The sequence below is a fragment of the Streptomyces sp. NPDC090798 genome, from assembly GCF_044768965.1.
Taxonomy (GTDB): domain Bacteria; phylum Actinomycetota; class Actinomycetes; order Streptomycetales; family Streptomycetaceae; genus Streptomyces.
Genome location: NZ_JBIVXA010000016.1, coordinates 112,254 through 223,495, shown reverse-complemented (window position 1 = coordinate 223,495; position 111,242 = coordinate 112,254). Strand labels below are relative to the sequence as shown.

Annotated in this window: 107 protein-coding genes, 1 tRNA gene and 3 pseudogenes (2 of these 111 cut by a window edge); 52 read left to right on the top strand and 59 right to left on the bottom strand. The window is 71.1% G+C overall.

Annotated features, from left to right (window positions below; translation table 11 throughout):
• On the bottom strand, positions 1-535 hold the 5' portion of the coding sequence (locus ACIQTP_RS31375) for a L,D-transpeptidase (RefSeq protein ID WP_403406100.1). 404 nt of this gene lie to the left of the window's left edge; 535 of the gene's 939 nt are visible here — the first part of the coding sequence; the start codon lies at positions 533-535; its stop codon lies off the left edge, out of view.
• A gap of 134 nt (positions 536-669) precedes the next feature.
• On the opposite strand from ACIQTP_RS31375, the gene ACIQTP_RS31370 reads away from it, so the two are divergent.
• Entirely contained in the window at positions 670-1,299 is a 630-nt protein-coding gene (locus ACIQTP_RS31370; protein ID WP_403406097.1) for a SigE family RNA polymerase sigma factor, read from the top strand.
• Entirely contained in the window at positions 1,289-2,056 is a 768-nt protein-coding gene (locus ACIQTP_RS31365; protein WP_403406094.1) for a L,D-transpeptidase, read from the top strand. The genes ACIQTP_RS31370 and ACIQTP_RS31365 overlap by 11 nt, the downstream gene beginning before the upstream one ends.
• 378 nt (positions 2,057-2,434) lie before the next feature.
• Here ACIQTP_RS31365 and ACIQTP_RS31360 read toward each other — a convergent pair whose 3' ends face one another.
• On the bottom strand, positions 2,435-3,442 hold the full coding sequence (locus ACIQTP_RS31360) for a hypothetical protein (RefSeq protein ID WP_403406091.1): 1,008 nt from the start codon (positions 3,440-3,442) through the stop codon (positions 2,435-2,437).
• A gap of 432 nt (positions 3,443-3,874) precedes the next feature.
• Here ACIQTP_RS31360 and ACIQTP_RS31355 point away from each other — a divergent pair, with 432 nt between their 5' ends.
• A complete protein-coding gene (locus tag ACIQTP_RS31355; protein WP_010986199.1) occupies positions 3,875-4,078 on the top strand; it encodes a cold-shock protein in 204 nt (67 codons plus the stop codon).
• Positions 4,079-4,323: 245 nt separating this feature from the next.
• Entirely contained in the window at positions 4,324-4,602 is a 279-nt protein-coding gene (locus ACIQTP_RS31350) for an SCO5918 family protein (protein ID WP_168493771.1), read from the top strand.
• A 94-nt stretch (positions 4,603-4,696) separates the two neighbouring features.
• On the opposite strand, the gene ACIQTP_RS31345 is transcribed toward ACIQTP_RS31350, so the two are convergent.
• The 3 genes from ACIQTP_RS31345 to ACIQTP_RS31335 form a co-directional block, all read right to left on the bottom strand.
• Entirely contained in the window at positions 4,697-5,497 is an 801-nt protein-coding gene (locus tag ACIQTP_RS31345) for a hypothetical protein (protein ID WP_403406087.1), read from the bottom strand.
• A 190-nt stretch (positions 5,498-5,687) separates the two neighbouring features.
• Entirely contained in the window at positions 5,688-6,110 is a 423-nt protein-coding gene (locus tag ACIQTP_RS31340) for an ATP-binding protein (RefSeq protein WP_403406084.1), read from the bottom strand.
• Between the two features lie 200 nt (positions 6,111-6,310).
• Positions 6,311-6,772, bottom strand: a complete 462-nt coding sequence (locus ACIQTP_RS31335) for a cupin domain-containing protein (protein ID WP_403406081.1) — start codon at positions 6,770-6,772, stop codon at positions 6,311-6,313.
• A 69-nt stretch (positions 6,773-6,841) separates the two neighbouring features.
• On the opposite strand from ACIQTP_RS31335, the gene ACIQTP_RS31330 reads away from it, so the two are divergent.
• Positions 6,842-7,852 carry an FkbM family methyltransferase gene (locus ACIQTP_RS31330; RefSeq protein ID WP_402039059.1) on the top strand — a complete coding sequence of 337 codons (1,011 nt, stop codon included), beginning with the start codon at positions 6,842-6,844 and terminating at the stop codon, positions 7,850-7,852.
• A gap of 36 nt (positions 7,853-7,888) precedes the next feature.
• Here the strand turns inward: ACIQTP_RS31330 and ACIQTP_RS31325 are convergent, their stop codons facing one another.
• From ACIQTP_RS31325 to modA, 3 genes are read right to left on the bottom strand one after another with little or no spacing between them, the layout of a single operon-like run.
• Positions 7,889-8,974 carry an ABC transporter ATP-binding protein gene (locus tag ACIQTP_RS31325; RefSeq protein WP_403406078.1) on the bottom strand — a complete coding sequence of 362 codons (1,086 nt, stop codon included), beginning with the start codon at positions 8,972-8,974 and terminating at the stop codon, positions 7,889-7,891.
• On the bottom strand, positions 8,971-9,837 hold the full coding sequence (modB, locus tag ACIQTP_RS31320; RefSeq protein WP_403406075.1) for a molybdate ABC transporter permease subunit: 867 nt from the start codon (positions 9,835-9,837) through the stop codon (positions 8,971-8,973). Before modB ends, ACIQTP_RS31325 begins: the two co-directional genes overlap by 4 nt.
• Entirely contained in the window at positions 9,834-10,670 is an 837-nt protein-coding gene (gene modA / locus ACIQTP_RS31315) for a molybdate ABC transporter substrate-binding protein (protein ID WP_403406072.1), read from the bottom strand. The genes modB and modA overlap by 4 nt, the downstream gene beginning before the upstream one ends.
• Positions 10,671-10,844: 174 nt before the next feature.
• On the opposite strand from modA, the gene ACIQTP_RS31310 reads away from it, so the two are divergent.
• The 3 genes from ACIQTP_RS31310 (at position 10,845) to ACIQTP_RS31300 (ending at position 13,611) form a co-directional block, all read left to right on the top strand.
• Positions 10,845-11,321: a molybdopterin-dependent oxidoreductase gene (locus tag ACIQTP_RS31310; RefSeq protein WP_402039063.1), complete on the top strand. Its 477-nt coding sequence runs from the start codon at positions 10,845-10,847 to the stop codon at positions 11,319-11,321.
• Positions 11,322-11,384: 63 nt separating this feature from the next.
• The gene (locus ACIQTP_RS31305) at positions 11,385-12,317 is read left to right on the top strand and encodes a LysR substrate-binding domain-containing protein (RefSeq protein WP_403406069.1); all 933 of its coding nucleotides are present in this window, start codon (positions 11,385-11,387) and stop codon (positions 12,315-12,317) included.
• A 133-nt stretch (positions 12,318-12,450) separates the two neighbouring features.
• Positions 12,451-13,611, top strand: a complete 1,161-nt coding sequence (locus tag ACIQTP_RS31300; RefSeq protein ID WP_403406066.1) for an NAD-dependent formate dehydrogenase — start codon at positions 12,451-12,453, stop codon at positions 13,609-13,611.
• Between the two features lie 127 nt (positions 13,612-13,738).
• Here the strand turns inward: ACIQTP_RS31300 and ACIQTP_RS31295 are convergent, their stop codons facing one another.
• The 5 genes from ACIQTP_RS31295 to ACIQTP_RS31275 form a co-directional block, all read right to left on the bottom strand.
• The gene (locus ACIQTP_RS31295) at positions 13,739-14,134 is read right to left on the bottom strand and encodes a helix-turn-helix transcriptional regulator (RefSeq protein ID WP_101399329.1); all 396 of its coding nucleotides are present in this window, start codon (positions 14,132-14,134) and stop codon (positions 13,739-13,741) included.
• A 55-nt stretch (positions 14,135-14,189) separates the two neighbouring features.
• Complete coding sequence (locus tag ACIQTP_RS31290) at positions 14,190-14,609, bottom strand: XRE family transcriptional regulator (protein WP_403406063.1); 420 nt, start codon at positions 14,607-14,609, stop codon at positions 14,190-14,192.
• A 301-nt stretch (positions 14,610-14,910) separates the two neighbouring features.
• Positions 14,911-15,618 carry an RES domain-containing protein gene (locus tag ACIQTP_RS31285; protein ID WP_402039067.1) on the bottom strand — a complete coding sequence of 236 codons (708 nt, stop codon included), beginning with the start codon at positions 15,616-15,618 and terminating at the stop codon, positions 14,911-14,913.
• Positions 15,619-15,974: 356 nt separating this feature from the next.
• Complete coding sequence (locus ACIQTP_RS31280; protein ID WP_403406059.1) at positions 15,975-18,356, bottom strand: WD40 repeat domain-containing protein; 2,382 nt, start codon at positions 18,354-18,356, stop codon at positions 15,975-15,977.
• Positions 18,353-20,515 carry an AAA family ATPase gene (locus ACIQTP_RS31275; RefSeq protein WP_403406056.1) on the bottom strand — a complete coding sequence of 721 codons (2,163 nt, stop codon included), beginning with the start codon at positions 20,513-20,515 and terminating at the stop codon, positions 18,353-18,355. Before ACIQTP_RS31275 ends, ACIQTP_RS31280 begins: the two co-directional genes overlap by 4 nt.
• 136 nt (positions 20,516-20,651) lie before the next feature.
• Between ACIQTP_RS31275 and ACIQTP_RS31270 the strand changes: the two genes are divergently transcribed.
• A complete protein-coding gene (locus ACIQTP_RS31270) occupies positions 20,652-22,031 on the top strand; it encodes a hypothetical protein (RefSeq protein WP_403406142.1) in 1,380 nt (459 codons plus the stop codon).
• A gap of 119 nt (positions 22,032-22,150) precedes the next feature.
• Entirely contained in the window at positions 22,151-23,674 is a 1,524-nt protein-coding gene (locus ACIQTP_RS31265; protein ID WP_403406053.1) for a protein kinase, read from the top strand.
• Positions 23,675-23,718: 44 nt separating this feature from the next.
• Here ACIQTP_RS31265 and ACIQTP_RS31260 read toward each other — a convergent pair whose 3' ends face one another.
• The 3 genes from ACIQTP_RS31260 to ACIQTP_RS31250 form a co-directional block, all read right to left on the bottom strand.
• Entirely contained in the window at positions 23,719-24,255 is a 537-nt protein-coding gene (locus tag ACIQTP_RS31260) for a universal stress protein (RefSeq protein ID WP_403406050.1), read from the bottom strand.
• A 161-nt stretch (positions 24,256-24,416) separates the two neighbouring features.
• A complete protein-coding gene (locus tag ACIQTP_RS31255; protein WP_403406047.1) occupies positions 24,417-24,923 on the bottom strand; it encodes a hypothetical protein in 507 nt (168 codons plus the stop codon).
• A complete protein-coding gene (locus tag ACIQTP_RS31250) occupies positions 24,920-25,492 on the bottom strand; it encodes a SigE family RNA polymerase sigma factor (protein ID WP_403406044.1) in 573 nt (190 codons plus the stop codon). The genes ACIQTP_RS31255 and ACIQTP_RS31250 overlap by 4 nt, the downstream gene beginning before the upstream one ends.
• A gap of 288 nt (positions 25,493-25,780) precedes the next feature.
• Here ACIQTP_RS31250 and ACIQTP_RS31245 point away from each other — a divergent pair, with 288 nt between their 5' ends.
• From ACIQTP_RS31245 to ACIQTP_RS31230, 4 genes are read left to right on the top strand one after another with little or no spacing between them, the layout of a single operon-like run.
• Positions 25,781-26,356 carry an SAV_915 family protein gene (locus ACIQTP_RS31245; RefSeq protein WP_403406041.1) on the top strand — a complete coding sequence of 192 codons (576 nt, stop codon included), beginning with the start codon at positions 25,781-25,783 and terminating at the stop codon, positions 26,354-26,356.
• On the top strand, positions 26,356-26,658 hold the full coding sequence (locus ACIQTP_RS31240; protein WP_403406038.1) for a DUF6317 family protein: 303 nt from the start codon (positions 26,356-26,358) through the stop codon (positions 26,656-26,658). Before ACIQTP_RS31245 ends, ACIQTP_RS31240 begins: the two co-directional genes overlap by 1 nt.
• Positions 26,658-27,932, top strand: a complete 1,275-nt coding sequence (locus ACIQTP_RS31235) for a WXG100 family type VII secretion target (protein ID WP_403406036.1) — start codon at positions 26,658-26,660, stop codon at positions 27,930-27,932. The genes ACIQTP_RS31240 and ACIQTP_RS31235 overlap by 1 nt, the downstream gene beginning before the upstream one ends.
• On the top strand, positions 27,910-28,446 hold the full coding sequence (locus ACIQTP_RS31230; RefSeq protein ID WP_403406033.1) for a hypothetical protein: 537 nt from the start codon (positions 27,910-27,912) through the stop codon (positions 28,444-28,446). Before ACIQTP_RS31235 ends, ACIQTP_RS31230 begins: the two co-directional genes overlap by 23 nt.
• A gap of 64 nt (positions 28,447-28,510) precedes the next feature.
• Here ACIQTP_RS31230 and ACIQTP_RS31225 read toward each other — a convergent pair whose 3' ends face one another.
• Positions 28,511-29,404 carry a Cof-type HAD-IIB family hydrolase gene (locus ACIQTP_RS31225; protein ID WP_403406031.1) on the bottom strand — a complete coding sequence of 298 codons (894 nt, stop codon included), beginning with the start codon at positions 29,402-29,404 and terminating at the stop codon, positions 28,511-28,513.
• A gap of 404 nt (positions 29,405-29,808) precedes the next feature.
• Between ACIQTP_RS31225 and ACIQTP_RS31220 the strand changes: the two genes are divergently transcribed.
• Positions 29,809-30,573 (top strand): L,D-transpeptidase family protein, encoded by a 765-nt coding sequence (locus tag ACIQTP_RS31220; RefSeq protein WP_403406028.1) that lies wholly within the window; start codon positions 29,809-29,811, stop codon positions 30,571-30,573.
• 25 nt (positions 30,574-30,598) lie between these two features.
• On the opposite strand, the gene ACIQTP_RS31215 is transcribed toward ACIQTP_RS31220, so the two are convergent.
• Together ACIQTP_RS31215 and ACIQTP_RS31210 are read right to left on the bottom strand one after the other, a co-directional pair.
• The gene (locus ACIQTP_RS31215; RefSeq protein ID WP_403406025.1) at positions 30,599-31,147 is read right to left on the bottom strand and encodes a hypothetical protein; all 549 of its coding nucleotides are present in this window, start codon (positions 31,145-31,147) and stop codon (positions 30,599-30,601) included.
• A 205-nt stretch (positions 31,148-31,352) separates the two neighbouring features.
• Positions 31,353-32,789, bottom strand: a complete 1,437-nt coding sequence (locus tag ACIQTP_RS31210; RefSeq protein ID WP_403406022.1) for a hypothetical protein — start codon at positions 32,787-32,789, stop codon at positions 31,353-31,355.
• A 113-nt stretch (positions 32,790-32,902) separates the two neighbouring features.
• On the opposite strand from ACIQTP_RS31210, the gene ACIQTP_RS31205 reads away from it, so the two are divergent.
• Positions 32,903-34,147, top strand: coding sequence for a molybdopterin-dependent oxidoreductase (locus ACIQTP_RS31205; protein ID WP_403406019.1), 1,245 nt, complete (start codon positions 32,903-32,905; stop codon positions 34,145-34,147).
• Between the two features lie 352 nt (positions 34,148-34,499).
• Here ACIQTP_RS31205 and ACIQTP_RS31200 read toward each other — a convergent pair whose 3' ends face one another.
• Genes ACIQTP_RS31200 through ACIQTP_RS31190 form a run of 3 tightly spaced genes read right to left on the bottom strand, consistent with a single transcriptional unit; the run spans position 34,500 to position 36,747 of the window.
• Positions 34,500-35,387 (bottom strand): class I SAM-dependent methyltransferase, encoded by an 888-nt coding sequence (locus ACIQTP_RS31200; protein WP_403406016.1) that lies wholly within the window; start codon positions 35,385-35,387, stop codon positions 34,500-34,502.
• Positions 35,384-36,004 (bottom strand): DUF2064 domain-containing protein, encoded by a 621-nt coding sequence (locus tag ACIQTP_RS31195; RefSeq protein WP_403406014.1) that lies wholly within the window; start codon positions 36,002-36,004, stop codon positions 35,384-35,386. The genes ACIQTP_RS31200 and ACIQTP_RS31195 overlap by 4 nt, the downstream gene beginning before the upstream one ends.
• A complete protein-coding gene (locus ACIQTP_RS31190) occupies positions 36,001-36,747 on the bottom strand; it encodes a glycosyltransferase family 2 protein (RefSeq protein WP_403406139.1) in 747 nt (248 codons plus the stop codon). Before ACIQTP_RS31190 ends, ACIQTP_RS31195 begins: the two co-directional genes overlap by 4 nt.
• A 214-nt stretch (positions 36,748-36,961) precedes the next feature.
• Between ACIQTP_RS31190 and ACIQTP_RS31185 the strand changes: the two genes are divergently transcribed.
• Both ACIQTP_RS31185 and ACIQTP_RS31180 read left to right on the top strand, forming a co-directional pair.
• Positions 36,962-37,732 (top strand): response regulator transcription factor, encoded by a 771-nt coding sequence (locus tag ACIQTP_RS31185; protein WP_403406011.1) that lies wholly within the window; start codon positions 36,962-36,964, stop codon positions 37,730-37,732.
• 56 nt (positions 37,733-37,788) lie between these two features.
• Complete coding sequence (locus ACIQTP_RS31180) at positions 37,789-38,919, top strand: sensor histidine kinase (protein WP_403406137.1); 1,131 nt, start codon at positions 37,789-37,791, stop codon at positions 38,917-38,919.
• Between the two features lie 89 nt (positions 38,920-39,008).
• Here the strand turns inward: ACIQTP_RS31180 and ACIQTP_RS31175 are convergent, their stop codons facing one another.
• Positions 39,009-40,004, bottom strand: coding sequence for an NAD-dependent epimerase/dehydratase family protein (locus ACIQTP_RS31175; RefSeq protein WP_403406008.1), 996 nt, complete (start codon positions 40,002-40,004; stop codon positions 39,009-39,011).
• Positions 40,005-40,660: 656 nt separating this feature from the next.
• Between ACIQTP_RS31175 and ACIQTP_RS31170 the strand changes: the two are divergent.
• Positions 40,661-40,888: pseudogene (locus ACIQTP_RS31170) on the top strand (response regulator transcription factor); the annotation flags it as partial.
• 34 nt (positions 40,889-40,922) lie between these two features.
• Here ACIQTP_RS31170 and ACIQTP_RS31165 read toward each other — a convergent pair.
• Together ACIQTP_RS31165 and ACIQTP_RS31160 are read right to left on the bottom strand one after the other, a co-directional pair.
• Positions 40,923-41,681 (bottom strand): TIGR03943 family putative permease subunit, encoded by a 759-nt coding sequence (locus tag ACIQTP_RS31165; RefSeq protein ID WP_403406005.1) that lies wholly within the window; start codon positions 41,679-41,681, stop codon positions 40,923-40,925.
• Positions 41,678-42,553, bottom strand: a complete 876-nt coding sequence (locus ACIQTP_RS31160; protein ID WP_403406134.1) for a permease — start codon at positions 42,551-42,553, stop codon at positions 41,678-41,680. The genes ACIQTP_RS31165 and ACIQTP_RS31160 overlap by 4 nt, the downstream gene beginning before the upstream one ends.
• A 474-nt stretch (positions 42,554-43,027) precedes the next feature.
• On the opposite strand from ACIQTP_RS31160, the gene ACIQTP_RS31155 reads away from it, so the two are divergent.
• The 6 genes from ACIQTP_RS31155 to ACIQTP_RS31130 all read left to right on the top strand — a co-directional run bounded on the left by ACIQTP_RS31155 (position 43,028) and on the right by ACIQTP_RS31130 (position 49,534).
• Entirely contained in the window at positions 43,028-44,755 is a 1,728-nt protein-coding gene (locus ACIQTP_RS31155; RefSeq protein WP_403406002.1) for an LCP family protein, read from the top strand.
• Between the two features lie 72 nt (positions 44,756-44,827).
• Positions 44,828-45,487, top strand: a complete 660-nt coding sequence (locus ACIQTP_RS31150; protein ID WP_403405999.1) for a hypothetical protein — start codon at positions 44,828-44,830, stop codon at positions 45,485-45,487.
• Between the two features lie 32 nt (positions 45,488-45,519).
• On the top strand, positions 45,520-46,065 hold the full coding sequence (locus ACIQTP_RS31145; RefSeq protein WP_403405997.1) for a hypothetical protein: 546 nt from the start codon (positions 45,520-45,522) through the stop codon (positions 46,063-46,065).
• A 66-nt stretch (positions 46,066-46,131) separates the two neighbouring features.
• Complete coding sequence (locus ACIQTP_RS31140) at positions 46,132-46,494, top strand: ArsR/SmtB family transcription factor (protein WP_402039091.1); 363 nt, start codon at positions 46,132-46,134, stop codon at positions 46,492-46,494.
• Entirely contained in the window at positions 46,487-49,270 is a 2,784-nt protein-coding gene (mgtA, locus tag ACIQTP_RS31135) for a magnesium-translocating P-type ATPase (RefSeq protein ID WP_403405994.1), read from the top strand. The genes ACIQTP_RS31140 and mgtA overlap by 8 nt, the downstream gene beginning before the upstream one ends.
• 72 nt (positions 49,271-49,342) lie before the next feature.
• Positions 49,343-49,534: a hypothetical protein gene (locus tag ACIQTP_RS31130; protein ID WP_403405991.1), complete on the top strand. Its 192-nt coding sequence runs from the start codon at positions 49,343-49,345 to the stop codon at positions 49,532-49,534.
• Here the strand turns inward: ACIQTP_RS31130 and ACIQTP_RS31125 are convergent.
• On the bottom strand, positions 49,525-51,039 hold the full coding sequence (locus tag ACIQTP_RS31125; RefSeq protein ID WP_403405988.1) for an LCP family protein: 1,515 nt from the start codon (positions 51,037-51,039) through the stop codon (positions 49,525-49,527). The two genes, ACIQTP_RS31130 and ACIQTP_RS31125, sit on opposite strands and share 10 nt — an antisense overlap.
• Positions 51,040-51,158: 119 nt before the next feature.
• Between ACIQTP_RS31125 and tatA the strand changes: the two genes are divergently transcribed.
• Positions 51,159-51,476 carry a Sec-independent protein translocase subunit TatA gene (gene tatA / locus ACIQTP_RS31120; protein WP_403405985.1) on the top strand — a complete coding sequence of 106 codons (318 nt, stop codon included), beginning with the start codon at positions 51,159-51,161 and terminating at the stop codon, positions 51,474-51,476.
• Between the two features lie 57 nt (positions 51,477-51,533).
• Here the strand turns inward: tatA and ACIQTP_RS31115 are convergent, their stop codons facing one another.
• The 4 genes from ACIQTP_RS31115 to ACIQTP_RS31100 all read right to left on the bottom strand — a co-directional run bounded on the left by ACIQTP_RS31115 (position 51,534) and on the right by ACIQTP_RS31100 (position 54,782).
• Entirely contained in the window at positions 51,534-52,001 is a 468-nt protein-coding gene (locus ACIQTP_RS31115) for a DUF5990 family protein (RefSeq protein WP_403405982.1), read from the bottom strand.
• Positions 52,002-52,449: 448 nt separating this feature from the next.
• Complete coding sequence (locus ACIQTP_RS31110) at positions 52,450-53,538, bottom strand: chitinase (protein WP_403405979.1); 1,089 nt, start codon at positions 53,536-53,538, stop codon at positions 52,450-52,452.
• Between the two features lie 320 nt (positions 53,539-53,858).
• Complete coding sequence (locus ACIQTP_RS31105) at positions 53,859-54,404, bottom strand: hypothetical protein (RefSeq protein WP_403405976.1); 546 nt, start codon at positions 54,402-54,404, stop codon at positions 53,859-53,861.
• Positions 54,405-54,596: 192 nt separating this feature from the next.
• Positions 54,597-54,782 (bottom strand): hypothetical protein, encoded by a 186-nt coding sequence (locus ACIQTP_RS31100; protein WP_403405973.1) that lies wholly within the window; start codon positions 54,780-54,782, stop codon positions 54,597-54,599.
• Between the two features lie 117 nt (positions 54,783-54,899).
• Here ACIQTP_RS31100 and ACIQTP_RS31095 point away from each other — a divergent pair, with 117 nt between their 5' ends.
• Entirely contained in the window at positions 54,900-55,463 is a 564-nt protein-coding gene (locus ACIQTP_RS31095; protein ID WP_403405971.1) for a CGNR zinc finger domain-containing protein, read from the top strand.
• A 24-nt stretch (positions 55,464-55,487) separates the two neighbouring features.
• On the opposite strand, the gene ACIQTP_RS31090 is transcribed toward ACIQTP_RS31095, so the two are convergent.
• On the bottom strand, positions 55,488-56,081 hold the full coding sequence (locus ACIQTP_RS31090) for an ATP-binding protein (RefSeq protein ID WP_403405968.1): 594 nt from the start codon (positions 56,079-56,081) through the stop codon (positions 55,488-55,490).
• Between the two features lie 157 nt (positions 56,082-56,238).
• Here ACIQTP_RS31090 and ACIQTP_RS31085 point away from each other — a divergent pair, with 157 nt between their 5' ends.
• The 3 genes from ACIQTP_RS31085 (at position 56,239) to ACIQTP_RS31075 (ending at position 58,267) form a co-directional block, all read left to right on the top strand.
• Complete coding sequence (locus ACIQTP_RS31085; RefSeq protein WP_403405965.1) at positions 56,239-56,835, top strand: TetR/AcrR family transcriptional regulator; 597 nt, start codon at positions 56,239-56,241, stop codon at positions 56,833-56,835.
• 111 nt (positions 56,836-56,946) lie between these two features.
• Positions 56,947-57,456: a hypothetical protein gene (locus tag ACIQTP_RS31080; protein ID WP_403405962.1), complete on the top strand. Its 510-nt coding sequence runs from the start codon at positions 56,947-56,949 to the stop codon at positions 57,454-57,456.
• Between the two features lie 61 nt (positions 57,457-57,517).
• A complete protein-coding gene (locus ACIQTP_RS31075; protein WP_403405959.1) occupies positions 57,518-58,267 on the top strand; it encodes an SDR family oxidoreductase in 750 nt (249 codons plus the stop codon).
• A gap of 44 nt (positions 58,268-58,311) precedes the next feature.
• Here the strand turns inward: ACIQTP_RS31075 and ACIQTP_RS31070 are convergent, their stop codons facing one another.
• Positions 58,312-60,270 carry a fibronectin type III domain-containing protein gene (locus ACIQTP_RS31070; RefSeq protein ID WP_403405956.1) on the bottom strand — a complete coding sequence of 653 codons (1,959 nt, stop codon included), beginning with the start codon at positions 60,268-60,270 and terminating at the stop codon, positions 58,312-58,314.
• Between the two features lie 534 nt (positions 60,271-60,804).
• Here ACIQTP_RS31070 and ACIQTP_RS31065 point away from each other — a divergent pair.
• The gene (locus tag ACIQTP_RS31065) at positions 60,805-61,647 is read left to right on the top strand and encodes a PP2C family protein-serine/threonine phosphatase (RefSeq protein WP_403405953.1); all 843 of its coding nucleotides are present in this window, start codon (positions 60,805-60,807) and stop codon (positions 61,645-61,647) included.
• A gap of 70 nt (positions 61,648-61,717) precedes the next feature.
• Positions 61,718-62,734 carry an MASE1 domain-containing protein gene (locus ACIQTP_RS31060; protein WP_403405950.1) on the top strand — a complete coding sequence of 339 codons (1,017 nt, stop codon included), beginning with the start codon at positions 61,718-61,720 and terminating at the stop codon, positions 62,732-62,734.
• A gap of 257 nt (positions 62,735-62,991) precedes the next feature.
• On the opposite strand, the gene ACIQTP_RS31055 is transcribed toward ACIQTP_RS31060, so the two are convergent.
• From ACIQTP_RS31055 to ACIQTP_RS31045, 3 genes are all read right to left on the bottom strand, one after another.
• Entirely contained in the window at positions 62,992-63,825 is an 834-nt protein-coding gene (locus ACIQTP_RS31055; protein ID WP_403405947.1) for an alpha/beta fold hydrolase, read from the bottom strand.
• Positions 63,826-64,080: 255 nt separating this feature from the next.
• Positions 64,081-64,434: a hypothetical protein gene (locus tag ACIQTP_RS31050; RefSeq protein WP_403405944.1), complete on the bottom strand. Its 354-nt coding sequence runs from the start codon at positions 64,432-64,434 to the stop codon at positions 64,081-64,083.
• Between the two features lie 72 nt (positions 64,435-64,506).
• Entirely contained in the window at positions 64,507-65,193 is a 687-nt protein-coding gene (locus ACIQTP_RS31045) for a TNT domain-containing protein (RefSeq protein ID WP_403405941.1), read from the bottom strand.
• A gap of 339 nt (positions 65,194-65,532) precedes the next feature.
• On the opposite strand from ACIQTP_RS31045, the gene ACIQTP_RS31040 reads away from it, so the two are divergent.
• From ACIQTP_RS31040 to ACIQTP_RS31030, 3 genes are all read left to right on the top strand, one after another.
• Positions 65,533-66,030, top strand: coding sequence for a SigE family RNA polymerase sigma factor (locus ACIQTP_RS31040; RefSeq protein WP_403405938.1), 498 nt, complete (start codon positions 65,533-65,535; stop codon positions 66,028-66,030).
• A gap of 68 nt (positions 66,031-66,098) precedes the next feature.
• Positions 66,099-67,388 carry a hypothetical protein gene (locus ACIQTP_RS31035; RefSeq protein WP_403405935.1) on the top strand — a complete coding sequence of 430 codons (1,290 nt, stop codon included), beginning with the start codon at positions 66,099-66,101 and terminating at the stop codon, positions 67,386-67,388.
• A 134-nt stretch (positions 67,389-67,522) separates the two neighbouring features.
• Positions 67,523-67,597: a 50S ribosomal protein bL37 gene (locus ACIQTP_RS31030; RefSeq protein ID WP_099504217.1), complete on the top strand. Its 75-nt coding sequence runs from the start codon at positions 67,523-67,525 to the stop codon at positions 67,595-67,597.
• 133 nt (positions 67,598-67,730) lie between these two features.
• Here the strand turns inward: ACIQTP_RS31030 and ACIQTP_RS31025 are convergent, their stop codons facing one another.
• Positions 67,731-68,201 carry a GNAT family N-acetyltransferase gene (locus ACIQTP_RS31025; RefSeq protein ID WP_403405932.1) on the bottom strand — a complete coding sequence of 157 codons (471 nt, stop codon included), beginning with the start codon at positions 68,199-68,201 and terminating at the stop codon, positions 67,731-67,733.
• Positions 68,202-68,610: 409 nt separating this feature from the next.
• On the opposite strand from ACIQTP_RS31025, the gene ACIQTP_RS31020 reads away from it, so the two are divergent.
• On the top strand, positions 68,611-71,133 hold the full coding sequence (locus ACIQTP_RS31020; RefSeq protein ID WP_403405929.1) for a hypothetical protein: 2,523 nt from the start codon (positions 68,611-68,613) through the stop codon (positions 71,131-71,133).
• 470 nt (positions 71,134-71,603) lie between these two features.
• Here the strand turns inward: ACIQTP_RS31020 and ACIQTP_RS31015 are convergent, their stop codons facing one another.
• Positions 71,604-73,736, bottom strand: a complete 2,133-nt coding sequence (locus ACIQTP_RS31015; RefSeq protein WP_403405926.1) for a PQQ-binding-like beta-propeller repeat protein — start codon at positions 73,734-73,736, stop codon at positions 71,604-71,606.
• A gap of 732 nt (positions 73,737-74,468) precedes the next feature.
• Here ACIQTP_RS31015 and ACIQTP_RS31010 point away from each other — a divergent pair.
• Positions 74,469-75,056, top strand: a complete 588-nt coding sequence (locus ACIQTP_RS31010) for a hypothetical protein (protein ID WP_403405923.1) — start codon at positions 74,469-74,471, stop codon at positions 75,054-75,056.
• Here ACIQTP_RS31010 and ACIQTP_RS31005 read toward each other — a convergent pair.
• The 3 genes from ACIQTP_RS31005 to ACIQTP_RS30995 all read right to left on the bottom strand — a co-directional run bounded on the left by ACIQTP_RS31005 (position 75,044) and on the right by ACIQTP_RS30995 (position 78,307).
• Positions 75,044-75,958, bottom strand: coding sequence for a TolB family protein (locus tag ACIQTP_RS31005; RefSeq protein ID WP_403405920.1), 915 nt, complete (start codon positions 75,956-75,958; stop codon positions 75,044-75,046). The genes ACIQTP_RS31010 and ACIQTP_RS31005 overlap by 13 nt on opposite strands.
• Before the next feature lie 857 nt (positions 75,959-76,815).
• Positions 76,816-77,412, bottom strand: a complete 597-nt coding sequence (locus ACIQTP_RS31000) for an NADPH-dependent F420 reductase (protein WP_403405918.1) — start codon at positions 77,410-77,412, stop codon at positions 76,816-76,818.
• Between the two features lie 55 nt (positions 77,413-77,467).
• A complete protein-coding gene (locus ACIQTP_RS30995; protein WP_403405915.1) occupies positions 77,468-78,307 on the bottom strand; it encodes an inositol monophosphatase family protein in 840 nt (279 codons plus the stop codon).
• Between the two features lie 139 nt (positions 78,308-78,446).
• On the opposite strand from ACIQTP_RS30995, the gene ACIQTP_RS30990 reads away from it, so the two are divergent.
• From ACIQTP_RS30990 to ACIQTP_RS30975, 4 genes and pseudogenes are all read left to right on the top strand, one after another.
• A complete protein-coding gene (locus tag ACIQTP_RS30990; protein ID WP_403405912.1) occupies positions 78,447-79,352 on the top strand; it encodes a LysR family transcriptional regulator in 906 nt (301 codons plus the stop codon).
• Positions 79,353-79,398: 46 nt separating this feature from the next.
• Positions 79,399-79,539 carry a hypothetical protein gene (locus ACIQTP_RS30985; protein WP_403405909.1) on the top strand — a complete coding sequence of 47 codons (141 nt, stop codon included), beginning with the start codon at positions 79,399-79,401 and terminating at the stop codon, positions 79,537-79,539.
• 10 nt (positions 79,540-79,549) lie between these two features.
• Positions 79,550-79,840 (top strand): annotated as a pseudogene (locus tag ACIQTP_RS30980) (alpha/beta hydrolase); the annotation flags it as partial.
• A pseudogene (locus ACIQTP_RS30975) lies at positions 79,838-80,274 on the top strand (TetR-like C-terminal domain-containing protein); the annotation flags it as partial. The pseudogenes ACIQTP_RS30980 and ACIQTP_RS30975, both read left to right, overlap by 3 nt.
• A 453-nt stretch (positions 80,275-80,727) precedes the next feature.
• Here the strand turns inward: ACIQTP_RS30975 and ACIQTP_RS30970 are convergent.
• Together ACIQTP_RS30970 and ACIQTP_RS30965 are read right to left on the bottom strand one after the other, a co-directional pair.
• Entirely contained in the window at positions 80,728-81,156 is a 429-nt protein-coding gene (locus ACIQTP_RS30970) for a hypothetical protein (RefSeq protein ID WP_403405906.1), read from the bottom strand.
• 256 nt (positions 81,157-81,412) lie between these two features.
• Complete coding sequence (locus tag ACIQTP_RS30965) at positions 81,413-82,945, bottom strand: hypothetical protein (RefSeq protein ID WP_403405903.1); 1,533 nt, start codon at positions 82,943-82,945, stop codon at positions 81,413-81,415.
• A 178-nt stretch (positions 82,946-83,123) separates the two neighbouring features.
• Here ACIQTP_RS30965 and ACIQTP_RS30960 point away from each other — a divergent pair, with 178 nt between their 5' ends.
• Positions 83,124-83,399 (top strand): PIN domain-containing protein, encoded by a 276-nt coding sequence (locus ACIQTP_RS30960; RefSeq protein ID WP_403406130.1) that lies wholly within the window; start codon positions 83,124-83,126, stop codon positions 83,397-83,399.
• 262 nt (positions 83,400-83,661) lie between these two features.
• Here ACIQTP_RS30960 and ACIQTP_RS30955 read toward each other — a convergent pair.
• A tRNA-Gly gene (locus ACIQTP_RS30955) sits at positions 83,662-83,732 on the bottom strand.
• 499 nt (positions 83,733-84,231) lie between these two features.
• Between ACIQTP_RS30955 and dcd the strand changes: the two genes are divergently transcribed.
• Positions 84,232-84,807: a dCTP deaminase gene (dcd, locus tag ACIQTP_RS30950; RefSeq protein ID WP_054231394.1), complete on the top strand. Its 576-nt coding sequence runs from the start codon at positions 84,232-84,234 to the stop codon at positions 84,805-84,807.
• Positions 84,808-84,836: 29 nt separating this feature from the next.
• Entirely contained in the window at positions 84,837-85,346 is a 510-nt protein-coding gene (locus ACIQTP_RS30945; protein WP_403406127.1) for a phosphoribosyltransferase, read from the top strand.
• Between the two features lie 126 nt (positions 85,347-85,472).
• Here the strand turns inward: ACIQTP_RS30945 and ACIQTP_RS30940 are convergent, their stop codons facing one another.
• The 4 genes from ACIQTP_RS30940 to ACIQTP_RS30925 all read right to left on the bottom strand — a co-directional run bounded on the left by ACIQTP_RS30940 (position 85,473) and on the right by ACIQTP_RS30925 (position 91,262).
• Positions 85,473-86,756: a calcium-binding protein gene (locus tag ACIQTP_RS30940; RefSeq protein ID WP_403405899.1), complete on the bottom strand. Its 1,284-nt coding sequence runs from the start codon at positions 86,754-86,756 to the stop codon at positions 85,473-85,475.
• A gap of 335 nt (positions 86,757-87,091) precedes the next feature.
• Complete coding sequence (locus ACIQTP_RS30935) at positions 87,092-88,132, bottom strand: Yip1 family protein (protein ID WP_403405896.1); 1,041 nt, start codon at positions 88,130-88,132, stop codon at positions 87,092-87,094.
• Positions 88,133-88,241: 109 nt separating this feature from the next.
• Complete coding sequence (locus ACIQTP_RS30930) at positions 88,242-89,747, bottom strand: FG-GAP and VCBS repeat-containing protein (protein ID WP_403405894.1); 1,506 nt, start codon at positions 89,745-89,747, stop codon at positions 88,242-88,244.
• Between the two features lie 210 nt (positions 89,748-89,957).
• Positions 89,958-91,262 (bottom strand): FG-GAP repeat domain-containing protein, encoded by a 1,305-nt coding sequence (locus ACIQTP_RS30925; RefSeq protein WP_403405891.1) that lies wholly within the window; start codon positions 91,260-91,262, stop codon positions 89,958-89,960.
• 323 nt (positions 91,263-91,585) lie between these two features.
• Here ACIQTP_RS30925 and ACIQTP_RS30920 point away from each other — a divergent pair, with 323 nt between their 5' ends.
• Positions 91,586-93,217, top strand: a complete 1,632-nt coding sequence (locus ACIQTP_RS30920; RefSeq protein ID WP_403406124.1) for a subtype B tannase — start codon at positions 91,586-91,588, stop codon at positions 93,215-93,217.
• 566 nt (positions 93,218-93,783) lie between these two features.
• Here the strand turns inward: ACIQTP_RS30920 and ACIQTP_RS30915 are convergent.
• Positions 93,784-96,051, bottom strand: a complete 2,268-nt coding sequence (locus ACIQTP_RS30915) for a (Fe-S)-binding protein (RefSeq protein ID WP_402039177.1) — start codon at positions 96,049-96,051, stop codon at positions 93,784-93,786.
• 279 nt (positions 96,052-96,330) lie between these two features.
• Between ACIQTP_RS30915 and ACIQTP_RS30910 the strand changes: the two genes are divergently transcribed.
• From ACIQTP_RS30910 to ACIQTP_RS30890, 5 genes are all read left to right on the top strand, one after another.
• A complete protein-coding gene (locus ACIQTP_RS30910) occupies positions 96,331-97,398 on the top strand; it encodes an MraY family glycosyltransferase (RefSeq protein ID WP_403405888.1) in 1,068 nt (355 codons plus the stop codon).
• Positions 97,399-97,493: 95 nt separating this feature from the next.
• Complete coding sequence (dnaK, locus tag ACIQTP_RS30905) at positions 97,494-99,344, top strand: molecular chaperone DnaK (protein WP_067374231.1); 1,851 nt, start codon at positions 97,494-97,496, stop codon at positions 99,342-99,344.
• The gene (gene grpE, locus ACIQTP_RS30900; protein WP_403405884.1) at positions 99,341-100,009 is read left to right on the top strand and encodes a nucleotide exchange factor GrpE; all 669 of its coding nucleotides are present in this window, start codon (positions 99,341-99,343) and stop codon (positions 100,007-100,009) included. The genes dnaK and grpE overlap by 4 nt, the downstream gene beginning before the upstream one ends.
• A gap of 33 nt (positions 100,010-100,042) precedes the next feature.
• Complete coding sequence (dnaJ, locus tag ACIQTP_RS30895; protein WP_403405881.1) at positions 100,043-101,227, top strand: molecular chaperone DnaJ; 1,185 nt, start codon at positions 100,043-100,045, stop codon at positions 101,225-101,227.
• A 4-nt stretch (positions 101,228-101,231) separates the two neighbouring features.
• Positions 101,232-101,684 (top strand): heat shock protein transcriptional repressor HspR, encoded by a 453-nt coding sequence (locus ACIQTP_RS30890; RefSeq protein WP_030617286.1) that lies wholly within the window; start codon positions 101,232-101,234, stop codon positions 101,682-101,684.
• Positions 101,685-101,859: 175 nt separating this feature from the next.
• Here ACIQTP_RS30890 and ACIQTP_RS30885 read toward each other — a convergent pair whose 3' ends face one another.
• Positions 101,860-102,093, bottom strand: coding sequence for a hypothetical protein (locus ACIQTP_RS30885; protein ID WP_403405877.1), 234 nt, complete (start codon positions 102,091-102,093; stop codon positions 101,860-101,862).
• A gap of 332 nt (positions 102,094-102,425) precedes the next feature.
• Between ACIQTP_RS30885 and ACIQTP_RS30880 the strand changes: the two genes are divergently transcribed.
• On the top strand, positions 102,426-103,496 hold the full coding sequence (locus tag ACIQTP_RS30880) for a sugar ABC transporter substrate-binding protein (RefSeq protein ID WP_403406121.1): 1,071 nt from the start codon (positions 102,426-102,428) through the stop codon (positions 103,494-103,496).
• A gap of 84 nt (positions 103,497-103,580) precedes the next feature.
• Here ACIQTP_RS30880 and ACIQTP_RS30875 read toward each other — a convergent pair whose 3' ends face one another.
• Genes ACIQTP_RS30875 through ACIQTP_RS30835 form a run of 9 tightly spaced genes read right to left on the bottom strand, consistent with a single transcriptional unit; the run spans position 103,581 to position 110,672 of the window.
• Positions 103,581-103,835 carry a hypothetical protein gene (locus ACIQTP_RS30875; RefSeq protein WP_402039184.1) on the bottom strand — a complete coding sequence of 85 codons (255 nt, stop codon included), beginning with the start codon at positions 103,833-103,835 and terminating at the stop codon, positions 103,581-103,583.
• Positions 103,822-104,058 (bottom strand): hypothetical protein, encoded by a 237-nt coding sequence (locus ACIQTP_RS30870; protein WP_402039185.1) that lies wholly within the window; start codon positions 104,056-104,058, stop codon positions 103,822-103,824. The genes ACIQTP_RS30875 and ACIQTP_RS30870 overlap by 14 nt, the downstream gene beginning before the upstream one ends.
• Before the next feature lie 51 nt (positions 104,059-104,109).
• The gene (locus tag ACIQTP_RS30865; protein ID WP_403405873.1) at positions 104,110-104,949 is read right to left on the bottom strand and encodes a peptidoglycan-binding protein; all 840 of its coding nucleotides are present in this window, start codon (positions 104,947-104,949) and stop codon (positions 104,110-104,112) included.
• Between the two features lie 7 nt (positions 104,950-104,956).
• On the bottom strand, positions 104,957-105,598 hold the full coding sequence (locus ACIQTP_RS30860) for a hypothetical protein (protein WP_403405870.1): 642 nt from the start codon (positions 105,596-105,598) through the stop codon (positions 104,957-104,959).
• A gap of 47 nt (positions 105,599-105,645) precedes the next feature.
• Positions 105,646-105,810: a hypothetical protein gene (locus tag ACIQTP_RS30855; protein ID WP_403405867.1), complete on the bottom strand. Its 165-nt coding sequence runs from the start codon at positions 105,808-105,810 to the stop codon at positions 105,646-105,648.
• Positions 105,807-108,188, bottom strand: coding sequence for a hypothetical protein (locus tag ACIQTP_RS30850; protein WP_403405864.1), 2,382 nt, complete (start codon positions 108,186-108,188; stop codon positions 105,807-105,809). The genes ACIQTP_RS30855 and ACIQTP_RS30850 overlap by 4 nt, the downstream gene beginning before the upstream one ends.
• Positions 108,175-109,014, bottom strand: coding sequence for a hypothetical protein (locus tag ACIQTP_RS30845; RefSeq protein ID WP_403405861.1), 840 nt, complete (start codon positions 109,012-109,014; stop codon positions 108,175-108,177). The genes ACIQTP_RS30850 and ACIQTP_RS30845 overlap by 14 nt, the downstream gene beginning before the upstream one ends.
• A 9-nt stretch (positions 109,015-109,023) precedes the next feature.
• Entirely contained in the window at positions 109,024-110,019 is a 996-nt protein-coding gene (locus ACIQTP_RS30840; RefSeq protein ID WP_403405858.1) for a hypothetical protein, read from the bottom strand.
• 38 nt (positions 110,020-110,057) lie between these two features.
• Entirely contained in the window at positions 110,058-110,672 is a 615-nt protein-coding gene (locus ACIQTP_RS30835; RefSeq protein WP_403405855.1) for a hypothetical protein, read from the bottom strand.
• A 61-nt stretch (positions 110,673-110,733) separates the two neighbouring features.
• Between ACIQTP_RS30835 and ACIQTP_RS30830 the strand changes: the two genes are divergently transcribed.
• Positions 110,734-111,141 carry a DUF3592 domain-containing protein gene (locus ACIQTP_RS30830; protein WP_402039192.1) on the top strand — a complete coding sequence of 136 codons (408 nt, stop codon included), beginning with the start codon at positions 110,734-110,736 and terminating at the stop codon, positions 111,139-111,141.
• A gap of 6 nt (positions 111,142-111,147) precedes the next feature.
• Here ACIQTP_RS30830 and ACIQTP_RS30825 read toward each other — a convergent pair whose 3' ends face one another.
• Positions 111,148-111,242: the 3' portion of a hypothetical protein gene (locus ACIQTP_RS30825; protein ID WP_403405852.1), read on the bottom strand. It continues 73 nt past the right edge of the window; 95 of the gene's 168 nt are visible here — the last part of the coding sequence; its start codon lies beyond the right edge, outside the window; it ends in the stop codon at positions 111,148-111,150.

Genomic DNA, 111,242 nt, shown 5'->3' with positions numbered 1-111,242 from the left:
CGTCCTCGACGACCGTCATCATGTGCGTGCGCACGTCGACCGTGGCGACGAGCGAACGGCCCACGGTGAAGTGCCGGGTGATGCCCGAGCCCGCCCGGACGGTGACCTTGGTCCCCGGGCTCCAGTACGCGCGGGGCCGGAAGTCCACCCGCTGCCCTTCCACCAGATTGCGGTCCTTCACCCAGCTCCAGGAGCCCTCGACATCGGCGTCGACCTTCAACTGCCGTTCCGCCTCGGCCCGTTCACCGGCCGGTATCGCGTGGTCGAAGGTGACGGATATCGGCATGCCGACGCCCACGGTCTGACCGTCGGCGATGTTGATGTGCGCGCCGGTCAGCTTCGCGAGGGGTTCGGCCTTGACGGGCTGGGTGGTCGGCTTCTGACCGGCCGCCGTGTTCGGCTGCGCCGCCGTGTCCACCTCGGTGCCCGCGCTCCCCGTCGCCGCCCCCTTCGAGCAGCCCGCGAGCGCGAGCACGCACAAGGCGGCCACCGTCCAACCGGCCGCTGTACGACGGCTCCTGGCTCTCCTGGTCATCCTGCTCCCCCTGCGGTGTGTTTCGATGTGCGGCGTACGGGACCTGTACGCATGGCACGGACCGCCGGGTTGCACGGGGCGGCGGAAATTCCGAAGTCTCCGGCGGGGGCACGACCGGGGAAGAGACGGGGGGCATGACCGAGGAAGAGTTCGACGCGTTCTACGCCGCCGCGTTCCCCCGGCTGACCGGTCAGCTGTACGCGTTCACCGGGGACCACGGCGAGGCGCAGGACGTCGTCCAGGAGGCGTTCGTCCGCGCCTGGGACCGGCGGCGGGATTTCCTCGCCGAAGGGGCGCCGGAGGCGTGGATACGGACCGTGGCGATGCGGCTCGCGGTGAGCCGCTGGCGCCGCGCGCGCCGCTGGCTGGAGCTTGTCCGCCGCACCCCGCCGCCCGAGCACACGCCGGGCCCCGACCCCGAGCGCACCGCGCTGGTCGCCGCGTTGCGCACGCTGCCCGAGGCGCAGCGGATGGCGCTGGTCCTGCACCATCTGTGCGACCTCAGTGTCGAGCAGGTAGCCTCCGAAACCGGTGCCCCGGTGGGCACGGTCAAGGCCCGGCTGTCCCGCGGCCGGGCGGCGCTGGCGCGGACGCTGGCGTCGGCGGACGAGTGGGAGACCGCCGACAGGGGCAGGAAGAGCGCGGACAGGGGGAAGCCGTCCGCGGGCTCAGTGGGTTCTGCGGGCTCCCCGGACTCGCAGGGCTTCGCGCGCTCGCTGAATCCGACGGACGAGGGGAAGAGGGAGGACGACCGTGTCCGATGAACTCGCCTCCGGCCTGCGTGAGTTGGCCCAGGACGCCGAGATTCCTCCGTCGGTGTCCGGTGCCGAGATCCGGCTGCGGGCCGTACGCCGCAGGCGCCGCCGCCGGACGGCCGTGACCGTCGCCGGTGCCTGCGCCGCCGCGAGTCTGGCCCTGGTCGTGGCCCTGAACCTGACCGGCGGCGACCGCGAGGACCGCCCCTCCCCGGCCGCGAGCCCCACCGCCCCGCCCAGCACCCCCTCCCCGGCCGCGCCCGACGCCACCGTCGACCTCACGCGGCGCGTGCTGACGGTCGCGGGCCGCGAGCTGCCGATCTCCTCCGGTTCCGCCCGGTACCCCACGGCCACGGGACGGATGACGGTCGTCACGAAGGACAACGTCAAGACACTGACCATGTACACGGGGAAGTACATGGAGAAAGTGGCCTGGGTGATCGGTCTGCGTGCCGCCGACGGGACGACGAATTTCGTCGGAACCCTCGTGGGCGACGAGAAGGCCCCCGGGAACTACGACGTCACGACCGGCTGGATCGGCCTGCGCCGCGACGACGCGGAGTGGCTGTACAAGGAGTTGGCGCCGGGCGCGGTGATCGAGATCGGGGGCGCGACCACCCCGACCCCGGCGGTGGACCTGTTGCCGTCGGCGACCGAGGGCAAGGCCCTGCCGGGCGGCACCGGCGGCGTGGCGACCTATCCCGGTCGGACCGCCACCACGCCCGTGCCCACCGCGCCGTCCGTGGTGGCGGTACCCGCCGGGTAGGCGCCGTCGTTACGCGCTCCCTCAACCACCTGGGCCAGGCGGAGGCCGACCCGGAGCTGACCACCACCGCGAGACTTCCAGGGCCGCGGGTCTTAGGGGCGCGGGGAACTGCGCGATCAGGCCCCACGGGCCCGCGGGCAGGGCACTTCGGTTGGCGGGGGGTTGGGGGCGGAGCCCCCGCTTGGGGGGCGCGGGGACTGCGCGATCAGGCCCCACGGGCCCGCGGGCAGGGCATTTCGGGTGGTGGGGGGTTGGGGGCGGAGCCCCCGCTTGGGGGGCGCGGGGACTGCGCGATCAGGCCCCACGGGCCCGCGGGCAAGGCACTTCGGTTGGGCGGGCGATCGGGGCGGAGCCCTGTCCTGGTGTCGGACCCCGGGCTCAGCCCTCCTGGGCGGTGTCGGTGGCGTCGGCGGTGTCGATGGTGTCGGCGGCGGTGTTGCCGTCGCTGGTGTCGTCGGCTTCGTCGGTGTCGGCGGGACTTTCGGCGCGGGGTTCGGCGGGTGTGTCGGCGCGGGGGACGGCGGGCGTGTCGGCGCGGGGAACGGCGGGCGTGTCAGCGCGGGGGACGGTCGGCGCGCTGGTGAGGGGGGTGGCCGGCGCGGTGGTGGTGGGCCGGCCCGCCAGGACGTCCTGAAGCCGCTGCGTACCGACTTGGACCGCCTGCTGGGTGGAGTCCTGCGCCGCCCCGCCGAGCCCGCCGTTGGTGAGGGAGACCGCCCGGTCCCCGACCCGCACGGCGGCGAAGTCCAGCGTCAGCATCGGCGCCGCGCCGGAACCGTCACCACTGTCGCCGGACGACGCACCGCTCATCGTCAGCCGCAGCCCCTCCCGCGCGTCGCCCACCCCGGGCAACACCGCCGGCACGACCGTCACGTTGAGCCGCCCACCCCGCACGTCCGTGGATGTGAACTGCGCGCACTTCGCGGGCAGCGTCCGCAACCAGGCCAGCTTGGCGTCCACCTCCGAGGAAGCGGCGTACGCGGCGACCTGGTAGCGCAGTTGCGCCGCGTTGCCGCTCTCGTCGAGGCCCACGACGGCCCGGGCTCCCGTCGGCTCGCCCAGCAGATCCTCGGCGTACAGACCGTCGAGCAGCCGCTGACAGTCCGGCGCGTCCGTCCGGGTCTTGAGGAGCCCGTCCCGCCAGGTCGCCCCGCCCTGCGTCGCGGACCAGCGACCGCCCAGCTCGCCCTGGGTGATCAGCGCGGCCGAGGCCTGGGCGTCGGTGAGGGAGGGGGTGGCGGAGCCGGCGGGCGGCACGATGGCCGGCGCGTCCGCGGGCCTCACGACGCCGTGCAACGAGCACGCGGACGCCGACACCAGGACGCCCGCGGCCAAGGCGCGGGCGAGGAGACGGTACGGACCGGTAGGACCGTTCGGAACCTGCATGGCGGAGGCCTCCTGGGAGCGGACGCGCGAGTGTCCCTCCCACGCCACCACCGGGCCCGGCGACCCACCAGCCGTACCGGGCCGTCCGGGTGAGCGGCCCGGCCGGTCACCCCGCCACTGCCCACAGGACCGCCCCGGCGAGGGTCTGCGGGCACATATCTGTCATCGCCGTGGTAGAAAATGGGCCGCCGTCCGGGGGGTTTTTTTATTCCCCAGCGTGGGGTGAGATAGTGCGCCGCCCTTCGGGAGCTGCACGTGCTAGTGTCGATATCAGTTGCAGTTGTGGTTCCCAAAGTCTTGGAGCGCACTTTCCGGTCCGTACCGGTCGGTCGCTTCTGAATTATCCGGAGTTTTTCCGGATGGGGCAATCATTGCGGCGACGCGGACCCGCACAGTGTGGGTCCTCGAGCTTTGCCCCGAAGGAGATTTGACATGGCTACTGGCACCGTGAAGTGGTTCAACGCGGAAAAGGGCTTCGGCTTCATCGAGCAGGACGGCGGCGGCGCCGACGTCTTCGCCCACTACTCGAACATCGCCACCCAGGGCTTCCGTGAGCTCCAGGAAGGCCAGAAGGTGACCTTCGACGTCACGCAGGGCCAGAAGGGCCCGCAGGCGGAGAACATCGTCCCCGCCTAGTCCGGGACCTGCTGACGCCTGACTTCTGAGTCGGCCGACGCTTACAGGTGGCCGGGACCTGCACCATGAGGTGCGGGCCCCGGCCACCTGCTTTTTTTCTTCCGTCCGGGTCGGCACCGGTTCAGCCCGGCCGTTCCCGGTCGTTCCGGATTGAATTTCCGGCGAATTTTCTGGCCGTTGTGCCCACTTTCCGGTCTGCCGTGCCCACCTTCCGGCGCCGTGAAACTTCATCCCGCGGAGACACCATGCGTTGTGTGATCGCCCGTTTCCCCTTCGACCTCATCAAGAGTGAGGTCGAGCACTCGATGGCGGGCCGCGAGCCCGAACCCGTCACGAGCGCGTCCGTGGTCATCGGCCCGCACACCTACCCCGTCAAGCAGGTCGGGGAGGTCATCACCAAGCAGGACCGCCGCGACTTCACCGAGGTCGAGGTCGCCCGCGCCCTCACCCGTCTGGGCTTCGTCTGCCGCCCGACCGTCACCCCGGCCCGCTCCGCCGTCCCCAGCTGGGCCGAGACCGCGTAACACCCGTTCGGCCCAGCATCCCCCGCCCATTTTCCGGACCGGCCGGACCGGCGCAGTCGGAGAAGGTCTCCTCAGCCCTTCGGCGAAGGTCTCCTCACCCCTTCGTCCACGGAGCGCCGGGGACGTCCGTCCGCACCCTCGTCGCCACGAAGTCCACCGTCGCGTAGTGGCCCGGCGACATCCGGTCCGTGACGCGGCGGAGGTTGCCGTCGGTGTCGATCCAGTAGGTGAGAGCGGAGTCGTCGGCCGGGCTCGCGGAAGCGCTCGGGCCGGGGCGCGGGCTGGAGAAGACACCGTAACGGTGGCCGTCCAGGCGTTCGTCGCGCAGCCACAACGGGCCCGAACGGGCGAGGAGTTCCGCGTTGTCGGGCCGGTCCGCGGCCACGGACAGCACCAGGCGCAGGGCTCGGTCCAGGGGCGCCGAGGAGTAGGGGCGGCGGGTCCACTCCTCGCGCTTGAGAGTGCCGGCCCTGCGGACGGCCCCCGCGGCGGTCGTCACGATGTCCGGGGCGGGGGGCCTGGCTGTCGTTCGGCCGGGCTCGGCGCCGGGCGCGGCAGTCGGCGGCCGGGCCACGGCGAGGCCCTCCAGATCCCAGGCGAGCAGGCCCTGCACGGTCCGGGTGTCGTCGACGATCTCGTACGCGCCCACGGCCCGGTGCACATGGTGGTCGACCACCGCACGCACCGTGATCGTCCCGCCCCCCGTCTCCGCCGCGGGCAGCCGGACCGTCACCTCCGCAGGACTCTCCTCGTACGCGCGGAACCGGGCCAGTGCGATGCGCAGGGCCTCGTCCCCCGAGACCGGGTGCGGGGACGTGTCTTCGTTGCCGGGGAGCAGGAGCAGGAGGGCGGTCAGGGCGCCCGCCAGCGCCGTCGTGGCCGTGATCGCCGTCACCCAGATCTTCTTGCGCGGCCCGTGCGGCCCGTGCGGCCCGTGCGGCTGGCACGGCGGTTGCGGCACGTGGAGCTCGTGAGGCTCGTCAGAAGAGAAGCGCATGCTTGTCTCTACCTGCGAGCGGGCTCTCCACCGGTCGACTCCGCTGGATGGTCCGCCCCGGGTCACTCTCCCGGGTGAGGCGGGCGGGCTACACCGCCAGGATCGCCCGGACCGTCTTGCCGCCGATGCCCGTGTTGACGACTTCCAGGCGGTGGGCGAGCTGCTGGACCATCGCGAGGCCGCGGCCGCTTTCGGCGTCGGTGTCCACCAGGCCGACCCGGGGGCGGCCCGGGCTGTCGTCGTGGACCTCGACGGTCACCTCGCCGCCGTGTCCCAGCTGGAGCCGCAGCCGGCAGCCGGTACGGCCGTGCCGGACGGCGTTGGCGACGAGCTCTGAAGCGATGAGCGTGGCGTCGTCGACCTGGTCGGCGGTCGGCGCCGCCGTCCGCGGACGCGGGCGGGTCAGGAACGCCGAGGTCAACTTGCGGGCCCTGCCTGCCGAAACGGCCGCGCGCGGCAGTGTGTACTCCACGCGGGCGGCCAGTCGGACGGCGCGCTGCTGCGCACGCATGACAACCTCACTTCCCCTCCCAGGACAACCGGTACCCGGCGACCGGACCCCCGCCGGCCGGGACCCGCGCGAAATGGTGCGCGGCCGGTCCTGCCCTCGGGTGATGCCCGCCCCCGGAGATCGGCAACCAGGGGCGGAGGTCACAAAGCCGCCAAGGATGTACAGAGTTGCTGGTGGTTCACGGCAGGGTTGCCGGTGGTTCACGGCCCGTTGCCGAGGAGGCGGAAGTCCGCGTAGTCGAAGCCGGGGGCGACCACGCAGCTGACCAGGACCTCTTGGTCGCCGGCCGGGCGGGCGGACTGCCAGACGTGGCCGGGGACGAGGGCCTGCGGGCGCTCGCCGCTTTCCAGGGCGGGGCCCAGACGCAGGACCGCAGGCTGCGCGTCAGGAGCTTCGCCGTCGCCGCCGAGGAGGAGGTCGAGGGGGCCGCCGCGGTGCCACAGCCACAGTTCGTCGGAGCGGACCGTGTGCCAGGCGCTGGTCTCCCCGGGGGACAGCAGGAAGTAGATGGCGGTGGCGGCGGCCCGGGGACCCGGATAACCGTCGGGGTGGAAGTCCCGCGCCGCCCTCCATGTCTCCACGAACCAGCCGCCCTCGGGATGCCTTTGCATGCCCAGTGCGGCGGCCGTCGCCGGCTTCTGCGGATCGGTGCTCGTGTTCACTCGCCGTCCTTCCGTTCGAAAGTTCTCCGACCACTCCCGTGTCTCACAGGAGTCTGAAAGGGTGTGGGGATGCCGACCCTTTACAGAAGAATGCTCGGTCTGCTGCCCCGGATCGGGGTGCGGGTTCTTGATCTCGGTTCGGGTGCGGCGGTGGTCTACCGGCGCGGCAAACGCACTCGCGTCCCCTTGGGGCGCGCCGCCGATCTGATCGCCCGCGGCAGCGGACAGTACGTGGTCACACCGGTGGGCGCGGAGGCGAAGGCGGACATGTGGGTGGTCGCCCGCGAGCCTTCGTCGCCGGGTGACGTGTGGGGCAGTGTCTCCTTCGGTGAGTCCGGTGGGCGGCTGCTGGTCGACGAGACGGCCTCGGCGGCCGACGAACGCCGTTTCCAGCTTGCCGCCGCCGAATATCTGTGTACCCAGCACGTTACTGCCCTGCTGGAGAAGTACCAGGTCAACTGCGTGTTCGACGTGGGTGCCAACTCCGGCCAGTACGGGCGGCGGCTGCGCAAGCTCGGTTACACCGGCCGGATCGTCTCCTTCGAACCCACCAAGGACGCCTTCGAGAGGCTGGAGCGCGCCGCCAAGAAGGACGACGACTGGTGGGTGTACAACGTCGGGCTCGGCCGCGAGGACTCCGCACAGTCCATCCACGTGGGCTGGAACACCATGAACTCCCTTCTCCCGCCCAGCGACTACGGCAAGGACCGCTACCTCAGGTTCGCGAAGACCAACACCGAGGAGATCGAGATCCGGCGCCTCGACGGGATGCTGGAGAAGGCGCTCGACGGCATCGCCGACCCCCGGCCGTATCTGAAGATGGACACCCAGGGCTACGACCTGGAGGTGTTCTCGGGGGCAGGGGAGAGGATCGCGGACTTCGTGGGCATGCAGTCGGAGGTCGCGGCCCTGCGGCTCTACGAGGGCAGCCCCCGGATGAGCGAGTCGATCGCCACGTACGAGGGCAGCGGATTCGAGATCTCGGGGATGTACCCGGTGACGCGTGAGGAGAGCACCGGCCGGGTCGTCGAGTTCGACTGCGTGATGGTCCGCGCCGACGCCGTCCCCAAGGAGGAGTGACCGCGAGGAGTGGCCCGTCCCCCTCTTCAGGCCTCGTCAGGCCGGATACGCGTGCGTCTGGGCGGCCTTCACCGTCGCCCAGACCGGGGCCCCGGTGTGCAGGTCGAGCTCGGCCGCGGCGACCGTCGTCAGGTCCGCGGCGAGCGCGAGCTCTCCGGTGAGGTCCGCGCGGATCTGGTCGCCGTGCGTCTCCAGGCCCGCGACCTCGCACCGCCACAGGTTGCGCGCGCTGGAGCCGGTCGGACGGTCGCGGTACAGCGTGACGGCGCTGGGCGGGAACGCCACGAAGACGGGACCGGCCAGGTCCTCGGTCGTGGTGATCGCCGGACCCGTGTCCAGGCGTACGGTGTGGCCCTCGGCCGCGCCCCGGTAGAGGTTGAGGCCGACGAGCTGGGCGATGTAGTCCGTGCGCGGGTGGCGGGCGATGTCCGACGGCGTCCCCTCCTGGACCACCCGGCCGTGTTCGACGACGACCAGCCGGTCGGCGAGCACCATCGCGTCCAGTGGGTCGTGCGTCACGAGTACGGCGACGGCCTCGAAGTCGCTGAGGTGGCGCCTGAGTTGGGAGCGCACGTCGAGGCGGGTGCGGGCGTCGAGCGCGGCGAGCGGCTCGTCGAGCAGGAGCAGCCGGGGGTGGGTGGCCAGTGCGCGGGCGAGCGCGACGCGCTGTGCCTGTCCGCCGGACAGCCGGCGCGGTTTGGCGGCCGCGTGCTCGGCCAGCCCCATCCGCTCCAGCCACCGCGCGGCCAGCTCCCGCGCCGCCGCCTTCGGTACGCCCTGGCAGCGCGGCCCGAACGCCACGTTGTCCAGGGCGGACAGGTGGGGGAAGAGCAGATAGTCCTGGAAGACGACACCGACCGGGCGGGCCTCGGGCGGCGTGCGCCCCAGGTCCGCGCCGTCCAGCCGGATCCGGCCGCCGTCGGACAGCGGTGTGAGCCCCGCCAGTGCCCGCAGCGCGGTGCTCTTGCCCGCCCCGTTCGGCCCGAGCAGCGCGACGACGTCACCGGGCGCGGCGGCCAGGGCGATGTCGAGACGGAAGGCGTCGCGGTGGACGACCAGGTGGGCGTCGAGGCCCTTGTCGGAGGCCGGGGGCTTGCCCGGGGGAAGCGTCGGGTCCGTCATGACGGCGCCGCCGTCCAGCGGTCCCTGAGGCCCGCCAGGACCGCGATCGACACCGCCAGCAGGACCAGGCTCAGGGCGATCGCGGCGGCCGGGTCGTTCTGGAGGGCCAGGTAGACGGCGAGCGGCATGGTCTGGGTGCGGCCGGGGAAGTTGCCGGCGAAGGTGATCGTCGCCCCGAACTCGCCCAGGGCGCGCGCCCACGCCAGTACGGCACCGGCGGCGATCCCGGGCGCGATCAACGGCAGGGTGACCCGGCGGAACGCGGTGAACCGGGAGGCGCCGAGCGTCGCGGCGGCCTCCTCGTAGCGCGGGTCGGCCGCCCGGAGCGTGCCCTCCACGCTGATGACCAGGAACGGCATCGCCACGAACGCCTCCGCGACCACGACGCCCGCCGTGGTGAACGGCAGCGTGATCCCGAACCACGAGTCCAGCCACTGCCCGACGACGCCGTTGCGCCCGAGCGCCAGCAGCAGCGCCACACCGCCCACCACCGGGGGCAGGACGAGGGGCAGTGTCACCAGGGCCCGCACGAAGCCCCGGCCGGGGAAGTCCGTACGGGCGAGGAGCCAGGCCAGCGGCACGCCCAGCACCAGGCTCACCCCGGTCGCCGCCGTGGCGCAGACCAGGGACAGCTGGAGCGCCTGCCAGACGGCCGTACTGGTCAGCTGGTTCGGGAGGTCCCGCCAGGGGGCCCGTACGAGCAGGGCGATCAGGGGAAGCAGGAGGAAGGCCAGGCCGACCAGGGCGGGGAGGAGGAGGGGGAGCGGGACCCCGGCCGGCCGGGGTCCCGTCCGGACGCGCCGGCGCCGCGGCCCACCGGTGAGGGTGCCGGCCGCGGCGTCGGAGGCGTCCGGCTCGGTCACGGCTGCAGGAACCCCGCGGCGGTGAGCACCTTGTGGCCCTCGGCGGACTGCACGAGCGCGATGAACGCCTTCGCCGCCGCCGCGTTGGGCGCGTCCTTCAGCAGGGCGATCGGGTAGTCGTTGATGGCCTTGGCCGACTCGGGGAACTCCACGCCCTCCACCTTGTCACCCGCCGCCTTCACATCGGTCTTGTAGACGACGGCGGCGTCGGCCTCCTTCAGCTCCACCTTCGTCAGGGCGCTCTTGACGTCCTGCTCGTAGGAGGCCGGGGTGAGCTTCAGCTTGCTCGCGTCCAGCGCCTTCTGCGCGGCGGCACCGCACGGCACCGTCTTGTCGCAGAGCACGACCTTGAGGCCGGACTTGGTGAGGTCCTTCAGGGAGGCGACCTTGTCGGGGTTGCCGGGCAGGGTCGCGATCTCCAACTGGTTGCGCACGAAGGTCGCGGGCGTGGTCGCGGCGTCCTTCTTGTCCGTCACGATCGCCATCGTCTTGGGGCTGGCCGCGGCGAACACATCGGCCGGGGCGCCCCCCGTGATGCTGGCGGCGAGCGTGTCGCTGCCGCCGAAGTTGAAGGTGACCTTCGTACCCGGGTTGGCCTTCTCGAACTCCTTGCCCAGGGTCGTGAAGCTCTCCTTGAGCGAGGCGGCGGCGAACACGGTCACCGTGCCGGAGAGCTTCGGCGAGGAGGCAGCCGAGGTGTCCGACTTCGGAGAGGAACTGGAGGAGGAGTCGGAGTCGGAGGACGAGCAGGCGCTCAGGGCCAGCAGCGCGGCGGCACCGACGCCGGCCACGCGCAGAGTGCGGGTGCGGGTCCGGCGCGTGGATCGGGTCATCACGGGTCTACTCCCTCGGAAGCCTCAGGCATGCTTACGCCGATCATACTTCCGCAGATGCGAGCCGGAAGTCTCCTGTCGCATCGCATGAGCCGCACGATCGCGCCTGGGTCCGCGCATGTGCGTTTGTACGGGACCGCCTCCTGGGTACGGACCTTCGGGAGGTGGTGCCCAGTGGGCCAGTCCCTGACGCAGTCGCCCGCTCACTCGCTCGCGTCGGTCGCCCTGACCGGAGACCTCGCCCGCCCGGTCCGGCTGACCGTGCCCGACCTGCTCGCCTGGCCCCAGCACCGGGCCCGGGTCAGCTTCGAGTGCGCCACCAGCGGCGTACAGCACCACCGCTTCGAGGGGCCCCTGCTGCACGACGTCCTGCACGACGCCGGACCGGGCTTCGACCCGGCCCGCCGCAAGGACCGGCTGCGCTTCCTCATCGCGGTGGCCGGGGCGGACGGCCATCACGCGCTCCTCACCTGGGCCGAGATCGACCCGGACTTCGCGCACGCCCCGGTCCTCCTCGCGGTCGGCATCGACGACACCCCGCTGGACCGGGCGGGCCCCCAGCTCGTGCTGCCCCAGGACCGCTGCGGTGCCCGGCACATCAGCGGCATCAACGCCATCCGGGTGGACGGGCGTTACGCGTCATGGACGTAGCCGCCGAGAGCATGGACGTGACGCGGGGGCGTCTGCGAGCCTGACCCGCCGGGGAGGTCGCGGATGCTGCTGCGTCAGCTGGAGTACCTGGTCGCGCTGGCCAGGGAGCGGCACTTCGCCCGGGCGGCTGCCGCCTGCTTCGTCTCGCAGCCCTCGCTGTCCGCCGCGATCCGCCGTCTCGAACACGAGCTGGACGTGCCGATCGTGCGCCGGGGCAGACGGTACGAGGGGCTGACCCCGGAGGGGGAGGTGGTACTCGCCTGGGCGCACCGCATCCTCGCCGAACGCGACGCCCTGCATCAGGAGTTGTCGGCGCTGCGCGGCGGCCTCACCGGCACCCTGCGCCTGGGTATCGTCCCCACCGCGCTGCCCGCCGCCTCCCTCCTCACCACCCCGTTCTGTGAACGCCACCCGGGGGCCCGCGTCGGCCTGGAGTCCCTGTCGTCGGCCGAGATCACCCAGGGGCTCGCCGAGTTCGAGCTCGACGCGGCGATGACGTATCTCGACGACGAGGAGCTGCGTCAGGTACGCCGCTTCCCGCTGTACGAGGAGCGGTATGTGCTCCTCACCCCGGTGACCGGCCCGCTCGGCGCGGCGACGACCGCCCGCTGGGCGCACGCGGCGGCCCTGCCCCTGTGTCTGCTGAGTCCCCGGATGCGCAACCGGCGGATCATCGACGAGTGCTTCGCGGCGGACGGCGCGGAGGCGACCCCGGCGATCGAGTCGGACAGTGTCGCCGGGCTGTACGCGCATCTGCCCAGCGGCCACTGGTCCAGTGTGATCTCCCATGCCTGGCTGCACATGTTCGGGGTGCCGGAGGGGATGCGGGTGGTGCCGTTGGAGGGGCCCGCGCACGGGCCGAGGGTGGGGCTGGTCGTGGCGCGGGACGATCCCCCGTCCGTCCTCGCGGAGGCGCTGTTGACGGTGGCGCGGGAGGCGCGGGTGCGGGACGCGCTGGACGCCCTGCTCCACACCTATCTGGGCGGGCGCGGCTGAGGGCGCGTTGATAGCCGCCGTCTATCCGGACATAGCGACGTTCGCTTTGACCAGCGCGATCGGCTCCGAGGATCGTGACAGCACCGTCCGTTCAACGGCGCCCACGATCAACGGAGTTGAGGAGAGCCGCGTCATGGCCAAGGTGCTCTGCGTGCTGTACGACGACCCGACCGACGGATACCCCACGACGTACGCCCGGGACGACCTCCCCGTCATCGACTACTATCCCGGCGGCCAGACCACGCCCACCCCGAAGGCGACCGACTTCACCCCCGGCCACCTCCTCGGCAGCGTGAGCGGCGAACTCGGGCTGCGCCGCTTCCTGGAGGAGCGCGGGCACACCCTGGTGGTCACCTCCGACAAGGACGGTGACCGTTCCGTCTTCGACCGGGAGCTGCCGGACGCGGACGTCGTCATCTCGCAGCCGTTCTGGCCCGCCTATCTGACCCCCGAGCGGATCGCCGCCGCGAAGAACCTGAAGCTGGCGATCACGGCGGGCATCGGCTCCGACCACGTCGACCTCGACGCGGCCATCGCGCACGGTGTCACGGTCGCCGAGGTGACGTACTGCAACAGCATCAGCGTCGCCGAACACGTGGTGATGATGACGCTCTCCCTCGTCCGCAACTACCTCCCCTCCCACCAGGTCGTCCTGGACGGCGGCTGGAACATCGCGGACTGCGTGGCCCGCTCGTACGACCTGGAGGGCATGCACGTCGGTACGGTCGCCGCCGGGCGCATCGGGCTCGCGGTGCTGCGCCGCCTCGCGCCCTTCGACGTGAAGCTGCACTACACGGACCGGCACCGGCTGCCGACGGAGGTGGAGCGGGAGCTCGGACTGACCTTCCACGCCACGGCCGCCGAGATGGCGCCGCACTGCGACGTCGTCACCATCAACGCGCCGCTGCACCCGGAGACGGAGGGCCTGTTCGGCGACGAGCTGCTCGCCACGATGAAGCGCGGCGCCTATCTCATCAACACGGCGCGGGCCCGGATCGTGGACCGGGACGCGGTCGACCGGGCGCTGCGCGGCGGGCAGTTGGCGGGGTACGCGGGTGATGTCTGGTATCCGCAGCCCGCGCCGGCCGACCACCCCTGGCGCACCATGCCGCACCACGGAATGACGCCGCACATCTCGGGTTCGTCGCTGTCCGCGCAGGCCCGTTACGCGGCGGGCACCCGGGAGATCCTGGAGTCGTGGCTCGACGGGACCGCGATCCGGGACGAGTACCTGATCGTCGACGGGGGTGCGCTGGCGGGGACGGGGGCGCACTCGTACTCCGTCACCCGATGAGCGGGTAGACCGACGGCCGTCGAGGCCGCCGCCCGACGGGCCTGATGCGAAGGCAGGACCTAGTGCCGCAACAGGCCACGTTCGCCCTGTCGCGACGCCCGGCGGACAAACGTTGCCTGCCGCGGTACTAGACGCGGTCGATGTGCACGTTCGTCGACTTCACGCGGGCGGTGGCCTCCATGCCGACCTCGAGGCCGAGTTCCTCGACGGCCTCCCGGGTCAGCAGGGAGACCAGCCGGTGCGGTCCGGCCTGGATCTCCACCTGGGCCGCCACGTCGCCGAGCTTGACGGCGGTGACGATGCCCGGGAACGCGTTGCGCACAGAGGTGTAGGAGGCGTCCTCCTCACCGCTGCCGCCCTTGGCGAGCTCGACGGAGAACGCGGCCAGGTCCCGCCCGTCGATCAGCCGCCGCCCACCCTCGTCCCGGTGCGTCGCCACCCGCCCGGCGTCCGCCCACCGCCGTGCGGTGTCCGGGCTCACGCCGAGCAGCCGGGCCGCCTGACCGATGGTGTAGGACTGCATGCGCGCCAAGATAGGCGCGAGATCCTTGCATATGCAAGCAAGCCCGTGGGGCGCGTCAGAGATCGCCCTTGACGTACGAGCGGGCCGCCGCCATGACGTCCTTGTGCCGGTCCTCGGCGATGGCCTGCAGCGGTGAGTCGTCCTCCAGCTGCGGATTCATGCCGATCATCCAGGCGCGTGCCGTGTGGCAGTTCTCCTGGAGCTCGATGATCTGGAACACCTGATAGGCCGCCCGCAGGCGCAGCTCGGAGTCGATTCTCGGGCTGTTCTGGGCGCTGGACCACTTGCCGACCTGCTTCGGGTCCTCGATACCGGCGATGAACGCGGTGAGTTTCTGCCCGAAGTTGTCCTGGAGGAAGCGCGCTATGTCCGCGATCGACTTCTGGACCGTGTTGGCGTGCGCGGTGGTCTCGGTGACCGCGTCGGTGACGCTCGCGGTGACCGTCTTGGTCGCGGGCTCTCGCAGTGGCTGCATGATTCCTCGCTTCCTGGCGGTCATGAAACGGGTAAGACGCGGGATGGCGCGAGGGGTGACAGACAGGGTGTCAACATGGCGTCTCCTCAGTTGTGTTGAGGGAAGTCTACCCGTCCGAGGGTCTCTCACTCCACCGTTTTCCCCCCTTCAATCCCCTGCGAAATCCCACCTCGAAAGTGACCTGAGGGGTGTGACCAGGGGTTTTCTCCGGTGCCGCCGATGGGTGCGGGACGGAGCACCGCTCGATCGGGCGACGCGGGTGCGGCCGAACGCCCCGTTTCGGAAGAACCGCAGCCCCGTTTCAGAAGACGCGCAGGCCGTACTCCGCCGCGACCGCGCGCAGTTCGGGGGACTCCGGCTGGATGGGGCGCCGCTCGGCCTCGACGAGATCGACGTCGTGGAAGATGGCCCAGCAGGTGCGCCCGCCGTATCCGGAGCGGTAGGCGATGCCCTGGGCCAGCCGGTGGCCGGCGTCGTTGCGCTGGGCGACCGTCCAGGCCGCGATCTGCCGGGCGAGCCTGCGGTCGCGCCCGTGGATGTGCGGGTCGGTGAGCGGGGGCTCGATGTCCCACGCCGCCAGCTCGCCCCGGAGTTCACGCGCGAGGACGGCCCGGGTGGCCTCGGCGTCGACGTCGAGGAACTGGGCGTCCTTGGCGGGTTCGAGCCGGACCAGGATGTGGTCCTCGCGCCAGCCCGAGGCCAGGTGGCCGAGCCTCATGTGGCTGGGCCGCTCGTCCCATTCGTCGCCGATGAGCCCGCGCAGCCTGGGATGGACGCGGAAGGGCGCGAGCGCCTCGGCGTAACAGCCGGCCGGATCGCTGGCGCAGTACAGCATTCCGTAGGTGGCGAGGCTGAAGCGGCCCGCGCTGGAGCCCTGGCTGGTCTCGGGTTCGAGCCGGTTGTACTCCTTGGGGTGGTCCCGCTTGCCCAGCCGCCACACTCCGCGTTCCGGAGCGGGGACGAGGGACGGTAAGTGGGCTGTGGTCACCGCCGAAGGGCTGTTGTTCATCCTGGTCCTCGCTGCTGAGCCGATGGTCTGCGGCCGCTGCCGCACTGCCGGGGCGCCGCCCGGCGGCCCGAGGGGCCCGGGCTCGAGTGGCCCGCGCGGCCCGCGTGCCGTGCGGAGGTGCCGCGCGGTCCGCACGAGGCGCGTGATCCCTGTGTCCCGCAGGTTCCCGTGCCCGTACGTTCCCGTGCTCGTACGTTCCCCTCGCCCGCATGTTCCGCCGGAACATGCGGGCGATCATTCTCCCGTAGCGCGCGCCCGAGGATGCCCGCTTCCACGCCGTGGCGGGCGCGCGAGAGGGGGGCGCTGGGGCATACGGGAGGCGCACGCGCACATTCGGCGGCCCGATGAGCGCCGGATCAGCGACCCTCCACTCGGATGTCGAACACGCATACGCCCGCGACTCCGGCCGCGAGGAGGACGGGGTGCTCGGGGTGCGGGCCGCCCGGCTGCCGGGCGTCGAGGGTGCCGAGCGGACTGCCCGTCACGATCCGCAGCAGGTGCGAGCCGGTGTCGATGTCCCACAGATGGATGGTTCCGCCGGGGCCCGTCGCCGCGAGGCAGGGGCGGCCGGTCGCGGTCCGGAAGAACGCCAGCGCGGCCACCGGCCCGTCGCCGATGTCCAGCCGCCGCCCGACCGGCAGCCCGGTGCCGGGATCCCAGAGCCGGATCGTGCCGTCCTCCCCGCCGGACGCGACGAGGACGGCACGGTCCGGCTCGTCGACGGGCACGGCGGCGACGGCGTTGACGACGCGCTGCTCGCAGTGGAGCGGCGGCCCCGAGGGCAGCAGCGTGGCCGGATCCCACAGCCGTACGGTCCCGTCGGTGCCCGCCGAGACGATCCGCGGACCCCGTGCCGTGTCGAGCACGGCGACGTCCCGGACGCTGAGCAGATGGTCCTCCCGGCAGGCCAGCACACACGCCCGGTCGAGGTCCCAGAGGCGTACGGTGCCGTCGGCGCCCCCGGTGACCAGCAGGGTCCGTCCGTCATGCGGGAAGGCGGCCATCGACCGTACCGGCAGGCTGTGGCCGAGGAGTCCGGCCAGCCGTGCGGGAGCGGCGTGGGCGCCCCGGTCCAGGGACCACAGCTGGATTCCGGCGTCGCTGTGCGCGGTCACCAGCAGGGGCTCGCCCCGGACGAGCGCCGAGGCGAAGGCGGTCACCGTGGCGTGGCCCGCCGGGAGGGCGACCGAGCGGCCGGTGCCGGTGTCCCACAGCGCCGTACCGGACTCGTCGGCCACGGCGATGAGCGGCGCCCCGGCGGTGGACCCCGGACCGGACAGCGTCGCCGCGGTGACGGGCCGCCGGACCGCGCGCCCGGCGCCGACGCGCGGGCCGCCCGGCTTCCAGCGCCGCAGGGTGTGGTCCGCGCCGGCCGAGACGAGGAGCTGCGGGGCGCCCGGCAGCGTGGTCAGAGCCACCGGAGGAGCGGTGTGCCCCTCCAGGGCGCCGCCGATCGCCGCGCCCGTCTCCGCGTCCCAGACCCGCAGGGTGTGGTCGCTGCCCCCGGACGCCACCGCCGCCCGTCCCCCCACGGTCAGGGCGGTCAGGGCGATGGCGGGACCCGCGGGCGCAGCCGGGGCGACGGCTGTCTCGCGGCCCGTCGAGGCGTCCCGGAAACCGATGTACCCAGAGTCGTCGCACAGCGCGTACCGTCCCGGCGCCGCGAGGTCCACCAGGGCCCGCACCGCCCCCTCGTGCTCGTGCTCGTGCGTGTACCCGTCGGGCCGCCGCGGATCCCAGACGCGCACCCGCCGGCCCTGGGCCACGGCCAGCGCCATCCCCTCCGCCCCGCCCAGGCCGACCCCGCCCAGCAGGGCCGGAGCGGGATCGAGGAAGGGCAGCGGGGTGTCGACGGGCCGGAAGGTGACGGGATCCAGCGCGCCGAGACGGCCGTCGCTGTGGGCGACGAGAACGACCTCCTCGGCGTCCTTCGCCGCGAAGAGCGTGAGGGCGCTGACCCAGGTGCCGGGGCGGTGGACGGGTTCGGCGAGCAGCTGGCCCCGGGTGAGGTGCCAGACGCGCACCGAACCGTCGGTGCCCGCGGAGAGCAGCAGGCCGCCCGGGAGCGGCAGCAGATGCAGGACCGCGCCGCCGTACGTGTGCAGCGGCGCCATCGCCGGTACGCCGTGCGGCTCCCAGGTGCGGATCGTGCCGTGGCTGTCGCCGGTGACCAGCAGGGAGCGGCCGTCGGCGGTCGTGGTGCGGGTCAGCGATTCGAGGCGGGTCTCGGAGACGGCCAGTACGTTGTCCTGCGCCGTCCAGTCGCTCCACAGCGGGGTGACGCGCGAACCGGACAGCCGAGCGGCGGACGTGTCGATCGGGGTGCGGGGGCGGGTCGCCGCGTGATGGGCCAGGTGCAGGCTCGTCAGCCGGGAGTCCGGACCGGCGCCGCCGATGAAGGGCTCGATGCGGGCCCACGCCTCCAGCCACTCCTGCCGCCGCGCGGCGCTCACCGCGCCGCTCTGCCGCAGCAGTGTGCGCACGTTCGCGCTGGACTCCCAGGGCAGTACGGCGAGCGGCACATGGGCGTCGTCGAGGACGTTGCCCCGCGCCGCGTGGTGGGCCAGGTGGCGGCTGAGGTACGGGTGGGGCGGGATCGTCGGGTCCGCGGCGACGAGCCGGGACAGCGCCTCGGCGATGAGCCGGTGCGCGTCCTTCGTGTCGGCCCACGTCTTCGCGTCGCCCGTGTCGGAGCGGCCGGGACGGGGCACGCGGGAGGGGCTGTCCGCGTCGCTCATACGGCGTCGCCCCCGACGCCGGCCAGCAGGTTCTGGCGGGGATCCCGCAGGAGCTCGGCCAGGGCTTCGTGGGCCGGCCGGTACACCAGCCGGTCGTCCTCGTCGTCGTGGGCCAGATATCCGGCGAGCCTGCTCTTCAGCAGGTTCTCGATCATCCGGTCCGGCTCCTCGACCGGCCGGCCGAGCAGTGCCCCGGCGACGGCGGGCCACACGTTCGACCAGGGGATGCCCGCGCCCAGCGCGAACGCGGCGGCCCGCAGCAGCGCGAGGGCGACCTCCGCGGGCAGCCCCTCGTCCTCGACGAGGGCCAGATCGCGCCGGAGCAGACCGATGGTGCCCGCCTGCAGCAGCTCGAGCCAGTCGGGGTTGTCCGCCAGCGCGCCCGGGTCGGACGCGTGGTGCAGCTGCTCGCCGGCCAGCCGGGCGTCCAGGAACGAGGGCCAGACCCGCTTGGCGACGGTCTCGGCCGCCTGCCGGGTGCTGTCGCCGCCGGACGTCTCCTCGCCGACCAGCGCCTGGACGTAGTCGGCGATGTCGCTCTCGCTGTCCGTCTCGTCGGTGCGCAGCACGGACGCCGTGGGGAACACCTCCCGGAGCGCGCCGAGCAGCCCCGCCTCCCGCCCCGCGGGCCCGGGAGGGGCGGTGCGGTCGGTACGCGGACGGCTGCTGCGTACGCCGATCAGCAGCCGCAGGGACCGCTGCCGCTCCGGACGGCGCTGGCCGGGCAGGGCGGGGGCGGCGCCGCAGTGGGCGGTGAGCGGGGCGAGTACGTCCCTGACCACGCGGAGGGGTTCGACGGACTCGTCCAGGCCGTCGAGGACGAGCGTGACCGGGTCGCCCGGCTCGTCCAGGTGGGCCATCAGCTGGGCGCGGCGCAGTTCCACCGGGTCGTCGGTCGGCCCGGCCGGGCGCGGTCGCAGTTCCAGGGCGCGCAGCAGGTCGCCGAGCACGTCGGAGGCGGTGCGGTGGCGGGCCAGTACGGCGGCGGTGACGGAGCCCTCGGGCGGGACCGTCTCGGGCGCGGCCGAGCGCAGCGCGCGGCCGTAACGCGGGTCGTCGCGGAACAGCGGGTCGCTGAGCGTCACGGCCCGCGCCAGCACGGCCGACTTGCCGCTCCCGGCGGTTCCGGTCAGCAGCAGGACACCGCGGGAACGGCCGAGGAACGCGGTGATGGCACGGCCCAGTCCCTCGCGACCGCTGAAGTACCAGCCGGGGTCGGTCTCCTGGGGGCGGCCGCTGGCGCGGTCGAGCCAGTGGTCGACCTCGTCGGCGGGGGTGGCGACCTGGCGGCGCGCGGGCCCCACCAGTTCCCGTACGGGCCGGTAGCCGGGGTTCGGCAGACAGGGCGTCAGGGCGGTCTGGCCGCCGCCGTCCAGGACTCGCTTGAGCCGGTGCTTGCGCCGCTCGGTGCCGGTGCCGAGTTCGGTCTCGAACTCCGTCATCAAGTGGGCGACGCTCAGCCAGGGTGTGGTGATCTGGGCGGTGGTGCGCAGCCGCTCCAGCACGCGGCGCATCACCGAGGGGAACTGCCGTACCTGGACCAGCTGGTCGTGGGCGCAGGTGGCGACGACGTCCAGGCTGCCGCCGGTGCGCCGGCTCGGCAGGATCTCCTGGTGCAGCTTCTCCAGCTCCTCGGCGATCCCGGCCGCGTAGCAGGTGTTGATGACGACCAGGACGTGTTCGGCGCGGGAGTCGAGGGCGGCGGCGACGATCTCGCTGGTGCGGATGGCCGTGGCCAGCTGGCGCCGGGGTTCGGACCTCGGCAGCTGGAGGAAGTGGGTGCGGGAGGCGCCCAGTTGGCCGTGGCCCGTGATGAAGACGACCAGGGCGCGGCCGCGCATCTCGCGCACCTTGCTCTCGTGCAGGAAGCGCTCCACGTCGTAGCGCTCGCGCAGCTCCGGCGCGGGGACGTGCGTGAAGGGCTCCGGTGCTCCCGGCGCGCACCACCAGTCGGCCACGACGGACAGCTGTTCGTCGATGCCGGCGGTGAACTCCGCGTCCCCGTCGCCGTAGTCACGGACGGCGAGGGTCAACAGGGTGCGCCGGTCGGAGTCCTCGTCCAAGGCGTTCACCGACGCACGGCCCGCCGTCGGCCGCCCCGTCCCGTCGGCGTCCCCCGGCTCCCCGATCCTGACAAGCCCGCCCGCCCGCCCTCGCATGCTCTCTATTCTTCCCGCCATGACCGAGCCGTCGCAGCCCAATACCGCAGGCCGCCGTACCGACGAGCGGCCCTACCGCCTCCCCGGCCTCTCCCCGAACACGACGCAGGACGCCGTCGTCGTCGTTCCCGGCATCATGGGGAGCGAGTTGTACGACACCGAGTCCGGCCACGTCGTCTGGGGTCTCGCGAACGCCGGATGGCTGCTGAAGGCGTGGACGGCGCCCCGCGGCTTACGCGCCCTGCACCTCACGCCCGACGAACGCGAGGGCCGCCTCGGCCGCGTCCGGGCCCGGCGCCTGCTGCGCACCCCGGCCTGGAGCCCCTTCCTGCGCGGCATCGAGCCCTACAACGACCTGGTCACGACGGTCACCCGGAGCGTGGCCGACCCGGAGGCCGTGCTGCCCTTCGCCTACGACTGGCGGCTGTCGGTCGCCACGAACGCCCGGTTCCTCGCCGAGGCGGCGCGCGCCCACCTGGAGCGGTGGCGGCTCCATCCCGCACACGCGCTCGCCCGCAAGCACCGGGTCGACGAACGGGAGGGGCGGCTCGTCTTCGTCGCGCACTCCATGGGCGGACTGCTCACCCTCGCCGCTCTCACCGACGGCCCCGACGCCGACCTCGCGGCGGACACCCGGGGGGTGCTCACCCTCGGTACGCCCTTCCAGGGGGCAGTGGCCGCCGCCGCGATCCTCAACACCGGGCAGGGCACGCCGGTCCCGCTGCCGCACGCCAGGCTCAGAGGACTCGCGTACACCATGCCGGGCCTGCACGACCTGCTCCCGACGTTCCCCTGTCTCGACGAGGGCCTGAACATCCGCCGGCTGAGCCCCACGGACATCGCCGACCTGGGCGGCGACAAGGATCTGGCCGCCGACTCCCAGGCCCTGCACGACACCCTGCGCGGGCGGGCGCTGCCCGGGCACCGGGCGCTGGTGGGCATCAGCCAGCCCACCCTGCAGTCCCTGACCCTCCGTCAGGGCGTGGTGACCGCCTCCGAGCACTGCTACCGCGAGCACAGCGACGGCGAGCTGATGCGCGACGAGACCGGTGCGCCGCGCCGCTTCGACGTGGGCGGCGACGGCACCGTGCACAAGGAGTCCGCCGCCTCCCCGTCGAACCGCGTCACCGTGCCCCTCGCGCTGCAGCACGGCGCGCTGGCCCGGGGGGAGGCCGCGTTGGAGGCGGTGACCTCGTTCCTGGAGGAGGACGAGCACCTCGGTCCTCCGCAGGCCGGGGCACGGGTCGGCATCGAGGTCCCGGACCTCGTCGCCCCGGGCACGCCCTGGACGGTCCGGGTGCGGGGCGTCGACAGTCCCGCGGGGCTGGACTGCGCGGTCGAGGAGGTGGACGGCGCCTTCGCCGGACCCGCCCGGCTGTACGGCGACGACGACCACCTCGCGGCCCGCGTCACCGTGCCCGCGCCCGGCCTCTACCGGGTCACCCTGGACACGGGCGACCCCACTCCGCTGACCCAACTCGTCCTCGCGGCCCCGCACGAGCGCGACGACGGCTGAGATTCCCCCGCGACCCGCGCCGACTATGGTGTCGACACGAATCGAACGCGAAATGGTTCGAACCGGTCCGGACAGAGCGGTCCGGAGAGCGGTCCGGAAAGAACGGCAAGGGGCACGCGGTGGCGGACGAGGGGCGGCTGGTCGCCGGGCGCTACCGGCTGATCGAACAGATCGGCCGTGGCGGCATGGGCACGGTGTGGCGTGCCGAGGACGAGGTCCTCAGCCGTGAGGTCGCGCTCAAGCGGCTGCATGTCCAGCGGCACCTGACCGACGACGAGCTCGCCACCCTCCACGAACGCACCCGCCGCGAGGCACGCAGCGCCGCCCGTATCGCCCATCCCCACGTGGTCGTCGTGCACGACGTGGTGGACGACGAGGGGCTGCCCTGCATCGTCATGGAGTACGTGCGCTCCACCACCCTCGCCGCACTGCTCGCGGACGGCGGCGCGGTGGCGCCCACCGAGGCCGCCCGGATCGGCCTCGGCATGGTCGCCGCGCTGCGGGCCGCGCACGCCGCCGGGGTGCTGCACCGTGACGTCAAGCCGGGCAACGTCCTGCTCGGCGCCGACGGCCGTGTCGTCCTCACCGACTTCGGCATCGCCATGGCGACCGGCACCTCGACGCTGACCAAGACCGGCGAGATCATCGGCTCGATCGACTACATCGCGCCCGAACGGATGCGGGGCAAGAAGCCCGGACCCGCCGCGGACCTGTGGGCGCTCGGGGCGACCCTCTACCAGTCCGTCGAGGGGCGGCCCCCGTTCCGCAAGGCCACGGCCGTGGAGACGGCGTACGCCATCGCCGTCGACCCGGTCGACCCCATGAAACGGGCCGGGCCGCTGGAACCCCTCATCGACGCGCTGCTCGCGAAGGAACCGCAGGAGCGGCCGTCGGCGGAGGAGGTCGAGCGGGTCCTGAGGGAAGTCGTGTCGGGGGTACCGACACAGCTGACGCCCACGCGCCCGGTACGGATACCGGCACCGATACCAGCGCCGGCGCAGTCTCCGGCGACCGCGACGACGGTGGCACCGGCGCGGCAAGACGCACCGCCCCGGGCCCGTGGGCGCCGGACGGCCGTCTGGAGCGCGCTGGCCGTGGTGCTGGCGGCCGCGACGGTGGCGGGCGGGTGGTCCCTGACCCGGGACGGAAAGAGCGGCGGCACCCACCACAAAGCCGCCGCCTCCACCTCCGCGCCCCCGGCCGTCCCCGCGGGCTACCACCTGGTCACGGAGAAGAAGCTGGGTGTGTCCTTCCCGGTCCCGGACGGCTGGAAGCGCGGCAAGGCGTCCGCCGAACAGGTCACCTACGCCGACGAGACCGGTCTCGCGGGCCTCACGATCGGCATGGTCGAGCCGGCGGGCGCGAACCCCGAGTCGCACTTCACGAACATCGAGGCGAACACCAAGCTCAACTACCCCTCGTACCGGAAACTGCGCATGCAGCGCACCACGTTCCAGCAGAAGCCCGCGGCCGTGTGGGAGTTCACCTTCAAGGGCCGGGTCCGGGAGTTCCGCGCCATCGACCTGGGCTTCGGGCAGGAGGGCGGCCGGGAGTACGACATCTACCTCTCGGCCCCGGACCTCAAGTGGGACACCTTCCGTCCGGTCTTCGACACGGTCTCGGCGGGCTTCCGGGTCGGCTGAGCCCGGACGGCGGGGCCGGGGCAGCGGCGGGTCGGGGCACCGGTTCAGGACCTGCCGTCCGTCAGTTCGCTGGCGTCGAGCGGCAGGCGCAGGCTGACCCGGCGGCGTACGGAGGCGAGTTCGCGGTGCAGCGGTGAGCGCGGTACGGCCAGCACCGGGCAGGCGGCGTGCGCGAGGCAGTAGCGCGCGACGGACGGGAACAGCGCCCGGTGTATCCGGCCGCGCCGCCCGCCGCCGATCACCAGGAGGTCGCCGATCCGGTCGGCGGTCCGCACCAGGGCGCGCCCCGGCCGGTCCCACACGACCAGCCCCCGGCACGGCACCCCGGGCCCGTCGGCGCCGAAGGCCGTGCCGAGCGCGGTGAGCAGCCGGTCGTCCGCCATCTGCCGGAACTCGGTCATCGGCGGCGCGAGCATCGAACTCGGGTGGGCGAGCGCGCCGCGCGGCGGTTCCCAGGCACCCACGGCCAGCAGCACGGCGCCGGTGCGGCGCGCCTCGAACGCGCCCCGGTGCAGCGCCGCCAGACTCCCCGGCGAACCGCTCACCCCCACGACGACCCGCCGCCGCTCTCCCTCGCCCATCGCTCGCTCACCCCTCGGCGTACGTCGACACGGGTATCCGCGTTCCATCGAACGCGGGGGGAGGGCGGCGGGCCAGGGTGTTGGCGTTCACCTGACGAGGTCACGACCGTTCATGACACTTCGGCACACACCTCTGTCCTTGCCGGCCGGGGTGTCCTGGATCAGCCGGCGCAGAGGGTCAGGTTGATGGTGGCGCCGATGGACACGGTCTTCGGGCTGTGCGGGTCGACCGAGTGGACCGAGCCCGGCTTGCCGTTCTTGCCGCAGTCCACCTTGCTGACCGTGCCGAGCTTGAGCCGGGACTTCATCAGCAACTGCTTGGCGAAGTCCAGGTCGAGGCCCGCGAACTCGCGCTTTATTTTGCTGCCGTCGACCAGAACGGTGGTGGCGTCGTCGCCGGTCGCGGTGGTCGCGGCGGCGGGCTTCGCGGTGGTGGAATTGCTGGTGACGGCGGTGGCCAGGGCGGTGCCGCCGCCGGCCACGATCAGGGCTGCGGCGAGACCCGCGATGGCCGTGGCGCGCTTGCGGCGGGTCTTGCGCACGATGCCGACGGTGTCGACGGACGGCGCGTCGGCGGAGTTCGCGAATGCGTTCATGGCGTTCACCAGTTCCTCTTCGAAGGGTGTGTAACCGGTGCGGCCGGAAGGCCGAGCATCGTGCGAAGTCATCGGATTCCTTCCGTGGGCCGCTGCGGTGAAGGGCCGGAGAGCGCGGGGAACTGGCTTCTCAGCTTCTCGATCCCACGAGCGAGCTGGGACCGTACGGTACTCGCCGAGATCTTCAGATCGGCCGCGATCTCCGCATCCGACAGATCGTGGAAGTACCGCAGAACCACGACCGTGCGCATACGCATCGGCAGCCGCTGAAGAGCGCGAACGAGCTGGTCCCTGCTGTCTATCTGCCCGTACTCGTCCCCCGGAGCGGCCCGGTCGCCGCCGCTGTCGGGGTGCGGGGTCGTGCGGCGGAATCTTCGCCAACGGTCGTTCGCCAGGTTCACCATGATCCGCCGCACATAGGCGTCGGGGGCGTCCTTGGCGGCGATCGTGCGCCACTTGCGGCAGGTCCGTTCCAGGGTTTCCTGGAGCAGGTCCTCCGCGGCTTCGCGGCTTCCCGTCAAGACGAGGGCGCCACGGAACAGGGCGGCCGACCGGGCGGCGACGAAAGCGGGAAAGTCCATGTCCAGCGACTCGCTACCGCCACGCTCGGCGCCCAGCTTCCACTCGGTTGCCAGATCCACGCGCTCCTCCCTTCCTGTCACCCCTCCACGACGGGGAAGCCCCCTCATCTGCTGCACGACGGAGCTGAGAGCCGGGTCACACGGGGCCGGTCGACGGTGGGATCCGCTTTTCGTCAAAGGGCGACCAGGATCCGGCCAAGCGGCCGTATCGGTTGAGCATGCGGTCGGTATGCAGTCGGCATGCACTCGGCATGTACACGGCCCGACAGCCTGACATAGCGGGATTTGCCCTCGGGTCCGCTCGTTAGTGTGAGCACGCCAAAACGTCCAGGTCGAACAACGTCCACGGTGAAGAGTGAAGAGGTGACGGCGGTGGGGGCGCCGATACGGTCGCACATCTCCGACTACGCCGAGACCGGGCCGGCCGAGCCGTCGGCCACGGCCAAGTCGTCGGACCTGGAACCTCGTCCGTCGGACCCGGAACCTCGTCCGTCGAACCCGGAGCCGCGTCGTTCGCGCCTGCTCGACTACGCCGATGCGCAGCCGCCCGTACGGCCGGACGCGGAGGGGCGGCAGGGCCCGAAGCCCGGCGTCCCCGCGTACCACACCCCCGTGCTGGTCCCCGCCCATCCGCGCTACGTCGACGCGCTGGACCCGTCAGGCCGCCCCACCCGCGTGCCCTTCATCGCCTACGAGCTGTTCGAGCACCCCACGGACGGGACCGTGGCCTTCGCCTTCACCACGCCGGCCCGGCTGGTGGCCGCGCTCGGCGAGGCCCAGCCGTGGGTCGCCACGTCGATCGGGCCGCTGGCCGAGGGGGTGCGCGAGCACGGCGTCACCGTCCGCGTCGACCCGCGCGTCGTGCCCGGACACCACAACTGGCAGCCGGCCGACCTGGCCGCCTACGCACGGGAGGTGCGCTGATGCCGGCCGACTTCAAGGCGGTCCTGAGCGACCTCACCTCGATGTCCAAGACCTTCCACGACGAGGCCACCCACTACCGGAACCTGCACGACCAGGTCGCCCCGCCCGTCGTCAGCGGCGGTGACAGCGGCCTCGACCACGCCATCAAGGAGGTCGCCGACCTCATCGTCGCCCTGCACACCGGCTTCGCCGACCGGCTGGACGACCACGGCGACAAGGTGGCGTACGCCCGCGACTCGTTCCAGCGGCACGACATCGACGTACACGGTCTGTTCGAGGACCTGATGGCGGGGGACGGCTGATGAGCGACAGCTGGGTCGGCGGCGACATCGGTGGACTGCGCACGATGGCCGAGACGTACAAGAACGCCAAGAAGAAGCTCGAGGACGTCGTCCATCCGCTCAGCAGCGCGGTCGAGGAGCTGGTCGGCGACGCGAGTTGGAAGGGCGACGCGGCCGAGACCTTCCGCGCCGCCTGGAGCGAGGACGCCCTCACGGCGGGCGCCTTCGCGGGCCTCGTCCACGACGCGGGCGACATTCTCGACACCCTCGTCGGCGCGCTGTCCGCCTGCGAGACGGCGCTGCAGAACGCCGAGCACATCGCAGTGAAGAAGGGCGTACCCATGGGCGCCCAGGGCGCCCCGCTCCAGTTCGTCACGTCCGACCCGCCGAGCGCCGACGAACAGAAGACGATCTCGGCGTCCGGCGAGTACGACAAGGCGCGCACGGAGATTCTGCGTACGGCGCAGCATGCGAGGTTGGTCGCGGCGGACAAGTTGCGGGGGTTGTACGCACAGGTCACCGCGTCGGTGTCCCCGGGCGACAAGATCACCCTTGCCGACATGCTGCGGGGTCTTTACGCGTACGACGCCGAGGACGCCCGAGCCGGCGGCAAGGAGGCCCGCAGACTGATCGACGGTGCCAAGGAGGAGGAGCGGGCGGCCAAGAAGGAACTCCGCGCCGAGCGCAAGGCCTTCCAGAAGGCCGGCCGCGCACTGCCCAAGGACCTCCCCGCCAAGAGCGCCTACCGCGATGCGATGACGAAGGTCGACTCGCTGGAAGAGGACATCGCCCGCTCCGACCACGGCAGCACCAAACTGCCCTACGACCGGGCTCTCAACATCAAACTGGCCGACGCAGCCGAGGCGTTGCGCGTCGGGCGAAGCCTCGAAGCGCTGCCGGAGTTCCTCAAGGAGGTCCCGGTGCTGGACGTCGCCGCGGCTGCGGCGTGCGGTTTGGTGGAGGCGAAGGACGACCATGACAAGGGCTGGTCCTGGCAGCACTCCGTCGTTGTCGACGGCGGTGCCGCACTCGGCGGCGTCGCCGTCGGCGCGGGTGTTGTGGCCGCGCTGCCCGTCGAAGGCGCGGTCGCGCTGGCCGGCGTCGGGGTCGTGGCCGCGGTGGCCGCGACCAGTCTCCTCGATCACTCCTTCCATGAGCACTGGAGCGAGGACATCCACGACCACGGCGTAGTCGGTGGTGTGCTGACCGGCACGGGCCACGTCTTCACGGAAACCGGGGACGACGGCGTACGAATGGCGAAGGACATCTGGCATGGCGTCAAGAGCATCTTCTGAGGTTCCCGCCCTCGGGACCCCCGCCCATATTCCGGCCCTGCCCAAGCTCGGGACCACGTGGTACAAGCGCGGTGCGCTCTATTGGCTGTGCCGTGCCCGTACGACGGTCTTCCTGCTGATCGTGATGGCCATGGTCTGCTTCTTCTCGATCAGCCTCTACCAAGGGTTCCGCAGTGAGATGCCGGCCACCGTGCGCACCGTGTGCGACTGGGCGCAGGTGGTCGCGTCCTGCGTGGCCCTGGTCTGGGGGTGGGTGAAGCAGCGACGGGGCCACCGCGAAGGCCTACTGCACCCGCCCACCCCCGAGCAGACCCGTCAGGCCAAGCGCGACCACGACAGGCGCGCCCCCGGGCTGATAGCCGCGGGCCGGGGCCTCGTGATCCTCGCGGCACCCGTCATGCCGGCGTTCGCCGCGTACACCGTCGGCTGGTTGGTCGCCTGGCTCACCGTCCGCGAGTACCCCAGCGAGGTCGGCGCCCGGCGCTGGCTGCAGGAGCACGGGGCCTCGGCGTGACGGCAAAGACGTCTTCCGGGTGGCCTTGGTCTGGGGGCGGGTGGTGGAGGGGTGATCGGGCGGGTCACATGGGTGGCAGGTGGAGCAGGCGGGTGATCGTGCGCAGGACGCCGTTCTCGTTGTTGGACGGGGCGAGGTGGCGGGCCCGGTCGATGATGGCGGGGTGGGCGTTGGCCATGGCGAAGGACCACTCGGCGGTGTCGAGCATTTCGAGGTCGTTGAGGTAGTCGCCGAACACCATGGTCTGGGCGGGTGTGATGCCCAGGTCGTCCTGGAGACGGCGTACGGCCGCGCCCTTGTCGGCGGTGACGTTCATGATGTCCACCCAGTGTTCGCCGGAGACGACGACCTGGTGGGTCGAGGTGAAGGGGCGCAGGGCCGGGGCGGTGGTCCGCTCCACCGGTCCGAAGTCGTAGAGGGCGACCTTGAGGATCTCGTCGTCGACGGCGGTCGCGTCGGGGACGGGCCGGAGCCGGGTGTAGTACTGCCGGGCCTCGGCCAGGAACGCTTCGTCGGTCCGTTCGACATACGCGGACCGCTTGCCGCAGACCACCGCGCCGACGTCCACGCCCTCGGCCCGCAGCTCCCGCGTCGTGGTGACGATCCGCGCGGCGACGGACGGGTCCAGCGGGTCGGAGCTGAGCTCCACGCCGTCCCGCACGACGTACGTACCGTTCTCGGCGATGAACACCATGCCCTGCCCCGCGTCGGCGAACTCCTTGGCCAGGGTCGCGTACTGACGGCCGCTCGCCGGGCAGAAGAGCACGTCCCTTCGGCGCAGCTCGGCCAAGAGCGACCACAGGCCGTCGGGTATGCGCTTGGCGTCGTCCAGGAGCGTGCCGTCCATGTCGGTGACGATGAGCCGGATGTCGGCGGCGGCTCCCTCCGGGGGCTGGGGCGCGGTGACGGTCAGGGGGGTGGTCGCGGCGGTGGCGGCTGCGGGGTGAGGAAGGGGCATGTTCTTTCCTGTGGCGGGGGTACGGGGGCGACGCGCGGCAGTGGGCGTGCGGGGCTGTTCGGGGGACTGGCCTTCGGCCGGTTCAGTCGGCGTCGCCCAGCGTCCCGGCTTCGACCGGCGGCGGCAGTGGAGCCGGTGTGTTCACGGCGTCCCGTACGGGTTCCGGCAGGCAGGGGCGGCCCCCGGTGTCGCCGGCCGTCGCTTGGCGATGTCCATCTCCGCCACCCTACCCGGGGGATATGGGCAGGGGCTCTCGCCCTACCAAAAGGCTCATTCCGGGCGTACCCGTGCTCGCCGCAGGCCCTCCTCGCCGCAGACTCGCGCCGGGTTCAGTCACTGAAGTGGAAACGGTCCGCGGAGCCGAGCTGACCAGTTCCTCACAAGTCACCCCCAGGCTGACGATCATGGCTCTCTTCACCCGTCGTACGGCGTTGATCGCCGCCGGCGCTCTGGTCCTGTCCGTCCCGCTCGCCGGATGCGGAGGCGCCGGCGCCGAACGGTCCGTCGGCGCCCCCGGTACGACGCAGGCCAGGCCCGGGCGGCCCGCGCCGGACAGTTCGGAGTCCGCCGCGCCGGTCGTACCGGCGCGGCTGCCGGGTGTCGGCCCCGCGACGCTGGCCGGGATACCCGGGAACGCGCGGCAGGTCGTCCTGGTCACCGGCCGGGGCAAGGACTCCCCGGTGTCACAGGTTGTGCTGTACCGGCGTACGAGCGCGGGCTGGGAGCCGGGAGCGACCTGGCCGGCCCACAACGCCCTCAAGGGCTGGACGGACGACCATCACGCCGGTGATCTGCGCTCACCCATCGGCGTGTTCACCCTCACCGACGCGGGCGGACTCCGGCCCGACCCCGGTGCCAAACTGCCCTACGACCGGTCGGTCGGCTTCACCATCGCAGGCAGGGGCTTCGAGGGGGAGTCGCTGGCCGGCTCCTTCGACTACGTCGTCGCGATCAACTACAACCACGAGCCCGGCACTTCACCCCTCGACTGGACCCGCCCGCTCGGCGCGGGCAAGGGCGGCGGCATCTGGCTGCACGTCGACCACGGGGGCCCCACGCACGGCTGCGTGAGCCTGGCCCAGGAGCACATGCGGGAACTGCTGCGCACGCTGGATCCCGGCCGGCACCCGGTGATCGTCATGGGCGACGCCAAGTCCCTCGCCCGCTGACGTCCCTCCGGCCCCGGGGCGCCCGTCAGCGCGCGGGTGTCGCCGGGCTTCCCGCGGTGGGCAGGGCCGGGAGCCCGGACAGTCCGCCGCCGAGGAGCCCCGTGACCACCCCGACCACCGGCGACAGCAGGCCGGTCACCGTGCCCAGTGCCCCCGTCAGGGCCTTGACCAGTCCGTCGACCGTCGACTGGAGGTGGGTGAGGAGATCCGAGACCGGATCGGCGACCGCGATCCCGGCCCGGTCGGTGACGCCGGAGGCGGCGGCAGTGGCGGTGGTGGCGGTAGTGGTGATGGCGGAGGCCCGCTCCTTCAGCCGCCGTTCCAGGGACGCGTTCGCCGTCTCCAGGGCGCGCACGTAACCGGCGGCCTCGGCCGCGTCGAGACGGCCGCCCCGTGCGGCGACGGCGGACAGCACGTCCAGCAGTGGGTGGAACACGGCGTCGTGGTCGGCCCTGGCGAGGGCGTCGAGCCGTTTCACCCCCGCGTCCCGCTCGGCGAAGGCCTCCCGGCGTACGTCCACCGCGGCCGCGGCCGCGGCCGTGCCGACCGGGCCGCGGGATATGAGGGCACGCATGCGTGGTCCTTTCGTCGGCTGCTTCTCCATGGGCCCACCGTGAGATCCACGACCCCCCGTCGCAACCCGCCGCACGCCCCCGCCGTGCGCCCCGCTCCCGCCCCGTTACGGCGCTGAACAGCAGCTTTCCCCCGAAGCGCCGCGACCGCCCCGGCCCGCCGCCGTTCGGCTGTCAGGGGAGTCGACGCGGCCTTGGCGCGTCCGCTCACCAACCGGTCAGCAGGAGGTGGTTGAGGAGCAGGGCCAGAGTGGCCTGGGCGGTGAGCCAGGCGCGGGGGCGGGGCAGGAACGCGCAGGTCGGCAGGGACCACATCGCGAACGGCAGCCAGATCCGTTCCGTCTCCGCCTTGCTCATGCCGGAGAGGTCGGCGGCCAGGAGGGCGAGCAGGGCGGCGAGAGCGAGGAGGGCGAGGCGGGGCCCGGGGGAGAGGGCGTGGGGGCGGCGGAGGGCGCGGGGGCCTTCGCGTACGGCCGTCGCGACCGTTCGGCGCAGGCCCGCCACCGTCGCCGGGCCCACGATCAGCGCCGTACAGGCGAGGTTCGCCCAGACCCAGTAACCGTACGGCCGTACGCCGCCGACCCCTTCGTAGTAGCGGGTGACCAACAGGCGGTAGCCCTCCCACCAGTTGAAGCCGAGCAGCGTGAACAGGAGGGGGACGACGGCCAGTCCGGCGAGGACGTACGGGAGGGGGCGGAGCCGGTGGGAGCCGAGCAGCAGGACGGCGGCGGCGATCACGGCGAACAGCGTCAGGCCGTAGGAGAGGTACGCGGTGAGGCCGAGGAGAAGCCCGGCGGCGAGGCCTGTCGACCGGGGCCGGGGTCCGGTGACCGCGAGGGCGAGGAGGGCGACGGCCCAGGCGGCGACCGCGGCGAAGTACCCGTCCGCGGAGGCGCCCACCCACACGGCGGCCGGGGCGAGGACAAGGAAGGGCGCGGCGCGGCGGGCGAGCTCCTCCGCGGCCAGCGCCCGTACGGCGACCAGGACCGCGGCCGGCGCCGCCGCCCCGGCCACGATGCACCACACACCCGCCCAGCCGCCGCCGGCGAGCCCGACCCGGTCGAGGAGCACGAAGGTGACGGTGGCCCCCGGCGGGTGGCCCGCGATGTGCGCGGGCCAGGGGGCGGGGGAGTGACTCACGATGTGGTGGGTGAAGTCCCGCAGGGTGGCGGGGATGTCGTGGAAGCGGCCGATGACCGTGAGGTACTCGTTCGTGGCCGTCAGCCGCCCGGCGATCCCCCGCTGCCACCCGTCGACCAGCGCGAGGGAGAACGTCCAGGCGGTGGCGGTGCCCCAGGACGTCCACAGCAGCGCCCGCCACGGCAGACGTGTGGCGAGGAGCGGCCCGTAGGCGACGACGGCGACGGCCACGGCGAGCGCGGCCGGGGTGCCGGGGCCGAGGTGCGGCTCCCACTGGGCGAACAGGGGAGGCCAGCGGACGAAGAGCGTGTGGTGGCGGCGTTGGATCGACGTGCCGACCAGCGCGGCCGCCGTGACGAGCAGAGCGGCGGCCAGAACGGCGGCCAGGTCGAGGAGCGGATCCCGGCGCCGGTCGTGGCGTCGAACGCGAGGCCGGTGCGCAGGAGCGCCGGGGAGATCGCGGGGATGGTCCTGCGGAAGGCCCTGGGGAAGATCGCGGTTCACATCCGCACGCTAGGCCGCGGACCGGCCGCCGGAGCCGCCGCAGGGGTGGACGTCAGAGTTTCGTCATGGTTTGCGGACCCGTTCGGGGGGTGTCGCGGTCCTACGGTCGGGGCATGCCACGGTCTCCCTCCTCCCCCGCGTTCTGGCGCAGCCCATTGCGCGGCCCCTGGTTCACCTCGGTGCTCGGCGTCGTCCTGCTCGGCGGCATCACCGTGCTGTTCCTGACGGGTCTCGTGTCCTACGCGGCCTACAACCCGAACCTGTCGCCGGTGAACGACATGACCCCGGACAAGGGGCTGCTCGGCTTCTACCTCTTCTCCTGGCCGACGAACCCGTCCTGGCTGTACCGCCTCACCCAGGGCGTCCACGTCACCCTCGGCATCACGCTGATCCCCGTACTGCTGGCGAAGCTGTGGTCGGTCGTGCCGAAGCTGTTCGCGCTGCCGCCCGCCCGGTCGCTCGCGCACGCGCTGGAGCGGATCTCGCTGCTCCTGCTGGTCGGGGGCGCCCTGTTCGAGTTCACCACCGGCGTGCTGAACATCCAGCTCGACTACGTCTTCCCCGGCTCCTTCTATCCGCTGCACTTCTACGGGGCCTGGGTGTTCTTCGCCGCGTTCGTGGCGCACGCGGTGCTGCGAGTGCCCATGGCGCTGCGCAATCTGCGTCATCTCCGGGACGAGGATCAACATCCACAGCCGGGCGATGAGTTGGTCTCACCGGACCCCACCCCGCCCACCGTCTCGCGGCGCGGCGCCCTCGGGGTCGTCGGCGGCGGATCACTGCTGCTGTTCGCCACGACGGCGGGCCGCAGCTTCGACGAGCCGCTGCGGGAGACGGCCGTACTCACCCCGCACGGCGGCCCCGAACCGGGCAGCGGACCCGGGGGCTTCCAGATCAACAAGACGGCCGAGGCGGTCGGCATCGACATGCGGGAGACGACCGGGGAGACGTGGCGGCTGGTCGTCGAGGGGCGCGGGCGCACGGTCCGGCTGAGCCGGGAGGAGCTGCTGCGACTCCCGCTCCACAGCGCCGCGTTGCCCATCGCCTGCGTGGAGGGCTGGTCGACCTCCGACCAGTGGTGGCGGGGGGTGCGGTTGCGGGACCTCGCGGCGCTCGTCGGATACGAGGTGAGCGTGGCGCCCGATGTGCTGGTGGAGTCGTTGCAGCGGCACGGGGCGTTCCGGCACGCGGCCCTGCGCTCCAACCAGGTGCGCGACCCGCGCTCCCTGCTGGTCCTGTTCGCCAACGGCGAGGACCTGACCCCCGACCACGGCTACCCCGCGCGGATCATCGTCCCCGCGGCGCCCGGCGTGCTCAACACCAAGTGGGTGGCCCGGATGACGTTCGGAGAACTGTGATGCGACGGCCTGTGATGCGACGGCCTGTGATGCGACGGCCGTTCGGGAAGCCTGTCCTGGGCGGTCCGCTGCAGATCCTGCTGCTGGCCTGTTCGTTCGCGCTCGCCGGGTACGCCGGGGTGCGGCTGCTCTCGGGGGACTGGTTCGGGGTGGCGCTGTGGTTCGTGGGCGCGGCGGTCCTCCACGACCTGGTGCTCGTTCCGTTGTACGCGGGGGCGGACCGGGCCGTGGCGAGGGGTCTCGGCGCGGTCGGCCGCCGGGAGTGGACGGTCTACGTCCGGTTCCCGGCCGCGTTCTCGGCGCTTCTGCTGCTGATGTGGTTTCCGCTGATCAGCGGGCAGATGGCGGAGCGCTACCGGTTGGCCACCGGGCTCTCGGGCGACGGCTTCCTGGCCCGCTGGCTGCTGATCACGGCGGTGCTGTTCGGGGGCTCGGCGGCGCTGCTCATCCTGCGGCTGTCCCGGTCGTCCCGGTCGTCCCGGTCGTCCCGGTCATCCCGGTCATCACGATCGTCGCGATCGTCAAGGTCGTCCCGGTCTTCGCGTCCGTCGCGGTTGCGCAGGGCGACGAAGGAGCGTCCCCCGGCCGACCACTGACCGTCCCGGCGCCAGCCCGCGCGTGCCGCGTGCCGGAGCAGCGCCGGGGTGCCGACGCGGGCCCACGGGAAGGCCGGCCCGGCCGTGCCCCGGGGGTCGGGGGCCCGGACGATGTGGACGCTGACCCGTTCGTCGACGTCCACGTCCGCGAGGGTCTCGACGATCAACAGCCCGCCGGGGGTGAGGAGTTGGGACATCCGGCGGAGCAGGGCGGCCGGGTCGCCGCCGATGCCGACATTGCCGTCGAGGAGGAGCGCGGTGTCCCAGCGGCCCTCACCGGGGAGCGGCTCGAAGACGGAGCGCCGCAGGGCCTGTCCGCCGAGTCGGGCGGTGTGCGCGACGGCCGCCTCGCTGACGTCGATGCCGAGCGCGGGCCGCCCCCGGGCGGCGAGTTCGGCGACGAGCCGCCCCGGCCCGCAGCCCACGTCGAGCACGGTCCCCTCGCAGCGCCCCAGGACGGTCAGGTCCACCGCGTCGGCCCGCGCGCACCAGCGCTCCACCTCCAGGGGCAGCAGCCAGCCGTCGGTGCGCCGGAGGAAGAGCGGGCCCCGGCCGGTGACCAGGGCGTCCGCGTAGGGGTCGGCGGACCAGGGGCGCGGGCCGGGCAGCCCCGGCGGTGTCGTCGTCCCGTGCGCGGTGCTCATCGTCCGGTGGCCGTCCGCAGACGTCCGAGCTCGGCGGCGAAGCGGCTGCCGGGCGGCGCGAGCGCGGCGACCGCCTCCGCGTCGGCGGCCGTGTCGACGTCCCGGAGGCGGGGCAGGTCGCGCACGCGCAGCCCGGCGGCGACGAGCCGCTCCCGCTGCACCGCACCCGTCGTGGGCGTCGACATCGGCACGCCCCGCAGAAGCTCCGGATCGGGTTCGGCGAGCCCGAGGGCCCAGAAGCCGCCGTCCTCGGCTGGGCCGAAGTAGGCGTCGCAGCCGGCGAAGTCCACGGTGAGGAGCGCGGGGGTCACCTGAGGGGTGTCCATGCCGATGAGCAGCGCGGGCCCGTCGCAGCCCGCGAAGGCGGCGGCCAGCCGTTCGTCGAGGCCGCCCGCGCACTGCGGTACGACGTCGAAGCCGGCCGGCAGCCAGTCGCCGGCCGCCCCGTCGAGCACGAGCACCCGGCGCCGTGCCGGGGTCGCCGCCACCGCGCGCAGGGTGTCCACGAGGGACGCCCCGGCGAGCAGCGCCGCCTCCCGGGGCGTGAACGGCGGGGTGAGGCGGGTCTTGACCCGTCCGGGTCGCGGTTCCTTGGCGATGACGAGGAGCGTCGTCACTGGCTGGTTCCTCCCTGGGAACGGGAATCCGTGGAGGTGGGTGAAGGGGGGAGGGCGGCGTGGGCGTGGCGCGACGGAGCGGGTGGCTCGGCGAGGACGCGGCGCATGTCCCGTACCGCCTGCCAGGTGCCGCGCCAGGTGCCGGTGACCTTGGAGGCACCGGTACGCGGCAGATAGGGCACGTCGTGCTCGGTGACGCGCCAGCCGGCGTCGGCGGCGCGCACGACCATCTGGAGCGGGTAGCCGCTGCGGCGGTCGGTGAGGCCGAGGGCGAGCAGCGGTTCGCGGCGGGCGGCACGCAGGGGGCCGAGGTCGTGCAGGCGCAGGCCGGTGCGGCGGCGGAGCATCCGGGCGAGGGCGAGGTTGCCCGCCCGGGCGTGCGCGGGCCAGGCGCCCGGGCCCTGTGGGCGGCGCCGCCCGAGCACGAGGTCGGCCTCGCCGTCCCGTACCTCGCGGACGAAGGGCAGGAGCCGGGCCGGGTCCAGTGAGGCGTCGCAGTCGCAGAAGCACACGATGTCCGCGGTGGCGGCTCGCAGACCGGCGTGGCAGGCGGCGCCGAACCCGCGGCGCGTCTCGCGCACGACGGTCGCGCCGAGGCCGCGGGCCAGTTCCGCCGAGCCGTCCGTGGAGCCGTTGTCCACGACCAGCGCGCGCCAGCCGGCGGGAACGCGGGCGAGGACCCAGGGGAGGGCCTCGGCCTCGTTCAGACAGGGGAGGATCACGTCGACCGGACAGGGGAGGATCTCGTCGACCGGACGGGGGAGGACCACGTCGACGGGTGCCGGGTCCGTGTCCGGGGCCTTGTCGGGGTCGGGGTCTGGGTCGGGTTCGGGGGAGGTCGTCACGGCTTTCACCCTACGAACACGAAAGGGAGATATCGGACTTCAGGTCCTTACGAAACACGGACGTCGCGGCGGGATCGCGGCACGCGGGTGCGGCCGGTGGGACGCTGGATTCATGCAGCAGCCGTACGAATCCGCAGGTAACGGACCCGCCCCGGGCGGGCCCGGGCGGAGCGCCCGCGTCCTCGTCGTCGACGACGACCCCACCGTCGCCGAGGTGGTCTCCGGCTACCTCGACCGCGCCGGGTACGTCGTGGACCGTGCCGCGGACGGGCCCGCCGCGCTCGCCCGGGCCGCCGCGCACTGGCCCGACCTGGTGGTGCTGGACCTGATGCTGCCGGGGATGGACGGCCTGGAGGTGTGCCGCAGGATGCGCGGCCACGGGCCCGTGCCGGTCATCATGCTCACCGCGCGCGGTGACGAGGACGACCGGATCCTCGGCCTGGAGGTGGGTGCCGACGACTACGTCACCAAGCCCTTCAGCCCCCGCGAACTGGTCCTGAGGGTGGAGTCGGTCCTGCGCCGCAGCCGCCCCGCCGCAGGCGCTCGCCCCCTTCGGCTGGCCGGTCTCGCCGTCGACCCCGACGCCCGCCGCGCCACCAGGAACGGCGAGGATCTCGCCCTCACCATCCGGGAGTTCGACCTGCTCGCGTTCTTCCTCCGCAATCCCGGCCGGGCGTACAGCCGTGAGGACCTGATGCGCGAGGTGTGGGGCTGGGACTTCGGTGACCTGTCGACGGTCACGGTGCATGTGCGCCGGCTGCGGGGCAAGGTCGAGGAGGATCCGGGCAGACCGCGGCTGATCCAGACGGTGTGGGGGGTCGGATACCGCTTCGAGGAGCCCACGCCCCGGGAGGGCCTGACGTCCCGCGAGGAGGCGGTCTGACCATGCGAACCATGCCTCTCACACACGCCGTGCAAGCCACGCACACCGTCCATGCCATGCAAACCGTGCACTCCACGCACGACATGCTGCTCATCGCCCTGTACGCCTTCCTCGGCGCCGCCGCGGCCGGGCTGCTCGGGGCGGGGGCGCTGTGGCTGATCCGGCGGCGGTCGCTGACCGTGTCCCTCGCCGTCGTCGCCGCCGTGGCGGTCACCGCGATGCTCGCGGGGACGCTGGCCGTCGCCTGGGCGATGTTCCTGTCCTCGCACGACCTGGGTGTGGTCACGACCGTGGTGGCCATGGCGGCGGTGGTGTCCCTGGCGACGGCGCTGTTGCTGGGTCGTTGGGTGGTGGCCCGCAGCAGGGCGCTCACCCTGGCCGCGCGCTCCTTCGGCGACGGCGGCGACTTCGCGCCCCCCGAGGGCCCCGCGACCGCCGAACTCGCCGCGCTGAGCCGGGAGTTGCAGGCGACCAGTGCGAGGCTCGCCGAGTCCCGCGACCGGGAACGCGCGCTGGAGACCTCCCGCCGTGAACTCGTCGCCTGGATCTCGCACGACCTGCGCACCCCGCTCGCCGGGCTGCGGGCGATGTCGGAGGCGCTGGAGGACGGGGTGGCCGCCGACCCGGACCGCTATCTCCGGCAGATCCGTACCGAGGTCGAACGCCTCAACGACATGGTCGGCGACCTCTTCGAACTCTCCCGCATACACGCCGGGACCCTCGCCCTGTCCCCCTCCCGCATCTCCCTCTACGACCTTGTCGGTGACGCCCTCGCGGGCGCGGACCCGCTCGCCCGTGAGCACGGCGTACGCCTGGTCGGGGACCGTATCGAGCCGGTGCCGGTCGAGGTGGACGGCAAGGAGATGAGCCGGGTGCTGGGCAATCTCCTCGTCAACGCGATCCGCCGGACTCCGGCCGACGGCACGGTCGCGGTCGCCGCCGAGCGCTCGGACGCGGGGGTCGTCCTGTCCGTCACCGACGGCTGCGGCGGCATCCCGGAGGAGGACCTCCCGCGCGTCTTCGACACCGGCTGGCGCGGCACTCACGCCCGCACGCCCCCCGCCGGAGCGGGCCTGGGCCTGGCCATCGTCCGGGGCATCGTCGAGGCCCACCAGGGCCGGGCCGCCGTCCACAACGTCCCCGGCGGCTGCCGCTTCGAGGTCACGCTGCCCACGGCCGGGGCGTGAGGCGCAGGCCCCGGCCGCCCCTCCCCTGCTCGGCTGCTTCCCCGCTCCCCTACTCCCTTGCTCCCTTGCTCTCCTGCTCTCTTGCTCCGCTACTCCCCGCGCAGCCTCGCCGTAGCGAACTCCCTCATCCCCTCCGCGAAGCCGGTCTCGGGCTTCCAGCCCAGTTCGGCGCGCAGCCGTGCGGAGTCGGCCGTGATGTGGCGTACGTCGCCGAGGCGGTACTCCCCGGTCACCACGGGCGCGGGCCCGCCGTGCGCGGTGGCCAGGGCCCTCGCCATCTCGCCGACCGTGTGCGGCTCGCCGCTCCCGGTGTTGTAGACCGTGAGGGCCCCGGCGCGCGAACCCGCCTCCAGGGCCGCCGCATTGGCCGCGGCCACATCCCGTACGTGCACGAAGTCCCGTCGCTGCCCGCCGTCCTCGAAGACCCGCGGCGCCTCGCCCCGGGCCAGCGCGGACCGGAAGAACGAGGCGACCCCCGCATACGGGGTGTCGCGCGGCATCCTGGGCCCGTACACGTTGTGGTAGCGCAGTGACACCGCCGAACCGTCCGTCGAGCGGGCCCAGGCCGCCGCCAGATGCTCCTGGGCCAGCTTGGTCGTCGCGTACACGTTCCGGGGGTCGGCCGGAGCGTCCTCGCGCACCAGGCCGGGTGTCAGTTCCTCACCGCACCGCGGACAGCGGGGCTCGAACCGCCCCGCGTCGAGATCGGCGACGGTCCGGGGCCCGGGGCGTACCGGTCCGTGCCACTCACAGCCGTACGCGCCCTCGCCGTAGACGACCATCGACCCGGCGAGCACGAGGCGGCGCACCCCCGCCTCGGCCATCGCGGCGAGCAGCACCGCCGTGCCGAGGTCGTTGCGCGACACGTACTCGACCGCGTCGTCGAACCCCTTCCCCAGCCCCACCATCGCCGCCTGATGGCACACGGCGTCCACACCCGCCAGCGCCGCGCCGACCGCCTCGGCGTCTCTTACGTCCAGGCCCTCGCGCAGGTCGAACACGACCGCCTCGTGCCCCCGCGCGGTCAGCGCCTCGACGACATGGGACCCGATGAACCCGGCACCGCCGGTGACCAGTACTCGCATACGCCGAACGCTAGGACCGCGACCGTGGCGCACGGCAGCACCGCGCCCGCCACGTCACGGGTCCGTAAGACCCGGCGGACCCGAGAGGACCCCGGCGGACCCGGGGTTCTGGGAACTTCCTGAGAAACAGGGCGGCGGTTCCGTCCCGTACGGGCGTGCCCTGCGGCCGTCTCCCGTCGGCTTTCAGCGAATTCTTGCGAGGAACCCCGGGCGTTTGCGCCCGGGAGGAATCGCATCCCCGTGGCTGCGGCGCGGAGCGCCGCAGTATCACCCTCACTGTGTCTGTTCGGCCGCGGAGCGGCCGGATGCCTTCTCCGGCGGAGCCGGGGGGTGGTGTGAACGCATGGCCAGATCCCGGACCGGACGGTGTCGGTCTGGACCGTGGCGGGCCGGGTCAAGAACGTGTCGTTCACCGCCTCACCCGAGCAGCTGGCCACGCTGGCGCTGTACCGCAAGGGCGAGTCGGACCTGCTGGAGCGGGACGGCATGTGGTTCCTCAACGCCACCTGTGAGGTCCCTGAAGCGCCGCTCAACACCGGTCCGGTGGACTTCCTCGGTCTCGACCTGGGGATCGTGAACATCGCCACCACCAGTGACGGCGAGATCATGGCCGGACGCGAGCTGAACCGCACGCCTGCACCGAGCGACGCCCGGGGCACACCCCCGAGCAGGAGCGCCGGCTCGACGCCCTCACCGACCGCGAACGCGAGGTCCTCACCGCCATCGCCTCCGGCTGGAGCAACGCCGAGATCGCCGACCGCCTCTCCCTCGCGGAGTCCACCGTCAAGTCCCACGTCAGCCGCGTCCTCGCCAAGATCGGCGTACGGGACCGGGTCCAGGCGGTGATCTTCGCGTATGACGTGGGGCTGGTACGGCCGGCGTAGCGCGAGGGCCTGGGGCCTGTCCGCACGACAGGGCCTAGAACAGCGGGAGGGCGTCCGTGTACGCGTTCACCGGCTTGGCGACCTTCTTGACGGTACGGGCGTCCAGCGCGGCCGGGGCGGAACTCGTGCCCAGCGTTCCGCCGGGGTGCCACGTTCCGGTGACGGTCACCCAGGTGTCGGCGGGCAGGGCCGCCGCCCCGTGGATCCGCACCTTCACGGACTGGGCGTCCGCCGCGCAGCAGGTGAAGATGATCCTGGTCAGGTACCAGCCGTCGGCCCCCTTGCCGGGCGTGACGAAACCGGTCATCCGGACGCTACGCCCGTCGATGTCCCGCTTGTGGTCCTGCTGCACCCGGCTGGTGAACTGGGTGAGCGTCAGCGGGACCGGCGAGGTCGCCGGCAGCGGATCGAAGTACCTCTGCTCCGTGACGGCCTTGGGTGCCTCGCGCGCGGCGGTGTACGCGCCGAGGGCCGGTGGGGCGTAGAAGAGCAGACTCAGCGCGGGCAGGAACAGCAGCCAGGCGATACGGGGCACGGTGGAGTGGTCGTGACCGTGTGCGTCCCCATGCCGGTCCGCGTGCGCGCCCTCGTGATCGTGGCCATCCTCGCCGGCCGGTTTCTGATGCGACCATGCCTCCGCCACGCCCAGCACGAGCAGCAGCACCCCCGACGCGACCAGCATCGGACGCATCCCCTCCTTCACGAACCTGAGGCTCAGGTCGGTGAAGAGCGAGGCGTGCAGCAGGCCGAGGCCGCTGAGGACGAGCAGGGTCACCTGGAGGGGGCGTTTCACAGCAGGACTCCTCCGATGAGGGCACTGCACAGGATCGCGACGACCGTCGTCGCCGCGGAGAAACGGACCGCGAAGGCCCGGCCGAAGGTGCCCGCCTGAAGGGCGATCAGTTTCAGGTCGACCATCGGCCCGACGACCATGAACGCCAGCCGGGCGACGGGCGAGAAGCCGGTGAGCGAGGCCGCGACGAACGCGTCCGCCTCGGAGCACACCGCGAGCAGGATGGCGAGCGCGGCCAGGAACAGCACCGACAGCCAGGGTGAACCGGAGAACGCGTCGAGCACGGTGCGCGGGACCGCCACGTTGAACGTGGCCGCCGCCATGGCCCCGAGGACCAGGAAGCCGCCCGCGTGCAGGAAGTCGTGCTGGAAGCCGCGCCGGAACTCCCGCAGACGGCTCTGCTCGGGCTGGTGCCCGGTGTGCCGTACGACAGGCTTGAGCCATTTCTCGCGGCCGAGGAAGAGCCACAGCCAGCCCATCACGGCGGCGGTGGCGAGCGAGGCGAGCAGCCGGGCCAGGACCATCTCGGGGTGGCCGGGGAAGGCGATGGCGGTGGCGGTCAGCACGACCGGGTTGATGGCGGGTGCCGAGAGCAGGAACGCGAACGCGGCGGCCGGGGCGACGCCCCGGCCGATCAGACTGTTGGCCACCGGCACCGACGCGCATTCGCAGCCCGGCAGGACGACTCCGGCGACTCCGGCGACCGGGACGGCGAGCACGGGCCGCCGGGGCAGCACCCGGGTGAACACCCGGGCCGGCACGAACGCGTTGATCGCGCCGGACAGTGCCGTGCCGAGCAGCAGGAAGGGCAGCGCCTGCACGGTGACGGCGAGAGCGACGGTCCGCCAGGCCTGCATGGCCGGTTGCTCCATCCATCGGCTGAGGACGTAGAGCGCGGGCCCGGACAGTGCGCACGCTCCGAGCAGAAGGGGCCAGTGGCGGGGCCAGTCACGCCGGGGACCCGTGGCGCTCGCCGCCGCCGCGGGGACCGCGACGGCTGCTTCCGCCGCCGCCTCCGTGGACGGTTCATCCGCCCCCACGGCCCGTTCATCTGTCTTGTGCACGCCAGCTCCGAGTGTCGGATGATCGCACCGAACATAGCGGGCCTGGACCCCACCGATCACCACGTCTTCACCACATCTCGGTCATGAGTCGGGACCGCCGCGGCGACCGGCGATTTCGGACGTCGGAACGCCCTCGCGTCCGGAGCCCTCTCAAGGGGTGGTGGGTGGGAGCCGTGCCGGGTCTCGGGCCGGGTTGTTATATTGCGCAACCATGCAAGTGAGGCGTCCCCGCAACGCCTGACGTATGCCTGAACGGCCCGACCGTTTCGTGGGAGTGCGAACATGACTGACCTTGGGGACGCCCCCGCCGGCAACGCCACACGCAGCCACGCACGCGGGGTGCCCCGGCAGCGCCACACCTCCGGTTCCGCGACGTCCGGTTCCGCGACTTCCCGTTCCGCGCCCTCCCGGACGGGGTCCCGTGCGCGTCCCAAGGCCGGCGCGGGGCGCCGGGCCCTGCCCCTGCGCCGGGGCAGGCGGATCCTGCGGACGGCCGCGATATCGCTGTCGGTGCTGGTCCTGGCTACCGCGGGTGGGGGGTGGTGGTTCTACGAGCATCTGAACGGCAATCTCCACAGCGTCCCGTTGACCGACGGCACGGGGGACAGCGCGGGCAAGGAGAAGGCCGACTCCTTCGGCAGGACCCCGATCAACCTCCTGGTGATGGGCAGCGACGGCCGTACCAACGCGAGCGACTGCAAGCTCGGCGGCGGCTGTTCACGGACCGGTGTGCAGTCCGGGTCCAACGCGGACGTGGAGATGGTGATGCACATATCCGCCGACCGCTCCAACGCCACCGTGATGAGCATCCCCCGCGACACCGTGACCACCGTCCCCGCCTGCAAGGACACCGAGACCGGCGTCTCCACGAACGGCTACACCGGCATGGTCAACAGCGCCCTGCAGTACGGGCCCGCCTGCCAGGTGGCCACCGTCCACCGGCTCACCGGCATCCCCATCGACCACTTCGTCAAGCTCGACTTCTCCGGCGTGGTGAAGATGTCCGACGCGGTGGGCGGGGTGTCTGCCTGCGTCGACAAGGACGTCTACGACACCTACTCACACCTGAAACTCGCTCAGGGCACGCACACCCTCAAAGGCGTCGCGGCCCTGGAGTTCGTCCGCTCCCGGCACGGCTTCGGCGACGGCAGCGACCTGGGGCGCACCTACTCCCAGCACCTCTTCCTCAGCTCGATGATCCGCAAGTTCAAGAGCGCCGGCACCCTCACCGACCCCACCGCCGTCTACCGCCTGGCCGACGCCGCGACCAAGGCCCTCACCGTCGACACCGGCCTGGGCACCGTCGGGAAGCTGATCGGGCTCGCCGCCGACGTGGACAAGGTCCCGGCGAAGCGCATCACCTTCACCACCATGCAGACGGCGCCGGACCCCCATGACAGCAACCGGCTCGTGCCCGCCGCCACGGCCCAGAGCCTGTTCGACACCATCGCGAACGACCAGTCCCTGACCAGTTCGTCCGGCGAGAAGACGGCCGCGGCCTCCGCGACAGCCAAAGCCACGGCCACCGCCTCCGCGGTCCCCGCCGCGCAGATCGTGGTCACCGTGGAGAACGGCACCACCGTCACCGGCCGGGCCTCCGCCGTCGCCACCGCCCTCATCGACAAGGGCTTCAGCTCCGGCACCACCACCGGCAACGCCGCCGGCACCACGTCCACGACCACCCTCACCTACGGCAGCGGGCACAAGGCCGAGGCCCAGACCGCCGCCAAGGCCCTGGGCCTGCCGTCCTCCCGTCTCAAGCCGAGCGCCGCCAGCGGCACCGGCCTGACCCTGGTCATCGGCACCGACTGGACCAGCGGCACCGCCTACCCCGCCGCCGCCCCCGCGGACACCAAGGCCGCCACCGCCAACGCCCACGCCGAGACCGCCGACCAGTCCAAAACCTGCGCCAAGGTCAGCCCCTACAAGACCGTCAGTCTCAACGGGGTCGCCATGACCCCCACCCAGGCCTACCGAGCAGCCGCCGGCACCAAGGACTCGGCACCGTGAGCCGGTGCTCGAAACCTTTGGGGATTGCGCAATCCGGGAACCATCACACTGGCGGGCGGCGACGGGGGAGACATGGCGGAACCTGAGCCCTCAGGGGCGGACATCGGCTACATCGGCGTCACTTTCGAACGGGTCCTGGACCAGGCCCTGAACTCCCGACGGATCAGCGACGCGCTGGAGCGGTCCGCCGGGACGCTCAACCGGGAACAGTTGCGCACCCGCGCGCTGCGGGAGCGCGCCGCCATCGCCGCCGCGGCAGCCGTCGAGTACCACGTGTACACCGAGACCAGGGCCTCTGCCGCCGGGCAGACCGGTGAACGCGACAGCAACGGCAGCGGCGACAGCAACGGCAACAGCGGCAGCGGCGGGAGCGGGCTGCTCCCCGTGCTGGCGGTGTTCGTGCCGAGCCTGTCGGCCGTCGCCGCGGCGGTGTTCCTGGTGTCCGGGCTCGCCCTGCGCGCCTTCGGCGGGCGCCCCTACATCGGCGCGGGACTGATCACGGCGGGGTTCGTCGCGGCGGCCGTGGCCGTCGGCGGCGCGGTCGCCGATCTCGCCTGTCTGCTGGTCGCGGCGGCCCACAACCGCTCCGCGGAGGACGACGTGGTGCCCGCCGACGAGGACGCGGACGTGAAGCGGGCGCGCGAAGCGTGGCAACTCGCCCTGCTGGAGCGCGGGATGATGCCGTTCCTCCTCGACCGCCTCGACGAGGCCGACACCAGGGACCACGTGTGACCCACGCGCCCGGCCTCCGGCAGGAGGATCGTGTGGAATTCGAACGAGTGCTCCAGTGTGCACTCGACGTCGTCGACATCCGTTCCGCACTGCGCCACGACCCCACCGGCAGGGCCGCGAGACGGCTGCGGGACCTGGCGCTGGAAGCCACGGAGGAGATCGCCTCCGCCGCGGCTGACGAGTACGCCGACTACCTCTGCGCCCGTGAGACCCGTGACGCCCATGAGGCCACCGAGGGCGGGCTGTGGCCCGTTCTCGCCGTGCTCACCCCCGTGGTGGCCGCCGTCGCGGCGGCGCTGCTCCTGCTGATCGGGTACGGAGCGCGTCTTACCGGGGTGGCCACCGGGTTCGCCACGTCGGTCGTCACGGCGGGCTGGGTGCTCGCACTCACCGCGGCGCTCACCGCGTGCATCGGGCTCTGGGCCCTGTTGCGCACGGCCCTGCGTCAGCGCGAGGACACGTCCGACGGCCGGGAGCCCGCCGGCGGAACCGACGTGGACCGGGCCCGGGAGAGATGGCGGCAGGCCCTGCTGGAGCGGGGCCTGCTGCCCTACCTGCGCAGCCACCTGCCGGAGTAGCTGCGCCTAAACTGGGTCGGCGCGGACGCGGGCACGGATGCCCGGGGCGGGACGGGAGAAGAGACTGTGACGGCATACGCCGGTGGCTTCGATGATCCGCCCGCCGAGGTACTGGCGGACGCGGCCGCCGCGTTCGGGCTGCTGGCCTCCTCGCCCCGGCTGCACATCATGTGGGCCCTCGCACAGGGCGAGAGCGACGTGACCCACCTCGCGGAGCGTGTCGGCGGCGCCCTGCCCGCCGTCAGCCAGCACCTGTCGAAGCTGAAGCTCGCGGGTCTCGTCCGCTCCCGGCGCGAAGGCCGCCGACAGGTCTACTACGTCGACGATTCCGATGTCGTGACCGTGGTGCGCGTGATGGTCGGACAGCTGTCCGCACGTGCCGAGGAGGCATCGGCACCCGTACGCAGGCTGCGCGGGATCGGTGGCTGAGACGTCCGCGACGGCGGGAGGGGGCGCCGAGCGCCCCGCCTCCGCGGACGGCCCGGCGGCGGAGAAGCCCCGGGTCTTCCAGGTCACTTCGGGCGGACAGGAACACGGCGAGCCGACCGCGCTCCAGCTGCTCCGGCGGCTGGACAGCGGTCCGCGGGGGCTGACGGAGACGCAGGCCGGCGAACGCCTCGCCCGGTTCGGGGAGAACATCCTGCCCGCCCGGCGGCCCCTTCCGTGGTTCGGGCGCTTCCTGCGCAGTCTGCGGGATCCGTTCACCGCCGTACTGCTCTGCCTCGGCCTGGTCTCGGCGCTCGTGGCCTCCTGGGGCACCGCGAGCGTGATCACCGTACTGGTGGTGGTCAGTTGTGTGCTGCGGTCGTCCGGTGAGCACCGGGCGGACCGTTCGATGGCGGCGCTGCGTGACCTGGTCGCCAGCACCGCCACCGTGCTGCGCAGGACCGACACGGACGCGGTACCCACCGACCGTGACCTCCCGGTCGACCAGCTGGTGCCGGGGGATGTGATCCGCCTCGGTCCGGGCGACCTGGTCCCCGCCGACGTACGGCTGCTGCGGGCCGGCGGGCTGACCGTGTACCAGGCCGCGCTCACCGGAGAGTCGGCGCCGGTCGCCAAGTACCCGGTCGACGCGCCGGGTGCCACGGCGGGTGAGCTGTTCGAGCAGCCGCAGCTGTGTTTCCAGGGCAGCAGTGTCGCCTCCGGCAGCGGCACCGCCGTGGTCGTGGCGACCGGCGCGCACACGCGGTTCGCCGAGGGACACCGGGACCCGGGGCGGCGGGAGGCGAGCGCCTTCGACCGGTCCGTGCACGGCATCTCCTGGATCCTCATCCGGTTCATGCTGCTCACCCCGCCGCTGGTCCTGATGGCGAACGCGGCCCTGCGCGGGCGGGGCCTGGAGACCCTGCCGTTCGCCGTCGCGGTGGCGGTCGGGATGACCCCGGAGATGCTGCCGGTCATCATCACGACCTGCCTGGCCCGCGGGGCGTCACTGCTGGCCCGTACGCACGGAGTGATCGTGAAGCGGCTGCCCGCGCTCCACGACCTCGGCGCCATCGACGTGCTCTGCGTGGACAAGACCGGCACCCTCACCCAGGACCGGCCGGTCGTCGACCGCGCGCTGGACGCGGACGGCGAGGACGCGCCCGAGGTACTGCGCCGGGCCGCCGCGGCCGCCTGGTGGACGCTGCAACTCGCCGACCTGCCCGCACCCGACGCCCTCGACGAGGCGCTCCTGCACACGGCCACCGAGGACGACCTGATGGCGTACGACGGGATCGCGGCGCTGCCCTTCGATCCCGTACGCCGCCTCACCACCGCCGTCGTGCGCACCCCCGGCGCCCTCGGCTCCCACACCCTCCTGGTCAAGGGCGCCGTCGAAGCCGTACTGGAGCGCTGTGCGCTGGAGCCGGAGGAGCGCACACGGCTGCTCGCCCGCGCCCACGAGCTGACGGACGACGGGCTGCGCGTCCTGGCGGTCGCCACCGCCGTACGCCCCGCCCGCCACCGCGACTACACCCCGGCCGACGAACGCGGCCTGACCTTCGAGGGGTTCGTCACGCTGCGGGACGCGCTGGTACCGAGCGCGGCCGACGCGCTGCGGGTGCTCGCCGACCGGGGCGTCGCCGTACGGGTGCTGACCGGGGACCACCCGGGCACGGCCGCCCGCGCCTGCCGGGACCTGGGCCTCGACCCCGGGGAGGTACGCACCGCCGCCGACCTCGACGGTCTCACGGACACCGAACTCGGCGAGCTCGCCCACCGCACCACCGTCTTCGCCCGCTGCACGCCCGAGCACAAGGCGCGTATCACCGTCGCACTGCGCGATCGCGGACATGCCACCGGCTACCTCGGCGACGGCGTCAACGACCTGCCCGCGCTGCACGCCGCGGACGTCGGGATCTGCCCGCGCGACGCCACGGACCTGGCCCGGGAGAGCGCCGACGTGGTCCTCGCCGACAAGGACCTCACCGCGATCTCCCACGCGATCACCGCGGGCCGCTACTCCAGCGGCAACATCGGCACCTATCTGCGGGTCACCCTCTCCTCCAACCTCGGCAACGTGATCGCGATGCTCGCGGCGGGCATCCTGCTGCCCTTCCTGCCGATGCTGCCGACGCAGGTCCTCGTGCAGAACATGTGCTTCGACGCGGCCCAGCTCGCCTTCGCCTACGACCGCCCCGCCCCGGGCACCCTGAAGCGCCCCACCGTGCTGCGCTCCCGCGGCCTGCTCGGCTTCATCACCGGCTTCGGCCTGCTGAACGCCGTCGCCGACCTCGCGACCTTCGGCGTCCTCGCGCTCGCCGTGCACGGGCCCGGGACGGCGAACGACGAGTCCGTGTTCCACTCCGGCTGGTTCACCGAGAACCTGCTCACCCAGGCCCTGGTGATGCTCCTGCTGCGGCTGGGCCGCCGGGGCGTGGGGGGCCGGCGGAAACCGGGTCCCGTCGGCTGGGGCGCGACCGCCCTCACCGCCGTCGGCCTCGCGCTCCCGCTCTCCCCGCTCGGCCCGCCGCTGGGCATGACCGCACTGCCCGCCCTGTACTACCTGCTGCTCGCCGCCGTCCTCGGCCTGTACGCGGTGGGGCTGGTGGCCACGCGGTCACGCTACGAACGCCGTCGCTCCGAGGACGAAGGCGAAGGCGAAGGCGAAGGCGGAGGCGAAGGCGGAGGCGAAGACGGGTGCGAATACGCGTACGGCCACGGGATCTCCCACAGTGATCAAGGGCCGCGCGGCGAGCGCATCCACGACGGAGGGTGACGCGGGCTTACTCTTCCCTCCAGCGCTTCGCCTCGGCGCACCGGTGAACGGGCGGAAGAGAGAAGGCGGGACATGGCCGCATCCTGGACGCGGTGGCGGTGGCTCACTCTGCTGGTCCTCGCCCTGGCCCTCTACGTCATCGTGCGGGCCGCCAACACCCCGCAGGCCACCCCTACGCACGTCACCCCTCCGCGTGCCACTCCTTCGCCCGCCACCACGCCGCCCGGGACCCCTCCGTCTCCGGCGGACGCGGTCTACCCGTAGGACAGGTTGGAGCACACGTCGTCGTCGGCGGAGCGCGCGTCGCGCGCCACCGAAGTGGGCAGGGCGGTGGGCGTGGACGTGGGCGAGGCCGATGTACTGCCCGTGGTGGTGTAGGTCCGGCCCAGGACGACGTCGAGGCCCGCGCCCGGCACGGACTTCAGTTCGGCGCCGGGAAAGAGCCGGGCGACCGTCTGGGCCCGGGTCCGCAGGCCCGCGCCGTACTCGATCACCGTGCCGGCGCGGTCCCGGTCGACCGCGTTCGCGGTACGGGTGACGGTGAAGCCGTGCTCGGTGAGAGCCGTCGCGGCGCGCGAGGCCAGGCCGCGCGTGGTGGTGCCGTTGTAGACGGCGACGTCGATACCGTCCCCCGAGACCTGCGCGGCGGTGCTGGGCGCGGTGGCCGCGGCGGTGGTCTGCCCGCCCTTCTTTCCGCCGGCGTCGGTGCCGTCGAGGGTGCGGTCGGCCTTGAGCGCGGCCCACAGCTGATCGGCGTCCGGCTGGACGATCGCGACCCGCTCCCCCTGGTAACGCCAGGGGATGGTGGCGAACTTTGTGTCGTGGAGGTCGATGTTCTTCAGGGACATCGCGAACGAGATCAGCCGCTTCGCCGTTCCCAGCCCAGGGTCGACGGTCAGCGACTTCGTCGCGGCGTCGGCGAGCGGCAGCAGTCCGGTCGGGGTGAGCCCGTCGCTCTTCACCTTCTTCACCAGGCCGGCGACGAAGGCCTGCTGGCGTTTGATGCGGCCGATGTCGGAGCCGTCGCCGATGCCGTGCCGGATGCGGACGTAGTCCAGCGCCCGCTGCCCGGAGAGTTTCTGCTCCCCCTTTTTGAAGAGCAGTCCGCCCCGGGTGGCGCGGTTGGGGTTGAGGTCCTTCTCGTACACGTCCTGCGGGAGGCACACCTTCACCCCGCCGACGACCCGCGTCAGTGCCGCGAAGCCCTTGAAGTCGATGACGACGGTGTGGTCGACGCGCAGGCCGGTCAGCTTCTCGACCGTGTTCTGGGTGCAGGCCGGGTTGCCCTTGGCCGTCTGCCCCACGGAGTACGCCTCGTTGAACATCGTGTTCGGCCGCGTCCTGGTCCACTTCCCGTCCGGGAGCTTGCACGGGGGGAGGGTGACCAGGGTGTCGCGGGGGATCGAGACGGCGACGGCGTGCCGGTGGTCGGCGTAGACGTGCAGCAGGAACGCGGTGTCGGAGCGGCCGATGTCGCCCTTGTCGCCGCCGCCCAGCGCGCTGTTTCCGTCCGTGCGCGTGTCCGAGCCGATGACGAGGACGTTCTCGCCCTTCGTCGAACCGGCCGGCCGGTCCTTGGAGAGGCCGTCGGCGCCGAAGGTGTCGATGTTGCCGTTCAGCTTCAGATAGATCCAGCCGAGTCCGGCCGTGCCGAGCAGGAGCACGGTCAGGGCCACGACGAGGGTGATCCGCAGGGGGCCCCGTCTGCGGCGCGGGCGCCGCGCCTGGTCGCTGGTCGTCACACGTGTGCTCTCATCCGTCCGACTCATACGTAGGGGACGCTCGGCACCGCCCGATGGTTGTAAAGTTGCGCAATGTGGCAATAGTGACGGGCGCTGCCGCGCGTTCGCGGAGGCGCCGGGTCCGGTGAAGGGAAGAGGTGGGCCGGATGCTCCGCAACGGACTGGAACCCTGGCACCTGCTGATCGTGGCGATCGTGATCATCGTGCTGTTCGGCTCGAAGAAGCTGCCCGACACCGCCCGCGCGCTGGGCAAGTCGATGCGCATCCTCAAGAGCGAGACCAACGCCATGAAGCACGACGGCACCGCGCCCTCCACCGGGCCCTCCACCGCACCCCGGTCCGAGAACGCGCCCGAGGCCGAGTCCGAGAACGCGTCCGCCGCACCGGCGCCCCACGTCGTTCAGCCCGCGCCCGGCGATACCGCGTCGGCCCGTCCGGTCGACGAGGGCACCGCGACCCGCTGAGCGTCCTCGACAAGCGTGCCTCCCGGCCTGGTTGGCCGAGGTCCGCACGCTGGGTGGCTACGAGGCGGGCTCGGCGGTCCATGTGATGTGCGGGGGTTCGACCCGCGCGCACAGGGGGTTGCCGTGAGCGTCGGTCAGGCCGAGGCGTCCGACCAGCAGGCCCTCACGCGCGGCGGCGGCGAGCACCTCGGCGGGGACGACGTCGAGCATGAGCTTGGCGCGCCGGAACATGCTGAAGACGCCCGACTCGTCGACCGTGCCCCATGACAGGTAGATGAACCGGCGGCCCAGACGGTCCTGCACGTAAGGCCCTTTGACGTCCGTGCCGGCCGGTGAGGCGAGCGCGGTGCACTCCAGGGTCCAGGTCGCGGACGCTGCGTCCCCTGGCTGCGGTTCGAGGAGTTCGGCCGGCCGGTCCCGGCGTTGTACGGCCACGTGGATGTTGTCGTATGTCGGCGCGCCGCTGCCGGCGGGGGCCGGACAGGTGCGGCCGGGCAGGTCGACGGCGTTGATACGGATGCGCATGCCGACCATCATCGCGCCATTCCGGGACGGTTCTTCACGAGCTGCCGTGCGACAAAGGGGACGATACGATGAAAAACGGCCTCGCATCTCACGGAGCGCCCTGGTGAACGAGCGGGGCGCGCTGCCCAGATGGGGTGATGCGCGCACGGCGTGGGGGATCGGGGCACCTTCGTGGTCGTCCCCGCACTCGCGCTGGGCCGTCCGGCAAGGGCACCGTCTCGACGGACCGCAGGGGAAGGTTCGACGTCGACGGTCCGAGCGGAAGCAGGTTCGTCGTCAGGACGGCCCACGGAAAGACGACGCTCACCTGCGCCAAGGTCAACCACTGTGGTCTCCGCGCACCGCGCGGTTCTGGCGCACCGTCAGCCCACTGGCTGCGAACCGACGTACCCCCAGGTCCCCGACCTGGGGGTTTCGCACGGGGCGAGACGCCATGGAGGACGGGCCCCTAGTCGGTGCCGACGCCGACGCGGATGCCGCGCGTGAACGGCTCGAAGGTGTGGCTGAAGGACCAGGTGTCCTGGGCGATGCCGGAACAGGAGTTGGCGCCGGCCGTGCCCACGCAACCGCCGTTGTCGCGCTGGAGGGCCCAGAAGGAGAGCGTGTCGATGCCCTTGGCGACCGCCCAGTTCTCCACCTTCACCGCGTCCTGCGGGGTGAAGGTCTCCTGCGGGCCGTAGTCGTCGATGCCGGGCATCTCGGTGACGCCGATCATGTGCCAGAGCTTCGCCGGGTTCTTCCTCGGGTAGAGCGCGGCGAGTTGGTCGTGCAGCCCGGATGCGGCGGTCCTGGTGTCGGCCGCCATGTCGTGGGTGGCGCCGTCCCAGTAGTCGAAGGTCATGATGTTGACGACGTCCACGCGCGCGCCGTTGTCGACGGCGTTCCGCAGCAGCGCCACGCCGTTGGGTGCGAGGCCGGTGGTGGTGGTCGGCAGGGTGTAGGAGAACTGCACGCTGCGGCCGGTCCGTTCGGCCCAGCGCTCCACTTTGGCGATGGCCTTGTTGCGGCGGTCGATCCCGGCGGCGTTGTTGATGGAGTCGGCCTCGATGTCGAGGTCGATCCGGGTGACGCCGTAGGTCGTGACGAGGCTTTCGTAGACCGAGGCGATGGAGTCGACATCGGTGCAGCTGTCGGCCAGTTCGGTGCCGGTGGTGTCGGCGCTGTAGCCGCCGAAGGACGGGATGACGTTGCCGCCGCGCGCCTGGATCGCGGCGATGTCCCTGCCGAAGGTCGCCTTGGCGATCGGCTGGGTGGAGGCGCCGTTCCAGTACGCGGTGCACGAGCCGGCCGCCGCCGTCTGGAGGAAGGCCATCGTGAGGTACTTGTTGCCCGACTCGGCCGCGAGCGCGGCGGGGCTCTCGCCCGTCCACGCCTCGAAGTACGGCGCCGCCACATGCGCGGGCATGTGCCGCGCGGCATGCGCGGGCGCCCGCTCCGCGGCGAGCGCGCCCCCTCCGCCGAGCGCGACCAGCCCGGCTGCGAGAGCGGTCGCGGTGGCGCCGGACAGCAGCGCGCGGAATGGCCCAGATCGTCTCATTGAAGCCCCCATGGTGAAGGAAGAGCAGGTGGGACAGCGGGAATCCGGAAAGAAGCGTGCGATGTCCACCGGTCGGTACACGCCGGAGAGCTCTCCATGACCAAGGGCGAACAGGGACCATGGTTGGACTAGACCAATTGTCTGTCAAGGTTCTTTACAGTTAACTGTTCAGAACATGGCGCCGCCGCCCGCGGAACCGGGCCGTTCGGCCGGGTGGAGGCGGGCATGGGGCGGTTGGCGAATGAGCCGCGCCCCGGTCGGGTCCAGCAGTGGGGTGGCCCCACCGGGGCGGCGGACGCGGCGGTCCTGTCAGCAGGTGTTCAGCAGCCGGTCCCGCTCGGGGTGAACTCCATGCGCGCGTGCTCGTCCGTGCCGCGGGCTTCGTCGTAGGTGGCCGGGGTGACCTGGTACCAGACGTCGTCCTTGGCGGGGTCGCCGTCGACGTTGTCCAGGCTCACGCACCACCGTTGCGGCCGAACGGTTCGTGTGTACGTCTCGGTGCCCCTGCGGACCTTCTTGCACGTCTGGTATCGCTCCGTGGTGTACCAGGTGCGGGTCGTCCTGTGCGTGCCCGTGCCCGTGCGTTGTGTGTGTCTGACCTGCCTGGTGGCGGACGTGCACTGCTTGACCAGGTGCGGGCGGGTGGCCCTGGTGGTCTTCCGGGCGAGGTGGCGGACCGAGTCCCTGAGCCCGGAGACGGTGTCCGGGCTCGGCGGGGCCTTCGGGACGGTGCCCGCATCGTCCTGGCCGACATCGGTCACGGCTGCCGGGTCCACGCCGCCTGAGCCGCCCCCACCGCCGCATGCGCCCAGCCCGGCTATGAGAACCGCGGTCGCCCCGGCCACCAGCAGCCGCTTGCCGAACATGTCTCCCCCTGAGGTCAGCGGCGGTCAGCGTAACGGATCACCGGACACGCGGCGCTCGGCAGAGCATGGGAGACCTTGCGCTGTCAGAAGACCTGCGTGAAACAGCCGAAGCCGATCACGAGCACGGCCACGAGCGCCGTCAGGGCCCTGAGGACTTGTGGTGTTCTCGTCGTCATCCCGGACTCCTTTCTGTCACAGGCAGTTGCGGACGAGCCACTCGTCCTCGTTGTACGCGTCGCGCGCCGGGTCGGGCACCGTGGCGGGCCGCTCCTCGACGGTGTCCTCGACCCGAACGCGCTCCGGCAGCGTGCCGAACCGCGCCCGGCGTGCCGCCTCCGCGGCGTCGGGGGCCTTCTCCGTCCGCTCCGTCTGTGGCATCTCGCCTACCTCGCTTCGGTACGGGCGCCCGGGTCGGCGCCGTCGAGCAGTCACCAGTCCAACTGGTGATGATGCCCAGATGTTCCGGCCTCGTGCATCACCTGTCAAGATGGTGATGTGGATCTGGATCACGTCTTCGTCTGCGGGAACCCGGCGCTCGACTTCGCCGCGACACTCCGCGCTCGCCGCTCGCTACGGTTCGAGATGTTCGCCTCGCCGGACCGCCTCGACGCCTGGTACCTGGAGTCAGGAGTCGTCGACTCCGTCGCCGGGAGCCAGGACTCCGACGTCGGGCGGGCGACGGCGGTGCGGGAGGCCGTCTACGCGCTGGTCACCGCCCGCCGGCTGGGCGACGCGTACGACGACGAGGCCCTGGCCGTCCTGAACGCCGCGGCCCGGAAGCCCGCGGCGACACCACAGCTCACCCCGGCGGGCCGGTGGACGGCGGCGACCGCGGAAGAAGCGCTGTCGACCGTGGCGCGGCTCGCCGTCGAGCTTCTGGGCGGACCGGATGTGCCGCTGCTCAAGGAGTGCGGAAACCCGGAGTGCACCCGGGTCTATATCGACCGCTCGCGAGGCATGCGCCGGCAGTGGTGCGGCATGGAGTCCTGCGGGAACAAGATCAAGGCCGCGGCCTACCGTGCCCGTAAGAGGGAAACGCGGGTGGCCGCGACCGCCTGATCGACGGTCGGCGCGCGCACCGGATCAGTCGGAGGCGGGTGACGCCTCCGGCGAGGATGCCTTCGCCGGCAGTTGGAACCACATGGTCTTGCCGGTGGCCGTACTGGTGCTGCCCCAGGCCTCGGTGAGCAGATCGAGCAGGTCGATGCCGCGCCCGCCTTCCGCGTCGGCGTCGACGACGCGCCGTACGGGCCCGGCGGGGTCCGTGTCCTCGACCTCGCACCGCAGACGGGAGTCGCGCACCTGCAGGTTGAGCCGCAGCGGGCCGCGCGTGTGGCGCAGGGCATTGGTGACCAGTTCGCTGACCAGGAGTTCGGCCGTCTCGGTCAGGTCCTCCAGACCCCAGTCGCCCAGTTGCGCGGTCACCAGGCGCCGGCCCCGGCGGACCGAGGTCAGCTCCCGCGGCAGGGGCCAGGAGGCGTCCCAGTCGGTGGCGCGGCCCCTGGGTGCGTCGAAGGGGCGTACGGGTGCCAGCGTGCGCGACCAGAGGGCCTGGTGCCGGGCGATCCATGAGGTGAGCGCGGTCTTCCGCCCCGACTCCTCCTGCCGGCGGCGGCAAAGCCGGGCGATGAATCCCCTGTGCGAGGTCGCGGTGAGGCCGATGGCCTGGAAGGCCATGGGGAATCAGCTCCTTCTGGGGCGCCGGCATGTCGGGTCCCGCATTTGCGTAGCAGTCGCTACATTTCAAATATACGCGTAGCGGGCGCTACAGTAAATACCTTGGCGAAAGCAATAAATCGGACATGTCTCAACCCTGACCGCACTGGGAGCCTCCATGCCGCGCCCGCCCGACCCGGCCAAACGACGCGACCTGCTGGACCAGGTCCGCGAGTACATGATCCGCAATGGCCTGACGGACCTGTCCCTGCGCCCGCTGGCCCGGGCCCTGGGCACCAGTGACCGCATGCTCCTGTACTACTTCGGCAGCAAGGAACGCATGGTCACCGAGGCGCTCGCCCTGGACGAGCGGCGACCGCTCCTGCGTGCCAGGAGTCTGCTCGGCGGCGGCGACGCCGACAGGGACCCGGCGTGGCTCCGCGGGTTCATGCAGGAGGTCTGGCAGCGGTTCAGCGCCCCCGACCTGCGCGCCGCGCTCCCCCTCTATCTCGAGATCACGGTCACCGGTCTGCTCCGTCCCGACCGGTACGCGCCCGTCGTGCGCGACGCGCTCACCGAGTGGAAGGACCTGCTCACCTCCGTCTTCCGCGACATGGGCCTGTCCGACGCGCGAGCCCGCACGGAGGCCGTCCTCCTGGTCGACGCGTCCTTCGGCATGGTCGTCGGACCCCTGATCAAGGGTGACTGGAACGAGGCGGACGCGGCCTTCAGCCTTCTCCTCGACCGCCTCGAACCCGGCTGGCGAGCCACGTAGCGAACGCCGCCCCGCTGCGTGCGAGGCCGCGGACGACGTCGCGCGAGGGGCCGTACAAACCGGTACGTTGGGAATGAAGGGCACATCTCCGCCCCCCGTGGGAGTCCCGCCATGCGCAGGATCAGTCAGCGCTGCCCGAGTGTGGTCGCGGCCCTGGCCGCCGCCCTCGTCCTCGCCCCGCCGGCGTCGGCCGCGACATCAGCCCCGCACAGCCGGCCGAACACCCAACAGCGCACGGAAACATTCCAGTTGGTCGCCAGACAGACCCAGTCCGAATCCCTCGACCTGGGCAAGAAGGGGCTCAGCCGGGGTGACGAGCTCGTCATCGCCGAGGACCTGTACCGCGACGGCCGGAAGATCGGCGACCACAGCGTGGTCTGCGTTCACGTCCACCTCGGTCCGAGCGAGCTCCAGTGCGTGGGCACCTTCGCTCTGCCGCAGGGGCAGATCACCTCGCAGGCGCTGCTCCACCTGCCGCCCGCCCCTTCCATCGACATCGCCGTCACCGGCGGTACGGGCGCCTTCAGTTCGGCCCGGGGCTACGTCCACACCGTCCCCGCCGGGAAGACGGTTCGGAACCTCACCTTCCACATCACCGTTGACGGCCCTTCAGGAAACTGAGTCCCCGTTCCGCACGCCGGAGTGAGGTGTTCCACGACCAGGCCGATACCCGGAGGCAGGGATGACGGACAGCGAACCGGACCACGGCTACGGCCTCGCCGGCCGGACGGTCGTGGTCATCGGCGCCAGCGCGGGCATCGGACTCGAGACCGCCCGCCAGGTACGTGCGGACGGCGGCCGGCTGGTCCTGGTCGGCCGCAACCCCGAACGGCTGCGGCAGGCCGCGCTGGAGCTGGACCCCGTCGGCACGGCCGCGTTCGACGCCACCGACACCGACCGCCTCCAGCAGTTCTTCCAGGATCTGCCCGGACCGGTCGACCACGTACTGGTCACAGCCGGCGGCCCCTCCTACATGCCGTTGGAGAGCATGGACCTCGCCGACGCGCGCCGCGCCTTCGACGAGCGCCTCGGCCTGACACTCGGGATCGCCCTCTACAGCCGTGAGAAGATCCGCGCCGGTGGCACCCTGTTGTTCATCGGCGGCACCGGCGGCCGACGCCCCGGTGTCGGCATGGCCGTGGCGTCGGCCGCCACCGCGGCCCTGCCCGCCCTCGTCGCCAACCTGGCGCTCGAAATGGCGCCGGTCCGGGTGAATCTCATCGCCGCCGGATTCGTCGACACACCCCTGTCGGCCTCGCTGCTGGGGGAAGGGCTCGACGCCCGGCGCGAAAAACTGCGCACCACGCTTCCCATCCGACGGGTGGTCGGCCCGGCCGACGTCGCCGCTCTCGCCGTACACATCACGTGCAACGGCGCGCTCACCGGGGCGACGTACGACATCGACGGTGGCCAGCAGCTCCTCTCCCACTGAGAGCCGCCGGGGCCGGTGTCTTGCGCCCCGGTGAGCCCACGGGGTCAGGAGACGGTGAAGTTCAGGACGGCGGCGGTGGTGCTGTCGCCCCTGCCGTAGTGGCCGAGTGCGTACACCTGGAGGGTGCAGGAACCCGTGGAGGCCGGACGCCAGGTGAGGGTGCCGGTCTCGCCGTCGATGTGACGCCAGACGGTGGAGCCGCAGGCACCGTAGAACCGCCACTGGTAGCCACTGAGCCGGTGGTCCCTGTCGGCCTCGGCGGGTTTCACGTCCACCACGAAGTCGCCGGTGCCCGGGCTGCCCTCATGGACGACGGTGAGCTGCGGCGGGCCGGCGGACGCGTAGGCCGCGACGTCCCGGTCGACGCTGATCGTCCCGGAGGATGCTCCCTCGCCGGGGAGGGGCCCCTGGACGCTCTCCGCCACGACGTAGTAGTACGAGCGTCCGGCCGGGGCGGACGGGTCGACGATGCCCCTGGCGTACGCCTGTGTGAACGCCACGCCCGTCCAGCCGGTGCGGGGGTCCGCGCTGCGGTAGAGGCGGTATCCGTAGACGTACCTCTCGCTGCTCCCGTCCGGGAGGGCGAAGGACACCACGTTGCCGTCGTCGCGCGGGGCGCCCGTGGTGACCTGCGGGACCGGCACATCGGCCGGGCGGGGCCGGGTGACGAGCACGCCGGTGACCGGGGACAGGTTCCCGTACGCGTCCACGGCCTGTACGCGGTACCCGAACTGGTAGCCGGCCGGGGCGTTCCAGTCGTTGAAGGAGGTCCCGGTGACGATCTCCGGGCCGTCCTCGTCCGGCTCGCCGACGACCGACGCGGTGATCTCGTAGTGATCGACGTCGGGGGAGGCGGAGGCGTTCCAGCTGATGAGGTTGCCCCAGCTGCCGCCGACCCCCGTCAGGCCGGTGACGGCGGCCGGCGGGGTGGTGTCGGGGGCGCCGGTGGTGCCGGCGGCCGAGGCGGCGGACACGTTGCCCGCCGCGTCCCGCGCGGTGACCTTGTAGAACCACTCCTGCTTGATGTCGGCCGCGGAGTCCGCGTACGTGGTCCCGGACAGCCAGTCGGACACCGCGGTGTAGGCGCCGTCCACGGTGGCCGAGCGGAGCACGCGGTAGTCCTGTGCGTCGGCCGTGGCCTGCCAGCCGACCCGCACGGTCGCCGCGTTCACCGTGGCGGTGACGGACCGCGGCGCGGCGGGGGCGGTCCTGTCGACGGTCGCGACGGCCTGGTCGGCGGTGCCGGTGGACTCGTTGCCCGCCTTGTCGTAGGCGCGGACCTCGTAGTAGTAGGTGGCGCCGGAGGCGGGCGGGGTGTCGGTGGCGGAGAGGGCCGTGGTGGTGGCGACCCTGCTCCAGGCCGTGCTGCCCTTGAGCCGCCGGTAGAGACGGTATCCGGCGAGGTCCATCTCCTTGTTCCTCGTCCAGGACAGGGTGGCCTTGTCGCCGGCGGCGGAGTAGGACACGGCGGCCCCGGCCGGGGCGAGGGGTTTGACCTTGTCGACGACGGCGTCCGTGCGGGGGGCGTAACCGAACTTGACGTTCGCCGAGCCGGTCCAGGCGACGAAGTCGACGCGGAGGGTGTGTTTCCCGGCGGGGACGGCGAGGTTGACCGTCTTCTTCTGGGTGGTGGAGACGTCCTTCCAGAGGCTGATCTTCCGGGCGCCGTCGAGGTAGACGCGGATGCCGTCGCGGGCCTCGGCGGTCAGCGTGAAGGGGCCGCCGGAACCGAAGTCCCGGGTGACGCTCCAGCGGACGGAGAAGTTGTCCTTGGGCAGGGTGACGTTCGGCGGATCACCAGTACCCCAGTTCTCGTTGATCGTGGTGGCGCAGGCCGTGCGCCTGGGCGTGCCGCTGAAGGACGTGTTGGCGTAGAACTGGGCCTGCCAGGCGGGTGAGGCGCAGGTGACGGCCGCGGCGGCGGGAACGGCGGTGAGCAGGCCGCACGCCGAGGCGAGGACGGTGACGGCGGCAGCCGGTCTCAGCCGGTGGGAACGAGGCACAGGGGGCAAGCCCTTTCGGGAAGGCCCGCGACGACGGTACGCGATACGCGATACGCCGTAGGAAACGTCAGTCCAGTGCATTGGATCCCCCCGACCATGACACACCGCCGCAGCAGATCATCCGCCACGCCAGTGGCCTACGGCAACCCAATTCCCCACATGGTCACGGAAGTTGCAGGAGGGCGGACCGTGGGGCCGGAGCCGTGCCCGGCCGCCTCGTGTCCCAGCGGGAGTTGATGGCCCGGCGCAGTTCGTGGTGACCGTGCCCTTGAGCAGGACGCCCCGGCCGGGCCTCGTACGACCGCGTGATCGCCACTCGCGGTGTACGCGCCGTTCCCGCGGCACGGAGGCAGCGGACGACTCCGCAACCGCGAAGCCCCTGACGACCGCCTGCGCCCTCCCCTCAGGTTCTGTTTTCGCTGGTCGTAGCGGTGGCAGCGCCGTGTGCGCCGGACAGGATGGGCTGCCTGTAACAGGGGTACCGTGAACTCGTGACTTACGGCGCAAATGCGAAAAAACCTGAAATGTGATGCCATGCCTCGCCGTCGCACCGATTCGTCCAGTGGGACCGCAGAGCTGCTGGACACGCTCGGTGATCTCACCGGCCGGATCCTGGACCTGATCAAGGTCCAGCAGGCCCGCGTGGAACTCGCTGCCGCGCTGCAGCGCCAGGTCCTCGCCGCGGAGCTGCCGGTCCTGCCATACCTGCGGGTGGCGGGACGGTACGCACCTGCGCGGGCCGGGCTGGACATCGGAGGCGACTGGTACGACGGCTTCCTCATGCCGGACGGCTCGGTGGGATTCGTGATCGGAGACGTGCAGGGCCATGATGTCGAGGCCGCGGCTCTCATGGGGCAGGTGCGCACCTGTCTGCGCGCCGTCGCCACCGCCACCACGGACCCGGCGGAGGTACTCCGGCGCACCAACGACCTGCTCGTCGCCATGGACTGCGGGCTGTTCGTGACCTGTTCGTTCCTGCGCTTCGACCCGGTCACCAGAGAGCTTGCCGACGCCCGCGCCGGACACGTCCCCGCCGTCTGGGCCACGGCCGACGGCTGCTGCGACATCGTCCAGAACGACGGCGGTCTGCCGTTGGGCATCCAAGCGGGCGAGAGCTACCGGTCGACCCGCCGACCGCTCACCGGCGTGGGTGCGTTCGTGCTGCTCACCGACGGCGTGGTGGAAGGCCCCAGCTATCCGATCGAGGAAGGGCTCGAGCAGGTGGCCGACCTGCTCGTCGGCGCCTGTCGCACCGACCCCGACGAGCTGGCCGCGCAGGTGATCAAGGTGGCGGATCTCACCGGTCACAGCGACGACGCCGCGGTCCTTGTCCTTCGTTACGGAGGGCTCCAGGAACAGCGGCAGGGCGAAAAATGAGTGGTATGCGAAGTATGTGCGACCCCGGCGGGGTACGCCTCGCCCGGTGTGACCGCTGGGGTGGGCGAACATGAGCAATGCGGCGCGCGATGAGCGGCTCCGGCGGTACACCGTCAAGGGCCTGCAGCTGGCTGCCGTCGCGGCCGCTTACTACGTCAGTGCCAGGATCGGGCTGCAGCAGCAACTGGTGCGAGGGCAGGTCACGCCGCTGTGGCCGCCCACCGGCGTCGCTGTCGTCGTCCTGATGCTCTGGGGCCTTCGCATGTGGCCGGGAATCGCTCTCGGGGCGTTCCTGGTGAACGTGATGCTCGGGCCGTCGATCCTCCCCGTGCTCGCCATCGCGGTCGGCAACACGCTCGCCCCGGTCTGCGCCTACCTCCTCCTGCGGCGTGTGGGATTCCGTACCGAACTCGACCGGCTGCGGGACGCTCTGGCGCTGGTCTTCCTCGGGGCCCTGAGCGGGATGCTGATCAGCGCGACGCTCGGTACCGGAGTCCTGGTGGCCTCCGGCGCGCTGGCGGCCCATGCTTTCTGGCCGACCTGGTCGGTGTGGTGGACGGGCGACGCGATGGGGGTCCTGGTCATCGCGCCGCTGCTGCTGGCCGCGCGCACCGCCCGATGGCCACACGGCGTACCTGTCCTCCGGTGGGTCGAGGCGGTAGCCCTGCTGGGCGGCACGGTCGCGGTCGGCATGGTGGCCACTCACAGCTCGGTCGACCTTCTCTTTCTGGTCGTCCCCTTCCTGATCTGGGCCGCCTTCCGCTTCCAGCTGGTGGGCGCCGCGCCCTGTGCGCTGATCGCCTCCGTGATCGCGATCGACGCGGGTGCCGCCGGGGCGGGGCCGTTCTCCGGTCGCGATCTCCTCGCCAAGATGGTCATCCTGCAGGCCTTCAACGGCACCGTGTCACTGACGGCCCTTCTGCTCTCGGCGGTCATCACCGAGCAGAGCCGCACCCTCCGGGAGATCGAAGGGGCCTGTGAGCGCCTGAGGGAGGCGCTGTCCCGGCTCGCGCCGGGCGAGACGCTCGATCAGTGGCCGTCTTCCCGCCCGGAAGGGCCGGATCACCAGAAGTGGCATCGCCCCTGAAACGCTCGGGAAAACGCTCGGGAAGCGACGGCGTTGGCCACGAAGTCCGCGTGTGCGACGTCTCTCTGGGGGCGGAAAGGGGTCCGAAGTCCTCCACCGGACCGTGCCCTTGAGGCTCACCTCGCTCACCGCGTCACCGGAGGTGCTGGACGGGCCGGGCCTGGCACGGCAGCGAGCCGGCGGCCCGGCCACGGCTCGACCGCACCCCGGCAGGCTTCGGGACCATGGTCGAGAACGCCGCCGGGGGTACGACGTGGTCAGGCCGGGGCGTCGGGCTTGACGATCGTGCCGACGAAGTCGCCGATGGCTCCGAGGGTGCGTCCCATCTGCTCGATCTGCGGGAAGTGCCCGGCGTCGGGGATCGGTGCGAAGTGCCCGTTGGGGAACGAGTCGGCGTAGCCGCGCCCGTACTTCAGGGGCGCTATGCCGTCCTCCTCGCCCCAGACGACCAGCACCGGCACGGTCACCCGGTGCAGTCGGCCGCGCAGCTTCGGGTCGTACGTGAACCCCTCGCCCCCGTACACGGCGAGGGTCTTCTGGTTGGCGCCGGCCGCGGCCCGCTGCGCATCGCTGAACGAGGCGAAGTCGGGGCGGAACCGCGCGTTGGCGAAGGACAACCGGCTCACCTCGGCCGGCGCCAGGGTGCGCGGGTCGACGACCCGGTTCTCCTTCATGTGGGCGTGGATGCCCACCGCGTTCAGCAGGGTCAGCGCGCCGATCCGGCCGTGGTTGTCGCGCAGGGCCATCTCGGCGGCGATCCAGCCGCCGATGGAGTTGCCGACCACCATGACGCCCTTCAGGTCCAGTGTGTCGAGCAGATCCAGGTACGCGACGGCCAGGTCGGCGACGGTGTCGAACCGCTCCGGGCGGGCAGTGCCGTCGAAGCCGGGGTGGGTCGGTGTGACGACGTACACGTGCTCGGACAGTGCGGACGAGATCCCGGACACCGTGCGCGGGCCGGCACCGCCGTGCAGGATCAGCACGCCGGTGCCCTCGGTGTTCTCGCCGTACTCCTCGATCGTGACGGACAGTCCGCCGGTCAGGTCGATGGTGCGGGAGGTGGAGGTGGAGGTGGAGGCGGAGGCGGTCATGGTGAGGTCCTTGTCATCGCGTGGTGAGAGCCGACTCTCATGAATCTAGGAGGTTCGCTCTCCTTATGCAAGTGAACTCTCACGACGAGACTGGACTATCCATAAGCGCGGAACCACGACAGAAGGCGCGGGAGAGGCCCGGCCATGCAAAAGCCCCAGGCCACGGACCTGGGGCTTCAAGAGGAGAGGGTGACGAGACTCGAACTCGCGCTCCGGCTTGGGAAGTTCAGTTGACTCAAGGGCCGGTCCCCGTGGTCAACCGTCGTCGGCGGCACCACGGCGACCATGGAAGTCTTCCCATGCCTGCCGCTGGATGTCCTCGGCGTTCGCGAGGAGCTTGTCCAGGGGCTCCGCGGCCCCTGAAGGAGGAGGGGGCATCCGCGTGAGCGTGTCGTAGAGGTAATCGCAGGCTTCGGCTTCGGTGCCGAAGCGCCGCATGACACTGTCCTGGGAACGTTGGCGCAAGCCAACGGTCCAGGCATCCCTCTCACGGCGCAGGAAGTAGTAGGCGTCCGGTTGGACGGGGACGTCGTGGACACCGGCAATCTCGTAGAACGCCTCGGGAACGTCCGCCTCGCGAAGTCTTTCGACGAGTTCCGCGCTGTCCATCAGGTCCGTCCCGTCGCCCGGTTCAAGGTGGCCCCCGACGTGTGGGCCGAGGCCACCCCGGCCGTTGTGAGGTCAGGCTACCGGCAGCGCGTCCAGGAACTTCGTCGTGACGAGGTCCGCGACCGACGGTTTCGTGACGTACTGGAGACCCAGGCCGGGCTGGCCGAACCAGGGCCTGATCGGGCCGGCCTCGACGGTGAACGGCTTGAGGACCCGGTAGAGGTGGTAGCTGTACGGATAGTCCTTGACGTAGGTGTCGAGATTGCTCGGCGGAATCGCGCGCTTGGCGTACGGCGTGCCCGCGGGGGCGAGGAAGTTGCCGAAACCGCTGCCGAAGAGGTCGACCAACTGGCCCTTGCGGAGCGTCACGGCACGCTCGACCGGCTTGCCGTTCTTCAGTACGAAGCCGTTGTTGTCGGGATACCACCAGCCCGACTTCCCCGTCTGCGGATCCGTCTGCCAGTAGCACCCGAGGAACCAGTATGCGGAGGTGTGGTCCGTGCGGTGATAGCCCCTCAGCATCCTGCCGAGGGCGCCTGTCTGGGTGAGGTAGGCCGGTCCCAGCCGCCAGTCGTTGAGGAAGTAGCGCTGGTATGCCGTTTGCGGTGCGGTGTTGGATCCGCGGTTGTGGTGCGTGGTCGGGCAGTACGCGGCGTTCCCCGCACGGGCATGGTCGGCTTGGGCCGTTGCCGGTGAGATGCCGATCAGCAGGAGGAGCGACGCGAGGGCGCTCCCCACGAAGGCACGCAGTACGCGCATTCGGTGTCCCTTCTCTTCCGGCGCCCACCAGGCGCCGCGTGAGGGCGGCCGGCCGGTCCCGGTGACCGGCCGGCCGCCTCATCGTGTTGCAGGGCTCAGTTCATGCGCGGCACACGCACGAGGGGCGAAGGCGCCGCAGATAGTCACCCGAACCGATGAGCACAATTCCTCGGACAGCCGAAGACCGGAGACGACGGCCCGGCCCGCGAGGGACTCCCTGGCCGGCCGCGCCCCCTTTCACCGGGAGCTCCGTCGGCACCGTTACCTGTCGTCGGGGTGTAACGCGGAGGCGTTCCCACCGCGTGTAAGGGGTGACGTTCGACCACGAAAGGACACACGGTGAGGGAAGCACCCGCGGACTACCTGGAGTTCGCAGTCGCCCGCAGCGGGCCTCTGTTCCGGACCGCCTGTCTGCTCACAGGCGACTGGCACCTCGCCGAGGACCTGGTTCAGGAAACCCTCGCCAAGATGTATCGCTCCTGGCGGCGGATCAGCCGTGCGGAATCCCCGGTGGCCTATGCCGACACCGTGCTGGTGCGGACCTTCCTCTCCCAGCGCCGCCGCCGTAGCTCCACCGAGCGCCCCATCGACCGGCTTCCCGACACGGCCGGCCCGGCGCAGGACGCGGAACTACGGATGGCCCTGCTGGACGGCTTGGCCCGGATGACGGCCAAGGACCGTGCCGTGCTGGTGCTCCGCTACTGGGAGGACCGCTCGGTGGAGGAGACCTCACGGGTGCTGCATCTGTCGCCGGGAGCCGTCCGGACCCAGAGCATGCGCGCCCTGCAACGGCTGCGCGCCCTGCTCGGCAATCAGCTGGCCGATCTGACCGCATGACGAGCACGGCTTGGCGGCGCTTGGCGCCCCGGGTCCCGACCAACGCCCCAGACGAACGGAGATCCACCATGTCACTCAACGAGGACCTCGAGGTACAGCTGCGCGCCATGAACCCCGCCACCGGCGAGTTCCCGCCCCACTCCGCCGACCTGGTACAGCGCTCCATCGCCCAGGGCCGGCGGATGCGGCTGTTCGGCGCCACCCGAGTCGCCGCCGTCACGGCCCTCGCGCTGGTCACCGCGGGCGGCACCCTGATGGCCACGGACGCCTTCGGCAGCCGGGGCGGCGACGGCACGCCCGATCAGCTGAGGGCCGACGCCCCAGCCCGCTCCACCGGGCAGCCACCCTCCCGGGAGCCATCGTCCATCAGCGAGGACGAGATGGTCCGTACGCTGGAGAGCCTGTTGCCGCCCGGCGGCACCGTCTCCGCGGCCTCGGGCAGGGGTTCCCAGTCGGACGGCCCCGTCGTCTGGCCGACCGCCAAGCTCACCTATTCCACCGCGAACGGGTCCGCCGGCATCGACCTCGCCATCGCGCGGCTGGAGTCCGACATCCCCGCCGACCAGCAGCAGGGCCAGGCCGGATGTCTTCCGGTGGAGGTGCGCCCGTACGACAAGTGCACCACCGAGAAGCTCCCCGGCGGTGCGGTACTCAACACCACCAAGTCGTTCACCTACCCCACCAGCGACACCGGGCAAAAGCGCTGGTACGTGGTGTTCACCACCGCTGACGGGGTTCAGCTGACAGTGCAGCAGTTCGGCGGCGGCGGCGAGAAGGGCTCGTCCAGTGGAGCCGACCCGCTGTTGTCGATCGCCCAGCTGACCTCCATCGTGCGCAGCCCGGTGTGGAGCAAGGCGATCGCCGCGGTGCCGGCGCCGGAAGAACCCCCCTCCACCAGTGCCTCCACCGGCACGAAGCGCGTACCCGGCGCACGTATGACCCGGGTGCTGAAGTCACACCTGCCCCAGGGCGGGACCCTCTCCGACCTGAACGCCGGCGACGGGATGGTCCAACTGGTCTACGACGACAGCCATGGGAAGAACATGGTGGAGGTCGACGCGCAGTACGACAGGACCGCCCTCCTGGCCGGGCACATGGGCTGCGCCGATGTCACCGGTGAGTGCCAGGCCATGACGCTGGCCGACGGCACCAAGGTCAAAAAGGTCAAGGGACGTTCGGAGAAGGGCGGCTCGGCCCTGGTATGGCTGGTCGACACCCTGCGTCCGGACGGCCGCCGAGTGGTGGCGCGGGAGGTCAACTCGTACGCCGAAGCGGGTCCGGTGACGCGCCCTCAGCCCGCGCTGAGCACGGACGAACTGCTGAACATTGTGCTCGACAAGCAGTTTTTCACGGGCTGAGCGCCACTACGTACGGTAGCGGAACGCTCACTCGGCCTGGGCGGCTGCTCCCGCGGCACCGCTGATGCGGACACCCCGGTGCAAATCTAGACTGGCGAAGGCGTAGAAAGTACCGGATTAGGGAGATATGCACCATGGCCAAACGAGGGAACAAGCGACGCGGCCGTAAGAAGAAGAAGGCCAATCACGGCAAGCGTCCCAACGCCTGAGCCGACCGAGCGGACGGCCGCGGGGTCCCATGTCTTCGCCACCCGGATCGAGGACGAGGACTGGGATCCCGCGGCGGTGCGGGAGCACGGCAGAGAGCCGGACCCGAAACCGTCCGCGGTTTCCCGTATGAGCTCACCGAGCGGGGAAGGTGAGCCGCAGAACGATCTCACCGTCGTCCATCTCCCCGGTGGGCTCGAACCCGAACCCCTGGTAGAAGGGCCACGGTTCGCCGTCGCCGGGCTCGTAGCTGGTCAGCAGCTCGGTGGCGCCGTCCGCGCGCACCAGGGCGGCGATCTGCGTGAGCGCCTCCCGGCCGATCCCTCGTCGCTGGTACCGCTTGTCCACGAGGAGGCGCCACAGGAAGTGCCGCCCTTCGAAAGGACCGGCCGGCGGCTTCCATGACAGCATCACGAAGCCGACTGGCTCGTCGCCGCGGTACACGGCGCGGTACCAGGGATTGGCCTCCGGTTTCTTCGCCGCCTCCTTGAGCGAGTGGGACACGGAGGCGACGAACTGCTTCTGGTCACGCCGGACCCGGAGGGCACGAACGGCATCCCGGTTTGCGTCGGTGATCTCCCGTAGGTGCACGCCTGGGGACCTCATGCCACACCCCTTCCGCATCCGGCAGCCGCGCCATCCGGACCGATGTGAAGAGCCGCCACCGGGCGGCATTCCCTTGTGCGTACGCGTTGTCGAGGACGCCAGGTTGGACGTCTTCGCAGCGTATTCGACCCGGGCGATCTCGAGCGGGACTGGCACGCCGGGCTGCGACCGCGTCCGAGGCGGCTCCTGGTGGAGAGCGGTTCGGCTGACGTGGCGATGCTCGCGCCCGGAGCCCGGAGCCCGGAGCCCGGAGCTTCAGCACTTCAGCACTTCAGCACTTCACCTTAGAGTGAGCTGATCGACTCCTGTGGTGGATGAGCCGGGAGTTGGTTCTCAAGGGGAAGGGACAGGGGGGCAATTGATGTCCGGATTTTGGGGTGGGCGGCTCCGAAGACCCGCTGCGGTGGGCGTGAGCGGGGCGTTGGTGACGGCCTCGGTGCTGCTCGCGCCCATGGCGAGTGCCACGGAGGGTGAACCCGCCACGGTAGGTGTGGTCTCCGCGGCACAGGGCCCGGCACACCGCAGTGCGCCGAGTGCCGAGTTGGGGAACGGTGGCCGCGTCGAACTCGTCGACGGACAGGACGTCCGGGTCACGGCGGACCCGGAAGGCTCCGGGGGCCACCCGGCCCGCTACGCGGTCGCCGCCATGAACGGCATGCTTTCCGTACGGCCGACAGGGAAGTCCCCGGCAGACCGTACGGCTGCGAAGCTTCCGCTGACGGAGACGGGCACGGGCACCGTGCGCAGCGGTCTCAAGACGGTGAGCGCCACCGCGTCGACGTACACGGTGAAACTGAGCATCACGCACGCCGACGTCAGGTCGAAGCTCTTCTACGTCTGGAACCGCAGGACCTGGACGTCGTACGCCGTCAACAGCGACACCGCGGACGGCACGGCGAGCGTGAAGCTGCCGCCGGGCGACTACTTCTCGGTGGCGTTGCACAACGACTGGCTGGAGCCGAGCTACCTGCTCACTCGTACCTTCACCGTCGGTTCGGCCGCCACCACGGTCACCTTCGACCAGCGCGCGGCCAAGGAGACCGCGATCCGTACCGACGACACCACCGCCACCCGGGACTCCTCGGCCGTGTGGATCAGCGTCCCGGGCGGCGACCTGGCGGGCTTCGCCGGTGGGGGGCCCGACAAGGTGTACGTCACCCCGTTCTCGGTGCCCGGTGTCTCGCTGCGCCTGCACGAGGTGCTCGGCAAGAAGGGCGCCTCCGCGAGCGTCCCGAGCCCGTACCGCTACGACCTCACGCACAGCTACACCACCACGCTGCCCACCTCGCCCGTCACCACGGTCCGTACCTCCGCCCTGGCGAAGACCGTCACGAAGGTCGACGCCCCGGGCACCCGCACCACCGCGTACCTGCAGAGCTCCCCTTCCTTCGGCGAGTGGACGGGCGTGTTCATCGGCGCCTCGGTGCCGGCCGCCAGTTCGGTCACCGAGTACGCCACCCCGGGCGTCACCTACAGCCGCCTGCTGAACTACGGCACCGGTGAGCTGAACCTGAACCTCCCCGACCGCACCCTGCCCGCCGGGACCAGTGCGGGCGAGGTCCTGGGCGCGGCCCCGCTCCAGCCGGTGCGCGGTCAGTCGATCGGCTCACAGCGGTACTTCGGGAAGATCTCGCTGTACGAGGGGAGCGCCTTCGGCGACACCGCGGGCCACACGGGTCTCGACTACCGCGCGACCTATGCCTACAAGCTGACGTCCGACGGCGTCACCTACGCCCAGGCCTCGGGACTCGACAGCTCCCACGGCCTGATGTCGTCGAGCCTGCCGTCGCTCGAGAAGACGTACGCCCTCGACCAGACCGTGCACCGCCGCGTCCCGTACTCCCGGTTGTCCACGGACGTGCACAACGAGTGGACGTTCCGCTCGGATTACGCGGAAGGCAAGGAACTTCCGCTGATCGACGCCCGGTTGAAGGTCTCGGGGCTCGACAGCCTGGGCCGTGCGGCCGCCGGGACGGTACGGATCGACGCGAGCGCGAGCACCCGCAACTCAGCGGCGGAGGAGGCGAACACCAGGGTCACGGGCCTCGCGTACTCCACGGACGACGGCACGAGCTGGACCGACCTGCCCGTCGCGGCCGACGGCTCCGCCACCCTTGACGTGCCCGCCACCGCCTCCTTCGTCACCCTGCGCGTCACCGCCGCCGACGACAAGGGCGGCAGCCTCCGCCGCACCATCGTGCGGGCGTTCGCGGGCCCGGCCCCGCAGAGCGACGAGACGGTGGGTGCGACCCGGGTCTCGAACGTCGTGGTGAACGGCGGAAAGCCGGTCGAGCTGACCGACGCGCCGCTGCAGGAGTTCACGGCGAAGTTCACCGCGACCGACCCGTCGGGGATCGCGAGCGGCGACATGTACTTCTACCGGGGGTCGTACGCCACCCCTGACGCCGTCCTCTACGGCACGTGGCCGGCGACCTGCACCAAGGCCAACGCGACCACGTCCACCTGCCAGGCGCAGTTCGCCTACATCCAGCCGCGCTGGACCCTCGGCCGCAACTCCCTCGCCGGTGCCTGGAAGGTCGCCGCCTGGGCCGAGTCCGCGGACGGCGCGGGGCACGTCGATCTGCACGCCGCCACGTCGCTGTCCGTGGTGCGCGACGCGACGGTGACGGGCAACGCGTCCCCCGAGCCGGTGACCAAGGGCAAGACGCTCACCATCACGGGCAAGCTCTCCCGAGCGGACTGGGAGACGCTCGGCGGGTACCACGGCTACGCCGGGCAGAAGGTGAAGCTCCAGTTCAGGAAGAAGGGGACGTCCGCGTACACGACGGTGAAGACGGTCTCCACCAGCAGCACGGGGAGCCTGAAGACCACGGTGAAGGCATCGACGGACGGCGACTGGCGGTACGCCTTCACCGCCACGTCCACCACAGCGGCCGCCACCTCCGGCGGCGACTTCGTCGACGTCCGCTGACCTCGCTCACCTCTCGCTCACCCTGCCGGGCCCCCGGACCGATCCGGGGGCCCGGACCGCCTACCACCTCGGTCCCGCACAGACGTGGGCCGCGGTGCCGGCGGCCGGCGTCGCATCCTCCCCAGCCTGGGAAGGGCCACACCAGGAACCCGGACCCGCCGTCCGGGCCAAGTACGTCACTCAGCCGGCGGCGGGGGTGATCGCGGCGCTGACCGCGGCCGGCCGGGGTGCCGACCAGCCCCTGGTCCTGCCGGGAACGTGAGATGCGTGCGATCGTCCACCGGCGGTACGGCGGTACGGCGGCCCCGAGGTACCGCGCCTGGTGCCCGCGGACCTGAATGCGGTGACCGGACTCGCCGTAGCCGGCCGCCTTCTCCGCGTCGACGGCAGTGCGACGCCGGGGACGGAACAGGGCAGCGCAGGCGGTCTGAGGGGTGATCCGCACGGTGCGCGGTGATGGCCTCGGCCGGTCAGGTGGGCCCGTCAGGGCTCCGGGAGAAGGCCGTGTCGCCGGCCGTCGCCACGATCGCGTCCTTGACGAGCAGCACTCGCGGCGGGTAGCTCTGCACTTTGTCCCCGGGGTCGTCCAGCGCGGAGGTGCGCCGAACCACCGCTCCGGTGCGGCTGTCCAGTGCCAGCAGACGGCCGAAGCGGTTGGAGAAATAGACCCGCTTGTACGTCGCCGACACCGCGGGCGCGGACAGACTCTCCATGTCCGTCATCTTCTGCCAGAGTTGTCTGCCGCTGTCCGCCGACACCGCGGTGACCGACCCGTCGGACCGGACGAAGTAGACGACGCCGTCCACAAGGGTGGCCGCGCCGGTCAGCGGATGTGCCAGCGGTATCCGTCTGACCTGCCCGGTTTCCGAGGCCACCCGCAGCAGCGCATTGTAGGGCCGTTCGTACCCGGCTTCGTACACGTCCTTCGCGGTCTGGGGGGCGAGGAACAGGGGCTGCCCGCCGACAGCGCCGAGCGCTTCCGCCTTCCTGGGCAGTGTGGCCGTTTCGGTCAGGCTGCCGGGTCCGAGCTTCATCAGCTTGACCGGGGCCCGGCCGGGCTCGTTGCCCTCCGAGCACAGGGCGTAGGGGACGCCTCCCAGTGCCGACGGAGTGCAGTACTCGTCCAGCGAGGGCGCCCGCCACAGTTCCTTGCCGGAAGGCCCGTAGGCCACGAACGACGCGTAGTCGGGGGACAGGGTCAGCAGCCCGCCGTCGTACAGGACCGCGGCCTCGGACTTGTTGATGTCGCGTTGCCACCGCCGGTGCCCGGTAGTGGCGTCGAGGGCCACCACGCGCCTGGTCCTGTCGTCCGGATCCTCGTACACATAGACCAGCCCGTCGCGAACGCCGATCGGCTGCGCCCCCTGAGGGCGGGTACCGGTCCGCCACAGGGTGCGGCCCGAGGCAGCGTCGATCCTGGCCGCCGTGAAACCCGTACCGCCGCAGAACAGGGCGTTTCCCTCTGCCACGCATCCGGGGCTGTCGTAGTCGAGAGGGACACCCTTCACGTCGTACCGCAGCTTCGTCTGCCACGGCCGCCAGCCGTCGGGCAGTGACGCGGCATGGGCGGTGGCCGTGGCGGTGTCCGAATTGGATACGAGGACACCCACCCCGATACACAGCCCCGTGACGGCCAGCACCGCACCGAGGCCGGTGAGCAGCGTCCGGGCTCGGCGTCGCTTGCCGGTACCGATGCCGGTCGCGGCGCCCGCGGAGGCGGTGGCCGCGCTCCGAGAAGTGGGGTGGCGCCGGGGTTTCGCGGACTGTCCGGTCTTCGGGGACCCGGTGGCGTCGGATTCCGGCAGCGCCTGGAGCATGCGGTGGATGTCCGTCAGTTCCGGCCGTGCGGCCGGGTCCTTGTCCAGGCAGCGCTCGACGATGCCCAGGAGCGCTTCGGGCACGCCGCCGAGGTCCGGGGTCCCGAACACCACCTGATAGCCGGTTATATACGGGCTGTCGGCGTCGAACGGTCCCGTGCCGACGGCCGCGAACACCAGCAGCGACCCCAGCGAGAACACGTCCGAGGCCGGGGTGACGTCCCGGGGAGAGGCCAGTTGCTCCGGTGACATGAAGGGCGGAGTGCCGATCATCCGCCCGGTCGTGGTGAGGCTCTGGTGGTCAGAAGCCCGCGATATGCCGAAGTCGATGACGCGCGGCCCGTCCTCGGTCATCAGGACGTTGCCCGGTTTGAGGTCCCGGTGCACCAGGCCCGCCCGCTGGATGTCGCGCAGCGCCTCGGTGAGCCCCAGCCCCAGCGCGCGCAGTTCCCGCTGGCTCAGCGGGCCGTCCCTCTTCACGACTTCGGCAAGGCTGAGTCCCGGCACGTAGAGTGTCGCCATCCACGGCTGGTCGGCGTCGGGGTCGGCGTCCACGACAGGCGCGGTGAAGGCGCCGCTCACTCTGCGCGCTGCCCCGATCTCCTGCCGGAAGCGCGTCCGGAACTCCTCCTCCTGGGCGTACGGCCCGCGCACGAGCTTGACCGCGACCTGCCGTCCCGAGGCGGAGACTCCCAGATAGACGACTCCCATGCCGCCCGCCCCGAGCCGACCGAGAAGGGTGTACCCGCCTATGGACTCCGGGTCCCCGGTGCTCAGGGGCGTCATCGCCGATCATCCTTCCCAGCGCCTGCCTGCCTCACGGGGATCAGAGCGCCTGCCTGCCTCACGGGGATCAGAGTAGGGCCTGCCGCCCCGGAAACGGAGCCGCGCCTACCACGCACCGGTGTCCCTGTGCCCCTGAGAACGCGGCGCCTCGCCGGACACGGTGACCGGACCCGTTCAACTCCGCGTTCATGGCGCGCACTTCAGGCGCGCCGACGCACACCACACGCAGCACAACCAAGACAGGACCGACCAAGAAGGCCCCCTCGGTCGTCACCCGCACCACTGCCGCTAACGGTTGATCAAGAGGTTGCCTTCACGACGTGCGCCAAGGCGATGAGGCCGATTCCGATCACGAGGAACGACGGATGCTCAAACCCGCCGCCCGCAACGAGCAGGGCACCCGCTCCCCAGAGTCTTGGCTGCCGAACATGGCGCTGTAGCCATCTGCCCGGCATGCGTCCAAGGAGCAGGCGTGGAGGCCGAGAACAGCACAAGCAATCCAGAGCACACCCACCAGGACAATCAGCGGCAGAAGCATGTCCGCGAACGATGTTGACATGGCCGATCCCCTGGTAGACCTCGCTGGAGCTCGTCGTACGTCGCCGACAGCACCGGTACCGACGGGTCCCTCATCCGGTGCGAGGTGGACACAGGGCTCGTACATGCCCGACAACCGTCGCGGTGGCGAGGCCATCTGGTTCACCATGGGGTGTGCGATTCGATTCCGTTCCCATGCCGGCGACCGTCGAGGCCAGACCTCGTGACAGCCGTGGCTATCCCGTACCCGCCATCACCCCGTGGGAGGGCGACGAGCCGCAGTTCGCGCTCACCGACTACGGGCGCAGCGCCGAGTGCGCACGACAGCGGCTGTGTTCCGTCTGCAACACCCTGATCCCCAAGGGTCCGGTGTGGCGGGTGGTGGGCGCCGCCGAGAGTTCCGCGATCGGCGAGGCGCTTGCTGCCGGGCGGCCGTACCGCAACATGGCGGCGACGCTGGAGGCGCCGGGGCACCGCGCGTGCATGCTCTACGCCTCGATGGTCTGCCCGTATCTGGCGCGCCCCAACGCGCGGCGGGGGCTGACGGCACAAAGCCCGGACGACATGACCGCGCATGTCGTCCGGGGCGCTGTTCGCGGCGATATGGGTGCCGTGGTGGGGTACGGCGACTACGAGTTCGCCGTCACCAAGACCCAGGTTCTGTTCCGATTTCTCGATGTGGTCGAGTACCTGCCGCATGACACGGCCGACCAGCACCTGCCCGAACTCCAGGCTGAACTCGCCCGCTCCGGCGGCCGGTTGGGTGGCGGTCAGCCGCGGTAGGCGGGCAGGCCGGTGTGCTTGGAGACCTTGACGGGCTTGCCGAAGCCGTGGGCGGTCTTCGTGATGGTGTACGTACCGGTGGGGGCACGGAAGGCGATGGTCTTGCCGTTGGGCGACCAGGTGGGTTCGGTGTAGTCGGTGGTGGCGTTGGGGGTGACGTCCTTGACGACGTTGGTGGAGCCGCCGAAGTCCTCGACGAAGAGGTGGTCGTGCCCGTGGACGGAGCGGACGAAGACGACCTCCTCGTTGTCGGGGGAGAGGGCGGGCTCGGAACCCTTGGTCAGCGCGCCGCCCTGCTGGCGCAGGTAGTCGTCACGGATGTAGACCTCGCCGGTGTGGGTGTTCTCGTAGACGGCCGAGCCGTAGCTGCCGCCGACATTCGGCCAGGTGTTGTTGGTCTGAGGGACGTTGCCGTCTCCCGGCTCGCCGTTCAGGCTGATCTTGGTCGGCTTGCCGTGGTTGCTGGTGGCCTTGACGCCCTCCAGGACTGTGCTGCCGTGGATCTTGGCCGAGAAGATGAGGTTGTTCTTCGCGGGGATCTGGTTCGTCCGGTCGGCGGCGGTCACCTGCCAGGTGGGGTGGGACCAGGTCTGCCCGCCCGGGTTGGCGGCGACGGTGACGCGGTGGCTGCCGTCGGGGTTGGAGACGACGAGGTCGCCGTGCCCGTCGACGAAGGCGGCCTTGCTGCCGGTGGGGTTCCAGGCCAGGTCGCGGACGGTCGTGCCGAAGTCGATCGACTTACCGTTGATCACGACGTGGCGGGTGCCGTCGCTGATGGTGAGCCCCCTGGGCACGGTGACCGTGTGGGCGGACGCGGTTGCGGCCGTGCCGCACAGGGTGAGCAGTGCGGCGGCACCTGCGGTGGTGACGGCTGCGGTGGTCCGACGGTTACGAGCGGACATCGAGGTTCCCCCAGGGATGTGAATGACGCTGCGATGAGAAAAGTCTTCCAACAAGGGGTGACAGAGCTGTGCGCTCGCTGTCACAGCTGTGCAATAGCGGGTCAAATGAGATGAAGAAACGTCAGGAACGGGCACCGACGCACTGAACCCGCCTGCGTGGGGCAGACGCCGTGCACTCTGCGTACGGCACAGGTACTTCCGTCATCGTCCTGGTTCCGCCGCGGCGCGCAGACGGTTCTCGCGCGCCTTCGGGGCCGGGACGTGCGCCGCCGAAGGCCGAGGTCCGTGACGTGTTGCCGCCGTGACGGGCTTCCGGCACCGAAGCCCCAGCAGCTGAAAGAGACTTCGGCCGGCATCACCTCCGCTGCGCACACAACGACATTCAGACTTGCGGAGGAACAGCGGGCTGAGGCCTCCTGACGGGGATCCCCTGCTGATCATGCTGGTCCACCGGGGACCCGGTAAAACACAAACCCCAGGTCGCTGACCTGGGGTTTCTGGGTTCTTCATGGAGCGGGTGACGAGAATCGAACTCGCACTCTCAGCTTGGGAAGCGACGGCGCTTGGGGAGCCGAATGGCTTCTGACCTGGTCATACGCGCGCTGGTATGGCATCCGGGCGCGCGGATCGCACCGCTGTCGACCGTGGTTTACCGGTCTTATGGGCACGCTATGGGCACGCCGCTCGTTTGGTGCCGGCGGGAGCCCCTCGCGGAAGCCGGCAAGGCCGGGACGAACCCGTCTCGACCGCGTCGGCCATCACCGCCGTCCTCGGCGATGGCCTTGAATTCGCGCTTGTCACGTAGGGCGATGTGGTGACGTTCGCGGTGCAGGGGCCCTGGCCTTTCCGTGTGCGGATCAGCGGGCGATCGAGATCGCGAACGGTGCGAATCCGCTGGACCTGATCACGTGCGGTACGAACAGGATCGCGGCCTCGGCAGCCCGCGCGGTCTCGATCCCGCCCAGGTCCGTGATCCACTCCTGGTGCCAGCCCAGGTCCACGAGAAGCCCGCGGACGATCTGCTTGGCCTCCGGGTCCTTGCCGGAGAGGAACGCGGTCGGCGTCTGGGTGAGCGTGGCGGGCGCGATCATCACCGAGTGAAGCATCGTGTTGAGCGTCTTGACGACGCGCGTCTCGGGGAGCGCCTCCTGGAGTTGCTCCGCGAGGCTTGAGCCGGGGTAGAGCAGGTCGGCGGGCAGTCCGTCCGGTCCGTCCACGGTGGCGTTGGAGACGTCCACGAGGATCTTGCCCCGCAGCTCCGTGCGCAGTGCGACGAGCCGCTCCAGAGAGCCCGCGCCCGGCGTGGCGTTGATGACGATCTGCGCTGTGCGGACGGCATCGGCGGCAGCGCCCGGCGAGCGGTCCGCCACGGTCACCTCGTGCCCGGCCCGGGTGAGGGCGGTGGCCAGACCGCCGCCGACGCGGCCGCCGCCGAGAACGGTGATGTTGCTCATGCTGAACCGGTCCTCCTGGTCTTTCTGGTTCTCGCGAGTGGTCAGGGGTGAGGGGTCAGCGGGAGAGCGTGGCGACCGCATCGGCGTGCACGCCGGATGCCGCGGCCAGGAAGCTCTCGCTTTCCGGGGTCCAGGGGCGGCCCTCGGCGTCGGAGATCCGTCCGCCGGCCTCCGCGACGAGCAGCGCCCCGGGAAGCAGGTCCGCGCGGGCCCCGGCGAACTGCCAAAAGGCGTCGATCCGGCCTGCGGCCACGTTCAGCAGGTGCAGGGTGGCGGGCACGGATGTCCGCACCACGAGCGCGTCGAGGAGCATCTCGGTGATCGAGGAGCCGACGCGCCGTACGACCTTCTCGTCCTCGTCCGGCCTTGCCTGGCTCGTGGCCACGATGCCCAGGCCGAGGTCCGTGGTCCGGGACACGTGCAGCGGCCGATCGTCGAGGTGGGCGCCGGCGCCGGTGAGCGCGGTGTAGGTCTCGCCGGTCAACGGCAGGTGGACCGCGGTGAGCACCGGCTGGTTCTCGCGCACAAGGGTGGCGGTCACCGCCCACTCCGGCAGGGCATGCAGGTGGTTGACGTTGCCTTCAGCCGGGTCCACGACCCACCATTCGCCGGACGGCAGAGCACCGCCCGCCAGCTCGTCCTCCACCCAGCGGGCGTCCGGGCGCAGGGCTGTGAGGCGGGGGCGCAGGATGCCGAGAGCCGTGTCGTCGTTGGCGGCGAGCGCGCGCATCAGCTCTTCGCGGCTCTGGTAGCGGACCACGTCACCGAAGCGCTCCCGCAGCGCCGAGCCCGCAGCGCGTACGGCGATCGCGGTCTGTGCGAGCAGGTCGGCGTCGGAGGTGGCCGCGGAGCCGGCGGCTGCGGTACTACCGGTGTTCTGAATCGACTCGGGCATGGCGGTACTCCCGTCTGAGCAAGGGCGATTGAGGCGAGGCCAACCGGGCGAGAACCGGTTCTTCTGCGCCCGCATCTCGAAGGTAGGAGCGACCATCGTTAACTTCAAGTGCATGTAAAGCACGGCTAGGATGAGTCCTATGCAATTGGATCTGAATCTGCTCGCCGCGCTCGACGCTCTCCTGGAAGAAGGCAGCGTGGCCGGCGCCGCCGACCGCCTGCACGTCACCGCCCCCGCGATGAGCCGCAGCCTCGGCCGGATCCGCCGTACGACGGGGGATCAGATCCTGGTGCGCACAGGGCGCACGATGACCCCGACGCCGTACGCGATCGCCGTCCGGGAACAGGTGCACGACCTGCTCCAGCAGGTCCGCGGCGTGCTGGCGCCGAGCCGTGAACTCGACCTCGCGACGCTCGAGCGCACCTTCACCCTCCGCTGGCACGACGCACTCGTCGCCCTCAGCGGCCCCGCGCTTCTCGATGCCGTGCGTGAGCAGGCGCCGGGTGTGCGGCTGCGATTCATCGCGGAATCGAGCATCGACACACCCGAGTTGCGCCGCGGCGAGGTCGACCTCGCCGCGAACGCGGACCGCCCGACCGCACCCGAGATCCGCGCCGACCGGGTGGCCGAGACCCAGCACGTCATCGTCGTACGGCGGGGACACCCGCTCACCCGTGTCCAGGACGTCACCGCCGCGCGGTACGCCGCGGCCGAGCACATCACCGTCTCGCGGCGCGGAAGGCTCGGCAACATTCTCGACGACGCTCTCGCGCGGCTGGACCTCACCCGACGTGTGGTGGCGACCGCGCCCACCGAAAGAGCCGCGTTCGACTTCGTGCGAGGCTCCGACCTCCTCGTCACAGCCCCCGAATCCACGGCGCGTTCGGCCGCCGCGGATCTCGGCCTGGTCCTGCTCCCGCTCCCACTCGACCTCCCGCCGGCCCCGGTGTACCTGTCATGGCATCAGCGCTATGACACCGACCCCGCACACATCTGGCTACGCGATCTGGCACGGACCGCGCTGACCAGCGCGATGACGCGATGACGCGATGACGCGATGACGCGATGAGAGGGCAGCGCCGGACGGCACGTTGACACCTGCCGACGCGCAGAACCAGTCCGTCATCGAGGGCTTCTGTCCCCCGCGCCTGCTCGCGGTGATCCGAGGTCTGCTCGCCGACCGGCGGGCGCACTCGCGCGACGGCCTGCGCAGTGACCTGACCGCTCATTGACAGGTTTGGCGCCGCGGCACAGGAGCCCTCGCTGATCACCGCGGTCGTCGAGCTGGCGCCGTTCACCCGCAAGCAGTCGATCCGCCTCGGCGACCTGCGGGTCAAGCGCTTCCGGCGGGGCATGCTGCGACTGCTCGGCGCGGGCGTGTTCGGCAGCGTGCCGGTCTGGCGTTCGTACCTCGACGTCGCCTACCCCGGCGTGCGCCCGGCCGACTGGACCGAGCGGCTCGGCCGCATCGACGCCCTGCTGCGCGAGCCGGGCCGGATGAAGGCCCTGCAGGGCATGGGCCGCAGCGCCCCGTACAAACACGTGGGCGGCCAGGAAGACCTCAACCGACGCATCGCGGCCCTGGCGTTGAACGAGGCCGCCGACGCCGTCGGAGGCGCGGTCCAGGGGTACGCGGGCCGTGACGCCCTGGCGGCCGCGGCCCGAGCCTTCCGCGTCTCGTCCTGGAACACCCCGGCCGGTACGCCGCGACGATCGGCGCGGAACCGTCCGGCCCGGACGATCCGATCGCCACCGCGGGTCAGCGGCTGCTCGGCGCGTTCATGGCGGTCCTACGCGGCTACGAGATCCCGGAGTCCGACGTGGACCACGCCCTGCGCACGCTCCGCAGCCTCTGCCACGGTTTCGCGACGTTGCAGGCGGACAACGGCTTCCAGTGGAGCGCCGACATCGACGAGAGCTTCGAGTGGCTGATCGCCTTCGCCGACCGAGGCCTGCGCGCCAGGTGAGAGAGGTTGCCGCCCTCGAGCCCGAGCGGTCCCGCTACTCGCACGCTCCTCGGGCAGGCCGTCCGCCGAAGAAAGCCGTCCCATGATGCGGTCGTGGTGTGCCACCCATGGACTGGACAACAAACAAGGCCCAGGTCTCGGACCTGGGCCTCGATCATGGAGCGGGTGACGAGAATCGAACTCGCACTCTCAGCTTGGGAAGCGATGGCGCCTGGGCGAGCTCTGTGGCTCTGAGCTGCGCGGATGCAGTGTCCTTGCAGGAACCGTGCCGTCGTATCGCTCGTGTGTCGACCGAGGTTGTCCACTCTTATGGGCACGCGAAGGGCACAGTGCAGTGGGGGGCGAGGGACACGGTGTCCGCGCGCCCTCATCGTGCTCGGCCCGCTGCGCGTTGACATGGCGCCTGTGTGCGCCGTTGCGAGGGCATATGCCGGATCCCGCCCAGGAGAGTGTTCACCGCGGGGTCGCGGTTCGTGTCAGCGGACGGGTTTTTGCTTCACTCCGCTCGCTCCGACCGCTCTCCACCAGTGCCGACGCGGAGGCGGGCAGACCACTCCCGCGCCCGCGCGGCACCGGACGCACAGGCACCGGAGCCTGTTCCTCGGCGGATCGGAAGACGCCGGGGTCGGTCCTGGGGAAGCAGCCGTTGTCGGTGGTGCAGGGCGGCAGGCCGAACTGGCTGCGGTAGACGGCCGGATCGGCCTCGGCGTTCGGGGCGTCGTAGGCGTCGACGAGGGCCGGCGTGGCGCCGGACCCGGCTGTGCCGGAGGGCAGGTCGTAGGCGCTCTGGAGGCCGGCGGGGCTCAGTCCCGCCGGGGCCGCGAGGGGTTGCAGGCCCTTGGCCTGCCGTACGTCGTTATGGGCGAGTGCGAAGCAGGACACCTCGCCGGGCGGGCTCGCTCGCGCACAGGGGGCGGGTGTCCGGCTCCGTGGTGACTGGGGCAGGTGGGGTCGTCCGCGCCGCCGTGTTCGCCGCCGGCGCCAGGACCGGCGGCGGTGTCGCGGCCGACGGTGCCGCCAGGGTCAGCGCCGGCAGGCCGCCCAGGAGGGCGGGCAACATGGCCCTCCGCGTGTTGGCCTCCCTTGGTGTCGACCCCACCGACCGTGCCGTCGCGACGGCACGGTCGGCCCTCAGTCCTCAGCCCACGGCGTACGCGTTGTACACCGTGGTCGTCGAACTGTCGCCGTGGGTGTCGGTGACGGTCGAGCGCAGGCCGACGCGGCCGGAGGCCGGGTTGTGGACGGCGGTGGTCCACTTGCCGCCGGACAGCTTCGCGGTGATGGCGTGCCAGGTGGAACCGTTGTCGGTGGTGTACCAGGCACGTACGGACTTCACGCTGTCCGACAGCCGGCCGATCGTGCTGTCGCCCGTGCCGTTGCGTTGCATGCCCAGGTCGACGGTCGTGGTCGACCCGGCAGCCGCCTGGTTCCTGGAGTTCAGTGCCTCGGGCGAGAACCGGGTGATGTAGGCACGGATCTGCTGGTTCTTGCCGGCGTCGGCGTAGAAGTGCAGGGAGAGGCTGGAGGAGGTCGACAGAGAGCCGGCCGGCAGATGGTCGCGGTGACCGGTTTCGGTGATCGTGTACCAGCCCGACCCCGGGATCCGCGGCTGCGCGCCGATCTCCTGCGAGGGGCTGTACTTGTGCGAGTAGAGCGTCTTGCCCGCGTGCGCCAGCGTCACGGTGCCGGAGGCCAGGACCCCGCCCGCCGTGAGCACGGGGTCGGCGAACGGGTTGTCGTTCCCGAAGTACAGCTGGTGGTACCAGGTGTACGGCAACTGCCCGCCGGGCCCCCAGACCGCGTGGCCGAGGGCCAGCGTGGCGGTCTTGCCGGCCGCGTACTTGTGGGACCCGCCGTAGATGAAGTCGTTGCCCTGCTGGCTCACTGTCCACTGGCCGGCCGGGACGTGGACGCTGAAGGAGTTGGGCAGGTCGCGCTGGACGTCGAGGATGTCCATGGACGACGAGCAGTCGGAGCCGCCCGTCGGCTCGCCGTTGAACGAGAACCGCGCCTGTCCGCTGTCGGGACCGGAACGCGCGTACACCTTGAGGGTGGTCAGCCCCGACTTCCTGAGTGTCGCGGACACCCCGGACGGCACGCCGCCGCTGTGCGTGGCGGAGGCCAGCCAGAAGTCGCCGCCGGTCGTCGACCGCGGTTCGTACGTGGTGCCGTAGGCCAGCTCGTACGCCTTGCTGCTGTTCGGGATGACGTACAGGTCGCCCGGCGCGGCCGACATGCTCATGGTCGCCGGGCTGTTGTCGGTCGCGCAGACGGCCGCGCTGACCGTGCGGTCGTATCCGCTGTCCGGGGCGGGACTGATCGAGACCTTGACCGGACGGCCCTTCCGGGCGTCGAACGTGGTCGTCGTGGCCCCGGAGACCTTCACACTGTGGCCGCCGACGATGCCGACCTCGCCGTTGCCGCCGGTGAAGGAGGTGGCGAGCTCGTAACTGCCGTTGGGCAGCGACGTCTTCTTGTTGCCGTCGATGTAGCGGAAGTCGTTCGTCCTCGTGTTGTAGACCGCCACCTGGGCGTAGACCGGTTTGCCGCTCCGGTCCAACGTCGTGACGGTGAGTGAGCCATTGGCTGCGGCCGACGCCGTGGAAGCGCCGGCCAGGAGAAGCGGCACGAGCATGGTGACGACACTCGCGGCTGCCGTGGTTCGCCGCATCAAACCCCCCATAGGTGCGCGACATGAACACGACACCGTAGCGTGCGGGGCAGCCGTCACCGTCACCGCCCCCCACTGATCTTTCACCGGCCCTCACCAGCGATCGCCGAGGCCGCTGCCCGTCATGTGTCATGCGTTGGCCATTCCGGCCGCACATACCGGTGCCGGCGCTCAGACGGTGCAGGGCGACATTGACCGCTTCCCTATCACGGAGATGTTCACCGACCTCTGCCCCGATGCGGCCGAGCCGAAGAACGCAGGGCGCCGGATCGGCGCGGTGCAGCACCGTATGGCCCGGGTCGGAGAGCATCGCAGTGCCTCGGCGGTGGACCTCGTCATCGCCGCGACCGCAGCCCATCACGGACTGGCTGTCCTGCACAACGATGCCGACCACCGCGCCATTGCCCGGCTTGCATCCGACCTGACCGAGCACAACATCCACGACATCGTCTGAGAGGTTTCCACCGTGCTTGCGTCAGGCGAGGGTGGCGGACCCTGCTCGTCGAAGTCCTGCCTGCTGGGCAGGAGTTGCGCAATCGGTAGTGCTGCCGCGTCCGTGAACGCCATCTGCCCTCAGAGGGGACGGGCAAGCTGAGGGCTCACAGGCGTGGCTGATGGGGCTGACATGGCGAAACCGCAAGTTGGTGGGAAAGGTCTCCGGCGAAAAGTCCCCGCCAATGGATAAGCCCCAGGCCGATGACCTGGGGCTTCAAAAGAGCGGGTGACGAGAATCGAACTCGCACTCTCAGCTTGGGAAGCTGATGTTCTACCACTAAACTACACCCGCGTAAGACGCCGGTTACCCGGTGTCGAATGCTCGCTCACTCTACCTCATGCGCGGTCCCCGGCGCTGACGCCGTGGGGCCGGTGCGCGTTTCGGGGGGTGGACACGGGTGCGGGGGACCGGAGTTGGGGCGTACGGTGGAGGGGTGGAAGAGGGCCCGGGCGGGGCCGGAGTGCCGCCTGGAGGGCCATCCCTTTGATCCCGTAATGTGGCTTTCGTCGTCAGTCAGACGCGGCTCTTGGGGAAGGGACTCTGAGGACTTGATGGAGCGCACCGTCGTCCGTTGTGCCGAGGGGCACGTGTTCAGCACCGCTTCGTTCCCGATGCAGCAGGCCGAGCGACTCGGCCCCGGCCGATTGGTCCGGTGTCCGCGGTGTGCGCGGCTCCGGAGCGTTGTTCCGGTCATGCTCGAGAAGCGGTAGGACCAGCAGCAGGACCAGCGGGAGGACCTGGGGCGCGGGGACTGTGCGAAATGCTGACAGTCCCCGCGTATCCTCGGGGCGTGCTTCTCTCAGACAAGGACATCCGGGCCGAGATCGACGCCGGTCGGGTGCGCATCGACCCGTACGACGAATCCATGGTGCAGCCCTCGAGCATCGACGTGCGGCTCGACCGCTACTTCCGGGTGTTCGAGAATCACCGTTACCCACACATCGACCCCTCCGTCGAGCAGGCCGATCTGACCCGGCTCGTCGAGCCCGAGGGGGACGAGCCGTTCATCCTGCACCCCGGGGAGTTCGTGCTCGCCAGCACGTACGAGGTGATCTCGCTTCCCGTGGATCTCGCCTCACGGCTGGAGGGCAAGAGTTCGCTCGGGCGGCTGGGGCTCGTCACGCACTCCACCGCCGGGTTCATCGACCCCGGCTTCTCCGGGCACGTGACCCTGGAGCTGTCCAATCTCGCGACGCTTCCGATCAAGCTCTGGCCGGGCATGAAGATCGGGCAGCTGTGCATGTTCCGGCTGAGCTCGCCGGCCGAGTTCCCGTACGGCAGCGACCGGTACGGCTCCCGCTACCAGGGCCAGCGCGGGCCGACCGCCTCCCGGTCCTTCCTCAACTTCCATCGGACCCAGGTGTGAGCGGGAGCGGGGAGGGCGAGGGCGTGAGCGTGTCCGACGTGCGGGAGAACCTCACCTACGAGCGGTTCGGGGTCGCGGTCCGTGAACTCGCCCAGACCATCGCCGACGACGGGTACCAGCCCGACATAGTGCTCAGCATCGCCCGCGGGGGTGTCTTCGTCGCGGGTGGACTGGCGTACGCCCTCGACTGCAAGAACATTCACCTGGTCAACGTGGAGTTCTACACCGGTGTGGGTACGACGCTCGAAATGCCCGTCATGCTCGCTCCCGTCCCGAACGTCATCGACTTCTCCGACAAGAAGATCCTGATCACCGACGACGTCGCCGACACCGGCAAGACGCTCAAGCTCGTGCACGACTTCTGCGTCGACACCGTCGCCGAGGTCCGCAGTGCCGTGATCTATGAGAAGTCGCACTCGCTGGTGAAGTGCGAGTACGTGTGGAAGCGGACCGACGACTGGATCAACTTCCCCTGGAGTGTTCTGCCCCCAGTGCACAAGTCGGGAGAGGCACCCAAGGCGAACAAGGAAGCGCTCTGACCTGCGGTTCCGTAACCGTGGGTTCGAATCCCACGCCCATCGCCAGGCCGAATGGCCCCTGACCAGGTGAATCGGTCGGGGGCCGTTCGGCTGTCCGATGTCCGTGGGTCCGCGCTGTCGGGCGGGTCAGAAGCAGCCGGGTCCGGTGGAGGGGTTGAAACAGGCGTTGGTACCGGAGCCGCCGTCATTGGTGTTGGTACCGGGGCCGCCGAAGAGGGCGTCGTTGCCGGGACCGCCGAAGAGGGCGTCGTCACCGTTGCCGCCGCTCAGGCTGTCGGTGCCGTTGCCACCCTCGATGCGGTCGTTGCCGTCACCGCCGGACAGCGAGTCGTTGCCGTCGCCACCGCAGATGAGGTCGTTGCCACCGCGGCCGTCGACCACGTCGTTGCCGGCGAGAGCGAAGATCACATCGTCGCCGGGAGTGCCGACCAGGAAGTCGTTGCCGTTGGTGCCGGTGATGGTCGGCGTGGCGGTCGCGCAGGTGGGGGGGACCGGCTCGTAGGTGATCGTCACCTTGGCCGGCCCCGTGGAAGGTCCGAAGGTGCCACCCGTGGGGACGAGGTTCGACGCACCACCGCCACCACCGGGACCGCCACTGGGAGAGGCGCCACTCGTGATGATGTTGCAGCCTCCGCCGCCGCCTCCACCGAACCAGCCGCCCCCGCCTCCGCCGGCCCCGAAGCCGCCTCCGCCGTTGCCGCCCGCACCGCCTGTGCCCGGAGTGCCGGATGTACCGATGGAGGGGCATGCGGCTCCGCCCGCGCCGCCGGCTGTCTGGGTTCCGCCGCCGCCGCCCTGGCCACTGTTCGTTCTCGCGCCGCCGGCTCCGCCGGTGTTTCCGGCGTTTCCGCCGGTGGCCTCCGGGACCTGGCCTCCGGGGACGCCGGTTCCGCCGCCGCCTCCTCCGCCCGCGACGATGAGGCGGGGGTCGGTGCCGGGGACGCCGGTCAGGGTGCAGCCGGGGACGGCCGAGCTGCAGGTGCGGACATCGCTGGAACCGCCGCCGGCACCGCCCGGGAAACCCACCACTCCGCCGCCGGCGCCCCCGCCCGTGCCGACGTTGACATAGAGGGTGGTGGTGCTCGGCGGCACGGTGACGTTGCCGGTGACGGTGGCGCCGCTCCCGCCTGCGCCGCCGTTGGACCCGTTCTGGCCCGCGGCGCCGGTGGCGGTGACGGTCAGTTGGGTGACGCCGGCCGGGACGGTGAAGGGCTGGTTGGCGCCCGCGTTGAAGGTGACGGTCACGGGCACCGCCGCAGCGGCGGGCGTGGCCGTGGGCACCACCAGGGCCGCCGGCAGCGCCACCGTGGCGAGCAGGACGGCAGCACGCCGGGCCGGGTGCCGCAGCCGCTCACCCGCGGCTCCGGCGCCACGTCGTTGGAAAACGGCATGGTGCAGGGTCGGTCTCACGATGGGGGACTCCTCGACAAAGAGCGCGGCACTCAGGACGTGCCACGGACGTCGGTTGATGCTCAGGCCCCTGCTGGGACCGCCCGACGATCAAGCCACACTCGCCCTGCGCGGCCCTACAGACACACCGTCATACCGCACCGCGATCCACCGACCAGCCGCTGCCCGTCCCCGAACGGCGACTCGGGGTAGGCCGAACGGAGCCCCACGGAGCCCCACGGAGCCCCACGGAGAAGAAGGCCCCGGCAAGGGATGGAAAAGGCCCCCGGCAGTGGTGCGGTGCCGGGGGCCCTCTCCTGCGTACTCGACCGTACGCGGCGTACCGCGCGTCCTCGCTAGAACGTGCCCAGCTTGATGATCGACAGGATCGCGATCAGCTGGATCGCCGACGCGGCCAGAGCCTTCGGCCACGGGAGGTCGTGGGACTTGCTGACCATGAGGGTCAGCAGGGCGCCCGCCGCGACCCAGGTCGCCCAGCCGAGGAGCTGCACGAAGGACGCGTTGCCGCCGAAGAACATGGCGACGATCAGGCGCGGGGCGTCCGTGATGGACATGATCAGCATGGAGAGGCCGACCGTGGGCTGCCAGGCCCCGTCGCCGCCGAGCTGGCGGGCCAGGGTGTGGGTGACCACGCCCAGGATGAACGTGCTGATGACGATCGCCACGGCCGTCGTCAGGACGATCGGGACGGCGTTGGAGAGGGTGGCGTTTATGGCGTCCTGGCGGGCTCCGTCGAAGCCGAAGACGGCCAGCAGGCCGTAGAGGAACGTCACGATCAGGGCCGGGGCCCACATCGTGTAGTCGCGCATCTGCAGGAAGGTCTGGTTGGGGGCCGTGACGATGCCCCTCAGCAGGTCCTTCCAGTGCAGACGGGGGCCGACCGGCGGGGCCGCCGCCTGGCCGGCGCGGTAGGTCCCGCCCTGGGTGTAGGGGTCCTCGCCGACCGAGAAGGCCTGGGTGTGACCGGGGCTGTTCGCGGCGTACGGGTCAGGGCCCTGCTGCGGGTGACCGTCGCCGAAGTACTCCGGCTCGCCGTGGCCGCCGGCGCCGCCGCCGTTCGCCTGGGGCCAGCCCGGCTGCCCGCCCTGCTGTCCGCCGCCGTACTGCTGGCCGCCGCCCTGCTGTCCGCCGTACTGCTGACCCCCGTACGGCTGCTGCTGCGAGGGCGCGGGCGGGTAGCCGTACGGCTGCCGGCCTCCCTGCGGAGCCTGCTGTCCGTACGACGGTCGGTGTTGTTGCGGTCGCGCTTGCGGGGCCCGGTCGTCCCGGCCGCGTCCGATCCTGAATCCAGCCACGTAATCGAACGTACCTGGTCCCGCACAGTGGCGTGCCGGGTGCGGGCCGTTGGAGGGGGGTTTGGGTCCGAGCTGTGACATCCCCTAAGGGCAGGGTACGGGTGTCCCTTACGGGGGCACAGCCCTCGGGTTCCGTGCGAGGGGGGAAGCCGGGCCCGCGGGTACGGGCCCGGCCGGAGGACCGCTGGAATCAGTCCGCGAAGTTGGAGCCGAACGACGGTGTGCCCGTCGTCGAGACGCCCGCGTCGCCCGGCCAGATGGCGCGCGAGCCGGTCGTGGTGATCTTGGAGCCGTTGGAGGGCAGGTAGGTGACCGTGCCGTCGCCGGCGTTCTCGTCGGAGCCCACCAGGAGGTCGGCCCTGCCGTCGCCGCTCACGTCGTCGAGCTTCACGTCCAGGCCGAAGAGGTCGCCCTTCTCGTCGTTGCCGGGGACGCCCGGCGTGCTCTGGGCGAAGGCCTGCGCGCCGGAGGAGGTGTTGACCCCGTGCGCGGAGCCGTACAGGACGGTGACCATGCCGGCGTCCGCGTGGCCGTCGAGGTCCTCGTAGGCGGTGCTGACGACGAGGTCCTGGTAGCCGTCGCCGTTGATGTCGCCGAGGTCCAGCTCGTAGCCGAAGCTGTCGTTCTTCTCCGAGGTGCCGGGCACGCTTCCGGTGTTCTGGCTGATCCCGGCGGTCGAGGCGGGGCCGGACGCGGAGCCGTAGGTGATGTTCACCTTCCCGCCGTACGCGGAGTCCGGCGGGGTCGTGCCGTCGCTGAGCTTGGTGTTGTCCCAGGGCGCGCCGCTGACGATGTCGCCGAAGCCGTCGCCGTTGATGTCCCCGATGGCCGTGATGATGCCGGTCTTGAGGGTCTTCGCGGCGGAGACGCTCAGGCCGTTCGCCGTGCCGGGCACGTAGTAGTTCGTGTTCCAGCCGTAGTCGGTCTTGGTCTCGAAGCCGTCGACCACCAGGTCGGTGCGGCCGTCGCCGTTGATGTCACCGGCGGTGAGGTTCATCGGGCCGCGGGCGTTGCCGCCGGACTGGATCGGGGGCTTGATCGTGGTCCGGGCGAGGCCGGCCGCGCCGCTGGAGGTGATGCCGCCCTTGTAGACGTAGATCGTGCTCGACGTGTTTCCGACGGCCAGGTCCGCCTTGCCGTCGCCGTCGAAGTCGCCCGCGGCCAGGTTCTTGCCCCACAGGTCGTGCGAGGAGCCGGCCGGGTCGGCGATGGCCACGCCCTTGCCGGTGAGGCCGCTCGGGGAGCCCCAGAGGACCGCGAGGCCACCGGCGTCGGCGTCGTTGCCGAACTTCTCGTGCGGAGAGGACACGGCGAGGTCGTCGTAACCGTCGCCGTTGAAGTCGGCGTACGCCGTCTCCGCGCCGAAGGCGTCCCCGGCCTCGGCGGTGCCGGGGACACCGGCGGTGTTCTGGCTGAGCGTGGAGCGCTTGGCGGCGGACACGCCGGTGTGGGTGCCGTAGAGGACGACGAGCTGGCCGGCGGCCTTCTGGCCGCTGACATAGGCGCCCTGGGCCGAGAAGGCCACGTCGCCGATTCCGTCGCCGTTGAAGTCGGCCTGCGGGACCTTCGTGGAGTCCGCGGCCGTCGCGGTCGCGGCCGAGAAGGTGAGCAGACCGCCCGTCAGCGCGGCCGCGGTGGCCGTCGCGAGGGCGAGTCTGAGGGCGTGTGTGCGGTGCTGCGGGTACTGCTTGTGCATGCGGGGGTCTCCTGCGGCATGCGGGGATGCCTGGCGGGCATTCCCAGTCAATGGGGTGCGGACCGCCCGCGTTCACCGGGAGTTGTCCCGGGGTTCGGAGACTGGTCGGCGAACAGAAGACCTTGAAAGGGGGGCAAGGGTTGTACGTGAGTTTGATCAATTCCCGTAACGCCTGTGGTGAGTGCCGCGGTTGGTGAGGTGACTCGTGGTTCAGGAGTCCGTTCCCAGGAACTCGGACGTGGAGAACGTGACCGTCGGCTCCGCCGTCACCAGCGCCTCCTTGCTGCCCGCGTACACCGCGACCGTGTCCTTCGTCTCCCCGTCGTACGTCCGCACGACCAGGTCCGCCCGCCCGTCCCCCGTGAAGTCGGCGACGGTCAGGACCCGGGTGGTGCCCCGGGCCGGTGGCGGCACGGTCACCATCCCCGTCGCGGACAGCCCGGTCGTACGACCTCGCAGGATCCGCAACTCCGCTCCGCTGGAGACGAGTTCGCTCACGCCGTCCCCGTCGAAGTCCCCGGCGTCCAGCACCGACCCGGGGGTGCTGATGCTGTCGCGTACGGCGGTGGGCAGGTCGTAGCGCAGATACGTTCCGTCCATCGAGCCGACCGCCGCGTCGAGGGCGCGGCCCCTGCCGAAGCGGCCGAGGGCGACGTCGATGCCGCTCGGCAGGGCGGTGCCGGTGCGGGTGGGGCCGGCCGGGCCGCCGAGGACGAGCGCGGACGTGCCGGGGCCTTCCGCCGTACGGACGAGAAGGTCGTCGTAGCCGTCGCGGTTCACGTCGAGGGCGGGGCCGGTGGGCACGGTGCCGGGTGAGGGGAGGGGCTTGCCCGCCGCGCGCGGGGCGCCCTTCCTGGTGAACGGGCCGCGCAGATAGCTGAGTCGGCTGTCCGAGGCGTGCACGACCAGGTCCTCGGCGCCGTCGCCGTCGAAGTCGCCGCACACGGGCTGGTCGGGCCAGTCGTCGCCGGCGCGGGCCGCCGCCGGGATGACCAGCTCGACCGCCCTGCCGGTGAGGCCTGACGGGGAGCCGAAGAGGATCTGGAGGGGGACGGGGGGCCGGCCCTGGCCGTCGTACGGCGGGTCCGTCGACACGACGAGATCGGTGAAGCCGTCCCTGTCCAGGTCGCAGCTCGCCTCCGCGTCGAAGACGGCGGGCAACTGGCCCTTCGTACGGGCCGCCTGGCGTGCGGGGTTCAGCAACTGCCGTGCGCCGGGTGCGAGTCCGTGTGCGGTTCCGGTTCCGTAGACGATCCCGATGCCCGCGTCGTCGCCGTGGGCGTCGTCCGGGCCCTTGACGAGGTCGTTGAGGACCAGGTCGCGATGGCCGTCGCCGTTGAAGTCGTCGGCGGCCCTGCTGCCCTTGCCGCGGGGGACGGGGAGTTGGGCGGGGGCCTTGGCGATGGTCACGGGTTCGTGTCGCGCGGAACCGGTGTTCCCGGCGCCGGCGCATCCCCCGAGCAGCAGTACACAGCTGATCGCTCCGGCCCGTATACCGGCTCTTCGCTTGCCCACCGTTCACCTCATCCGCCCCATGGCAACAACCTCGTCATGATGCTCCGGATTCGGTGGGAGCGGTATGGGAGCGGTGCCAGGGCGGTGCCGGAGCGGTATCGCCATCTCGGAAAGGGCTGTGTGTCAGCGATGAGTTTTACAGAATTGTTGACAATATTGAGCGGCTCAATTTACGTTCGCAAGGACCGGACGAATGGGGCGGCGCCCGGCGCGAAGAAGGGCCCGGACGCCCCTGACCAGCCGTTTCGGCCGCCGTATGGCCGCCGTGAACAGGGAGAAGGCTTTCCGTGAAGCACAGGGCAGTGAAGCGCAGGACCGTCGTCATGGGTATCGGAGCGACCGCCGGAGTCGCCGTAGCCGGTGGCTTCGCCTTGAGCGCGAACGCGTCGAGCACGGGCTCGAAGTCCTCGGGTGCGTCGGATTCCCTGGTCTTCGACAAGGACGCCTACAACGAGCTGACGACGACCATCACGGACGCCGACGGCACCGACCACACGGTGGTGTACCACTTCTGGAAGGCCATCACCTACGTCGCCAGTCCGGTGGACGCGAAGTACCAGAGCCTGAACGTCAGTGTCCCCGTCAAGATCGACGGCAGCGCCGTGGACGCGACGAACGCTCCGATCGTCCTCGCCAACTCGGTGGGCGGCTACATGCCGTCGTCCGTGGCGGACGCCACCGGCGTGGGCGGCGCCGAGATGACCGGCGGCATGCCCACGGGCGGCGCGGGTGGCAGCACGTCCCCCAGCGCGTCCCCCAGCCCCTCGGCCTCCAGCAGCGGCGGCACGGGCGAGGTGCAGTCCGGCGGCAACGCGATGGTGAACGCCCAGGGCGGGATGGTCAACCTCGGGAAGCTGGGCCTGGCGGCGGGTTACGTCGTCGTGGAGCCGGGCGCGCGCGGCCGGACCCTCACCGACTCCGCCGGCACGTACTACGGCACCGCCCCGGCCGCCATCGTCGACCTGAAGGCCGCGGTCCGCTACGTCCGCGCCAACAAGGGCGTCATCCCGGGCGACACCGACCGGATCGTCTCCACCGGTACGAGTGCGGGTGGCGCCCTGTCCTCGCTGCTCGGCGCGTCCGGCGACAGCCCGATCTACGACAGGTATCTCGAGGAGCTCGGCGCCGCCGACGCGTCCGACGCGATCTTCGCCGTCGGCGCCTGGTGCCCCATCACCGACCTCGAGCACGCCGACGGCGCGTACGAGTTCAACTGGGGCACCAACGTCACGGCGAGCACCGGCAAGGTCGTCGACCAGACGGTGTCGAAGGCGCTGCGGGCCCAGTTCGCGGAGTACCAGGCCTCTCTCAGGCTGCGGGGGCTGAACGGCTTCGGCCCGCTCACGGCCCGCAACTACGACGACTACATGGTGGAGACCTACCTCCAGCCGTCCGCCACGAAGTACCTGACGGCGCTGTCGGAGGCCGATCGTGCGACGTACCTGGCCGCGAACACGTTCATCACGTGGTCCGGCGACAAGGCGACCTTCACCTGGGCCGGCTTCCTCACCCACGTCGGCGCGCGGAAGAAGACGACACCGGCCTTCGACGCGTTCGACCTGTCCGCGGGCGAGAACAACGAGTTCGGTGTCGGCACCACCGAGGCGCGGCACTTCACGGCGTACGGCGCGAAGAACGACACCACCGGCCTCAGCACCAAGCGGGTCGCGAGCGACATCCCCGAGAAGCTCGACCTGATGAACCCCATGCACCACATCGGGGAGGAGAACCCCGGCCGGTCGAGGCACTGGTGGATACGCCTCGGCACCAAGGACTCCGACACCTCGCTGACGGTCTCCGCCAATCTCGCTGCGGCGCTGGACAACCTGGGCGACGACGTCGATCACCTCTACTACTGGGACGAGGGCCACGGCGCGAACGTCGACCCGGGTGACTTCCTCACGTGGATCGGGAAGGTGACTGGCGACGCGAAGCGGCGTCGCTCCGCGAAGTAGCACCGTCCCGCCACGACGCCGAGTCCGCACGTCATCGGGCTCGGCGTCGCGCCGTCCGAAGGAATCCTCGCCCCCGCCGCCCCCACCCATCCCCAGGGGCTCCGCCCCTTCCACCCCACCGGGGCTGCGGGGCTGCACCCCTGCGGGGCTACGCCCCTGCACCCCTGCGGGGCTGCGCCCCTGCACCCCTGCGGGGCTGCGCCCCTGCACCCCTGCGGGGCTGCGCCCCCGCACCCCTGCGGGGCTACGCCCCCGCACCCCACAGGGGGCTGCCGCCCCGTGGCCCCCGCTTCGGCCTCAACGGCGTCGCCCTCCATCGCCGGACGGGCTGTATGAGGCCGGCCGGGACGCAGACCGCGCCGCCGAACGCCGGATGCCCGAAGGCTTTTAGGGGCGCGGGGAACTGCGCGCCCAGCCCCCACCCGGCCGCAGTCGTAGAAGTCCCGGTGGGCGGGGGTCCGGGGCGCAGCCCCGGGGATGGGTTGGGTAGGGGCGGCGGGGGCGAGGAAACGCGGACGCCGGTGGGCGAGAATCTCGGCCCACCGGCGTCCGGACGATCGCGCCGGTTACTTCACCGGCTCAGGCTCCGGCTCGCTCTCCGCCTCCGCCGCCCCCGCCGGATCAACCGGCGTCCTGACGGAGTCGAGGAGAAGCTGGGCCACGTCCACGACCTGGACGGACTCCTTGGCCTGGCCGTCGTTCTTCTTGCCGTTGACCGAGTCGGTCAGCATCACGAGGCAGAACGGGCAGGCCGTGGACACGATGTCCGGGTTCAACGAAAGAGCTTCATCGACGCGCTCGTTGTTGATGCGCTTGCCGATCCGCTCCTCCATCCACATCCGCGCACCACCGGCACCGCAGCAGAAGCCGCGTTCCTTGTGGCGGTGCATCTCCTGCTGACGCAGGCCCGGGACGGCCGACATGATCTCGCGCGGCGGCGTGTAGATCTTGTTGTGACGGCCCAGGTAGCAGGGGTCGTGGTAGGTGATGAGACCGTCCACCGGGGTGACCGGCAGCAGCTTGCCCTCGTCGATGAGATGCTGGAGCAGCTGGGTGTGGTGGATGACCTCGTAGTCGCCGCCGAGCTGCGGGTACTCGTTGCCGATCGTGTTGAGGCAGTGCGGGCAGGTCGCGACGATCTTCTTCGCCGACTTCGGCTTCTTCGTCGACTCGTCCTCGTCATCCTCACCGAAGGCCATGTTCAGCGCGGCGACGTTCTCCATGCCGAGCTCCTGGAACAGGGGCTCGTTGCCGAGACGGCGCGCGGAGTCACCGGTGCACTTCTCGTCGCCGCCCATGATGGCGAACTTGACGCCCGCCATGTGGAGGAGCTCCGCGAAGGCCTTCGTGGTCTTCTTGGCGCGGTCCTCGAGGGCGCCGGCGCAGCCGACCCAGTACAGGTACTCGACCTCGGACAGGTCCTCGATGTCGCGTCCGACGACCGGGATCTCGAAGTCGACTTCCTTCGTCCACTCGAGGCGCTGCTTCTTGGCCAGACCCCAGGGGTTGCCCTTCTTCTCCAGGTTCTTGAGCATCGTGCCCGCCTCGGACGGGAACGCGCTCTCGATCATCACCTGGTAGCGGCGCATGTCGACGATGTGGTCGATGTGCTCGATGTCGACCGGGCACTGCTCGACGCACGCGCCGCACGTGGTGCAGGACCACAGCACGTCGGGGTCGATGACGCCGTTCTCCTCGAACGTGCCGATGAGGGGGCGCTCGGCCTCGGCGAGCGCGGCTGCGGGCACACCGGCGAGCTGTTCCTCACTCGCCTTCTCCTCGCCCTCCATGTTCTTGCCGCCGCCCGCGAGCAGGTAGGGCGCCTTGGCGTGCGCGTGGTCGCGCAGCGACATGATGAGGAGCTTGGGGGAGAGCGGCTTGCCCGTGTTCCAGGCGGGGCACTGCGACTGGCAGCGGCCGCACTCGGTGCACGTGGAGAAGTCCAGCAGGCCCTTCCAGGAGAACTGCTCGACCTGGCTGACACCGAAGACGTCGTCCTCGCCGGGGTCGGTGAAGTCGATCGGCTTGCCGCCGGAGGTCATGGGCAGCAGGCCGCCGAGCGCCGTCTCACCCTTCGCGTTCCGCTTGAACCAGATGTTCGGGAAGGCGAGGAAGCGGTGCCAGGCGACACCCATGTTGGTGTTGAGGCCGACCGTGATCGCCCAGGTCATGGTGACGCCGAGCTTGATCATGGCGGTCAGGTAGACCAGGTTCTGCAGGGTGCCGAGGCTCAGGCCCTTGAAGGCTGCGACCAGGGGGTACGAGGCCCAGTACGCGGCCTCGTAGTGGTGCACGCCGTGGATCGCGCCCTCCAGGCCGCGCAGGGTCATGATCGCGAGGCCGATGACGAGGATCACGGCCTCGACGAAGTACGCCTGGCCCGTCTTGGAGCCCGCGAAGCGCGACTTGCGGCCCGGCTTCGACGGCCGGTTCAGCTGCCGGATCGCGATCAGTACGAGGATGCCGAGCGTCGTGAACAGCGCGATGAACTCGGTGTACAGCTCGTAGGGCAGCCAGCCGCCCAGGATCGGCAGCGTCCAGTCGGCCTTGAACAGCTGACCGTACGCCGTGACGATCGTCAGGCCGAGAGTCAGGAAGCCGACGGCGACGAACCAGTGCGCGACGCCGATGATCCCCCACCGGTTCATCCGGGTGTGGCCGACGAACTCCTTGGCCAGCGTGATGCTGCGGGCCTTCCAGTCGTCGGTTCGGGAACCGGCCGGGACCGGCTGGCCCAGCTTGATGAACCGGTAGATCTGTGCGACGGCTCGTGCGATGAGCGCAACGCCGACCACGGTCAGCGTCAGCGACACAATGATCGCGGCGAGTTGCATTGGGGGCTCCTCGGGCCTGCGAGGGGGAGCTGAAGGCCGACCTTCAGCTGATTACTAAGCGGTAACTTATGCAGTCCGTCTGAGACTACCCATATCTTCCGCCGCACTGTAGCCAGCGGTGCGGTGATCTGCGTCGCTGAGGTCCACCTGAGTCGCCGAAGTCACCGACCGGCAGTCGCGGAAGTCACCTACCCGCCGTCGCGGGGGTCAGCGACCGACACGTAAACCCGATCGTGTTATCTGCGGCGTATTTCCGACATTTAACACTAAATTGGCGGCGTGCTGTACGGAACCGTCGCCGCCACCTCCGCCCTGCTCCTCGCCGCCGCGCTCGCCGCCCTGCTGCGGCTCCTCGCCCTGCGCCTCGGCGTGGTCGAACGGCGGCGGGCGCGTGCGGTGCCGCTGCTCGGCGGCGTGGCGGTGGTGGCGGTCACGGCGTTCGTCGCCGGGGTCGGGGACTGGACGGACGTGGCGCCGCTGGGGCCGGCGGCCGGGCGGCTGCTGGTCGCCGGGATCGGGGTCGGTGTCCTTGGGCTCGTCGCCGACCTGTGGCCCCCGCCGGCTCTTCTGCGGCTTCCGCTCCAGGCGGCCGTCGTGACCGGCGCCGCCGCGCTGACCGTGCCGTACGACGAACTCGGCCCGGTGGTCGGGACGGTGGCCGTCGGCTGGATCGCCCTCGCCACCCATGCCTTCACCTCGCTCGATCACGGCGACGGCGTGATGGGGACCGTCGCGGTGGTGACCGCCTTCGCGCTGAGCGGGTGTGCGGCCGCCGAGGTCATGGACGGGGTCGCGGCGCTGCTGAGCGTGCTGGCCGCCGCGCTGACCGGGTTCCTGATGCACAACTGGCCCCCGGCCCGGATCGTGCCGGGGCGCTGCGGCGCGCTGTTCGCCGGGTTCGTGCTGACCTCGGCGGCGGTACTGGTGCACGCCGGGCGGGCGGCCGGGTCGAGCGTGGGCGCCGGGTTCGCGCTGACGGCCGTGGCGACCGCCGACGCCGTACTGGTGCTGGTGTCGCGGCGGCGGGCCGGGCGTCCGCTGCTGCGCGGCGCCCCCGATCATCTGGTCCACCGGCTGCGGCTCCTCGGTGTCACGCCCCAGGGCGCCACGGTCGTCGTGGGGGTCACCGGCTTCGCGGGTGCACTCGTCGGGATGCTGATCGACATGGGATGGGTGAGCGCGACGGCGGCGTTGTGGGTGGCGGGCGGCGCCTTTGTCGGCGTACTCGCGCTGCTTCGGATCCCCACCTACGGGGGACGGCATGTCCCCGCGCGCGGGAGTCGGTTGACCGAGAAACCGCAGGTCGAACCGGGTCTACAAGCACACCTGCGTGTAAGCAAGAGATAAGACTTGAGCCCCCATGACTCATGTCTGTTGACCCAGCGGTGAGTGTCGTGCACACTTGAGTCCGTTCCACTCAAGTCATTGCTGGAGGAATTGAAATGGCACGTGCGGTCGGCATCGACCTGGGCACGACTAACTCCGTCGTCAGCGTTCTGGAGGGCGGCGAGCCCACCGTCATCACCAACGCCGAGGGCGCCAGGACCACGCCGTCCGTCGTCGCCTTCGCCAAGAACGGTGAGGTGCTCGTCGGCGAGGTCGCCAAGCGCCAGGCGGTCACGAACGTGGACCGGACCATCCGCTCCGTGAAGCGCCACATGGGCACGGACTGGAAGATCGAGCTCGACGGGAAGAACTTCAACCCGCAGCAGATGAGCGCCTTCATCCTGCAGAAGCTGAAGCGTGACGCCGAGGCCTACCTGGGCGAGAAGGTCACGGACGCGGTCATCACCGTCCCGGCGTACTTCAACGACTCCGAGCGCCAGGCGACGAAGGAGGCCGGCGAGATCGCGGGCCTGAACGTCCTGCGCATCGTGAACGAGCCCACGGCCGCCGCTCTCGCGTACGGCCTGGACAAGGACGACCAGACGATCCTCGTCTTCGACCTCGGTGGCGGCACCTTCGACGTGTCCCTCCTGGAGATCGGTGACGGCGTCGTCGAGGTGAAGGCCACCAACGGCGACAACCACCTCGGTGGTGACGACTGGGACCAGCGCGTCGTCGACTACCTGGTGCAGCAGTTCCGCTCCGGTCACGGCGTGGACCTCGCCAAGGACAAGATGGCGCTCCAGCGTCTGCGGGAAGCCGCCGAGAAGGCGAAGATCGAGCTGTCCTCGTCCACCGAGACCTCGATCAACCTGCCCTACATCACGGCCTCCGCCGAGGGCCCGCTGCACCTGGACGAGAAGCTCACGCGCGCCCAGTTCCAGCAGCTCACCGCCGACCTTCTGGAGCGCTGCAAGACGCCGTTCCACAACGTCATCAAGGACGCGGGCATCAACCTCTCCGAGATCGACCACGTCGTTCTCGTCGGTGGCTCCACCCGTATGCCCGCCGTCGCCGAGCTCGTCAAGGAGCTGACCGGCGGCCAGGACGCCAACAAGGGCGTCAACCCGGACGAGGTCGTCGCCATCGGCGCCGCCCTGCAGGCCGGTGTCCTCAAGGGTGAGGTCAAGGACGTCCTGCTCCTCGACGTCACCCCGCTGTCCCTCGGCATCGAGACCAAGGGCGGCATCATGACGAAGCTCATCGAGCGGAACACGACGATCCCGACCAAGCGGTCCGAGATCTTCACCACCGCCGAGGACAACCAGCCGTCCGTCCAGATCCAGGTCTACCAGGGCGAGCGCGAGATCGCGGCGTACAACAAGAAGCTCGGGATGTTCGAGCTGACCGGTCTGCCGCCGGCCCCGCGCGGTGTCCCGCAGATCGAGGTCGCCTTCGACATCGACGCCAACGGCATCATGCACGTGACCGCGAAGGACCTGGGCACGGGCAAGGAGCAGAAGATGACCGTCACCGGCGGCTCCTCGCTGCCGAAGGACGAGGTCGACCGGATGCGCCAGGAGGCCGAGCAGTACGCGGACGAGGACCACAAGCGCCGCGAGGCCGCCGAGACCCGCAACCAGGGCGAGCAGCTCGTCTACCAGACCGAGAAGTTCCTCAAGGACAACGAGGACAAGGTCCCGGGTGACGTCAAGACCGAGGTCGAGGCCTCCATCGCCGAGCTGAAGGAGAAGCTCAAGGGCGAGGACACCGCCGAGATCCGCACCGCCACGGAGAAGGTCGCCGCGGTCTCGCAGAAGCTCGGCCAGGCCATGTACGCCGACGCCCAGGCCGCGCAGGCCGCCGGTGGCGCCGAGGGTGCCCCCGGCGCCGAGCAGGCCAAGGCCGATGACGACGTCGTCGACGCCGAGATCGTCGACGAGGACCGCAAGGACGGTGCCGCGTGACGGAGGAGACCCCGGGCTTCGACGAGAAGCCTGACGTCCCCTCCGGCGCCACCCCTGACGACGCCGAGCCGCAGGCCGCCACCCCCTCCACGGAGGAGGCGGCGGCCCCGGCCGGGGACGCATCAGCAGCACAGCTGGCCGGTCTGACCGCACAGCTGGACCAGGTCCGTACGGCGCTCGGCGAGCGCACGATGGACCTCCAGCGGCTCCAGGCCGAGTACCAGAACTACCGCCGCCGGGTCGAGCGCGACCGGATCGCGGTCAAGGAGATCGCCATCGCGAACCTCCTGACCGAACTCCTGCCCGTGCTCGACAACATCGCCCGCGCGCGGGACCACGGCGAACTGGTGGGCGGCTTCAAGTCGGTGGCCGAGTCGCTGGAGACCGTCGCGGCGAAGATGGGCCTCCAGCAGTTCGGCAAGGAGGGCGAGCCCTTCGACCCGATGATCCACGAGGCCCTGATGCACTCGTACGCGCCGGACGTCACGGAGACGACGTGCGTGGCGATTCTGCAGCCGGGGTATCGCATCGGCGAGCGCACCATCCGCCCCGCGCGGGTGGCGGTCGCCGAACCCCAGCCGGGGGCGCAGACCGGCAAGGCGGACTCCCCGGATTCCGCCGAGGCGGCCGACGACAAGGAGAGCGGTGGCCCGGACGAGGGCTGACGTTGAACGCATGAGAGAGGAGGGGCGTCGAGGATGAGCACCAAGGACTTCATCGAGAAGGACTTCTACAAGGTCCTCGGCGTCCCCAAGGACGCCACCGAGGCAGAGATCAAGAAGGCGTACCGGAAGCTCGCCCGCGAGTTCCACCCGGACGCCAACAAGGGCAACGCCAAGGCCGAGGAGCGCTTCAAGGAGATCTCCGAGGCGAACGACGTGCTCGGAGACCCCAAGAAGCGCAAGGAGTACGACGAGGCACGCGCCCTCTTCGGCAACGGCGGCTTCCGTCCGGGTCCGGGCGCGGGCGGCGGCAACTTCAACTTCGACCTGGGCGACCTCTTCGGAGGCGGCGCCCAGGGCGGAGCGGGCGGTGCCGGCGGCTTCGGCGGCGGCATCGGAGACGTCTTCGGGGGCCTGTTCAACCGCGGCGGCGCGGGCACGGGTACGCGGACCCAGCCCCGGCGCGGCCAGGACATCGACACCGAGGTGACGCTCAGCTTCACCGAGGCGGTGGACGGCGCGACGGTCCCGCTGCGGATGACGTCCCAGGCGCCCTGCAAGGCCTGTTCGGGCACCGGCGACGCGAACGGCACACCGCGCGTGTGCCCGACGTGTGTCGGCACCGGCCAGGTCGCGCGCGGCTCCGGCGGCGGCTTCTCGCTCACGGACCCCTGCCCCGACTGCAAGGGCCGCGGTCTCATCGCGGAGAACCCCTGCGAGATCTGCCACGGCAGCGGTCGCGCCAAGTCCTCACGCACGATGCAGGTCCGCATCCCGGCGGGAGTCAGCGACAGCCAGCGCATCCGCCTCCGCGGCAAGGGCGCACCCGGCGAACGGGGCGGCCCGGCAGGCGACTTGTACGTCACGGTCCACGTGGACGCCCACCCGGTCTTCGGCCGCAAGGGCGACAACCTCACCGTCACCGTGCCCGTCACCTTCGCGGAGGCGGCACTCGGCGGCGAGGTGCGTGTACCGACGCTCGGCGGCCCCCCGGTCACCCTGAAACTGCCCCCGGGCACGCCCAACGGCCGTACGATGCGGGCCCGCGGCAAGGGTGCCGTCCGCAAGGACGGTACGCGCGGCGACCTCCTCGTCACCGTCGAGGTCGCGGTCCCCACGGACGTGTCGGGCAAGGCTCGTGACGCCCTGGAGGCGTACCGCGAGGCAACCGTGGGCGAGGACCCACGGGCGGAGCTGTTCCAGGCCGCGAAGGGAGCATGAGCAGATGGACGGCCGTCGTCGGAACCCCTATGAACTGACCGAGGAGACCCCGGTCTACGTCATCTCGGTGGCGGCCCAACTCTCCGGCCTGCACCCGCAGACCCTGCGCCAGTACGACCGCCTCGGCCTGGTCTCCCCGGACCGCACGGCCGGGCGCGGCCGGCGCTACTCGGCCCGCGACATCGAACTGCTCCGCACGGTGCAGGCGCTCTCCCAGGACGAGGGCATCAACCTGGCCGGCATCAAACGCATCATCGAGCTGGAGAACCAGGTCGCCGCCCTCCAGTCCCGCGTCGCGGAACTGGAGTCGGCCCTGGACGGCGCCGCTGCCGCGATGCAGCAGCGCGAGGCGGCGGTGCACGCCTCGTACCGCCGCGACCTGGTCCCGTACCAGGAGGTCCAGCAGACGAGCGCGCTGGTGGTCTGGCGCCCGAAGCGGCAGCAGTCCTCGGACTGACGTCCGACGCCCATCTGTCGCGGGGGCCCGGAGGCTGAGCCTCCGGGCCCCCGCGCGTCACTTGGCGGGCGCGGTGACCGTCCAGTCGCCGGCGGGCAGCGTCTCGGTGCCGTCGGCCTTCACACCGGTCACCCGAAGGGGATTGGTTGTACGGATCTTTGCCGCCTTTTGAAGGTCAGGCGGCCTTGAAGGTCAGAGGGGCGGACGGGCCGACGCGCCCGTACACGTCCCTCGTCACGGTCCAGCGGACGCCGAAGTTGTCCTTCGGGAGGCCGGAGGCGGGGGCCTTCGTGCCCCAGTTCTCGCCGACCGCGGCGTCGCGGTCCGTTTTCTTCGGTGTGCCGGAGAAGGCGGTGTTCGCGTAGAACTGCCGCTTGTACGCCGGTCCACCCCCTCCAACTGGTCTCATGCTTCCCCTGATCCGTGCCCTGGTGTGCGCGGTCGCCTTCGGGACTCCCGGGCGCGGGGGCGGGTTGCATGCCGCCGGGGAGCGAGTGACGCAAGTCAATCAGAGGGGTTCTGTGGAAGTGACAGCGCACCCCCTTCCCATCGTGTTCACTTGGGGAACACAGAATGCTGTTGCCATCTCGTTAAGTGGTTACTCCTTGACGCTGAGGTGATCGCCGCGTTGGCTTTCAGCCACCTGGGTCGCAAAGCAGCTACCTCGCCCGGAAGGCACCTGATGTGAACACTCGTAACACCCGGCTTCGTCGTACCGCCATAGCCCTGGCCTGCTCCGCGATGACCGTCTCCCTCGCCGCCTGCGGCGTCGTGGACGGAATCGGGGGCAGCAACACCAAGGCGAGCCCGACCAAGGGTGACGACATCACGGTTGGTCTGCTCCTCCCGGAGAAGGCCAACACCCGTTACGAGAAGTTCGACTACCCGATCATCGAGCAGCAGGTCGCCAAGCTCACCAACAACAAGGGCAAGGTCGACTACGCCAACGCGGGCCAGAGCGCGTCCAAGCAGAGCCAGCAGTTCCAGCAGATGGTGGACGACAAGGTCGACGTGATCCTCGTCGACGCGGTGGACTCCAAGGCCATCGCGAGCGAGGTGCAGAAGGCCAAGGACGCGGGCATCCCCGTCATCGCCTACGACCGTCTGGCGCAGGGCCCGATCGACGCGTACATCTCCTTCGACAACGAGCTGGTCGGCCAGGTGCAGGGCAAGGCCCTCCTGGAGGCGCTGGGTACCAGCGCCGCCTCGAAGAAGATCGTCATGATGAACGGCTCGCCCACCGACCCGAACGCGGCGCAGTTCAAGGCGGGCGCCCTGGGTGAGCTCAACGGCAAGGTCGTCATCTCCAAGTCGTACGACACCAAGGACTGGGACCCGGCCGTCGGCAAGGTCAACATGGAGAAGGCCATCACGGCCATCGGCCTCAACAACATCGCCGGTGTCTACTCCGCCAACGACGGTCTCGCGGGCGCCGTCATCGACGCCCTGAAGACCATGGGCGTCAACAAGGTGCCGCCGGTCACCGGCCAGGACGCCGAGCTGGACGCGGTGCAGCGGATCGTCCGGGGCGAGCAGTACATGAGCGTCTACAAGTCCTACCCCGACGAGGCCTCCGCGGCCGCCGAGATGGCGGTGGCGAAGGTCCAGGGGCGCGGCATCGAGTTCGACGCGCTCACCCGCGACAAGGTCGACAGCCCCACGAACAAGAAGATCCCCTCCCAGCTGATGCCCGTGGTCGCCCTGACCAAGGCGAACATCAAGGAGACGGTGATCCAGGACGGCATCTACACCGTCAAGCAGATCTGCACGGTCGCGAACAAGGCGGACTGCGCGGCGATCGGCCTCAAGTAGCCGTTCTCCCGCACTGACGACCTTCCCTGCCGAACGCGCGGGAGCCCTGGGCAAAGGGCTCCCGCGCGTTCGGCGCATCGGGGTTCAGCGTCCCATCGACTGCCAGACCGTCAGCGCCAGCGCCGTGCACGAGGTGGCGGCCGCGAGGGAGGGCAGGGGCCAGCGGGTGCGTTCCAGGGCGTCGAGGCGGGACTCGTGCTCGTCGAGGGTCTTGTCGGTCTGGTCCGCGCGTTGCAGCAGGAGGGCGAGGTCGCCGCGGGTGGTGGCGAACCCGACGTCGACCGAACGGCGCAGCCGCTCCAGTTCCAGGGCGACGCTCTCGGCCTCAGTCGTCGGCATCGGCGGATTCTCCGCGGGAGGGCCCGCGCAGCCACCCCGGCAGCAGCCGGTCCACCGCGGGCATCGACATCACCCGGCTGAGCAGCGCGGCGCCGCCCACCACGGCCGCGAGCGCGGGTACGTCCCGGATCAGCGGGTCGTCTGCGACCAGCGGCAGGACGGTGATCAGGGCGAACAGGGTCTGGAGTGTCGTACGCAGGGTTCTGCGGCCGGCGTCGCTCATCTCCGGGCTCCTTTCGGGTGCTCCAGTGCTTCTCAGATACGTCCGGTCCGCTTACGCACGCGGGACGCGCAGCTTGTCCCAGCTGGTGCGGCCCGGGGTGCCGTCGGCGTCCTTGCCGACGTAGCCGAGCCCGCGCTGCCAGGCCGCGTACGACAGGACGTCGGCTCGCGTCCACACGGGGCCGGGGCCGGTCGAGTAGCGCCCGCACCCCTCCGCGACCAGCCGCTCGCCGACGGCTGTGATCAGGGGACTGCGGCGGCCGGGCGCGAAGAACGCGGCGCCGGGGAAGGGTTCGTAGGAGACCAGTCGGGAGCCGAGCCGGACCGCCACCCGTTGCCGCATCCCGGACATCGAGAACGACGGGTCGATCTTGCGGCGGGTCCACTCCTTGTGCGCGATCACGCTGGACGCGGACCAGCCGTGGGCGCGGCAGACCGCGGCGGCCAGCCGTTCCACGGCGGCGAGTTGGGCGGCCGGGTAGGGGTCCCGCCCGTTGCCCAGGTTCTCGATCTCGAAGCCGTAGAAGCGGGCGTTGCCGTCCACGGCGTCCGGTCCGGGGGCGGGCAGCGCGGCCCGTTCGGCCCGTACGGCGTCCAGGACCGCGGTCGAGCCCGAACCGGCGTGGTTGGTGCGGCCGTAGCCGACCAGGTGGACGGTGCCGTCCTTGGTGATCAGGCCGATGCAGAGCGGGCCCGGCAGGTCCGCGGTGCCCTCGCGGCACAGGCGGAGGCTGTCGGTGCCCGCCGTGTGGTGGAGCATGACGCCGTGGACCGGGCCCCAGGCGCCTCGGCTGTTGCGGTTGTGGGTGCGCCAGTTGCCGCCCTCGGAAAGGGCGACGCCCTCGTCGCGCAGGGCGCGGGCGAGGGCGTCGGCGGTCAGTGGTGTGGCCATGTGTGCCTCACATCACGGGAGTTACGGTGATGAATCGGTTGGCGAAGGTCGCGGTGCTGGTGGTCGCGGCCGACTTGTAGGCGGCGGTCGCGGTGTGAACGCCGTTCACGGTGAGCCCGGTGACCTGGAACTGGGTCGTGGCGGAGCACTGGTTGGTGCCGACGACGAGTGCCGCGCGGGTGTCGGCGGCGGCGAGCGCGACCGTCGTGTTCAGGCGGATGTTCGCCGACATGTGGCAGGCCGTGGCCGCGCTGCTGCTGATGCGCGCGCCCACCGAGACGAGCACGGCGCCGGAGGCCGGAGCGGTGAAGGTGACGGCGGTCGGGTCGCCGGTGGAGCCGGTGAGGGTCTCCACGTACGCCGTCGACGTCGTCGTACCGGCCGTGGTGTTGGCCTTGTGGACCGGGCCGGGCGCCAGCTGCGTCCAGGCGCTGCCGGTGTAGTACCAGTACTGCTTGGGCGTGCCGAGCCAGCAGAGCATGCCCGCCACCGGGGCGGTCACCTTGGCGTCGCGGGTCGCGGCGTCCGCGAAGCGCAGCACGGTGCGGCCGTCGACGGCCTCCGCGAGCGACTGGATGTGCACGGGGATGTTCGCGGCGTCGGCCGGCTGCGGGTAGGGCAGGCTGCCGAGCGGGGTGAGCAGGGCCATGACGGCTTCCTCCTGGATCCTGGAGTGCGTACGGGACGAGGGGGCGGTCAGTCGCCCAGGGACGGCGGGAGTGAGCCGGCCGGTGTGCCGCCGTCGCCGTCGCGTGCCGCGGCGCTGTCGACCGGGACCGGATGCGCCACGTTCGCGTCGTCGTCGGCGGTCTGCGGCAGTGGTTCCTCCACCCGTGCTTCTTCCGGGGGCAGTTCGCTCATGCCGCACCTCCCGGAGCCCTGAGCAGTTCGCGGTAGGTGATCCTGCTGGTGGTCAGAGCGTCGAGTGTGGCGTTCTGCGCGTCGATCAGGGCGTACGTCCGCTGGTTGCCGTACTCCGGATCGACCGGCGGGTCCGGGGTGAGCCCGGAGTCGGTCGGAACGCCGTTGTAGGAGGTACCGCGCAGGGTCAGCGTCTGCTGTGGGGCGGCCCCTGCCTGGCAGGTGGTGCGGATGCCCACGACCCAGGCGAGGGTGTCGAGCGCGGCCCCGCTGGTGTCCACCACCCGCACCACGTCCCCGAGTTGGATGCGTGGATCGTGCAGCACCTCCACCTCGCCGAGCACCGGGACCGGATAGCGGCCGGCGTCGAGCATGGCGTGCGAGAGGTCCGAGGCGACCTGCTGCTGTTGCACCCAGTCGGTCGCGGGCGCCTGGTAGACCTGCCTGCCGTAGGCGGCCTGGCTGGTGGTGTTGTACCAGGCGAACGACCGCTGGCGGGGATCGCCGGTCCGCTTCTGCGGGACGATCTGCACGGAGGGCTTGCCGTCCTTGGTGACCGTCCAGACGCTCGCCGTGCCGTGGTTGGCGAACCGCACGAGGTAGTTCGGGCCGTCGCGCCGCGAGCTGACCGTCACCGCGCCCTTCACCGAGGTGCCGCCGGCCGCCGCGCTGCCGAAACGGACCCGGTGGCCGCCGACGGGTGCCACGTCGTCCTCGATCTGGAGCGGGCCGACGTCGAGTTCCTCCTCGGCGATGGCGTACGCGACCTCTACCCAGCCGCCCGGCCTGACCTCCCGTACGACGGTGTCGGTGACAGTGTCGCTGTAGGTGTGGCTGATGCCGGTCCAGTCCTGGTAAGGCTGTTCGCAGTGGTTGCGGCAGGCGTCGATCTCCTCGGAGACGGTGAGGGCGGCGATGTCGCGCCGGGTGGTCACCGTCAGATCGGGCTTGGCGGGCACCGTCCGGAACCGGCCGGGCCCGCGCCAGCGGAAGACGCCCTGCTCGTCGAACTCGGCGGTGGACATGGTGGCGCGGGCGATCTCGGTGAGGGCGTCCCACTGGGAGCCGGAGATCTTCGGCACGTCGTAGAGCGGCACCGTCGCGTCGTCGAGCACCGCGCCCCTGGCCCAGCGGCCCTTCTGCTCCCACTCCTCGGCGGTGTACGAGTCGAGGTCCGGCCAGGAGCGGTCGGTGACCTGGAGGCATTCGACGGCCACGTCGGTCTTCAGGCTGATCTGGTACAGCTCGGAAGGGGGCTGCACCGAGGCGGCGTCGGAGAAGGTGTAGGGGGCCATCGGCGGGGTGACGTACTCCCCGTCGGGTGCGGTGAGCCGCGGGTACACGGTCGCCGGGGTGTTTCCGCCGACGGCACCGGCCCGGGTGTCCACGGTGAACCCGAGGTGCCACACGCCCTTGAGCGAGGCGAGCTTGGGGATGGTCCAGCCGGCGACCACACCGCCGCCGCCGACCGTGCCCGAGGTGATCTTCACGACGCCGGTGGCGAAGTAGACGTTCAGGGCGTAGTTCCCGTACGCGCCCGCGCTGCGGTCGAAGATCAGCTTGAGTTCCAGTTCGTTGCCCACCGCGAGGGCGGTGTTCACGTGCAGCTCCGCCTGGAACACCTTCCCCGCGACGACGAAGCGGGAGCGCGGCATCCAGGACGCCGTGAGCCCGGCCGCCTTCGGCATCAGCGCCATCTCGTACGGCGCGCCGTCCCGCACCCAGGAGTACGCGGACGGGGCAGGGAAGGTCTCGGGCTGGCCGTATGTGGCGTTGAAGCCGCCGTGCAGTGAGGCGTAGAGCGCGGTGAACGGCCGGGTGGTGTCGTCGGCCGCGCCGGGGGCGCGGGGCGGCGGGCAGCTGTGGATGCCGCCCTGGCGCAGGATCTCGTCCACGCACCAGGTGGCGGTCGCCACAGGCTGCCCGTAGCGCAGCCCGTGGTAGGGCCGTGGCAGCTGCGCGGGTCCGCGCAGCCGTTCCGCGCCGTCGAGCGCCTGGACGGTGACGGTGTCGCTGCCGGACGCGGCCGTGCGGGAGCGGACGGCGCCGCGGAAGGCGGGGACGGTACGGTCGTTCGCGCCCGCCGCGTGGACCACGGACTGCCCGGGCCGTACGACGTCGCCGCTGCCGCGGGCCGACCAGGCCGAGTACAGCCGGGGCGCGGGCGCACCGCTGCCGCCGAGCGACAGCTCCAGCTGGGCCGAGGCACTTCCGGAGAAGGCGCGCAGCGCCTCGGGCAGATCGGTGCTGTAGGCCCGCTCCACCTTCCAGGACTGCACCTGGTCGCCCATCTCCCGGCCGCCGAGCCGGGTGGAGTGGGCCGGGATCCGCTCGGTGGCGGCGAGCGCGGCGGCGAGTGTGTCGTCAGAGTTCTGCACCGCGCACCTCCACCAGGTCGACGCTGACGTTGCGGTACGGCAGCCGGGCGGACGGGACGTCGCTGTACGCGGTCACGGACATCGCCGGGCAGCCGTCGCCGAGCGCGTGGGCGGCCGGGGCCTCGCCGATGGTCAGGCAGGCTCCGGCCAGCCCGGCGGGGCCGGCCGCGCCGGGTCCGCCGACCGGGGTGACGAAGGCGGCCCCGGCCGGGGCGACGCCGGAGACGGCCGGTCCGTTCGCGGACGAGGTGCTGAGATATGACCCGTCGGCGGCCTTCCAGTCGAGCTGGGCGGTGGCCAGTGCCGGGTTCCAGTCGGCCGGGACCAGCCAGGACACCTGCATGCCGGGCATCACCGGCCAGCCGGTCCACACGCCGTGCCGCCAGCCGATCCGGGTGTTCTCCTGGAAGTCGGCGACGACGGTGTCCCCGGTCAGGGGGCTGACGACCATGGTGCCGGTGATGGCGAACCAGTGGTCGGTGCCGTTGCTGTCGCTCTGCGCGGCGGCCTGGTAGGGGTCGAGCAGGTTCACCGAGGCCGGGTCGAGCACCGCGAGCGGACCGTACGACGGCTGCGCGCTGCCCAGCAGACCGGGCCCGTTGATCCGGCGGGCGAGCCGGGAGAGGTGCTGGGCGTCGTCGGGCGCGAGGGAGTCCCAGGAGAACTTGAGCCGGCGGACGGTACGGGCCGGGGCCACGGTGGTGATTCGCCCCTCAAGGGACTTGAACTCCGTGACGTTGAGTTCCGCCGACCGGTCCCAGCTCTTGGCCGCCTGGTCGATCTCCCGGAGAAGTCCGGGCTTGCCGATCCAGAGATTCCTTGCCATGTCCCTGCCTCACCTCCGGGCGAGCTTGCGCTGCCCGAGCTGGACGGCGCGTGCGATGGTCTGGGAGTCCACGTCGATCTGGACGGGCCGGTCGGCGAGTGCCTCGACGGCGGCGGCGAGCCGGCGCAGGCCGCCGCCGGAGCCGAGCATCCGCTCCAGCCGGGACAGCGGGATGACGGCTTCGTGCTCGCCGCCCTCGCCGACGAGGGCGAGGGTGCCGCCGGTGCGGGCGCGCACGATGCCGCCCTGGGCGAGCTGCGGCACCGGGATCGGGGACAGATTGAAGGCGAAGCCCTTGCCGCCGATGACGGGCACCCAGTCAGGGACCTTGAACTTCACGTGATTCAGGCCGCCGATGAGGACGTTGAGGCCGCGCACCAGCATCCGGGTCGGGGTCAGGAACCCGTTCACCACGCCCTTGAACAGCGGCCCGAGGATCTTCGCGGCGGACTGCGAGGAGGACTTGATGTGACTCCAGGCGGCGGTGAGGCTCTTGCGGACGAGGGCGGTGACCTTGTCCATGTTGACGAACTGGGTGATGAGCGGGGTGAGCAGCGTCATGACCAGCCCGAACGGGTTGGCACGCATCGCGAGGTTGAGCCCCTTCTGCGCGGTGGACGCCCCCTTGAGTCCCTTCCCCAGGCCGCCCATGGACTTCCCGCCCTTGTCGGCGTTCTTCCCGGCCTTCCCCACGGACTTCTCGACCGCGTCGGCCTGGTTCTTCACGTCCTTGAGGGCGGCCTTGGTCTTGTCGGCGGAGGACTTGAGCTTGTCGAGGGAGGTCTTGAACTTGTCGGTGGCGGATTTGGACTTGTCGAGGGAACCGCCGACATCACCCAGCCCACCCTTGAGCTTTCCCATGGCGGTGCTGCCGTTGTTCGCACCGGTACGCAGCTTGCCGAGCGCGGAACTGGTCTTGTCCGTGCCGGAACCGGTCAGGATCAGCTCGTTGCGAAAAGCGCGGATGCTTTCTGCGGCCTTTTTGAAAGAGCTTTGAACGGTCACGAGAATCCCTTACTGATCTAGATTCTTGCCGGAGTGGGTCAGGCCGCCACCGAGGCCATGGAATCCAACTTGGTCCGCACTCGTTCCAGGTCCGCACCCATGCCGTCCATCGAGCGTTTGATGGTTGCCCGCTGGGTCTTCACTTGTTCCGTCTTCTCTTCCGCCTTCTCGACCATTTGCTTGACCTTCGTATAGGCGTCGTTGGCCTTCTTGAGGGCCTTCGTCGCTTCCTTCTCCGCATCGCCGGCGCGCCGGCGTTCCGCCTCGGTCGCCCAGTTGGCGTTGCCTCTCGTCCTCGCCAGGAGTCGCTGCGCTGTGTCCGCGGCGTTCTTGGCCTTGCGGCCGGCCGCTTCGGCGCGCTCGCTCAACCTGAGCAGCTTCTTGTCCTGAGCCTCGAGCTTGGCCTTCTCGTCCCGCGCGTACGGCCAGGTCCACTTCTGAACTCCGCCGATGACGATGCCCTTCTCGTCCACCTTGAACGCGGAGGCATCGATCTTGAGCGGGTTGAATCCGACCGCGGCGAATCCGGCTGCCACCTTCAGGACGTCCACCGAGGTGCTCAGGCCGTTCAGCTTGTGCTTGAATTTGTCCGCTTCGTCCTTCGTCCAGAAATACCAGACGCTGTCGTTGTTGTTTGCCGGTGTTCCTGCCACGTCAATCTCCAAGCTGCCGAAGGCACTTGTGGCCGATGGTGGCGCATGCCATCATTGCCGAATGGATGCGCTGGCCTGGGTCTTCCTCTGTTTGTTTCTCTTCCCGCTGCCCTTCCTGCTCTGGTTCGGAGTGATCCCCCTATGGGTGAATCGACGACTGAAAAGAGTCGGGATAGAGGTGATGGGCCGATGTAGAAATGTCTCCGTCTCTGAAGACCGGTATTCCACGAGTTTTGAATTCGTTACGGAATCCGGAGAGGAGATCATCTACATCTCGCCGCTGAGCGGCACCGTCTGGGGAACTCCCGGCGAAGAGGCGCCCATCGTGTACGACCCGAGCGCTCCGTGGCGCAGAGCGCGCAGCCGGCGCGAGCTCGATGCGCGTTCGGAGGCCTGGTTCTCGCTGTGGGTGCTGATCGCTCTGCAGACCCTCTTCGGTGCGGGATTCCTGCTCTATCTGAGCTACTGACCTCGGTCAGAGGAAGAACTGGAGAAGCTGGTCCGTCGTTGGAGCGCCCTTTTCACCGGCTGTGTCCCCCGATGCTCCGCGCTCCGTGTCGGCCGACTCGT

Coding starts and splice junctions, on each gene's coding strand:
- ACIQTP_RS31370 (WP_403406097.1), top strand. CDS start 670: ATGACCGAGGAAGAGTTCGACGCGTTCTACGCCGCCGCGTTCCCCCGG.
- ACIQTP_RS31360 (WP_403406091.1), bottom strand. CDS start 3,442: ATGCAGGTTCCGAACGGTCCTACCGGTCCGTACCGTCTCCTCGCCCGC.
- ACIQTP_RS31355 (WP_010986199.1), top strand. CDS start 3,875: ATGGCTACTGGCACCGTGAAGTGGTTCAACGCGGAAAAGGGCTTCGGC.
- ACIQTP_RS31350 (WP_168493771.1), top strand. CDS start 4,324: ATGCGTTGTGTGATCGCCCGTTTCCCCTTCGACCTCATCAAGAGTGAG.
- ACIQTP_RS31340 (WP_403406084.1), bottom strand. CDS start 6,110: ATGCGTGCGCAGCAGCGCGCCGTCCGACTGGCCGCCCGCGTGGAGTAC.
- ACIQTP_RS31330 (WP_402039059.1), top strand. CDS start 6,842: ATGCCGACCCTTTACAGAAGAATGCTCGGTCTGCTGCCCCGGATCGGG.
- ACIQTP_RS31325 (WP_403406078.1), bottom strand. CDS start 8,974: ATGACGGACCCGACGCTTCCCCCGGGCAAGCCCCCGGCCTCCGACAAG.
- modA (WP_403406072.1), bottom strand. CDS start 10,670: ATGACCCGATCCACGCGCCGGACCCGCACCCGCACTCTGCGCGTGGCC.
- ACIQTP_RS31305 (WP_403406069.1), top strand. CDS start 11,385: ATGCTGCTGCGTCAGCTGGAGTACCTGGTCGCGCTGGCCAGGGAGCGG.
- ACIQTP_RS31300 (WP_403406066.1), top strand. CDS start 12,451: ATGGCCAAGGTGCTCTGCGTGCTGTACGACGACCCGACCGACGGATAC.
- ACIQTP_RS31295 (WP_101399329.1), bottom strand. CDS start 14,134: ATGCAGTCCTACACCATCGGTCAGGCGGCCCGGCTGCTCGGCGTGAGC.
- ACIQTP_RS31290 (WP_403406063.1), bottom strand. CDS start 14,609: ATGCAGCCACTGCGAGAGCCCGCGACCAAGACGGTCACCGCGAGCGTC.
- ACIQTP_RS31285 (WP_402039067.1), bottom strand. CDS start 15,618: ATGAACAACAGCCCTTCGGCGGTGACCACAGCCCACTTACCGTCCCTC.
- ACIQTP_RS31280 (WP_403406059.1), bottom strand. CDS start 18,356: ATGAGCGACGCGGACAGCCCCTCCCGCGTGCCCCGTCCCGGCCGCTCC.
- ACIQTP_RS31275 (WP_403406056.1), bottom strand. CDS start 20,515: ATGCGAGGGCGGGCGGGCGGGCTTGTCAGGATCGGGGAGCCGGGGGAC.
- ACIQTP_RS31270 (WP_403406142.1), top strand. CDS start 20,652: ATGGGGAGCGAGTTGTACGACACCGAGTCCGGCCACGTCGTCTGGGGT.
- ACIQTP_RS31260 (WP_403406050.1), bottom strand. CDS start 24,255: ATGGGCGAGGGAGAGCGGCGGCGGGTCGTCGTGGGGGTGAGCGGTTCG.
- ACIQTP_RS31255 (WP_403406047.1), bottom strand. CDS start 24,923: ATGACTTCGCACGATGCTCGGCCTTCCGGCCGCACCGGTTACACACCC.
- ACIQTP_RS31240 (WP_403406038.1), top strand. CDS start 26,356: ATGCCGGCCGACTTCAAGGCGGTCCTGAGCGACCTCACCTCGATGTCC.
- ACIQTP_RS31235 (WP_403406036.1), top strand. CDS start 26,658: ATGAGCGACAGCTGGGTCGGCGGCGACATCGGTGGACTGCGCACGATG.
- ACIQTP_RS31230 (WP_403406033.1), top strand. CDS start 27,910: ATGGCGTCAAGAGCATCTTCTGAGGTTCCCGCCCTCGGGACCCCCGCC.
- ACIQTP_RS31225 (WP_403406031.1), bottom strand. CDS start 29,404: ATGCCCCTTCCTCACCCCGCAGCCGCCACCGCCGCGACCACCCCCCTG.
- ACIQTP_RS31220 (WP_403406028.1), top strand. CDS start 29,809: ATGGCTCTCTTCACCCGTCGTACGGCGTTGATCGCCGCCGGCGCTCTG.
- ACIQTP_RS31215 (WP_403406025.1), bottom strand. CDS start 31,147: ATGCGTGCCCTCATATCCCGCGGCCCGGTCGGCACGGCCGCGGCCGCG.
- ACIQTP_RS31205 (WP_403406019.1), top strand. CDS start 32,903: ATGCCACGGTCTCCCTCCTCCCCCGCGTTCTGGCGCAGCCCATTGCGC.
- ACIQTP_RS31200 (WP_403406016.1), bottom strand. CDS start 35,387: ATGAGCACCGCGCACGGGACGACGACACCGCCGGGGCTGCCCGGCCCG.
- ACIQTP_RS31185 (WP_403406011.1), top strand. CDS start 36,962: ATGCAGCAGCCGTACGAATCCGCAGGTAACGGACCCGCCCCGGGCGGG.
- ACIQTP_RS31180 (WP_403406137.1), top strand. CDS start 37,789: ATGCAAACCGTGCACTCCACGCACGACATGCTGCTCATCGCCCTGTAC.
- ACIQTP_RS31175 (WP_403406008.1), bottom strand. CDS start 40,004: ATGCGAGTACTGGTCACCGGCGGTGCCGGGTTCATCGGGTCCCATGTC.
- ACIQTP_RS31160 (WP_403406134.1), bottom strand. CDS start 42,553: ATGGAGCAACCGGCCATGCAGGCCTGGCGGACCGTCGCTCTCGCCGTC.
- ACIQTP_RS31155 (WP_403406002.1), top strand. CDS start 43,028: ATGACTGACCTTGGGGACGCCCCCGCCGGCAACGCCACACGCAGCCAC.
- ACIQTP_RS31150 (WP_403405999.1), top strand. CDS start 44,828: ATGGCGGAACCTGAGCCCTCAGGGGCGGACATCGGCTACATCGGCGTC.
- ACIQTP_RS31130 (WP_403405991.1), top strand. CDS start 49,343: ATGGCCGCATCCTGGACGCGGTGGCGGTGGCTCACTCTGCTGGTCCTC.
- ACIQTP_RS31125 (WP_403405988.1), bottom strand. CDS start 51,039: ATGAGTCGGACGGATGAGAGCACACGTGTGACGACCAGCGACCAGGCG.
- tatA (WP_403405985.1), top strand. CDS start 51,159: ATGCTCCGCAACGGACTGGAACCCTGGCACCTGCTGATCGTGGCGATC.
- ACIQTP_RS31115 (WP_403405982.1), bottom strand. CDS start 52,001: ATGCGCATCCGTATCAACGCCGTCGACCTGCCCGGCCGCACCTGTCCG.
- ACIQTP_RS31110 (WP_403405979.1), bottom strand. CDS start 53,538: ATGAGACGATCTGGGCCATTCCGCGCGCTGCTGTCCGGCGCCACCGCG.
- ACIQTP_RS31105 (WP_403405976.1), bottom strand. CDS start 54,404: ATGTTCGGCAAGCGGCTGCTGGTGGCCGGGGCGACCGCGGTTCTCATA.
- ACIQTP_RS31100 (WP_403405973.1), bottom strand. CDS start 54,782: ATGCCACAGACGGAGCGGACGGAGAAGGCCCCCGACGCCGCGGAGGCG.
- ACIQTP_RS31090 (WP_403405968.1), bottom strand. CDS start 56,081: ATGGCCTTCCAGGCCATCGGCCTCACCGCGACCTCGCACAGGGGATTC.
- ACIQTP_RS31085 (WP_403405965.1), top strand. CDS start 56,239: ATGCCGCGCCCGCCCGACCCGGCCAAACGACGCGACCTGCTGGACCAG.
- ACIQTP_RS31080 (WP_403405962.1), top strand. CDS start 56,947: ATGCGCAGGATCAGTCAGCGCTGCCCGAGTGTGGTCGCGGCCCTGGCC.
- ACIQTP_RS31075 (WP_403405959.1), top strand. CDS start 57,518: ATGACGGACAGCGAACCGGACCACGGCTACGGCCTCGCCGGCCGGACG.
- ACIQTP_RS31065 (WP_403405953.1), top strand. CDS start 60,805: ATGCCTCGCCGTCGCACCGATTCGTCCAGTGGGACCGCAGAGCTGCTG.
- ACIQTP_RS31060 (WP_403405950.1), top strand. CDS start 61,718: ATGAGCAATGCGGCGCGCGATGAGCGGCTCCGGCGGTACACCGTCAAG.
- ACIQTP_RS31055 (WP_403405947.1), bottom strand. CDS start 63,825: ATGACCGCCTCCGCCTCCACCTCCACCTCCACCTCCCGCACCATCGAC.
- ACIQTP_RS31050 (WP_403405944.1), bottom strand. CDS start 64,434: ATGGACAGCGCGGAACTCGTCGAAAGACTTCGCGAGGCGGACGTTCCC.
- ACIQTP_RS31045 (WP_403405941.1), bottom strand. CDS start 65,193: ATGCGCGTACTGCGTGCCTTCGTGGGGAGCGCCCTCGCGTCGCTCCTC.
- ACIQTP_RS31035 (WP_403405935.1), top strand. CDS start 66,099: ATGTCACTCAACGAGGACCTCGAGGTACAGCTGCGCGCCATGAACCCC.
- ACIQTP_RS31025 (WP_403405932.1), bottom strand. CDS start 68,201: ATGAGGTCCCCAGGCGTGCACCTACGGGAGATCACCGACGCAAACCGG.
- ACIQTP_RS31015 (WP_403405926.1), bottom strand. CDS start 73,736: ATGACGCCCCTGAGCACCGGGGACCCGGAGTCCATAGGCGGGTACACC.
- ACIQTP_RS31010 (WP_403405923.1), top strand. CDS start 74,469: ATGCCGGCGACCGTCGAGGCCAGACCTCGTGACAGCCGTGGCTATCCC.
- ACIQTP_RS31005 (WP_403405920.1), bottom strand. CDS start 75,958: ATGTCCGCTCGTAACCGTCGGACCACCGCAGCCGTCACCACCGCAGGT.
- ACIQTP_RS31000 (WP_403405918.1), bottom strand. CDS start 77,412: ATGAGCAACATCACCGTTCTCGGCGGCGGCCGCGTCGGCGGCGGTCTG.
- ACIQTP_RS30995 (WP_403405915.1), bottom strand. CDS start 78,307: ATGCCCGAGTCGATTCAGAACACCGGTAGTACCGCAGCCGCCGGCTCC.
- ACIQTP_RS30990 (WP_403405912.1), top strand. CDS start 78,447: ATGCAATTGGATCTGAATCTGCTCGCCGCGCTCGACGCTCTCCTGGAA.
- ACIQTP_RS30965 (WP_403405903.1), bottom strand. CDS start 82,945: ATGCGGCGAACCACGGCAGCCGCGAGTGTCGTCACCATGCTCGTGCCG.
- ACIQTP_RS30935 (WP_403405896.1), bottom strand. CDS start 88,132: ATGTCACAGCTCGGACCCAAACCCCCCTCCAACGGCCCGCACCCGGCA.
- ACIQTP_RS30930 (WP_403405894.1), bottom strand. CDS start 89,747: ATGCACAAGCAGTACCCGCAGCACCGCACACACGCCCTCAGACTCGCC.
- ACIQTP_RS30920 (WP_403406124.1), top strand. CDS start 91,586: ATGGGTATCGGAGCGACCGCCGGAGTCGCCGTAGCCGGTGGCTTCGCC.
- ACIQTP_RS30915 (WP_402039177.1), bottom strand. CDS start 96,051: ATGCAACTCGCCGCGATCATTGTGTCGCTGACGCTGACCGTGGTCGGC.
- dnaK (WP_067374231.1), top strand. CDS start 97,494: ATGGCACGTGCGGTCGGCATCGACCTGGGCACGACTAACTCCGTCGTC.
- dnaJ (WP_403405881.1), top strand. CDS start 100,043: ATGAGCACCAAGGACTTCATCGAGAAGGACTTCTACAAGGTCCTCGGC.
- ACIQTP_RS30890 (WP_030617286.1), top strand. CDS start 101,232: ATGGACGGCCGTCGTCGGAACCCCTATGAACTGACCGAGGAGACCCCG.
- ACIQTP_RS30885 (WP_403405877.1), bottom strand. CDS start 102,093: ATGAGACCAGTTGGAGGGGGTGGACCGGCGTACAAGCGGCAGTTCTAC.
- ACIQTP_RS30880 (WP_403406121.1), top strand. CDS start 102,426: ATGACCGTCTCCCTCGCCGCCTGCGGCGTCGTGGACGGAATCGGGGGC.
- ACIQTP_RS30875 (WP_402039184.1), bottom strand. CDS start 103,835: ATGCCGACGACTGAGGCCGAGAGCGTCGCCCTGGAACTGGAGCGGCTG.
- ACIQTP_RS30870 (WP_402039185.1), bottom strand. CDS start 104,058: ATGAGCGACGCCGGCCGCAGAACCCTGCGTACGACACTCCAGACCCTG.
- ACIQTP_RS30865 (WP_403405873.1), bottom strand. CDS start 104,949: ATGGCCACACCACTGACCGCCGACGCCCTCGCCCGCGCCCTGCGCGAC.
- ACIQTP_RS30860 (WP_403405870.1), bottom strand. CDS start 105,598: ATGGCCCTGCTCACCCCGCTCGGCAGCCTGCCCTACCCGCAGCCGGCC.
- ACIQTP_RS30855 (WP_403405867.1), bottom strand. CDS start 105,810: ATGAGCGAACTGCCCCCGGAAGAAGCACGGGTGGAGGAACCACTGCCG.
- ACIQTP_RS30845 (WP_403405861.1), bottom strand. CDS start 109,014: ATGGCAAGGAATCTCTGGATCGGCAAGCCCGGACTTCTCCGGGAGATC.
- ACIQTP_RS30830 (WP_402039192.1), top strand. CDS start 110,734: ATGGATGCGCTGGCCTGGGTCTTCCTCTGTTTGTTTCTCTTCCCGCTG.